Source organism: Bartonella sp. AA56HLJMS, assembly GCF_042197145.1.
Lineage (GTDB): Bacteria > Pseudomonadota > Alphaproteobacteria > Rhizobiales > Rhizobiaceae > Bartonella.
The window spans coordinates 1-115,343 of record NZ_JBHIRL010000007.1 but is presented as its reverse complement, the minus strand read 5'-3'; the positions used below and the strand labels follow the sequence as shown (position 1 = coordinate 115,343).

General features: G+C 37.2%; 91 protein-coding genes, 2 tRNA genes, 2 other RNA genes and 3 pseudogenes. 40 read left to right on the top strand and 58 right to left on the bottom strand.

Annotation, left to right across the window (positions count from 1 at the left end; all coding sequences use genetic code 11):
- Positions 1 to 643 precede the first annotated feature (643 nt).
- Both ACFINI_RS05380 and ACFINI_RS05375 read left to right on the top strand, forming a co-directional pair.
- Positions 644 to 829, top strand: a complete 186-nt coding sequence (locus ACFINI_RS05380; RefSeq protein ID WP_375612034.1) for a hypothetical protein — start codon at positions 644 to 646, stop codon at positions 827 to 829.
- Between the two features lie 53 nt (positions 830 to 882).
- Positions 883 to 1,312, top strand: a pseudogene (locus ACFINI_RS05375) (phage antirepressor KilAC domain-containing protein); the annotation flags it as partial.
- A 244-nt stretch (positions 1,313 to 1,556) separates the two neighbouring features.
- Here the strand turns inward: ACFINI_RS05375 and ACFINI_RS05370 are convergent.
- The 3 genes and pseudogenes from ACFINI_RS05370 to ACFINI_RS05360 all read right to left on the bottom strand — a co-directional run.
- The gene (locus ACFINI_RS05370; protein WP_375646582.1) at positions 1,557 to 2,984 is read right to left on the bottom strand and encodes a hypothetical protein; all 1,428 of its coding nucleotides are present in this window, start codon (positions 2,982 to 2,984) and stop codon (positions 1,557 to 1,559) included.
- A gap of 97 nt (positions 2,985 to 3,081) precedes the next feature.
- Entirely contained in the window at positions 3,082 to 3,255 is a 174-nt protein-coding gene (locus ACFINI_RS05365; RefSeq protein ID WP_375646578.1) for a DEAD/DEAH box helicase family protein, read from the bottom strand.
- 102 nt (positions 3,256 to 3,357) lie between these two features.
- A pseudogene (locus ACFINI_RS05360) lies at positions 3,358 to 3,472 on the bottom strand (transcriptional regulator); the annotation flags it as partial.
- A gap of 419 nt (positions 3,473 to 3,891) precedes the next feature.
- Here ACFINI_RS05360 and ACFINI_RS05355 point away from each other — a divergent pair.
- The 4 genes from ACFINI_RS05355 to ACFINI_RS05340 all read left to right on the top strand — a co-directional run bounded on the left by ACFINI_RS05355 (position 3,892) and on the right by ACFINI_RS05340 (position 9,712).
- Positions 3,892 to 4,500: a fumarylacetoacetate hydrolase family protein gene (locus ACFINI_RS05355; protein ID WP_375612032.1), complete on the top strand. Its 609-nt coding sequence runs from the start codon at positions 3,892 to 3,894 to the stop codon at positions 4,498 to 4,500.
- Positions 4,501 to 4,726: 226 nt separating this feature from the next.
- Positions 4,727 to 5,131: a LysE family translocator gene (locus ACFINI_RS05350; protein ID WP_375646575.1), complete on the top strand. Its 405-nt coding sequence runs from the start codon at positions 4,727 to 4,729 to the stop codon at positions 5,129 to 5,131.
- 782 nt (positions 5,132 to 5,913) lie between these two features.
- Entirely contained in the window at positions 5,914 to 7,314 is a 1,401-nt protein-coding gene (locus ACFINI_RS05345; protein WP_375612030.1) for an amino acid permease, read from the top strand.
- A 1,006-nt stretch (positions 7,315 to 8,320) separates the two neighbouring features.
- Positions 8,321 to 9,712 carry an amino acid permease gene (locus ACFINI_RS05340; protein ID WP_375612029.1) on the top strand — a complete coding sequence of 464 codons (1,392 nt, stop codon included), beginning with the start codon at positions 8,321 to 8,323 and terminating at the stop codon, positions 9,710 to 9,712.
- A gap of 115 nt (positions 9,713 to 9,827) precedes the next feature.
- On the opposite strand, the gene ilvC is transcribed toward ACFINI_RS05340, so the two are convergent.
- The 3 genes from ilvC to ACFINI_RS05325 form a co-directional block, all read right to left on the bottom strand.
- On the bottom strand, positions 9,828 to 10,847 hold the full coding sequence (gene ilvC, locus ACFINI_RS05335; protein WP_375612028.1) for a ketol-acid reductoisomerase: 1,020 nt from the start codon (positions 10,845 to 10,847) through the stop codon (positions 9,828 to 9,830).
- Between the two features lie 1,066 nt (positions 10,848 to 11,913).
- Entirely contained in the window at positions 11,914 to 12,648 is a 735-nt protein-coding gene (locus tag ACFINI_RS05330; protein WP_375646571.1) for a pyridoxine 5'-phosphate synthase, read from the bottom strand.
- 84 nt (positions 12,649 to 12,732) lie between these two features.
- Positions 12,733 to 13,854: an ATP-dependent RecD-like DNA helicase gene (locus ACFINI_RS05325; protein ID WP_375646569.1), complete on the bottom strand. Its 1,122-nt coding sequence runs from the start codon at positions 13,852 to 13,854 to the stop codon at positions 12,733 to 12,735.
- A 1,040-nt stretch (positions 13,855 to 14,894) separates the two neighbouring features.
- Between ACFINI_RS05325 and ACFINI_RS05320 the strand changes: the two genes are divergently transcribed.
- The 4 genes from ACFINI_RS05320 to ACFINI_RS05305 all read left to right on the top strand — a co-directional run bounded on the left by ACFINI_RS05320 (position 14,895) and on the right by ACFINI_RS05305 (position 17,739).
- Positions 14,895 to 15,821 (top strand): D-2-hydroxyacid dehydrogenase family protein, encoded by a 927-nt coding sequence (locus tag ACFINI_RS05320; RefSeq protein ID WP_375646567.1) that lies wholly within the window; start codon positions 14,895 to 14,897, stop codon positions 15,819 to 15,821.
- 232 nt (positions 15,822 to 16,053) lie between these two features.
- Entirely contained in the window at positions 16,054 to 16,482 is a 429-nt protein-coding gene (locus ACFINI_RS05315; RefSeq protein WP_375646564.1) for an MFS transporter, read from the top strand.
- A gap of 121 nt (positions 16,483 to 16,603) precedes the next feature.
- Positions 16,604 to 17,080 carry a hypothetical protein gene (locus tag ACFINI_RS05310; RefSeq protein WP_375646561.1) on the top strand — a complete coding sequence of 159 codons (477 nt, stop codon included), beginning with the start codon at positions 16,604 to 16,606 and terminating at the stop codon, positions 17,078 to 17,080.
- Between the two features lie 362 nt (positions 17,081 to 17,442).
- Positions 17,443 to 17,739 (top strand): hypothetical protein, encoded by a 297-nt coding sequence (locus ACFINI_RS05305; protein ID WP_375646557.1) that lies wholly within the window; start codon positions 17,443 to 17,445, stop codon positions 17,737 to 17,739.
- A gap of 1,199 nt (positions 17,740 to 18,938) precedes the next feature.
- Here the strand turns inward: ACFINI_RS05305 and ACFINI_RS05300 are convergent.
- The 7 genes from ACFINI_RS05300 to ACFINI_RS05270 all read right to left on the bottom strand — a co-directional run bounded on the left by ACFINI_RS05300 (position 18,939) and on the right by ACFINI_RS05270 (position 27,738).
- Positions 18,939 to 20,738 (bottom strand): acetolactate synthase 3 large subunit, encoded by a 1,800-nt coding sequence (locus ACFINI_RS05300; RefSeq protein WP_375646553.1) that lies wholly within the window; start codon positions 20,736 to 20,738, stop codon positions 18,939 to 18,941.
- Between the two features lie 245 nt (positions 20,739 to 20,983).
- On the bottom strand, positions 20,984 to 21,856 hold the full coding sequence (gene miaA, locus ACFINI_RS05295) for a tRNA (adenosine(37)-N6)-dimethylallyltransferase MiaA (protein WP_375646547.1): 873 nt from the start codon (positions 21,854 to 21,856) through the stop codon (positions 20,984 to 20,986).
- 706 nt (positions 21,857 to 22,562) lie between these two features.
- On the bottom strand, positions 22,563 to 24,086 hold the full coding sequence (locus ACFINI_RS05290) for a Do family serine endopeptidase (RefSeq protein ID WP_375638325.1): 1,524 nt from the start codon (positions 24,084 to 24,086) through the stop codon (positions 22,563 to 22,565).
- 151 nt (positions 24,087 to 24,237) lie between these two features.
- Positions 24,238 to 25,176 (bottom strand): protease modulator HflC, encoded by a 939-nt coding sequence (hflC, locus tag ACFINI_RS05285; protein WP_375606990.1) that lies wholly within the window; start codon positions 25,174 to 25,176, stop codon positions 24,238 to 24,240.
- A 2-nt stretch (positions 25,177 to 25,178) separates the two neighbouring features.
- Positions 25,179 to 26,318, bottom strand: a complete 1,140-nt coding sequence (gene hflK / locus ACFINI_RS05280) for an FtsH protease activity modulator HflK (RefSeq protein ID WP_375612019.1) — start codon at positions 26,316 to 26,318, stop codon at positions 25,179 to 25,181.
- A 119-nt stretch (positions 26,319 to 26,437) separates the two neighbouring features.
- Positions 26,438 to 26,947 carry a dihydrofolate reductase gene (locus ACFINI_RS05275; RefSeq protein ID WP_375646543.1) on the bottom strand — a complete coding sequence of 170 codons (510 nt, stop codon included), beginning with the start codon at positions 26,945 to 26,947 and terminating at the stop codon, positions 26,438 to 26,440.
- The gene (locus ACFINI_RS05270) at positions 26,944 to 27,738 is read right to left on the bottom strand and encodes a thymidylate synthase (RefSeq protein ID WP_375612017.1); all 795 of its coding nucleotides are present in this window, start codon (positions 27,736 to 27,738) and stop codon (positions 26,944 to 26,946) included. Before ACFINI_RS05270 ends, ACFINI_RS05275 begins: the two co-directional genes overlap by 4 nt.
- Before the next feature lie 213 nt (positions 27,739 to 27,951).
- Between ACFINI_RS05270 and ACFINI_RS05265 the strand changes: the two genes are divergently transcribed.
- The 3 genes from ACFINI_RS05265 (at position 27,952) to ACFINI_RS05255 (ending at position 33,479) form a co-directional block, all read left to right on the top strand.
- Positions 27,952 to 29,259: an MFS family transporter gene (locus ACFINI_RS05265; protein WP_375612016.1), complete on the top strand. Its 1,308-nt coding sequence runs from the start codon at positions 27,952 to 27,954 to the stop codon at positions 29,257 to 29,259.
- Between the two features lie 952 nt (positions 29,260 to 30,211).
- Entirely contained in the window at positions 30,212 to 31,522 is a 1,311-nt protein-coding gene (locus ACFINI_RS05260) for an MFS family transporter (RefSeq protein WP_375646539.1), read from the top strand.
- A gap of 649 nt (positions 31,523 to 32,171) precedes the next feature.
- Complete coding sequence (locus ACFINI_RS05255) at positions 32,172 to 33,479, top strand: MFS transporter (RefSeq protein ID WP_375621352.1); 1,308 nt, start codon at positions 32,172 to 32,174, stop codon at positions 33,477 to 33,479.
- Positions 33,480 to 33,548: 69 nt separating this feature from the next.
- Here ACFINI_RS05255 and ACFINI_RS05250 read toward each other — a convergent pair whose 3' ends face one another.
- Positions 33,549 to 33,854, bottom strand: a complete 306-nt coding sequence (locus tag ACFINI_RS05250; RefSeq protein WP_375646535.1) for a DUF2853 family protein — start codon at positions 33,852 to 33,854, stop codon at positions 33,549 to 33,551.
- 96 nt (positions 33,855 to 33,950) lie between these two features.
- Here ACFINI_RS05250 and ssrA point away from each other — a divergent pair.
- From ssrA to ACFINI_RS05225, 5 genes are all read left to right on the top strand, one after another.
- Positions 33,951 to 34,307: a transfer-messenger RNA gene (gene ssrA, locus ACFINI_RS05245) on the top strand.
- Between the two features lie 179 nt (positions 34,308 to 34,486).
- Positions 34,487 to 35,038: an SspB family protein gene (locus ACFINI_RS05240; RefSeq protein WP_375621353.1), complete on the top strand. Its 552-nt coding sequence runs from the start codon at positions 34,487 to 34,489 to the stop codon at positions 35,036 to 35,038.
- A gap of 8 nt (positions 35,039 to 35,046) precedes the next feature.
- Positions 35,047 to 35,229 carry a DUF4169 family protein gene (locus tag ACFINI_RS05235; RefSeq protein ID WP_375612011.1) on the top strand — a complete coding sequence of 61 codons (183 nt, stop codon included), beginning with the start codon at positions 35,047 to 35,049 and terminating at the stop codon, positions 35,227 to 35,229.
- Between the two features lie 10 nt (positions 35,230 to 35,239).
- Positions 35,240 to 35,491 (top strand): ribbon-helix-helix domain-containing protein, encoded by a 252-nt coding sequence (locus tag ACFINI_RS05230; protein WP_375612010.1) that lies wholly within the window; start codon positions 35,240 to 35,242, stop codon positions 35,489 to 35,491.
- Between the two features lie 120 nt (positions 35,492 to 35,611).
- Positions 35,612 to 37,951 (top strand): ATP-dependent helicase, encoded by a 2,340-nt coding sequence (locus tag ACFINI_RS05225; protein ID WP_375646530.1) that lies wholly within the window; start codon positions 35,612 to 35,614, stop codon positions 37,949 to 37,951.
- A gap of 56 nt (positions 37,952 to 38,007) precedes the next feature.
- Here the strand turns inward: ACFINI_RS05225 and ACFINI_RS05220 are convergent, their stop codons facing one another.
- A complete protein-coding gene (locus tag ACFINI_RS05220) occupies positions 38,008 to 38,637 on the bottom strand; it encodes a DapH/DapD/GlmU-related protein (RefSeq protein WP_375612008.1) in 630 nt (209 codons plus the stop codon).
- Between the two features lie 136 nt (positions 38,638 to 38,773).
- Here ACFINI_RS05220 and ACFINI_RS05215 point away from each other — a divergent pair, with 136 nt between their 5' ends.
- The 3 genes from ACFINI_RS05215 to ACFINI_RS05205 are packed head-to-tail and all read left to right on the top strand — an operon-like array spanning position 38,774 to position 42,100.
- Positions 38,774 to 39,355, top strand: coding sequence for an SCO family protein (locus ACFINI_RS05215; RefSeq protein WP_375621357.1), 582 nt, complete (start codon positions 38,774 to 38,776; stop codon positions 39,353 to 39,355).
- Positions 39,356 to 39,381: 26 nt separating this feature from the next.
- Complete coding sequence (locus tag ACFINI_RS05210) at positions 39,382 to 40,251, top strand: 50S ribosomal protein L11 methyltransferase (protein WP_375621358.1); 870 nt, start codon at positions 39,382 to 39,384, stop codon at positions 40,249 to 40,251.
- 22 nt (positions 40,252 to 40,273) lie between these two features.
- Positions 40,274 to 42,100: an aminopeptidase P family protein gene (locus tag ACFINI_RS05205; RefSeq protein ID WP_375646526.1), complete on the top strand. Its 1,827-nt coding sequence runs from the start codon at positions 40,274 to 40,276 to the stop codon at positions 42,098 to 42,100.
- A 595-nt stretch (positions 42,101 to 42,695) separates the two neighbouring features.
- Here the strand turns inward: ACFINI_RS05205 and ligA are convergent.
- The 24 genes from ligA to ettA all read right to left on the bottom strand — a co-directional run bounded on the left by ligA (position 42,696) and on the right by ettA (position 75,672).
- On the bottom strand, positions 42,696 to 44,855 hold the full coding sequence (gene ligA, locus ACFINI_RS05200; RefSeq protein ID WP_375646522.1) for an NAD-dependent DNA ligase LigA: 2,160 nt from the start codon (positions 44,853 to 44,855) through the stop codon (positions 42,696 to 42,698).
- Positions 44,856 to 44,966: 111 nt separating this feature from the next.
- Complete coding sequence (recN, locus tag ACFINI_RS05195) at positions 44,967 to 46,628, bottom strand: DNA repair protein RecN (RefSeq protein WP_375629951.1); 1,662 nt, start codon at positions 46,626 to 46,628, stop codon at positions 44,967 to 44,969.
- A 6-nt stretch (positions 46,629 to 46,634) separates the two neighbouring features.
- Positions 46,635 to 47,528: an outer membrane protein assembly factor BamD gene (locus tag ACFINI_RS05190; protein ID WP_375612003.1), complete on the bottom strand. Its 894-nt coding sequence runs from the start codon at positions 47,526 to 47,528 to the stop codon at positions 46,635 to 46,637.
- A 158-nt stretch (positions 47,529 to 47,686) separates the two neighbouring features.
- A complete protein-coding gene (gene lpxC / locus ACFINI_RS05185) occupies positions 47,687 to 48,571 on the bottom strand; it encodes a UDP-3-O-acyl-N-acetylglucosamine deacetylase (protein ID WP_375646518.1) in 885 nt (294 codons plus the stop codon).
- A gap of 212 nt (positions 48,572 to 48,783) precedes the next feature.
- A complete protein-coding gene (gene ftsZ, locus ACFINI_RS05180) occupies positions 48,784 to 50,565 on the bottom strand; it encodes a cell division protein FtsZ (RefSeq protein WP_375646514.1) in 1,782 nt (593 codons plus the stop codon).
- A gap of 63 nt (positions 50,566 to 50,628) precedes the next feature.
- Entirely contained in the window at positions 50,629 to 51,930 is a 1,302-nt protein-coding gene (ftsA, locus tag ACFINI_RS05175; RefSeq protein ID WP_375646510.1) for a cell division protein FtsA, read from the bottom strand.
- A complete protein-coding gene (locus ACFINI_RS05170) occupies positions 51,927 to 52,838 on the bottom strand; it encodes a cell division protein FtsQ/DivIB (RefSeq protein WP_375646507.1) in 912 nt (303 codons plus the stop codon). The genes ftsA and ACFINI_RS05170 overlap by 4 nt, the downstream gene beginning before the upstream one ends.
- Complete coding sequence (locus ACFINI_RS05165) at positions 52,826 to 53,746, bottom strand: D-alanine--D-alanine ligase (RefSeq protein ID WP_375646503.1); 921 nt, start codon at positions 53,744 to 53,746, stop codon at positions 52,826 to 52,828. The genes ACFINI_RS05170 and ACFINI_RS05165 overlap by 13 nt, the downstream gene beginning before the upstream one ends.
- A gap of 237 nt (positions 53,747 to 53,983) precedes the next feature.
- Entirely contained in the window at positions 53,984 to 54,961 is a 978-nt protein-coding gene (gene murB, locus ACFINI_RS05160) for a UDP-N-acetylmuramate dehydrogenase (protein WP_375646499.1), read from the bottom strand.
- Complete coding sequence (gene murC / locus ACFINI_RS05155; protein WP_375646495.1) at positions 54,939 to 56,366, bottom strand: UDP-N-acetylmuramate--L-alanine ligase; 1,428 nt, start codon at positions 56,364 to 56,366, stop codon at positions 54,939 to 54,941. The genes murB and murC overlap by 23 nt, the downstream gene beginning before the upstream one ends.
- Entirely contained in the window at positions 56,350 to 57,486 is a 1,137-nt protein-coding gene (murG, locus tag ACFINI_RS05150; protein ID WP_375646491.1) for an undecaprenyldiphospho-muramoylpentapeptide beta-N-acetylglucosaminyltransferase, read from the bottom strand. The genes murC and murG overlap by 17 nt, the downstream gene beginning before the upstream one ends.
- Positions 57,479 to 58,633: an FtsW/RodA/SpoVE family cell cycle protein gene (locus tag ACFINI_RS05145; RefSeq protein WP_375646488.1), complete on the bottom strand. Its 1,155-nt coding sequence runs from the start codon at positions 58,631 to 58,633 to the stop codon at positions 57,479 to 57,481. Before ACFINI_RS05145 ends, murG begins: the two co-directional genes overlap by 8 nt.
- 143 nt (positions 58,634 to 58,776) lie before the next feature.
- Positions 58,777 to 60,171 (bottom strand): UDP-N-acetylmuramoyl-L-alanine--D-glutamate ligase, encoded by a 1,395-nt coding sequence (murD, locus tag ACFINI_RS05140; RefSeq protein ID WP_375646485.1) that lies wholly within the window; start codon positions 60,169 to 60,171, stop codon positions 58,777 to 58,779.
- Between the two features lie 4 nt (positions 60,172 to 60,175).
- Positions 60,176 to 61,246 carry a phospho-N-acetylmuramoyl-pentapeptide-transferase gene (mraY, locus tag ACFINI_RS05135; RefSeq protein ID WP_375611992.1) on the bottom strand — a complete coding sequence of 357 codons (1,071 nt, stop codon included), beginning with the start codon at positions 61,244 to 61,246 and terminating at the stop codon, positions 60,176 to 60,178.
- A 22-nt stretch (positions 61,247 to 61,268) separates the two neighbouring features.
- Entirely contained in the window at positions 61,269 to 62,690 is a 1,422-nt protein-coding gene (gene murF, locus ACFINI_RS05130) for a UDP-N-acetylmuramoyl-tripeptide--D-alanyl-D-alanine ligase (protein WP_375646481.1), read from the bottom strand.
- A complete protein-coding gene (locus tag ACFINI_RS05125) occupies positions 62,687 to 64,138 on the bottom strand; it encodes a UDP-N-acetylmuramoyl-L-alanyl-D-glutamate--2,6-diaminopimelate ligase (protein ID WP_375646475.1) in 1,452 nt (483 codons plus the stop codon). Before ACFINI_RS05125 ends, murF begins: the two co-directional genes overlap by 4 nt.
- Positions 64,139 to 64,161: 23 nt before the next feature.
- Positions 64,162 to 65,904, bottom strand: coding sequence for a peptidoglycan D,D-transpeptidase FtsI family protein (locus tag ACFINI_RS05120; RefSeq protein ID WP_375646471.1), 1,743 nt, complete (start codon positions 65,902 to 65,904; stop codon positions 64,162 to 64,164).
- Entirely contained in the window at positions 65,904 to 66,308 is a 405-nt protein-coding gene (locus ACFINI_RS05115) for a hypothetical protein (protein ID WP_375646467.1), read from the bottom strand. Before ACFINI_RS05115 ends, ACFINI_RS05120 begins: the two co-directional genes overlap by 1 nt.
- Positions 66,305 to 67,303 carry a 16S rRNA (cytosine(1402)-N(4))-methyltransferase RsmH gene (gene rsmH, locus ACFINI_RS05110; protein WP_375621372.1) on the bottom strand — a complete coding sequence of 333 codons (999 nt, stop codon included), beginning with the start codon at positions 67,301 to 67,303 and terminating at the stop codon, positions 66,305 to 66,307. The genes ACFINI_RS05115 and rsmH overlap by 4 nt, the downstream gene beginning before the upstream one ends.
- A gap of 264 nt (positions 67,304 to 67,567) precedes the next feature.
- Positions 67,568 to 67,958, bottom strand: an RNA gene (rnpB, locus tag ACFINI_RS05105) — RNase P RNA component class A.
- A gap of 83 nt (positions 67,959 to 68,041) precedes the next feature.
- Positions 68,042 to 68,551: a lytic transglycosylase domain-containing protein gene (locus ACFINI_RS05100; protein ID WP_375613362.1), complete on the bottom strand. Its 510-nt coding sequence runs from the start codon at positions 68,549 to 68,551 to the stop codon at positions 68,042 to 68,044.
- 1,318 nt (positions 68,552 to 69,869) lie between these two features.
- Entirely contained in the window at positions 69,870 to 70,247 is a 378-nt protein-coding gene (locus tag ACFINI_RS05095; RefSeq protein WP_375613361.1) for a hypothetical protein, read from the bottom strand.
- 2,170 nt (positions 70,248 to 72,417) lie between these two features.
- Positions 72,418 to 73,356: an ArsR/SmtB family transcription factor gene (locus ACFINI_RS05090; protein WP_375646462.1), complete on the bottom strand. Its 939-nt coding sequence runs from the start codon at positions 73,354 to 73,356 to the stop codon at positions 72,418 to 72,420.
- A 666-nt stretch (positions 73,357 to 74,022) separates the two neighbouring features.
- Positions 74,023 to 75,672 (bottom strand): energy-dependent translational throttle protein EttA, encoded by a 1,650-nt coding sequence (gene ettA, locus ACFINI_RS05085; protein ID WP_375646460.1) that lies wholly within the window; start codon positions 75,670 to 75,672, stop codon positions 74,023 to 74,025.
- Between the two features lie 160 nt (positions 75,673 to 75,832).
- Between ettA and ACFINI_RS05080 the strand changes: the two genes are divergently transcribed.
- Both ACFINI_RS05080 and pncA read left to right on the top strand, forming a co-directional pair.
- On the top strand, positions 75,833 to 76,369 hold the full coding sequence (locus ACFINI_RS05080) for a hypothetical protein (RefSeq protein WP_375611982.1): 537 nt from the start codon (positions 75,833 to 75,835) through the stop codon (positions 76,367 to 76,369).
- A 46-nt stretch (positions 76,370 to 76,415) separates the two neighbouring features.
- Entirely contained in the window at positions 76,416 to 77,024 is a 609-nt protein-coding gene (pncA, locus tag ACFINI_RS05075) for a bifunctional nicotinamidase/pyrazinamidase (RefSeq protein ID WP_375621374.1), read from the top strand.
- 449 nt (positions 77,025 to 77,473) lie between these two features.
- On the opposite strand, the gene ACFINI_RS05070 is transcribed toward pncA, so the two are convergent.
- The gene (locus ACFINI_RS05070) at positions 77,474 to 78,526 is read right to left on the bottom strand and encodes a DUF475 domain-containing protein (RefSeq protein ID WP_375646456.1); all 1,053 of its coding nucleotides are present in this window, start codon (positions 78,524 to 78,526) and stop codon (positions 77,474 to 77,476) included.
- 359 nt (positions 78,527 to 78,885) lie between these two features.
- Between ACFINI_RS05070 and ACFINI_RS05065 the strand changes: the two genes are divergently transcribed.
- Both ACFINI_RS05065 and ACFINI_RS05060 read left to right on the top strand, forming a co-directional pair.
- Positions 78,886 to 79,425, top strand: a complete 540-nt coding sequence (locus tag ACFINI_RS05065) for a helix-turn-helix domain-containing protein (RefSeq protein ID WP_375611979.1) — start codon at positions 78,886 to 78,888, stop codon at positions 79,423 to 79,425.
- Between the two features lie 387 nt (positions 79,426 to 79,812).
- The gene (locus ACFINI_RS05060; protein ID WP_142416545.1) at positions 79,813 to 79,992 is read left to right on the top strand and encodes a DUF1508 domain-containing protein; all 180 of its coding nucleotides are present in this window, start codon (positions 79,813 to 79,815) and stop codon (positions 79,990 to 79,992) included.
- Between the two features lie 530 nt (positions 79,993 to 80,522).
- On the opposite strand, the gene ACFINI_RS05055 is transcribed toward ACFINI_RS05060, so the two are convergent.
- The 4 genes from ACFINI_RS05055 to ACFINI_RS05040 all read right to left on the bottom strand — a co-directional run bounded on the left by ACFINI_RS05055 (position 80,523) and on the right by ACFINI_RS05040 (position 81,757).
- Entirely contained in the window at positions 80,523 to 80,693 is a 171-nt protein-coding gene (locus ACFINI_RS05055; RefSeq protein WP_375611978.1) for a hypothetical protein, read from the bottom strand.
- A gap of 52 nt (positions 80,694 to 80,745) precedes the next feature.
- A complete protein-coding gene (locus tag ACFINI_RS05050; protein ID WP_375611977.1) occupies positions 80,746 to 81,057 on the bottom strand; it encodes a hypothetical protein in 312 nt (103 codons plus the stop codon).
- 304 nt (positions 81,058 to 81,361) lie between these two features.
- Positions 81,362 to 81,616 carry a hypothetical protein gene (locus tag ACFINI_RS05045; protein ID WP_375646452.1) on the bottom strand — a complete coding sequence of 85 codons (255 nt, stop codon included), beginning with the start codon at positions 81,614 to 81,616 and terminating at the stop codon, positions 81,362 to 81,364.
- Positions 81,617 to 81,631: 15 nt separating this feature from the next.
- Positions 81,632 to 81,757 (bottom strand): hypothetical protein, encoded by a 126-nt coding sequence (locus ACFINI_RS05040; RefSeq protein ID WP_375611975.1) that lies wholly within the window; start codon positions 81,755 to 81,757, stop codon positions 81,632 to 81,634.
- A gap of 611 nt (positions 81,758 to 82,368) precedes the next feature.
- Here ACFINI_RS05040 and ACFINI_RS05035 point away from each other — a divergent pair.
- Positions 82,369 to 82,683 carry a helix-turn-helix domain-containing protein gene (locus tag ACFINI_RS05035; protein WP_007347852.1) on the top strand — a complete coding sequence of 105 codons (315 nt, stop codon included), beginning with the start codon at positions 82,369 to 82,371 and terminating at the stop codon, positions 82,681 to 82,683.
- Here the strand turns inward: ACFINI_RS05035 and ACFINI_RS05030 are convergent.
- Together ACFINI_RS05030 and ACFINI_RS05025 are read right to left on the bottom strand one after the other, a co-directional pair.
- Positions 82,607 to 82,789 (bottom strand): hypothetical protein, encoded by a 183-nt coding sequence (locus ACFINI_RS05030; protein ID WP_375611974.1) that lies wholly within the window; start codon positions 82,787 to 82,789, stop codon positions 82,607 to 82,609. The two genes, ACFINI_RS05035 and ACFINI_RS05030, sit on opposite strands and share 77 nt — an antisense overlap.
- Before the next feature lie 1,697 nt (positions 82,790 to 84,486).
- Positions 84,487 to 84,563, bottom strand: a tRNA-Ile gene (locus ACFINI_RS05025).
- A gap of 169 nt (positions 84,564 to 84,732) precedes the next feature.
- Here ACFINI_RS05025 and ACFINI_RS05020 point away from each other — a divergent pair.
- On the top strand, positions 84,733 to 85,476 hold the full coding sequence (locus tag ACFINI_RS05020) for an SIMPL domain-containing protein (RefSeq protein ID WP_375646447.1): 744 nt from the start codon (positions 84,733 to 84,735) through the stop codon (positions 85,474 to 85,476).
- A gap of 29 nt (positions 85,477 to 85,505) precedes the next feature.
- Here the strand turns inward: ACFINI_RS05020 and ACFINI_RS05015 are convergent, their stop codons facing one another.
- From ACFINI_RS05015 to dnaG, 3 genes are all read right to left on the bottom strand, one after another.
- Complete coding sequence (locus ACFINI_RS05015; protein WP_375646443.1) at positions 85,506 to 85,967, bottom strand: YcgN family cysteine cluster protein; 462 nt, start codon at positions 85,965 to 85,967, stop codon at positions 85,506 to 85,508.
- A gap of 607 nt (positions 85,968 to 86,574) precedes the next feature.
- Entirely contained in the window at positions 86,575 to 88,590 is a 2,016-nt protein-coding gene (gene rpoD / locus ACFINI_RS05010; protein WP_375646439.1) for an RNA polymerase sigma factor RpoD, read from the bottom strand.
- 390 nt (positions 88,591 to 88,980) lie between these two features.
- Entirely contained in the window at positions 88,981 to 90,918 is a 1,938-nt protein-coding gene (dnaG, locus tag ACFINI_RS05005; protein ID WP_375646435.1) for a DNA primase, read from the bottom strand.
- Between the two features lie 134 nt (positions 90,919 to 91,052).
- Between dnaG and ACFINI_RS05000 the strand changes: the two genes are divergently transcribed.
- The 4 genes from ACFINI_RS05000 to ubiC all read left to right on the top strand — a co-directional run bounded on the left by ACFINI_RS05000 (position 91,053) and on the right by ubiC (position 96,804).
- The gene (locus ACFINI_RS05000) at positions 91,053 to 92,270 is read left to right on the top strand and encodes a mechanosensitive ion channel family protein (RefSeq protein ID WP_375632320.1); all 1,218 of its coding nucleotides are present in this window, start codon (positions 91,053 to 91,055) and stop codon (positions 92,268 to 92,270) included.
- 69 nt (positions 92,271 to 92,339) lie between these two features.
- Positions 92,340 to 94,031, top strand: coding sequence for a Na/Pi cotransporter family protein (locus ACFINI_RS04995; protein ID WP_375611968.1), 1,692 nt, complete (start codon positions 92,340 to 92,342; stop codon positions 94,029 to 94,031).
- An 857-nt stretch (positions 94,032 to 94,888) separates the two neighbouring features.
- The gene (locus ACFINI_RS04990) at positions 94,889 to 95,140 is read left to right on the top strand and encodes a GlsB/YeaQ/YmgE family stress response membrane protein (protein WP_375611967.1); all 252 of its coding nucleotides are present in this window, start codon (positions 94,889 to 94,891) and stop codon (positions 95,138 to 95,140) included.
- A gap of 1,157 nt (positions 95,141 to 96,297) precedes the next feature.
- Positions 96,298 to 96,804, top strand: a complete 507-nt coding sequence (gene ubiC, locus ACFINI_RS04985; RefSeq protein WP_375646432.1) for a chorismate lyase — start codon at positions 96,298 to 96,300, stop codon at positions 96,802 to 96,804.
- A gap of 675 nt (positions 96,805 to 97,479) precedes the next feature.
- On the opposite strand, the gene ACFINI_RS04980 is transcribed toward ubiC, so the two are convergent.
- Positions 97,480 to 97,977 carry a GatB/YqeY domain-containing protein gene (locus tag ACFINI_RS04980; RefSeq protein ID WP_375646430.1) on the bottom strand — a complete coding sequence of 166 codons (498 nt, stop codon included), beginning with the start codon at positions 97,975 to 97,977 and terminating at the stop codon, positions 97,480 to 97,482.
- Between the two features lie 235 nt (positions 97,978 to 98,212).
- Here ACFINI_RS04980 and carA point away from each other — a divergent pair, with 235 nt between their 5' ends.
- A complete protein-coding gene (gene carA / locus ACFINI_RS04975; RefSeq protein WP_375646426.1) occupies positions 98,213 to 99,409 on the top strand; it encodes a glutamine-hydrolyzing carbamoyl-phosphate synthase small subunit in 1,197 nt (398 codons plus the stop codon).
- Between the two features lie 868 nt (positions 99,410 to 100,277).
- On the opposite strand, the gene ACFINI_RS04970 is transcribed toward carA, so the two are convergent.
- Positions 100,278 to 101,498, bottom strand: a complete 1,221-nt coding sequence (locus ACFINI_RS04970) for an MFS transporter (protein ID WP_375629975.1) — start codon at positions 101,496 to 101,498, stop codon at positions 100,278 to 100,280.
- Positions 101,499 to 102,024: 526 nt separating this feature from the next.
- Here ACFINI_RS04970 and ACFINI_RS04965 point away from each other — a divergent pair.
- Positions 102,025 to 102,864: a DUF1460 domain-containing protein gene (locus tag ACFINI_RS04965; RefSeq protein ID WP_375611962.1), complete on the top strand. Its 840-nt coding sequence runs from the start codon at positions 102,025 to 102,027 to the stop codon at positions 102,862 to 102,864.
- Positions 102,865 to 103,581: 717 nt separating this feature from the next.
- Here the strand turns inward: ACFINI_RS04965 and ACFINI_RS04960 are convergent.
- Entirely contained in the window at positions 103,582 to 104,490 is a 909-nt protein-coding gene (locus ACFINI_RS04960) for a cation diffusion facilitator family transporter (protein ID WP_375611961.1), read from the bottom strand.
- Positions 104,491 to 105,257: 767 nt separating this feature from the next.
- Between ACFINI_RS04960 and ACFINI_RS04955 the strand changes: the two genes are divergently transcribed.
- Positions 105,258 to 106,067 carry a TrmH family RNA methyltransferase gene (locus tag ACFINI_RS04955; RefSeq protein WP_375611960.1) on the top strand — a complete coding sequence of 270 codons (810 nt, stop codon included), beginning with the start codon at positions 105,258 to 105,260 and terminating at the stop codon, positions 106,065 to 106,067.
- A gap of 277 nt (positions 106,068 to 106,344) precedes the next feature.
- Here the strand turns inward: ACFINI_RS04955 and mnmA are convergent, their stop codons facing one another.
- Complete coding sequence (mnmA, locus tag ACFINI_RS04950) at positions 106,345 to 107,568, bottom strand: tRNA 2-thiouridine(34) synthase MnmA (RefSeq protein ID WP_375646422.1); 1,224 nt, start codon at positions 107,566 to 107,568, stop codon at positions 106,345 to 106,347.
- Between the two features lie 390 nt (positions 107,569 to 107,958).
- Between mnmA and ACFINI_RS04945 the strand changes: the two genes are divergently transcribed.
- Entirely contained in the window at positions 107,959 to 108,234 is a 276-nt protein-coding gene (locus ACFINI_RS04945; RefSeq protein ID WP_273790817.1) for a DUF1153 domain-containing protein, read from the top strand.
- A 139-nt stretch (positions 108,235 to 108,373) separates the two neighbouring features.
- On the opposite strand, the gene ACFINI_RS04940 is transcribed toward ACFINI_RS04945, so the two are convergent.
- Positions 108,374 to 108,760, bottom strand: a complete 387-nt coding sequence (locus tag ACFINI_RS04940) for a flagellar export protein FliJ (RefSeq protein WP_375646420.1) — start codon at positions 108,758 to 108,760, stop codon at positions 108,374 to 108,376.
- Between the two features lie 563 nt (positions 108,761 to 109,323).
- On the opposite strand from ACFINI_RS04940, the gene ctrA reads away from it, so the two are divergent.
- Positions 109,324 to 110,025, top strand: a complete 702-nt coding sequence (ctrA, locus tag ACFINI_RS04935; protein ID WP_273790819.1) for a response regulator transcription factor CtrA — start codon at positions 109,324 to 109,326, stop codon at positions 110,023 to 110,025.
- A gap of 223 nt (positions 110,026 to 110,248) precedes the next feature.
- Here ctrA and chpT read toward each other — a convergent pair whose 3' ends face one another.
- Complete coding sequence (gene chpT / locus ACFINI_RS04930; RefSeq protein ID WP_375646418.1) at positions 110,249 to 110,887, bottom strand: histidine phosphotransferase ChpT; 639 nt, start codon at positions 110,885 to 110,887, stop codon at positions 110,249 to 110,251.
- A gap of 214 nt (positions 110,888 to 111,101) precedes the next feature.
- Between chpT and ACFINI_RS04925 the strand changes: the two genes are divergently transcribed.
- Genes ACFINI_RS04925 through ACFINI_RS04915 form a run of 3 tightly spaced genes read left to right on the top strand, consistent with a single transcriptional unit; the run spans position 111,102 to position 112,368 of the window.
- Entirely contained in the window at positions 111,102 to 111,698 is a 597-nt protein-coding gene (locus ACFINI_RS04925; protein ID WP_375613340.1) for a DUF1134 domain-containing protein, read from the top strand.
- Between the two features lie 27 nt (positions 111,699 to 111,725).
- A complete protein-coding gene (locus ACFINI_RS04920; RefSeq protein ID WP_375611956.1) occupies positions 111,726 to 112,112 on the top strand; it encodes a hypothetical protein in 387 nt (128 codons plus the stop codon).
- Complete coding sequence (locus ACFINI_RS04915; RefSeq protein WP_375646416.1) at positions 112,102 to 112,368, top strand: hypothetical protein; 267 nt, start codon at positions 112,102 to 112,104, stop codon at positions 112,366 to 112,368. Before ACFINI_RS04920 ends, ACFINI_RS04915 begins: the two co-directional genes overlap by 11 nt.
- A gap of 324 nt (positions 112,369 to 112,692) precedes the next feature.
- Here the strand turns inward: ACFINI_RS04915 and ACFINI_RS04910 are convergent, their stop codons facing one another.
- Together ACFINI_RS04910 and ACFINI_RS04905 are read right to left on the bottom strand one after the other, a co-directional pair.
- Positions 112,693 to 113,811: a DegT/DnrJ/EryC1/StrS family aminotransferase gene (locus ACFINI_RS04910; protein ID WP_375621391.1), complete on the bottom strand. Its 1,119-nt coding sequence runs from the start codon at positions 113,809 to 113,811 to the stop codon at positions 112,693 to 112,695.
- A gap of 49 nt (positions 113,812 to 113,860) precedes the next feature.
- Complete coding sequence (locus tag ACFINI_RS04905) at positions 113,861 to 114,817, bottom strand: Gfo/Idh/MocA family protein (protein WP_375613400.1); 957 nt, start codon at positions 114,815 to 114,817, stop codon at positions 113,861 to 113,863.
- A gap of 164 nt (positions 114,818 to 114,981) precedes the next feature.
- Between ACFINI_RS04905 and ACFINI_RS04900 the strand changes: the two genes are divergently transcribed.
- A tRNA-Met gene (locus tag ACFINI_RS04900) sits at positions 114,982 to 115,058 on the top strand.
- Between the two features lie 198 nt (positions 115,059 to 115,256).
- Here ACFINI_RS04900 and ACFINI_RS04895 read toward each other — a convergent pair.
- Positions 115,257 to 115,343 (bottom strand): annotated as a pseudogene (locus ACFINI_RS04895) (DNA helicase); the annotation flags it as partial.

Here is a 115,343-nt window from a genome sequence, read left to right as displayed (position 1 = left end):
ATGAAAGATTAACCAAAAACATACAGAGACAACTTTCTCGTCAAGAATACGCTGCTAATAAGAAAGGCTAGATCATGTTCTCAAGCTTTATCTATATCTTACATATCCTTATGAGTTTATGCATTACACACTTTGATTGCAATTTTAAAAATAGATTATCACTTATGCTTTTTTCCATAAAAAAGTTAATAAAATCAATGTAAAAGGCACTTCCCAGCGGGTTGGCTTTGTTGCGGGTCAAGCTAGAGCGAACTATCGCTAGCGACAGAATTTTTAATTTGACTGTACATTGTACACTTAACTCATTGATAAATAACAATTTCAATATGTACACTGTACAGTATGTGAAACGTTTTCTTAGCAAAAAGTAATTTTTGTTGCTGGACAATTCTATAGTAATAGGTATTTTCGAATCAGGTGCCTAGAAAACACCTTAAACACATAGCGGATTAGTTGCCGAAATAACTAATCTTCCGCAATTTAAAAGCTTTAACTCATTGTATGCTAATAGCTTTGTCAGGTGTGGCTATGCCATATACCCCCTTCGGGGAAAGGCGTAACGACGGACTAGATGCCGTGTTTCTTAGTGCCCAGCACTCTTTTAGAATGTCATTAAGGAACGTCTAACATCTAAGAATTCTTTATGAATACCATTATTAAAATTACTGAATTATGTGGCAAAAGGCATGACAATATTATGCGTGACATCAAGAAAACGCTTGAAGAACTTAACGCCCTCAAATTTGAGGAGGTTGATTTTGGTGGGCACTACCTTGATAACAAAAGTGAAAGCCGCCCTGTTATAACCTGCCAAAGCGTGAATGCTTAATTCTTGTTTCTAGTTACAGCACTGCCTTACGAGCAAAGATAATTGACCGTTGGAAAGAGTTGGAAAGACAAGTAGCTATTCCACAAATTGATTACTCCAAACCCGAGGTATTACTTGGCGCCTTAAATCATCTACAAAATCAAATTAAGCAGAAAAACCATGTTATTTCAGAATTAGCACCAAAAGCAAAAGCTTTAGAAGGCTTAAAACGCTCTGATGGTTTGTTTGGTTTGATTGAAGCCGCGAAGATGTTGGAGATAAGACCAAAGGATTTAATAGATTACTTACGTAAAAATGATTGGGTGTATCGACGTGGTCCATTGTTACCTTAATCAGGATAAAATCAACAAAGGATTCATGGACTGTTCTGCCATCACCATTCAAAAATCGGATGGAACAGAAAAGGTGCTGCCTTCAACAAAAATCACACCTAAAGGATTGGCGGCATGTTTGAGAGAACAAGTCCACGGAGGTGTGCAATGAAGGTAGATTCTAACTTCTTATGCGATTTATGGATGGCATTATCTCAATTTTCTAGACATGAAAATATGAGTGATAAGATTGTACTGCTCTGGTTGACATCATGAGTTTAGTAGAAAAAGCTTTGATTTTAAAACTTCAAGATGAAGTGCCTATCCTTCTTTCGATATCTTTCTCATCTGACGCTCCATAAAAAAAGCCCCACAAAAGTGGGGCTGGATAAAATGATGTTCTAATCAATCTCGCGTTAATTATAATAAAGTGGCTCGCTACATCCACGGGCGCCTATTTTTTCATCTTCTACATAACGAGAATGCGCAAAATTCCGTACAAGATGATCATTGTTAGAGCCACCAGTCCAATCGCCTCCTTCCAACATAACATTTATGTCTACACGTAAACTGCTTCCTTGCTCCCCTGTATGCCATTTAGTCACTGGATAACAACCAGACAAATATTGCCAAACATAACCGCAACCATCCTCACAACCGATATGCGAAATCATCCGTCTATTGTTTGTATCAACGTGTCCTCCAGACGTCTTAAGAGAAGGCGCTTGATTGCCGACAATACTGGTTGCTTGATTACTTCCATACATGCATGGCGAAAACTCATCACTCGTCAAAAATCTCTTATTAACAGACCAAAAATCAAATGCATGATCCGCATAGCTACGATTGGTCGTAATCGGAACACCATATGCCAACTTTGCATTTGCATCTGTCCTTGATTGAAGATAAATATCAACCCAAATATTCTTCCACGGATCGTAAACCATTCCCTCTGGATCAGTCCTCGGACAGTGATTTAAACACCAAACAGAATTGGGCAAAACATCCCCCGCTTGGTAACCCGATAAGAGATGACCTTCAATCTCACCAATATCCGCACATAGCGTATGAAATCCACCGATCTTTTCAGAATTATCCTTTGTATAGCCATCAGGAGCCGTCGGATTTTGCGAAAGCTCAAAGCATAGCTCATTCGTCTGATCTTTTAAGATGAGATATATATAATAATCCTTTCCTGCTTCAAGATCTTCGTCAAAAGTCATCCTTCCACGCCCTGGAACGCGGTAAAAGATGGACCTATCCCCATTCTCTCCACCATGATAAAAGCGAAAACATGCCCCTTCATTGATCACAAGACCTTTTCTATTTTTCGAATCGACTTCCAGAATTCTGTCAGGTTGATGAAAACGCACATCCTCTAAATAACTAGTGGCAAGAGAACCTACCTTACCTGGAAATTCAGAAAGACTGTCACTGTTCCTCTGTGCCTTCTCTTGAACTTCTGTCAATACACTCTTCGCTTCTTCCGCTAACACTTTTGCCTCAAAGGCGGCTGTATTCGCAGAATTTGTCGTTGCTGTCACCGTGTCTAATGAACTCTTGACCTCTCCAAGCCCTTGCTTTGTCGTATCAGCCTCTTCTTTTGCTTGCTCCGCAACATTCATCGCTTCTTCCGCTGTTATCTTCGCAGTCTCAGCTACTTCCTTGGCTTCTACAACCAAAGGTTCTACCTTATCTGCCTTAACCTGCACCGCTTCACAAATGATCAGATCAAATTCTGATAAACCGTATTTCTCTTGCGCATCCGCAATAACTTGGATTAATTGGTAAGTAGCCAACACCACGGTCATTGCATTCGCTAAGACTTTATTTGTTTTTTTCAAAGCTTTTGAACATCAGTTGGTAGCTGATAGAGCCAAGATCTGAGACATCGAGTTCGACAACAGCATCTTTGTTTTACGACGCTTGCCAACTTATGTATCAGAATACACCACAAAGGAATGAAACAGTACTTCTGTATAAGCGTGTCCATTCTCTTATCGTTTGTGACATCAAAGCCAGAAAAGGCACGAGAAACAAAACACGCTCTCCAGTTCCGGCTATTTGTTGTGCTATCTTAAAGCTGGTAAAAATCTTCTCCGTTCCAAATGCCATAATAAGTTTGCCACGGTCTGCTTCTTTTTAACCATCACAGACTTTCTCATACTTTTGGATTTGTTGAAAAGTTATCCCTAATTGGTGCCCTAATTGCTTTTACGACATTCCCAGCATTTTTTTTTGAAAGCGATTTTTTGCCTATAGAAATGTCGTTAAAATGTGGCTTTTTGCTTTTCACTTTCAAGTCCCCCGCTGGGTGCGAGCACCCTCGCATTAGTATTCCGAGAGCCTGAAAGTACTGAGTTCGAGTCAGATTTTTTGCTTTTAGTGCTCACCGCACCTAGACATAGAAAAATATCCCATAATTCCGAGACACCCACAGAGTGGGCTCATTTATGATCGAACTTTAGGGCTTTCAATCCCTACTGATCGCTGCGTAGACGAGCAAAATCACTCTTTAAGTAATAAAGTAATTTCAGGAAATTGGCAATCAAAATTAAAATAATCTCAAAGACTATAAGATTGGGCACTCTTCAAAAGAGGATAATGCGAAGAACTGTCATCATGGTTAGTCATCAACCCACATAATGCTTCTTTTTCAGAAACCGCACAACGCGATATAAGAAAAAATGTTGTTTGCAAAGTTCTCTCTTGCCTATACAAAGAGAAAATGAAAAATTTGGAGGGCGCCCTATGATAAATGACATCTACTGTGTTGGATACAATTATGTTGAACATGTTCATGAACTAGGTAATGTTGTTGAAGATGAACCCGTTATCTTTAGCAAGCCAAAAAGTTCACTCGTTTTAGGCAATGAAATTTATCTCCCTAATTTTTCCAAAGAAATACATTTTGAAACCGAAATTGTACTCAAAATCTCAAAGGACGCTTTCATGATCATGGAGGAAGAAGCAGAAGAATGCTATGATGCCGTAGCAATAGGTCTTGATCTCACAGCGCGGGATTTGCAAACAAAACTGAAAGAAAAAAAGCTTCCTTGGCTTTTATCGAAAGGATTTAAAGGCGCCGCATACGTCTCTGACTTCATAAACAAGGAAAAAATAAACAACCCAATAACCTTTGCAATGAAGTTAAATGGCGAAACAAGACAAGTTGGCAATACGAAAAATATGATCTTTAACTTTGAGAAGATAATCTCATTTTTAAGTCACTACATTCAGCTAAGACGTGGTGATCTCATATACACAGGCACTCCACAGGGTGTAGGAAAACTTTCTCAGTTTGACAGAATAGAATTGTATCTCGAAAATCAATTAATTTCAGAGCTAAAAGTAAAATGAATCATCAAATACTGACCTTTTTCATTGTTTCATTTTTTTTAGTCATCTCACCGGAGCCGAATATGGCCCTTATCATCGATAATGCAACGAGATTGGGAAGAAAGAACGCATTTGTAAACGTTTTAGGATTGTGTACAGCAACATATGTGCATGGGGCATTTTCCACACCTAGGTGTATCAGCGCTCATTCTCAACAACAAAACGCTGTTTTTTTTTAGTAAAACTCATGGGTGGCAGTTATTTATTATACATGGGCTTTAAATCAATTAAATCTGGAATACACAGCTTAAATTCAAAAGAAAGAAGTTCAACGAATGAAAAGCATGCTACGAGTGAAACAAAGCTTTTAACCAGCTATATGGACGGTTTTCTGACACAAATACTAAACCCCAAAGTATCTATATTTTACATAGCAGCTTTTCCAAAATTCTTAGCTTCTGGAGGTAGCATTAAAAAAGGTTTTGAACTTGTCACAATACATTCTTTCAACATCTTTGCATGGTTTACTTTAATGACCATTTTTATATCATTTGCCAGTACCGCCTTAAAAAAGCAGCGGGTAAAAGGCTCGATTAACATTGCGACAGGAACAGTTTTATCTCTGTTTTCTTTTTTCATTTTCTTTGGATAGTTTTATCTTTGATAACAAATTGTAAAGTTAATAGAGCAATCTTTTCCTGATTCTGTCTCTCACTATGAATAGCTCAATCTCTAACAGAGCTTATACAATCCCCAGTTCTTTTTTTCTTTATATAACTGAATTACGTTGCATTTCTTTATCATACTCTCAAGGACGTTTGTGTAAACAATGTGAGTTTCTCGCAATATTTTATAAAATGTTACCAATATCTAAACAAAATCCTTATTCATCACTTTAAAAAAAATAAGCTATGATATTCCTCTTTTCGCTTATGAAACAAAAGTAACTTTTTGATTTATGATAGCACCATACAAACAAAAAAATGATTTAAAAATCATTTTAATTTTCCATTAAAAATTGTTTCTTAAACTAAGATGAGAACTCTCGAGTGCTATTTGAGCAAAAAGTAAACTCTCACCATTATGAATAATAATAAATAATGCACTGATTACAAATAATAAGTTTCAAAAAATTATAAAAACTCCTGACAACTTTCTGAAATAATTTTAAAAGCCCCACGTCTTTTAATGAACAATTAATTTGTTATTCATAACAATAAAAAGCTCCCCATTCAAATATCTGTTACGTTATTTAAGAGGACAACATTCTCTTTTTTCAAAAGCATATTCCTAAAACATATTCTTTTCTTTATCCACACAAAATCATAAAAAACGTTTTTTTCCTTTACACCTCATTTATATCATGCTTCGATACAAAATAATGCTTTTTTAGTGTAATTTAATCTCAAAATAATTAAAGGGAACCCCCAAAAAATGAGCTACAAACAAAATTTAAAAGATAATTCTCAGAATAAGTTACAGCGTGGACTACACAACCGACATGTACAACTTATAGCCATTGGTGGTGCTATTGGAACAGGTCTCTTCATGGGGGCAGGAAAAACAATTAGTGTAGCAGGTCCTTCCATCATACTCGTTTATGCTATTATCGGTTTTGCTCTATACTTTGTCATGCGTGCTATGGGAGAATTGTTGCTTTCTAATTCACAATACCGATCTCTTATTGATTTTTCAACCGATATGCTAGGACCGGGAATCGCTTTCTTTGTTGGCTGGAGCTATTGGTTGAGCTGGGTTGTAACTGGAGCTGCTGACATTATTGCCATCATCACTTATATGAACTTTTGGTGGCCAACACTCAATCCATGGTTTACCGTTTTTACCTGCATTAGTGTCTTTTTAATCTTTAACCTCTTTGCTGTAAAACTATTCGGTGAACTTGAATTCTGGTTTGGTCTTATCAAAGTCGTCGCAATTTTAGCATTAATTGTTGTGGGATTTTATATGATCGTTACGGGCTTTACCTCTCCCAATGGTACGGTTGCTTCTCTCAATCACGTATGGAACGATGGCAATATCTTTCCGCGAGGAATGACAGGTTTTTTTGCTGGATTTCAAATTGCTATTTTTTCTTTTGTTGGTATAGAAATTGCTGGAACAACCGCTGCTGAAGTAAAAGAACCTAAAAAAGTGCTCCCCAAAGCAATTAATGCAATACCGGTCCGTATTGTACTCTTTTACATTTTTTCTCTCGCTGTAATTATGTCTGTCACACCTTGGGATCAAATTGTTCCAGATAAAAGCCCCTTTGTCTCGATGTTTTGGCTTGCAGGCATTCCGATAGCTGCTGGCTTGGTAAACTTTGTCGTTATCACCTCAGCTGCCTCTTCAGCAAATAGTGGTATTTTTTCTACCAGCCGTATGATATATGGACTTGCAACACAAAAAGGTGCCCCTCCAATTTTAGGTAAACTTTCCAGATACCATGTTCCAGCCAATGCTCTATTCTTTTCCTGTTTATGTATTTTAATAGGGTATACAATTGCCTCACTCTCTCCAAGCCTCATAAGTGCTTTTACAATTGTGACAAGCATTTCAGCTATTGCATTTTTATTCGTATGGTCTGTAATTTTGATTAGCTATATTGTGTATCGTCGCAATCGCCCTCATCTACACGCTGAATCCATTTATAAAATGCCAGGAGGTGTTATCATGTGTGGGATAATTTTAGTTTTCTTTGTTTTCATGCTCTATTTGTTGACATTAGAAGCTGATACTCTACTAGCCTTAAAATATAGTATATTCTGGTTTGTTTTCTTAGGTATAATGTATTTTATGTTTGTAAAGAAAAAAATAACTCAAGGTAACAAATAAAGTCTATACATAAAAACATCTCAAAAAAGGGTAATTTTAGTTACCCTTTTTCTACTTAACCTCCTCCCCAAACATCAAAAAACGACGATTCCTACCGGCACCGGTTTGTAAACAAACCGGCTTATTAAGGGGGAATGCTGCTGATCATTTATATGGTTCACCTACATAAGGCTCTATGGGCTAGCCCTGCCCTGAACACTCACCACCCATTCTAAAAATACTTAATGCGTAAAACGTTATATGCTTTATATCACTACTCTACACAACAGTATTTTACTGCACAATAGGATAAGAAACGAGCTATTCTGTAAAAAATTCTCTATAAACTTCACTGACATTGTTTACTAATAAAACATGAGATTTATCTAAAACTTTCCCCCCCCCCAAAAAATTTATATTCAATTTTTTATCAAAATTAAAAATATAGCTCTAAACAGAATATATCTTAATAGCTATCTGCAATAAAAAAAGATTCTATGAAAATATTTTTCTATTTGTAATAAATTTTAAATATTAATACTTAAATGCAAAATTTAAATATATTTTTTAATATTTTAAATAATAGTTTAACAATTTAAACTTATTTTATTTATATACAAAGTTTTATATTTAATAAATTTACAATTTTATTTATATTTTTATATAGATTATAATATCTATAAATAAATAATTTTAAATATAAATATATTTATATAAAAATTACTATAAACAAATATACATAAATATAAATTATTATTTATATACATATAATAATATATAATATAAATTATATTATATATATTACTTATCTATAAAACATAAAAAATCAAAAAAATATAATACAATTTATCTTTTGTTTCTTATATATAAAATAATTATTCCATTAATTAATAATGTTTTTGCTTTATTCACATATAGTCATAGAAAAAAATTCCTTTACTCCTTAACCATAGCGTGTTCCGATAGAAGGAATTACCTTTTTTAGGGTAATTTTTATTTAAAAATAACTAAGGAGAACTCCCCAAAAATGAACAAACAAAATTTAGAAAAAAAACCTAAGAAGAAATTGCAACGTGGACTACATAACCGACACATACAACTTATAGCCCTTGGTGGAGCGATCGGAACAGGTCTCTTCATGGGATCAGGAAAAACAATCAGTGTAGCAGGCCCCTCAATTCTACTCGTTTATGCAATTATTGGTTGTGCTCTATACTTTGTCATGCGTGCTATGGGAGAGTTATTGCTTTCTAATACACAATACCGATCTTTTATTGACTTCTCAACCGATCTTCTAGGGCCATGTGCCGGATTCTTTATCGGCTGGACATATTGGTTGTGTTGGATTGTCACTGGAACTGCTGAAATTATTGCTATTGTCACTTATACACACTTTTGGTGGCCTGAGCTCAATCCGTGGATTCCTGTTATAATTGGTCTTATGTCCTTTTTAATTCTTAACCTCGTCGCCGTAAAACTATTTGGCGAACTTGAGTTTTGGTTTGGTTTTATCAAAATCGTAGCAATTCTAGTCCTAATCGTTGTAGGATTTTATATGATCTTTACCGGTTTTGTCTCTCCAAACGGTACGGTTGCTTCTCTTAGCCATATATGGAACGGTGGGAATATTTTTCCGCGAGGAATTACAGGCTTTTTTGCTGGATTTCAAATTGTTATTTTTGCTTTTGTTGGCATTGAACTCGCTGGAACAGCTGCTGCTGAAGTAAAAGAGCCTCAAAAAGCTTTACCACAGGCTGTTAATTCAATACCAATCCGCATTGTATTCTTTTATATATTCTCTCTTCTTGTGATTATGTCTGTGACGCCGTGGGATCAAATCAGTCCAGAAAAAAGCCCATTTGTAACAATGTATGCACTTATTGGTATCCCAACTGCTGCAGGTTTGATGAACTTTGTTGTCCTCACAGCTGCCGCATCTTCAGCAAATAGTGGAATTTTTTCTACCAGCCGTATGATATATGGGCTAGCAACACAAAAAGGTGCTCCTAAATTTTTAGGAAAACTTTCTCGTAACCACGTTCCAGCCAACGCATTATTCTTTTCATGTATATGCATCTTATTTGGTTATGCCGTTGTATCGTTATCTCAAACACTCATAGCTGCTTTTACAATTGTTACGACAATTGCCGCAACTTTGTTTATATTTGTATGGTCTATCATTTTGATCAGCTATATCGTCTATCGCCGTAATCGTCCTCTCCAGCATACTGTCTCTCCTTATAAAATGCCAGGAGGTGTTGTTATGTGTTGGGCGCTTCTTGTTTTCTTTGCATTCATTATCTATTTATTGTCATTAGAAGCTGACACTGCCATAGCTTTAAAATACACTCCAGCATGGTTCATATTTTTAGGAATTGTATACTTTCTTTTTGGGAAAAAGAATTATGCAAAAAATTAAAAAATAAAGCTTATGTTTCCAAAAACATATAAAAAAGGGTAACTAAAGTTACCCTTTTTTTGATATTTATCTATAAAATTATAAAAGCTATTGACAAAATATCTCTGTAGAATCTTCAATTACGCTCTTTATCAACCAAAGCATTCGATTTTATCCAAGGCATCATAGAACGAAGTTTTTTACCAACTTCTTCAATAGGATGATTATCATTTAAACGCCGCATACTTTTAAAATGAGCAGCACCAGCTTTATATTCTTGAATCCAATTCGATGTAAATTTACCCGTTTGAATATCTTTCAATATACGTTTCATTTCTGCTCTGGTTTCATCCGTAATCACACGTGGACCAGACATATATTCACCCCATTCAGCTGTATTAGAAATCGAATAATTCATATTTGCAATGCCCCCTTCATACATGAGATCAACAATCAGTTTAACCTCATGCAAACACTCAAAATAAGCCATTTCCGGCGCATAACCTGCTTGTGTTAATGTTTCATAACCTGCTCGAATCAATTCAACAAGACCACCACAAAGAACCGCTTGTTCACCAAAAAGATCAGTTTCGCACTCTTCTTTAAATGTTGTTTCAATCACCCCAGCACGTCCACCACCAAGTCCACATGCATAAGATAATGCTACATTATGTGCATGCCCTGAAGCATCTTGCGCCACCGCTATTAAGCAAGGAACACCACAACCCCGTTGGTATTCATGACGAACTGTATGCCCTGGACCTTTAGGAGCAATCATCACAATATCAACGTTTTTTTTAGGTTCAATCAAGCCAAAATGAATGCTCAAACCATGCGCAAAAGCAATCGCTGCCCCATCGTGTAAATGATCATGAATATGTTCCTTATAAATATCAGCTTGCAATTCATCTGGTGTTGCCATCATAATGAGATCTGCCCATTTTGCTGCTTCAGCAACACTCACCACTTCAAAACCATCAGCCATGGCTTTTTTAACTGTTTCCGACCCTGAACGCAAAGCTATTTGCACATTTTTAACACCAGAATCTTTCAAGTTTAAAGCGTGCGCACGCCCTTGAGAACCATAACCAACAATGGCTACTTTTTTCCCTTTAATGAGATTAACATCCGCATCACGATCATAATAAACACGCATAAAAAATTCCTTCTTTCTCTATTTAAACTGGATTTCAGATTATTTTTATTCAATAAGAAACATTATCTACAGTGCATCACACACTTATAAAGACAAAAAACACAGCTTATAAGAACACCGCAATTGAATAATTTTAAAGTTTACATATTGCATAGAAAAAACTGTAGTCCCCAAACATTCCTAAAACATATACGGATCCCCAAATAAACTTCAACTGCTATTCTACAAAAACAATAATTACACAAAATAAGATTTCTAAAGAAAATTTAGCTAATATTCTACTCTTTTATCGTGCAACAACGCTATATTCTAAAAATTAAGATACAACATACAATCTTTAACATGAACCAAATCAATACGGATAGCAAGAAAAATTACAAAATAACAAGTATTGTTTTAATACAACCCTCAAAAGCATATACAACAATATCTTTAGAATAATAGAGAGGATGTTTTTACTTTTTACGTTCTTTTAATATCCACGCCTCTCACACGAAGAAGCCCCCATACGGCTATTATGTTATCCATTTATGGCGCCTTATAAAAAAATTTTAATATGCTCAAGCCCTTTTCAAGAATTCCCTATAATAGTGTAAGATTTATTGCACATCACTCTCTTTACTTCATAAAGCTACAAGTCGATATCATCATTCTATTTAACAGCTCCTATTGCATTAAGCTTATTCATAAGGAGATCTTACGTTATACTATTTACAGATAACCCAAAAATGAGCTCAAATATCAAGAAAATTTGTGTATTGATCCATTAAAATCCTACGCACTCCTTTATAAGGGAAATACTTTCAAAACCCTACTTCTTCTCCATTCAAAGAAATTATAATAAGAAGATTTTAAAACTTCCTCATAATGGATAGTACAAATAAAAAACATCGCATGCACTCAAAAACAAAAGATAGAAAGCAACCAATAAATAGAGGAACAATAGAATATTTATAATGCACGATAATAGTGCTATTTATCTCAAACATATATAAAATTGTTTTTTAAGATAAATTGGCAAACCTCTATAAAAATTTCTTTTCCAATTTTTATAGAGAGAAAAAGATTACGATAATAACCGGATAAAACGCTGAACAGTCTCATGTATTCCATACTCTAATGCATCAGCAATGAGCCCATGGCCAATAGAAACTTCATCAAGCCAAGGAATATTTTTGGCAAGAGCAGGAAGATTCATAAGTGTCAGATCATGCCCTGCGTTTATACCTAACTGCAATTCTTTTGCTCTTCTTGCTGCTAAAACAAGTTTATTGAGCTCTTGATCTTGTTTTGTTTTATCCTGAAATGCACCACCGTAAGGTCCCGTGTAAAATTCCACACGATCAGCGCCCATTGCTTTAGCAATATCAAGACCATCGACAGTAGGATTAGCAAAAAGGGATACACGAATCTTTCTGTTTTTTAAATTCTGAATAATAGGTGCTAAAAATTCTGCATCATGAGCAAAATTCCAACCATGATCAGACGTTGACTGATCTGGATCATCAGGAACAAGGGTAATCTGATCCGCATAGTTTTTAGCGATATCCAAAAATTGATCACTGGGATAACCTTCAATATTAAACTCAGCAGTAGGAAAAGTGTTCTTTATTAAACAGTATATATCTGGTAAATCCGCAAAACGAATATGCCTTTCATCAGGGCGCGGATGAACCGTCAAACCTGCTGCTCCAGCAGCAAGCGCTATATGCCCAATATTCGTTATACTTGGCCACGGAAGATTACGTCGATTACGCAAAACAGCAACAGCATTAAGATTAACCGAAAGTTTTACCGCCATGCCCATTTCCATTTTTTTATAGTGTGTAACAAGATAGAAAAAAGGCATTTTCCATCTGAAACTTAGATGATACACATATTTTCTCTATCGAACAATCGTTAAACGTTCTGCTGCGCGGGTAATTCCCGTATAAAGCCAGCGCGCATACATATCACGAAATGCAAAACTTTCATCAAACAAAACGACATTATTCCATTGAGAACCTTGCGCCTTATGAACCGTTAATGCATACCCATAATCAAAATCATCATATCGCTTTTTTAATTGCCATGAAATTTCTTGATCAGGGTTTTCAAACGCTGCTTTTAAAAGTTTAATCTTTGCTACCCCACGCTCACTTTCTTCTGGTTTCACAAGAAGATTAATACTTGGTTTAACGGTCTCCTTCTGTGAAGTCATCACCTTCCATAAAGAGCCATTCAACAAACCTTTAATCGGATCATTTCGCAAACACACCAGCTTATCTCCCGCTTGTGGATAATCTGCTGTAAATCCCTTTAACACACGCAAACGCTGATTATAAAGGTGGCGTATACGATTAACCCCTACCAAGACCTGATCAGCATCCAAAACCAATTGTTGATTGACCTCTTTACGTGTCACAACGCGCGCTTCTCCATAGTCACCATAAGCAATATCGCGTCCTTCACGTACATCCATAGCAAGACGTATAATCGGATTATCTCGCGCTTGCCGATGAATTTCTGAAAGAAGAAAATCTGGTTCTCCATTAGAAAAAAAGCCTCCACCTGATATAGGAGGCAATTGACCTGGATCACCAAGAACAAGAATTGGCGTTCGAAAACTCATTAAATCACGGGCCAATTTTTCATCTACCATCGAGCACTCATCAACAATAATGAGTTTAGCTTGTGCAGCAGCACTTCTTCGATTTAACGTAAATGTTGGAGCAATAGATTTTTTTCCTGTTATTTCATCGGAAACTTCCTCTTCACCACGTGGACAATAAATTAGCGAATGAATCGTACAAGCATTGCTTGCACCTTTAGAACGCAAAACCTGCGCCGCCTTCCCTGTAAAAGCAGCAAATTGAACAGAACCATCAACTGTCTCTGCAAAATAGCGCGCAAGCGTCGTCTTACCCGTCCCCGCATAGCCAAAAAGGCGAAAAAGAGGAAAACGCCCTTCCTTCAACCACGCGGCAACAGCCTTCAATGCATTATCCTGTTCCGGCGAAAACTGCATAGCTTACCAACATAAGATTTGCATAAAAAGAGCAGTATTTTGAAAAAAACCGACTATCAAGAAAAACCTTTTTATTAAGAATTGCTGACACACGCCCATCTAACAACTTTCGTAGCACAATTATCAATTATTTACCCATTGTTTTTTCAAGATATTGTAACAATCTAAATTTTATCTATACATCGATCTTCTTGGTAACACCTTATGCGTATCAAATAAAACATCATTTTTTACAACAGTAACACCAACAATGGAAGATGCATATCTTAAATTTAAAATAACACCTATATACGCTTTTTCTAACCAAAATTTAGAATGAGAAAAAGAGTATTGCAATTGCAAAACCCTCACTAGAAAAAATGTCCTTAACAGGATAAAAATAATGTAATTTTTGAACGCTATTTTACACAATCAATCAGCTTTCTTGCACATAAAAATAAAGTACATCCACTATTACGAAATAATAATTAAATATATCAAAAACCTTTTAGCTGAAATAAAAATAGCTCTCAACAAAACGACTTAATCCTATGATGATACACCTATAAAGTTCCTATCTCCCTCTCATCATGATTTTAATAAATTTACTCTTCATGCTACAAATAAGTGATATCTCAACGAATAAAGAGAGACATCACACTTATATGAAGCACGCTTTATCTCGCACAAATATGTAGCTTTTTCTGTTTCAACAATAAAATATGGTTTGTAAGTATGGCCTTCTTGGTAGTCTATTATAGAAAACTGGGACATGGCTTCAGTCCAGCGTAGCACTTCAGGTTCGTCCTCTAGAATATGAGAAAAGCGCAATTCTCCATCTATTGAGTTAAACTTTTTCTTTTTGTCGCAATGTTTTAAAGTTTATAAAAACTAACTGATTAATGCTATTCTTATTTGCTAGAAATAACAATAAATCAAGGGATATAATTTGTTAATAGGCTTGGCGTTATGTCAAAATATCAGTGGTGATATTGCTTTTTGGTTGTTTTAGAAATGAAATAATGAACTCAAATATTGATGAATGAAACAGGAGGTTTAAATTGAAAATATTAATTCCAGATGACTATCAAAAAGCTACCCTAACATTACAGTCTATTACAAAATTAATGAAATCGCATGAAGTGCTGGTTATAAATAATTTAGCTAAAGAATATGATTTAGAAGATAGGCTCAAAGAGATAGATATTCTGATCTTAATCAGAGAGCGGACTATAGTTGATAGAAATCTTCTCCTGAAACTGCCAAATTTAAAATTAATCTGCCAAACAGGCCCTATAGGTTCACATATTGATATAGAAGCTTGTAGAGACTTAGGAATTGAAATATTAGACGGTGGTGGAGATCCAACTTCTGCTGCTGAATTTGCGTGGCTCTTAATTATGTCTGCGCGTAGAAAACTCTGTAAATCTGTATCTGATATGAAAAAAGGACGATGGCAAACAACATTTGGCAACCAAATGAAAGGGGCTACTCTTGGAATATTCGGGTTTGGCCGTATTGGTAAAATGGTTGCTCAATATGCTCAAGCTTTTGGCATGTCCATTTTGGTTTATGGGAGCGAGCGTTCAACGCAAGAAGCAAAAAATTTAGGTTATCATTTTACGCATTCAAAAGATGAATTTTTTACACGTCCTGACGTTATATCCGTCCATTTACGTTTAAGCGATAAAACCAGAGAAATCATAAAATTAGATGATCTATTGAGCATGAAACCTCATGCTATTTTTGTCAACACAGCGCGTTCAGCTTTGGTTGAAAAAGGGGCGATAGAAAAAATACTAAGTTTGGAAAATTCAATTTACTTTGCACTGGATGTTTATGACAGCGAGCCAGTATATGAGAGCAAATTATTGCAATCAGATAGAGTTCTTTGCACACCGCATCTGGGCTATGTGACTGAAGAAAGCTTTGAGAATTATATTGAAAAAGCTTGCCAAAATATAGCGTCTTTTATAAAGAGCACTTAATGCCGGCTGAGCCAATGTTTGTAAAATTTATCTTATATCGCTAGCGTATCAAATTTGCACTACACATAATAGCTTATTTCCTTAAATGAAGCATATTCCTTAGCTTTCATATTAATACCAATTGTATTGACAGATTTTTATGTAATCAGCATAAAATACCTAATTTATTGTTGCAAGCATTATTAAAAAAGGCTACTTCATTGGAATACACTTTAATTGGAGGGGGGGCGGAGTGAGCAATAATAAATTTATAGGAAAAAATTATTATAGATGGATTATATTGCTTGTTGCCACTATCGCTCAAGCATCAGCCTGCTTCTTTGTTCAAGGGATTGGTCCTTTAGCTGAATTTTTTAAGAAGGATTTCTCGCTTAGTGATTCTCAGATAGGTTTACTATCTTCAGCAGCGCAGTTCCTACCTATTATTGGATTACTTGTAGCTGGTGAATTACTAGACAAGTTTAACGAGCACTATATTATTGGAGTTGGCGCGATCGGCGTTTCTGTCGCTCTTTTGTTGGAAGCAATCGCAGATAACTATATTTCCCTTTTGGTTTGTTTGCTAATTGTAGGGGGATTTATAGTTCTGCTCAACTCGGTAGTGCTAAATCCGTTTCTTCATGGTTTCCACAATCGCAACGCGGATTTGCAATGGGAATAAGGCAGGCGGGGCTACCATTAGGTAGAGGGCATTAGCTGGGTATAGTTATTCCTGCGAGTGCCCTTGTCTATGGCATACAAGGTGCGTTTTTGGTCGGTACCATAGTTTCTTTTTTAGGTGGATGTATATTTATTATTTTTATCACTCACCAGCAAAAGTTATCACTATCGTTCCAGAAAGCAAGGCAAGAATTTCGTTCTATGCAAATGTAAGATCTCGTCTTGCAATGTTGGCTGCGCCTCATATGAAGAATATTATTTTTCCAAGCATTTCACTTGTGATCGTTCAATATGTTTTAACTATTTTTATAACGATCTATTTTTATAGAATCTATCACCTGTCTCTAGATAAAAGTGCTTATTTATTTTTTGTTTCACAGGCTTCTGGTGCCTTAGGAAGAATTATTTTAGCAGCGTGGCGTGATCATTGTAAAAAAGGACAATTTTTTCCTGTCTTGTTTTGCATGATTGCAGTCGTTTTTGGATTTTTAATATTAATTTTGGGCATAAGTGGATCCATAATTTATTTAACTATTTTATCTGCTTGGTTAGTTTTTTGGGAATGGAATGGTATGGCCCTTGGGCTGCTTATATTGTAGACTCTTAAGCCGAAAGAAAGCGTTGTGTTTTCTCTGGGTTTAGCAATATCTGTAAATCAAATCGCAATTATTACTACTCCACCATTATTTGGATTAATCCAAGATTTTACAGACACTTATTTACTAACATGGCTGATTTTAATTATTGTTTTTTCACTTTTTTAATAAAAAAGTAGGGAAATATAATTGGGGAAATTATAATGATAAATGGAAAATACTTTTTAGTTGAGCAATGTCGAAAGAGACAAACTTTGAGAGGCTTTAGACCATGTTATTTATGATCTATACGGTGGTATTGAATATTCGGTTGAGTTAAAAAAATAGCATTTTCGCTGCTCCCACATAGAATATTGACAATTCTTATGAACCAAAAGGTGTCTATTACCCCTAGACCATATTTAATCTTTGAAAACCTTCCTGTTGATAAACAAATTAATATGTCACCTAATCCTTACAATTTAGATGTGTCTTGTAAAAGTGGCTATATTAGCGAAAATTTAATTATAATGTTTTCTTTATTGATCGGAGAGCCTTATTCAATTAAGTTTGAAGGCGAACATATAGTAAATAACCTAGTTCCTTTAGAGGATAATAAAAAAGATTATACAGGATTAGGATCTGAAGTTGAGTTAGATTTTCATATGAAAATGCTGCACTAAAATTTATAACGGATTTAAATTTATCTCCTAAAGGTGATACTTTTATCTGGTATTCGCAATGGTGTTGATGGCCCGTTAACGAGAATATCTGATGCACGTCTAGCCTTAAAACTTTTAAGTGAGGAGGATTTGAGGAGCTTAAGGGATAATTTATATATAATTAATGTTCCCTATAGATGGAGAAAAAATGGGGTAACCTCTACAAGTAAAGTGCCCCTAGTTCAAGGGGACGGTGAATTCCCAGATATCAGCGCTGTTTTTTATCCAGGCATGTTAGAGCCACAGTCAAAAAAGCCAAGAAAGCTTCAGATCATTTTTATGAAGCTATTAAGGCTGTATCTTTTGGAATTGATGTACAACCAGAAAGATTATTATACATTGATAACAGAATGACCCTACACTCTAGAGATAAATTTTTTGGATCATTTGATAGTTATGAAAATCTAATGCGGTGGATTCAAAGAGTGTTTGTGTCTGCAGATTTATGGAATCATAGATATATAGAACAAATAAAAGAAAGAGTATTTAATTTTCAATGTTAATATCCTGATAATGATATGATGTTGAGTATTATTCTGGTTTATATATTGACGATACATCTCATATGTATAGGTTTCTCCCGCATAATCATACCTGATTATAAGCTATGGTGACCTATTGGTTTTCTATGGCTGCATTTGATTTTTGTTATTTTTTCCCTTCCTTTCAAACCGCTAGGGGATTTTCCTATCAAGCCCCTGAAAGAGCTATTTGGAGTAATTTCATAATGCAAAACCAAAACATAGTAACAAACTTTTCTATTGTTTTCACAAGTATGACGGCTTGCATGGTTGCACCCTTCAAGCACTGTGGCTTTTTTTCTTGCACGATGAAATCATTCATATATGAGACAACATAATTAATTTATAACAGATAATTCAATGTATTATCTAAAAAATGCAACGAAATAGCTATTAATGTGAACATATGAATTAAAAAAACAAACATCGCGTACAAATAAATTCAAACATAATTGTGCACACGACTTATAACATTTTTAGATGAACAAATAATAATACACCCCATGTCTTTAAACAAAGAATGAAAATCATAAAATGAGCTCTAAGGATAATAGGAACTCTCCACAAAGAAGAGACAGAGATGAAGACTCCAAAGACTTCATCATCACCATCCTTCACCATTTTGTTAACATATTCATTTTATACAAGAATCTTTCCCTCGGAAGAAATAGCATTTGCAATAGCTTCTTCGCTTGCCTCATCGGGTAATAACATCTCATTATGAGCACATCCCGATGGGATCATAGGAAAACAGTTTTCTAAATGATAAACACGACAATCAAAAAGAACAGGCTTATCACAGTCAATCATCTGCTGAATTTTATCATCAAGTTCATCGGGTTTTGAACAATGAATTCCCACGGCTCCATAAGCTTGTGCCAATTTCACAAAGTCAGGCATAGATTCCGTATAAGAATGAGAAAGACGATTACCATGCAGCAATTGCTGCCACTGGCGGACCATTCCCATATACTGATTATTTAAAATGAAAATTTTCACCGGTGTGTCATGCTGAATAGCTGTTGCAAGCTCTTGAATATTCATCTGAATGGAGGCATCACCAGAAATACACACAACAAGCGCATCAGGATGCGCTATTTGAACACCTATAGCAGCAGGTAAACCATACCCCATCGTTCCAAGACCACCAGAAGTCATCCAATGTTTTGGTTCATCAAAATGATAATACTGCGCTGCCCACATCTGATGCTGCCCGACATCCGTTGTAATATAAGCATTCGCATCTTTGGTAAAAGCATACAGCCGTTCAAGAGCATATTGCGGCATAATGACATCTTTTTTCTCCGCATATGCCAATGAATTACGAGCCTTCCAACGGTTAATTTGCGTCCACCACGCCTCACGGACTTCACTGTTAAACGCTGGTTGCTGTATCTTTAAGAGTTGCGTCATATCTCCTAAAACACAAGCCACATCACCAATAATTGGAACTTCTGCTTTTACAATTTTATTGATAGAAGAAGGGTCAATATCAATATGAATAATACGCGCATGAGGTGCAAATGCATCAAGGCGCCCGGTGATACGATCATCAAATCGTGCTCCAACAGCTAACATGACATCACAATCATGCATGGCCATATTAGCCTCATAGGTTCCATGCATTCCAAGCATTCCAAGCCAATTTTTACCGGAAGCAGGATAAGCACCAAGTCCCATTAATGTTGAAGTAATCGGAAAATCCCCCAATTGAACCAAATTACGTAAAAGCTGTATAGCTTTCATCCCCGATGAAATAACACCACCACCAGAATAAATAATAGGGCGTTTTGCCTCAACTAAAAGAGAAACGGCAGATTCAATAGCCTTAGTATTCCCTTTCAACGATGGAAAAGAATGTAAAGATTCCTGAACTTGAGGTGCTCTATAAAATCCTGAAGAAAATTGAACATCCTTAGGAATATCAATCAAAACCGGCCCAGGACGACCTGATTGAGCAAGAGCAAAAGCTTCATGAATAATAGCCGCAAGATCATTGACATTTTTAACCAGCCAATTACGCTTCGTACAAGGCTTTGTAATTCCAACTGTATCAGCCTCTTGAAAAGCATTTGTTCCAATCACCGTTGTTGACACCTGCCCAGAAAAACAAATAAGAGGTATCGAATCCATAAGAGCATCTTGCAAAGGTGTAACAGCATTCGTTGCCCCTGGACCAGAAGTCACAAGCATAACCCCTACCTTCCCTGTGCTGCGTGCATAGCCTTCAGCTGCATGCCCTGCGGCTTGTTCATGGCGCACCAAAATATGCTGGAGTGTATCTTGGTGATAAAGAACATCAAAAATAGGCAAAATAGCCCCACCAGGATAACCAAAAATATGTTCAACGCCTTGATCTATAAGAGCTTGAACCACTATTTCAGCGCCCGACATTATTTTTCCATCTGCACTCTCTTGCTTTCTTGGATCATTTCTCATTTTTCCCACTCACCTACTTTATAGGACAATAAAAAAGCCCCTAACGGAGCCCATTACACAACACATACTGTATGATTACCCCCATTATTCCAACGTATAAAATATATAAAAAATTCCTTGTAGAGAGATTTCTAATTCCATTGATACCATTCGTCAATAAAAAATTATATTTTCTAAAAAATTTCTTTTTCACGAATTATATTTTATCTTTCGATAAGTTTCTTTGCAAAGCTCTAACTCTTTTATCAAAAAGTAAGCATCCATTCTTCATCAAATTGATTACGAAACCATGTCATTTGTCTTTTTGCATATCTCCTCGTTTGTATTTTTACCGCTTCAAGAGCATTCTCAAAGCTTCTATATCCATCCAAATAAGCCATAAATTCAGGTATACCAATAGCCTTCATTGCCGGTAAAGAAGGGGAAAGTTTAAGTTTTTTCATAGCCACCACTTCTTCTAAAGCTCCTCTTTCAATCATAGAATCCAAGCGTTTATGAATACGTTCATAAAGCAGAGAACGTGGTGGCATGAGAAGAATTTTTTCGGTCAAATTCGGCGCAATGAGAGGTGTTGTTTTTTGTTTCTGCCACCAACTGAGCGTCTTACCGGTTGCATCATAAACTTCCAAAGCACGGACAATACGCTGTCTATCGTGCGAAGAAATTTTTTCAGCAACAACAGCATCAATCTGCAACAACTGGCGATAAAGACTTTCAGGTCCCTCTTTATCAAGCAGCAAACGCCACTTCTGCCGCACAACATCTGGAACATGAGGGATTTCCGAAATCCCCTCTAAAAGAGCACGAAAATAAAGTCCTGTCCCACCAACAAAAATAACTGATCTTAAAGAAAAAGTAGTCAATAGCTTCTCGACATCACACAACCATTGCCCTACTGAATAATTCAAAATAGGACTCACATGACCATAAAGATAATGGGGAACAATCGCGGTATCAGCCTCCCCCGGCCGTGCCGTTAAAATATTTAAAACATCATAAACCTGCATTGAATCAGTATTAATAATGAGAGCATTTTTTTCTTGAGCCATTTGCAAAGCAAGTTCTGACTTCCCACTTGCCGTTGGCCCCGCTATTAATGTAACTGTTCTCTGTGCCATGAATAGCAATTTCTCCCAATCAATAATTTATTACAACATGCAGACACCCCCAAAGCCTTCCTGTATTTTCTCTCCATTATCATAGAGTAAATACTTCAAACAAAAAATACGAACACAAATTCCCCTTAAGACAAAGCCCCTTATGAAACTTATAAAAAAGAAAAAATGGACTTAATAACAACACCAAAGGAATTTCCAAGCATTTTTTGCTATCGTAATTCAATAACAAACCACAGCTATAATAATTCTGTCCGTTAAGGCCATTAAAAATATACTCTTTGTCATCATTTATGAAAATAATACTAAGTTTAATCTATACAATCAAATAGCTTTATTTTTTCCTATAAAAATAGCATGCTACGCCGGTTTATAATAAGAGCCTCATAAAGCATCATATCAATACCATTTACTTGCGCATCACAAGCAGAGATAAAAATGGACTTAAGAAAGGTGTACCAATATCTCTTATGCAGCATTTCAAAGTCTAGGCTGTTACAATATTGAGAACTGAAAAATACTATGATGACACCAATTTATACTTTGATATTCAGCATAAAGATATAATGATTTCCAATAGATTTTATATTGCACACCCCATGCTCTCTATCGTGAAATGAGCTTGAGAAATATCGGACATCACATGGCTGACTTGCAAAATATCCCACACACTAAGGCTGATAAAAAACAAAAAATAATTTTTTAAGGATCAATCCATTAGGAGCGTTACGAACCGTAACTCTCCATCTGGACGTGCTACAATAAATAGAGCATTTTTGCGTCCAGCTTCACGTAATTTATGAATACGTTTTTTAGCCTCATCAATTGTTGTGATAGAACTCTGATTGATATCAACAATCACTTCACCAACGCGAATACGCTTTTTATCCGCTGCACTATTTTGTGCAACAGATGTCACCACTAGTCCTCGAAGTTTATCTGAAATTGAATAACGATGACGCAAATCCTCTGTCAGTTCAGATAACGTCATTCCCATAAATTGCATTGTCACGTTTTTCGACAAATCTTGATTTTTTTTATCATCAACTTCTTCTGTATCTTCATTTGGATCTGTTTCAATCAAACGTCCAAGCTTAACTTTTACTGTTGCTTCTTGCCCATTGCGTAAAATAGTAACGTCCACCACTTTTCCTTCTGAACTTTCTGCAACTAAACGCGGCAAATCACGTGCATGCTTAATTTTGGAATTACCAAAGGAAAGAATAACATCTCCAGTTTGTAACTGGCTATTATCTACATTATTTTCTTCCGTCTGTTCTATTTTACCAGCCACCAATGCTCCCACAGCATTGTCCAATTTTAAACTTTTTGCAATATCCTCTGTTACCGGCTGAATACGAATAGCCAACCAACCACGCCTTATTTCTCCAAAATCACGCAATTGATTAATAACAGAAAGAGCCATATCCGATGGAATAGCAAATCCAATACCGATAGATCCTCCCGAAGGTGAAACAATTGCTGTATTAATGCCAATGACTTCACCATTTCTATCAAATAACGGCCCACCAGAATTTCCCCGATTAATTGCTGCATCTGTTTGAATAAAATTATCATAGGGACCAGCATTAAGATCACGGTTACGTGCAGAAATAATACCAACCGTCACACTTCCACCAAAACCATAAGGATTACCAATAGCCATAACCCAGTCACCAATACGTGCTTTTTCTGAGTCACCAAAACGCACAGCTTTTAATTTTTTACTTCCTGCATCGACTTGAAGCAACGCCAAATCAGTTTTGCTATCCTTTCCAAGAAGCTTTGCCTTTAGTTTTGTACCATCCGTAAAATTAACTTCAATATCATCAGCATCTACAATAACATGATAATTTGTAACAATAATCCCTTTTTGCGCATCAATCACAAAACCAGAGCCTAAAGAACGCACCTTTTGAAATTGACTATCTTTTTGACCATCCTTGGGTGTAAAAAAATCACTGAAATATTCCTCCAGCAATGAATCTTTTGGGATAACGGGTACCGAGGTGTTTGCATCCTGTTCTGTTCCTTCAACAGTCTGCGCCGTGGAAATATTCACAACTGTTTCCAAAAGCTCAGAAGCTAAATCAGGAATAGAAAGCAATGCCTTGCTTGTCTCGGCTCCCCAAGACAAACTCACTGATCCTGATAGAAACAAAGTCACACAAAAAACAACTCTTGTGATAAAAAACTTTAAAAACGTATTTTTACTCACGATACTTCTATCCATGACATGCCTTTAATCAAAGATGCAAAGAGCCCCACTAAATTTATCTACATAAAACCAGCACGGCTCGATACTCTCTACCACTTTTACCATAAAAGAAAATGGTCACAGATCATTCTTTTCATGCAAAATCTCGTATCTGCAATCCATTATTTTATCTATTCTCTCCCGATTTTGGATCAGTTTTACTGAGGCCAGTATTCATTGTCGGTAAGAATGCTTTATTTGCCTGCGGCGGATTACGAAAATAGAAAAAGAAATCCTCATTTGGAGAAATCACCATCGGTGTTTTCTCTAAATTCTTGTATTGTTCCATCGCCAACCAAAAATCGTAAAAAGACGGATTAGCCTCCCTCGCATTCAATAGAAGACGAATACTTTCAGCTTGACCTTCACCACGGGTAATTTCAGCATCACGCTTTGCAGCTGCTACAATTTCTTCATATTCACGATTAGCTTCTGCCACAATACGATCTCGCTCCTGCTGACCACGAGCCCGGATATTTTCCGCAGCAGCTTCACGTTCAGCTGCCATTTGCCGATAGACATCTTCTGAAACAGCATCAGTCAAATCGGTTTTACGAATACGCACATCAACAATGGTAATACCCAACGAGCCTGCATCTACAGAAAATTGCTTCTGTACTTCAGCCATCATCGCGCCTCGTTCATCCGATAAGGCTGCTTTAAATTCTCGCTTACCATAAACAGCACGCAAAGCGTCAATAAACCGTGGTGCAAGGTTTTCACGTGCCGCAATTTGTGGACGCCCAGAAGCAATGCGCTGTAAAAACAACTTAGGATCTGTAATACGGTAAATAAAGAACGCATCCACCTCATAATACGCACCACCACGAACCTGTACAGATTGTGTAGGAACATCGTAACGCAATAACCGATTATCAACAATGATCATCTTATCGATAAAGGGCGCCTTGAAATAGATTCCAGGATTAGATTCTACCTGAACAATTTGTCCAAAACGCTTAATTGCTACTTGTTGACGAGGATAGACGATAAATACGGACATCCACAAAATCATCAAAACAAACACTATAGCACTAAAAACAAACAAAAAGCGAGATTGCTGCATAATTAATCTCCTCCAGAAATACGAGAATCTAAGAGTAACGCAGGACGCGCTGCTGTTGCCTTTACTTTTTCCGATGACTTGCTACGCAACAATTCATTCAAAGGTAAATAAGGCACCGCTGGAGAATTTGCCTGATCAAGAACCAGCTTATTTGGTGAAGAAAGAATCCGCCCCATCGTCTCCATATAGAGACGGTAGCGAGCAGCTTCTGGTGAAATCGCAGCCTCTCGAGCTATCGCCTGAAAACGTTCAGCACGCCCTGTTGCCTCTTCAACCATTTGTGCCTTTTCACCTTTTGCGATTTCCCGTGTGCGTGAAGCTTCACCATTTGCTAAACCAATTTTCGTAAAACGCACACGATTCCCCTCTTCAATCATTCTTCCACGTTCCTGCTCCGCCTGCTGAACAGAATTAAACGCAGCAGCAACCTTTGTCGGAGGAGCAGCTTCACTGATAGAAACACGGCTTATTTCGACACCAAGTTGATATTTATCCACAGTCAACTGGATAATCTTTCTAACGTCATTAGCAACTTCTTCTTTCTTGTCACGTAAAACATCATCAACCGGCCGCGAACCAATGACCTCACGCATTGCACTCTCAGCAACTTGGCGGACAGTTCCCTCTTGATCATTCACATTGAATAAAAACTGACTAGGGTATGAAATCCGATAATAAACGGAAAAATTAACATTAACGATATTTTGATCACTCGAAAGCATTAAACCATCACTTTGTTGCGCCTGACCGGGCTTCCCACCAATCGCGATTGTTTTTTCCGTTAAAGGGACTTTCATATAGGTCTCAATTGGCCAAAAATGAAAATGCAACCCATCACCAATAATGCCTTCTTTAGGGATGCCAAAGCGCAACTCTACCGCTTGTTCATTTTGCTGAACAATATAAATTGACTGGTATAGCCAAAAAAACACAATAAGCAGAAGGAATAAAACAGAAAAACTGCTTCTCCCGAATTGTTTAAATTGATCCTGCCCTTTGCGCAAAATTTCATTAAGATTAGGACCATTTTCGCCACCATTACCGCCACCAGAACCAAAGAGATTCTTAGCTGGTGTTTTTTTGTCACCACTGTTTTTATCGCCACTCCACGGGCCACCACCATTTTGATTTGTCCAGGGCATTATCACCTCTTTAACTGATTACCACTACTCGAACACCAACCATTTGCTTGATCTTATAGGGTGTCTCTTACCTCATTACAATACAACTGATAAACCCTTCCACTTCATATTACAAAAAATTATTTCCGCTCATAAACAACAAAACGTGTCGGATGACTATCTTTATCCCCTTTTGGAATATCTTGTGTTTGCACAATAGTCCACTTTTCTTTATCAAAAACAGGAAAAAAACTATCACCTTCTATAGAAGCTAAAACTTCTGTAAGGAATATTTTATCAGCCATATGCAACCCTTGTTGAAAAATTTCACCACCACCAATAATAAAAATTTCCTCTACATCATTTTGAGAAGCAACATTTGTTGCAAGAGAACAAGCTTGCGATAAAGAGTGAGCAACAACAGCCCCTTCAGCACAAAAAGTACAATCACGTGTAATAACGATATTTGTACGCCCTAGTAAAGGTCTCCCAACAGAATCCCAAGTTTTTCGCCCCATAACAATGGGCTTACCCAATGTCAAAGCTTTAAAGCGTTGCAAATCCGTTGATAAATGCCACGGCATTACACCTTCACGACCGATAACACCATTTTCTGCAACAGCAGCAATTAAACAAATGGAAATCGTCATATTGCTACCGGCGCTTTAATATGGGGTTGTGCTTCATAATTAAGCAACTCAAAATCCTCAAATTGAAAAGAAAAAAGATCTGTTACCGCTGGATTTATGCGCATACATGGCAAAGCATTTGGTCTACGAGACAATTGATATTTTGCCTGTTCAAAATGATTAGAATAAAGATGAGCATCTCCCAGAGTATGAATAAAATCGCCTACTTTAAGACCGCTTACTTGCGCAATCATCATCGTTAGCAATGCGTAGGATGCAATATTGAATGGAACACCTAAGAAAATATCCGCCGAACGCTGATAAAGTTGACAAGATAATTTCCCCTCCGCAATGTAAAATTGAAAAAGACAATGACACGGAGGCAACGCCATTTCCTCTATTAATGCAGGATTCCAAGCTGATACAATCAAGCGACGAGAATCTGGCGTTTCCTTAATCATTGTTAAAAGATTGTTAATTTGATCAATATGGCGTCCATCAGGAGCAGGCCAAGAACGCCACTGATAACCATAAACAGGACCAAGATTTCCCTTTTCATCAGCCCACTCGTCCCAAATTGACACACCATGCTCTTTCAACCAAGCGATATTTGTATCGCCTTTAAGAAACCACAAAAGTTCATAAATAATTGAACGTAAGTGTAGTTTCTTTGTTGTCAACAACGGAAATCCTGCTTGTAAATCAAAGCGCATCTGATACCCAAAGATAGATCGCGTTCCAACACCCGTTCGATCTGTCCGATCAATACCCTGATTTAAAACATGAGATAAAAGAGCAAGATATGATTTCATGAGGGTATTATGTCCGATTCTTCTTATTATAGAAAATAAAAACTGTAAAATCCGTACAAACATAATTCAAATCTTTTTCCAAAAACATCTTACACAAGAAATTATCATGATCTGACTAAATTTTTGATGCAAAAGATAAAATACTATAGACAGCTTCTAAAAAAATGACATAAATGAACAAAGATGGATGAACATCAAATAAAGGGATCGACTATGGAAAAACAAGAAGCTTTAAAACCACATGATACAAGAAAACGTATCTGGGCTATCGTGTCCAGTGCATCAGGTAATCTAGTAGAATGGTATGACTTTTATGTTTATTCCTTTACATCTATTTATTTTGCATCACAATTCTTTCCCTCAGATGGCAATGACGTTACGCAACTTTTAAAAGCGGCGGGTGTTTTTGCTATTGGTTTTCTTATGCGCCCAATCGGCGGATGGCTTTTTGGCTTCATTGCCGATCGTTACGGACGCAAACGCTCAATGCTTATCTCTGTTTTTATGATGTGTGGTGGTTCGTTCTTAATCGCCCTACTTCCTACCTATGAAACCATTGGAATGGCAGCAGGAATTCTTTTACTTTTACTCAGAATGCTTCAGGGGCTTTCTGTCGGTGGTGAATATGGTACAACAGCAACTTATATGAGCGAAATCGCCCTCAAAAATCGCCGCGGATTTTTTAGCTCTTTCCAATATACCACACTGATTGGAGGTCAACTTCTAGCCAGTCTCGTTATATTCATTTTAGCGCTTTATCTCACCGAAGATCAGCTAAAAGCGTGGGGCTGGCGTATTCCATTTGCCATTGGTGGATGCGGCGCAATTGTTGCGATTTATCTACGCCGCACACTCCATGAGACAACGACCAAAGAAAGTCGTTCTAGTGCACAAGCTGGTAGTATTAGGGGACTTCTGAGCAACCACCGAAAAGCTTTCTTTCTGGTTATTGGCTTTACAGCTGGAGGATCGCTCACATTCTACACCTATACGACTTACATGCAGAAATATCTGATCACAACCACTGGCTTTGATAAACATACAGCCACAACAATCATGACAGCTGCACTCTTTGTTTTCATGTTACTCCAACCCCTCTTTGGTGCTCTTGCAGATAAAATTGGAACAAGAACTTCACTCCTTATTTGGAGTGTCTTATCTATTATCTTTACCATTCCTGGACTTAATATGATTGGTAGTACTGATAGTACATGGATTGCTTTATCAGTCATTACTGGAATGCTCTGCATTATGAGCTTTTATACATCTATCTCTGGCATTGTAAAATCAGAAATGTTTCCTGCTTCAGTACGAGCAATAGGAGTTGGGCTCTCTTATGCTATTGCCAACGCACTGTTTGGCGGTTCTGCTGAATATGTCGCACTTGGATTAAAAGATCTTGGATATGAATCTGTCTTCTATTTTTATATAACCGGCATGATGATTATTGCATTCATTGCTGTTCTCTTAATGCCAGATGCTCGCAAAAAAGGGTATTTACAAGGAGACGATATTCATTAACCTTTAATGTTAACAAACAAGGATTTTAACAAAAAAGCCCAGAGTACTGGGCTTTTTTATATTCTTTCCGATAGAAGTTTAAAGCTCACAATTTTTTATCCCTTCAAACACTCTAAAGAAGCAATGTTCCCTCCTGCACACGCCGCTTATAAAAATAAATGGCTTCATATTATTATGTAATAAATACTTCTTTAGCTGAATTTAATTCACTGAAGATAAAAAACGTTTGATTTATTTTAATATTCCCATGCCCACTCAAAATCGAAGAAAAGTGATTATCTTTCAAGATAATTTTATCAATAATAAAGATTACACTCATGATTTTGTTTAATACGTTCTTAATGGTACCCCTCATGCAAAACAAATTCTTTCATGAAAATAGAAAATACCATTATATTATGAATTCGCACACTTTTTTGAGAAACATTTCTCAATGCACCCAACTCCATTTCACAACGGCACCCGTGAATGACATAACGTAAAAGCCCCGTAAAATATAAACATGAACATTACTCTCTTTACACTTAATAAAAGTGCAAGCCGCTATCATTATACTTTTGACGAACTCTTAATATTGTACTCCCCCTTAACACTTAAGCTCATTCCTAAAAAGTATTTTAACAGATACACCAACCTCGCATGAAATAGTCAATAACATCATTTTACGAAACAGCATCAAGCATATAAACTAAAGAGTATCATATCTTCATAAACACTCTGCATATGCAAATAATTCACAATCAAACAAAAAATAATATTTCCTTAAGGATAGTAAAAAGCGTATAATTTACGCAATGTAACAACACCATGAGCCCAAAACACCACTGATAGCTCTAGAAAAAATCTTTATGTTTCCCTAAAAAATTATCATGATACAATAGCGTTTTTATAATGCACATCGTAAATAGCTTTAAAAAGAAGAAAAGTTATAAATCTAAAAGGGGAATACTTCATGAATAATCAAACAACTTTAGATCCACATGATACAAGGAAACGTATTTTTGCTATCATATCCAGCGCATCAGGAAATCTGGTAGAATGGTACGACTTTTATGCTTACTCCTTTGCATCGGTTTATTTTGCATCACAATTTTTTCCTGAAGATGAAGATATTGTTACACAACTGTTAAAAACGGCAGGAATCTTTTTTATTGGCTTTCTTATGCGTCCAATTGGAGCATGGCTCTTTGGATACATTGCGGATCGTTATGGACGTAAACGCTCAATGCTTATTTCTGTTTTTATGATGTGTGGTGGCTCTTTTCTCATTGCCATACTTCCCACTTATAAAACCTTGGGAATAACAGCAGCATTTCTTCTCCTTTTAATCCGTATGTTTCAAGGGCTTTCCGTTGGCGGTGAATATGGTACAGCAGCAACGTATATGAGTGAAGTTGCGCCCAAAAATCGTCGTGGTCTCTTTGCTTCTTTTCAATATGCAACAACGATCTCAGGTCAACTTCTGGCAAGTTTTATAATATTTATTTTAGCCATTTACCTTAACGAGGATCAGTTAAAAGCATGGGGATGGCGTATTCCCTTTATCATTGGTGGCTTTGGAGCAATCGTTGCAATTTATCTGCGTAGCTTGCTTCATGAAACAACAACCCTCAAAAGCCGCTCTAAACAACACGCTGGTAGTCTTAAAGAACTTTTTCGTAATCATAAAAAAGCTTTCTTTTTGGTTGTTGGCTTTACAGCTGGTGGATCTCTCACATTTTATACATACACCACTTATATGCAAAAATATCTGATCACAACCACTGGTTTTGATAAACAAACCGCAACAACGATAATGACTGCCGCCCTCTTTGTTTTTGTGCTACTCCAACCCCTTTTTGGTTCCCTAGCCGATAAAATTGGAGCAAGAGCTTCACTCATTAGTTGGGGGGCATTATCCATTATCTGCACCATTCCTGTACTTAAAATGATCGGTAATGCCCATAATCCATGGACAGCACTCTTAATTATTATTGGAATACTCTGTGTTATGAGTTTTTATACGTCCATTGCTGGTATCATAAAAGCAGAATTGTTCCCTGCTTCAATCCGAGCAATTGGTGTTGGATTTGCTTTTGCCATTGGCAACGCACTCTTTGGCGGTTCTGCTGAATATGTAGCGCTTGGATTAAAAAATATGGGATACGAATCTGTTTTCTTTTTTTACATCGTTGGTATGATGGTCATTGCACTCATCTCTATTCTTCTTATGCCCGATATAGATAAAGGAGGATATCTCGATAAAGACGATAGACTTCATTAAACTTATTTTCTGGATAAAAAAGCCCAAGAAATTGGGCTTTTTTTGATCCCCTCTCCACCCTAGTAAAGAACGAAAAGCCCGCCCCGCATTCGTCTTACAAACAACTCAGTTTCTCTTAAATTGTCTATAGTTACTGCCCTCTTTATGTAATTTACTTGATAAGATTCTATGGGCAGCCCTACCCTAAATATTTATCACGATATCTAAAAAACACCTCATACGGAAAACCTTATCTGAGGCTTACCTCACCCTCCTAAATAATGATATGTGGTGATACAACAAGATAAGCAAGGACACAAAAATCCCCTCATTATTTAAGCTTTATGAAATGTTTTCAATTTTGGGGCTTTCCATCATAAAGACCATCTCTTCTATGATCTTCCGGTATTATTCCAATAATTGCATTCTTCTCATCAAGTTTAAAGGTATCTTGATCTACTTTTCAATGTTCTCTCCCTTTAAATGCAACGTGATAACTTTTTATTCTATAACACAAGTAAAAATCTTAAAACGAATGACAACATAACTCTAATAAATCATCTTAAAGAGTTTCCCTAAGAAATTATTATAATACAATTGAATTTTTCTGGAAATCATAAACAATTATGTTTAGAAAATATAAAATATAAATTCAAAAGGGGAACAATTCATGAAAAATGAAACAACTTCAGCATCACAGGATGCAAGAAAACGTGTTTTTGCTATTATAGCAAGCGCATCAGGAAATCTCGTAGAATGGTATGATTTTTACGTTTACTCATTTGCATCAATTTATTTTGCATCACAATTTTTTCCCTCCGATGGTGATACGATTACACCACTGTTAAAAACCGCGGGTGTGTTTTTTATTGGCTTTCTTATGCGCCCTATTGGAGCTTGGTTTTTAGGATTTGTCGCCGATCGTTATGGACGTAAACGCTCGATGCTTATATCCATTTTTATGATGTGTGGTGGCTCTTTTTTCATCGCCATACTTCCCACCTATGAAACCTTAGGAATAACATCAGCAATCCTTTTACTTTTAGCTCGGATGATGCAAGGACTTTCAGCGGGTGGTGAATATGGTACAGCAGCCACTTATATGAGCGAAGTTGCTCTCAAAAAACATCGTGGGCTTTTTGCTTCTTTCCAATCAGCCACCCTTATTACAGGTCAACTTCTTGCCAGCTTCATTATATTTATTCTAGCATCTTATCTCTCTGAAGATCAGTTAAAAGCATGGGGATGGCGTATTCCTTTTGTAATTGGTGGATTCGGGGCAGTGATTGCGATTTATCTGCGTCGTTCTCTCCACGAAACAACCACGAAAGAAAGCCGCTCTCACAAACACTCTGGCAGTCTTAAGGAACTTCTCACCAAGCATACAAAAGCCGTTGTCGTAATTGCATGCTTTGCATCAGGAGGATCACTCACGTTTTACACCTTTACGACTTATATGCAAAAATATCTGATCACAACCACCGGCTTTGATAAACATACCGCAACAACGATTATGACAGCTGTACTATTCATTTTCATCCTATTCCAACCCATAGCTGGTATCATAGCCGATAAAATTGGAACAAAAACTTTACTTATTATTTGGAGTATACTCTCTGCCATCTTTACATTTCCTGGACTCTGGATAATCGGTAATACGCATAGTATATGGGTTGCCTTTTCCGTCATTATTGGCTTGCTCTTCATTATGAGCATGTATACATCCATCTCTGGTGTCGTCAAATCAGCAATGTTTCCCTCTTCAATACGCGCATTAGGCGTTAGCATCTCTCATGCCATTGGCAACGCCTTATTTGGTGGTTCTGCTGAATACGTTGCGCTTGGATTAAAAAAGTACGGTCATGAATCACTCTTTTATTTTTATATAACCGTCGTGATGATCATGGCATTCATTGCTCTTCTCTTTGTCCCGAGTATGCGTAAAGGAGGCTACCTCCAAGAGGATGAAAAACATTAACCCTTTTTATCAACGAAAAAGCCCAAGAAATTGGGCTTTTTTTTATCATTATCACAAATTTAATATTGTTTAAATTTTATGAAGTGCATTAAGTTGCTTAGCAACTAGATAATAAAAAGTCAGTCGACTTTTTCTACGCTCTCCAGACATCATCTCAGCCACTTTTGAAACAGCCATTTTAGCACTCTTCTCATCGGCTTCTAAAACATCTTGAACCCATTTTTCAACACATTCTAACTCTTTTGGATCCGATGTAGCAACAAGCGCTGCATCCTGCTTTTTCATCACTAAAGCTAAACGACGGCTAAGTCGTTCTACTGCTGCTTCATCGGGATTTGAATCATATAGTTTAATATCTGCTAGATTATTTGTCATTTTGCATCATCTCCTCTCCAAAAATGAGCGGTCTATACTTTACAGCCGCATCATATAGCTCCATAAATAATTAGAGGATTAAAAATATTAACAACCCCCCTTTTCCTAAGACTGTTCTTCATCTATATTTAGAGGGCTGGTTTACCAGCTATGGTAATAAATGGACGGTGAAATAAACCTATTGGACCCGGGGGCGGTACCCGGCGCCTCCACCAAAATATAAAAAATCAAAATTATATTTTGGTGGGGGCGAAATAGGATCGACAAGGGTGTAAAGATCGCTCTTTTACTCGGCATTGTACCACCGTTATCGGGCTAAATGAGTAGTTGCAAATGACAACTATGCGGAAGCACGTCTCGCCGCTTAAGGTGGTGTGAATGTTTCAATTTAAGTCTTAAACCGTCGCAGGTTTAAGCGGGGTTCGGAGGCACCTGGCAACAGAAGCCTTCACTTTTTTAAATGTTGTTGATTGATCTTTCAGACATTATCAGACATTATTTACCATAGAGTTTCGTATTTATTCGATTTATTGAGGTGCATCGTAGAAAAAATCTGCTAATTTAAAATATATTCTGTCACACAATATCAATACGCCCCATTCTGCTACGTGAAATAAAAGGAATAAACTTCGATGGTTAAAGATCAAATTCGTTATGATATTCTCGTTCAGGATGCGCTTCGTGGAGTTATCCGTAAAGTTTTATCGGAAGTTGCCAAAGCAGGTCTTCCGGGAAATCATCATTTTTTTATAACTTTTTTGACAAATGCCCTAGGCGTTAAAATTTCCCCTCGGCTAAAAAATCGCTATCCCGAGCAAATGACAATCGTCTTACAACATCAATTTAGAAATCTCAGTGTTTCAGAAACAGCTTTCGAAGTAACCCTCTCTTTCAGGGAAATAACCGAAAAGCTCGTGATTCCTTTTACTTCCATTCAGGTCTTTTATGATCCTGTAGCAGCATTTGAAGCAGCATTTGATCTGCCCTCAAATCTGACCTCTGGAGAAAGTGAAAATTCAGAAAATACCTCAACTACGCCTATTACCTTATCAAACAAACAAAAAATAGAAAATACGCTTACAAAAGAACAAAATCTCAGTACAAATAAAGAACCTTCAAATAACGATGCAAAACAAAATCAAAGTGCTGATGTTGTCTCTTTAGATTCCTTTCGGAAAAAATAATTTTTCTCATGACTGAATTGATTAATCTTCGCCAATTTCGAAAACAAAAAAAACGTACAGAAAAATCTCTTTGTGCTGAGCAAAATCGTTATCGTTTTGGACGAACAAAAACTGAAAAAAATTTTGAGCAGCAAAAATCTTTAAAAATGCAAAAATTTCTTGATCAAAATCGTTTGCGAAACGACGAATAAAGGTGGAAAAATGCACGAAAATAATTCTATCGATTGGTCAAAAGTCATTCCACGAAAGATATCTGTTCGCGTTGATGGACACGCAACAAGCGTCTCTTTAGAACCACCATTTTTAGATATTCTAAAAGATATAGCCCGCAAAAAAGGACAATCTTTAGCCTTTATTATTACCGATATTGATAGCAAAAGACCACAACAAGTAAATCTTTCGGCTTCGTTACGCGTTTATGCCCTTCAAAGCGTTCTCACCCAAAGCCTTTAATGGTTGTGCTTATTTTTTTACGTTCTCTTTCTGTCTGTTCAACTGAAACTGTTGTGACTTTTTAAGAGAAGTTTTTTTAATCTAGAACTTCAATAAAAAAAAGACTACAAAAGAGATATAATGAGTAATTTTTCTGATCACACCATACCTTTCTTTGAAGAAGATTCCCCTCCAGACCATGATAAGAAGAGCTCTGGTTTTTTCTCCCATACTCTAAAAGAACAAAAATCATATAACACAGACTATTTAGAACAACTCAATCCAGAACAGCAACAAGCTGTTATGAGTACTGAGGGACCTCTTTTAGTTCTTGCAGGTGCTGGTACAGGAAAAACACGCGTTTTAACAACCCGTATTTCTCACATTTTACGCTCTGGACTTGCCTCTCCTCAGCAAATACTTGCTGTCACTTTCACCAACAAAGCAGCCCGTGAAATGAAAATACGTATTGGTGAACTTATTGGAGAAGTTGTTGAAGGTATGCCTTGGCTTGGAACCTTTCATTCCACTGGAGCTAAAATTTTACGCCGTCACGCAGAGCTTGTTGATTTAAAAAGAAACTTTACAATTCTCGATAGCGATGATGTTCTTCGACTTTTAAAACAACTTATTCAAGCTGAAGGATTAGACGATAAGCGTTGGCCCGCACGAAACCTTGCCATGATGATTGATTCTTGGAAAAATCAAGGACTTTCACCAACACATATCTCAAAAAGTGATGCTCATTCCTTTGGTAACGGCATGGGACGTGAACTTTATCACAGTTATCAAAATCGATTAAAAGATCTTAATGCTTGTGATTTTGGTGACCTTCTACTTCATTCTATCTCTATCTTCCAACATAATCCAGATATTCTTCGCGAATATCATTCTCAATTTCGTTATATTCTTGTCGATGAATATCAAGATACAAATACAGCACAATATCTTTGGCTTCGGCTTTTGGCCCAACATCCTCAAGGTCAACATGTTAATCTTTGTTGTGTTGGCGATGATGATCAATCCATTTATGGATGGCGTGGTGCAAAAGTCGAAAACATATTACGTTTTGAAAAAGATTTTCCTTCTGCTAAAATTATTCGTCTAGAACGCAATTATCGCTCAACATCTCATATTCTTAAAACCGCCTCCCATCTCATTGCTCATAATGAAGAAAGACTGGGAAAAGTCCTTTTTTCTGCTCAAGTAAAGAGTGAGGAAGAAAAGGTAAAAATTCATTCAGCATGGGATTCGGCAGAAGAAGCACGAGCAATCGGAGAAGAAATCGAACGTGCACAACAAACCGGTCATGCATTAAATCATATGGCTATATTGGTACGCGCATCATTTCAAATGCGTGAATTTGAAGATCGCTTTGTAACGCTTGGCCTTAATTATCGCGTCATTGGTGGTCCTCGTTTTTATGAGCGAATGGAAATACGTGATGCCATGGCTTATTTACGCGTTGTTGTCCAACCCACTGATGATTTAGCTTTTGAGCGTGTTATTAATACACCCAAACGCGGCATAGGAGATGCAACCCTGCGCATTCTTTATGAGAGTGCACGTGCACGTGCTGTTCCTCTCTTTTCTGCTGCCGCTGACATCATTGAAACAGATGAATTAAAGCCTAAGGCACGCAGTGCGTTACGAAGCCTCATTGAAAACTTCCGCCGCTGGCAAAATATGCTTCAAGACACTCCTCATAGAGAACTTGCCGAGATCATCCTTGATGATTCTGGTTATACAACCATGTGGTTAGAAGATCGCTCACCAGAGGCTCCTACAAGACTAGAAAATCTTAAAGAAATGATTCGTTCCATGGAACAATTTGAAAATCTTCAAAGTTTTTTGGAACATGTTGCACTCGTTATGGAAACGGAAAATAATGAAAATATGGATGCAGTCAACATCATGACACTTCATTCAGCCAAAGGACTTGAATTTGAAACAGTTTTTCTTCCAGGTTGGGAAGAAGGACTCTTTCCCCACCAGCGCTCATTAGATGAAGGTGGACGTTCAGGATTAGAAGAAGAACGGCGTCTTGCTTACGTAGGTCTAACAAGAGCAAAAAAACATTTGCATATATGGTTTGTATCGAATCGAAGAATTCATGGACTTTGGCAACCTGCTCTTCCCTCCCGTTTTCTAGATGAATTACCAGCAGAACATATAGAAGTTGTAGAAATGGAAACATCCTATGGTGGTTATGGAAAATCTTCCTTTCAATATCACGATTCCTTTTATACTGACTATGCAACACCAAGACAAAAGCGTGCACAAAAAAACAAGAATATTGAAGGGAAAGTTATCTCTCAATCAATCTCTCATGCACCATCAGATTTTTCTGTCAATGATCGGATTTTTCACATAAAATTTGGCTATGGTTATATTACAGCAATAGACGATCATAAATTGACAATAATGTTCGAAAAAGCCGGAGAAAAGCGTGTACTAGACAATTTTGTAAACAAAGCTTAATTACAAGTAAACCACGATCCGTTTTTTCAAGAAACCACTTTGTTTTATTCTGACTATCATTTCCATTTACGAACAAAGGCTTCAATGGGCAGATTTTGCATATCAGGCAATGCGTCGTGAATTTTATCAAGTGGCCAATCCCACCAAGCCATATTTAAAAGGCATTCTATCACATGATTGGGAAAACGCATCCGCAATCGCTTAGCAGGCACCCCAACGACAATCGTATAAGGCATAACATCTTTCGTTATAACAGCGTTCGCGCCAATGATAGCGCCATGACCAATTGTCACTCCAGGCATAATAACCGCACCATGTCCAATCCACACATCATGCCCAATAATAACACGTTTTGCACAACGCCTTTCACGAAAACCACTATCTAATGCCATATAACGAAAATATTCGTTTGGACGATAGGTTATTTTATGCGTTGAAACGCGCTCCATAGGATGCTCCAACGCATTCATCCGTACATGAGATGCAATAGAACAAAAACGGCCAATATCGCTATAAATAGCCTCACTATTACGCTCTAAATAAGAAAAATCTCCAACGGTTACATCCCGTAAAATCACCCGCTCATTAATTTCCACATAGCGCCCTAATTTACAACCATGCAGCCGCGCTGTCGTATGGATACGAGGTTCACTTTCATGAAATCGAAGATCTTTCTCAATATTCATACATCTTTCACCAATGTTTTATCAATAGATATGGAAAGACATACCAATCAAGCCAATAAAATCAACCATGAAACAAACATTGCAAAACAAACCTGCCGATGTTACAATTTCTCGATCTATCTAAGAGAGTCAAACTATGAAAAATGTAATACGCATCTTGGGGCTGACAATCATATTTCTTGCAGGTGTTTTTATTTATGATACGCTGACAAATAAGCCTTTAGGTGATAACTTTACTCTCACTGATTCTAATGGAAAAAATATTACTGAGGCTGATGTTCGAAGCAAGCCTTCAATAATTTTTTTCGGCTTCACTATGTGTCCTGAAAGCTGCCCTACCACACTGATGAATCTTGATCGATGGCTTACAGCCCTTGGGCCTGAAGCTGATAAATTAGGTATATGGTTTGTGACTGTTGATCCTGAACGTGACACACCAAAAGTACTCCATGATTATCTCAGTAATTTTAACAATAAAATTGTTGGCATTAGTGGAGATCCTGATAAAGTTCATAAAATGGTCAATTCTTTCAACATCGTTGCTGAAAAAGTTCCTGAAACAGATGGAAACTATACATATAACCATACAGCAGCAATTTTTTTACTTAAAAAAGGTGGAAAATTAGCTGGCGTTATCCGTTATGACACGAAAGAAAGCGATAGCGAATTAAAAGATGAAATCGCCATTGAACGGTTAAAAAAACTCGTCTTAAACTAAAAAAACCGATCAAAAGAAAGAACAGCATGTCGCAACAAATTCGCCTCTATTATACTGCTTCTAAAAATGAAGCAGAACGGTTCTATACCCTTATAGAAACAGCCTTTGACGAAGAAGGTTATCCTCTTGCTCTTACAGAGATAGATGAACAAAATGCTGTATATGAGCTTTCTCTATATGTCGATCAAGACAATCAAGAGAACGCATTAAAACATTTTGCAAGCGTTCTCTCTATAGATTTTGATAAAATTAATATGGAAGTTTTACCCAACATTGATTGGGTACAAAAAAGCCTAGAAGGACTAAAACCTGTGCAAGCTGGTCCTTTTTTCCTTCATGGAAGTCACAACCGAAACGCCATTCCAGCAAATGTTCTCCCTATTGAAATTGAAGCTAATCAAGCTTTTGGCACCGGACATCATGGAACAACAGCCGGTTGTTTAGAAATGATTGCCAAAGTCATGAAACACGAAAATCCAAAAAATGCCCTTGATCTTGGTACTGGGAGCGGTGTACTAGCCATTGGTATAGCAATGCTCAAACCAATTACTGTGCTTGCATCCGATATTGACCCAATTGCTGTTCAAGTTGCACAACACAATATCGAATTCAATGGTGTCAAGGAATATATTACAGCTATTACAGCAACAGATTTTGCCCATGATGCAATTGCATCACGAACCCCTTTTGATCTCATCGTTGCCAATATCCTTGCTAATCCGCTTATTGAACTTGCGCAAGAAGTGGTAAAGGCACTTCAAAAAGGGGGATCACTTATACTCTCTGGAATTCTTGAAGAACAACATGCCCATGTTTTGGAGACTTATATAAAACAAGGAATGAAGCATATCGAAACATACCACCGGCAAGGATGGGTTACGATACATCTGAAATAAAATAAAAGAAAAGGACGTCGTTATGTATCAATCTTTTGAGGCGACAACAAATCCTGCTTATGCAGCAGAACGCATTTCTTGCCTTCGTAAAGAACTCGATCACCTTGGACTCGATGGTTTTCTTGTTCCGCGGTGTGATGAGCATCAAGGAGAGTACGTCCCTCCTCATGCTCAACGCCTTAGCTGGTTAACCGGCTTTACTGGATCAGCTGGGATTGCACTGATTTTAAAAAACAAAGCCATCATATTTACAGATGGGCGATATAAGCTCCAAGTTCGCCAACAAACTGATCCTGATATTTTTAATTATGAAGATCTCATAACTTGTCCTCCCTCACAATGGCTTGAAAAAAATGGTCAAAAACTTTCTATTGGCTTTGATCCATGGCTTCACACGATTGCTGCCACCAATGCATTGAGAAATGCATTAGAAATGAAAGCAGGTGGAAAACTTGTAGAAGTTCAACATAATCCCATTGATTTGCTCTGGCATAATCAACCAAAATTACCACAATCTGCCTTATCAATTCACCCTCTCAAATATGCTGGGTGCGATACAGATGAAAAACTCGCTTTGATTTACAAAGATATACAGCAAACTCATGCAAATGCTTTTATTTTTACAGACCCCTCTTCCATTGCATGGACATTCAATATACGGGGCAATGATGTTTCCAACACGCCTTTTTCCCTTTGTTTTGCTCTCATTCCACTTAACGAAACACCAGCTTTATTCATTGACAGCAAAAAACTTGGTGTAGAACAGAAACAATATCTAGAACGTTATGCAAAATTATATGAACCAGAACAGCTTATTCCCAAGATCAAAGAGTATGTTCAAAAAGGGACAGTGTTTGCCTTAGATCCACAGCTAACATGCGAAAAATTACGAACTGTTATTGAAGAAACAAATAGCTTTTTTATCACACTTACCGATCCTGCTGCTCTACCACGTGCCATTAAAAATGACACAGAACTCAATGGCGCACGCAAAGCGCATCTACGCGATGGTGTTGCCCTAACCCGTTTTTTTTCTTGGTTAGATAAACAAATACTAGGGTCAATAAGTGAAATTTCTGCTGCTCAAAAATTAGAAGAATTTCGCATAAATACAGCAAAAGAAATGGGAGAAAAACTTAAAGATCTTTCTTTTGATACAATTTCAGCAGCAGGAGAAAATGGTGCCATTATTCATTATCGTGTAACAACGCAAACAAATAAACAACTCAAAGCCGGTGAACTTTACCTCGTTGATTCAGGTGGACAATATCGTGATGGCACGACTGATGTCACACGCACCGTAGCAATTGGGAATATTGGAGAAGAAGAAAAACGCTGTTTTACGCTTGTCCTCAAAGGCATGATTGCTCTTTCAACTATCAGATTTCCAAAAGGCACACGAGGGCAAGACCTTGATGCTCTTGCACGCATTGCATTGTGGAAAGCTGGTTTTGATTATGCCCATGGCACCGGTCATGGTGTTGGATCTTATCTTTCTGTCCATGAAGGACCGCAAAATATTTCTCGCAAAGGATGCCAAGAACTCATCTCCGGTATGATTCTTTCAAACGAGCCAGGCTATTACCGCGAAGGCGCTTTTGGTATCCGTCTTGAAAATTTGATGATTGTGAAACCAGCACAAAAAATTGATGGTGGAGATATAGAAATGCTCTCGTTCGAAACACTCACACATTGCCCCATTGATCGACGGTTAATCCTTCCAGAGCTTTTGACACAAGAAGAACGACAATGGCTCAATGATTACCATGCGCGCGTTTATCAGATGAATGCACCTTACTTAAATGAAGAAGATAAAAAATGGGCAAAAGAAGCAACAATGCCCCTTTAAATGAAGCAACCTATAACTTTTACTCTTTCTACAAAACACAGGATTTTCTCTTTTTAAGGGAAAAATATGTATCTGCGTCAGGAAATATGAAAAATATTTCTACAAGATACTTCAAGTTTTTTGCTGGTATGGTAAACGCTAACCTAGGTGAAGCAAGATGAGATACACCTATACGTGGTAATACTTATCTTGGCGATCTCCATCTAGACATTATTATATCCCTATTTCCTTTATATGGAAACTTTCGTTATATTTTGTAATTTTCCGCGTTATATTTCTATTACGTCATTATAATTGGTTTATTACGGCATTTTGGATTAAATTATACATATTTATTTACAATTTTTACCTTGCTTCACAATGATAATTTATAAATTTTACTAATAATAACCTTGTATATTCTTCATCATAATAGTTTAAGTTTAATATTTAAGCTCAACGTTAATTATTTTAAATAACGTAATAAATATTAAAATATATGGCGCTCTGTTTTTGCAAAAAACAGCCACTATTATCCCTCTTTTTGATTTCATCCCCCAAAAAATGTAAGAGAGATAATCATACAAACAGCATACGATCTTCTAGAAAACATCCTCTAAACATTATGTTTCTCAATCAGCTGTAGCCAAGCCTCTTCATCGATAACCTCAACACCTAATTCCTCAGCTTTAGCCAATTTGGAGCCCGCTCCAGGTCCTGCAACAAGAAGATCTGTTTTTTTAGAAAGTGAACCAGATGTTTTAGCCCCCAATCGCTCTGCCAATGCTTTTGCTTCATCACGTGACATATGCGCCAAAGTTCCTGTAAAAACAATGATCTTCTCCGCTATTGGTGAAGAATCTGCTATGATAGGCTCCTCATCAAGAGGAGTTACTTCTTCAAGCAAAACAGATAAAATCTCACGGTTATGCTCTTCTTGATAAAAATCAACAATTGCGCTCCCTACCTGTGGTCCAATTCCTTCGATATTGGTAAGCTCTATCCAAGCCTCATTTCCTTCTTCATTTTCCTTATCACATGGCATAAATGCTTCCATAGCCGCAGTCTCAAAAGCTGTATAATTTTTATAAGCACGTGCAAGGCGGCGTGCATTCACTTCGCCAACATGACCAATCCCCAATGCAAACAAAAAACGGCTCAAAGGAATTTCTCGGCGCGCATTAATGGCATCATACAATTTCCGCACTGAAACAGTACCAAAACCTTCCATATTTTCCAAACGTATCAAAGACTTTTCTTGGCGCCGTTGTAAAGTAAAAATATCGGCTGGTGTATGAATACAAAGCGCCTCATCTTGAACATGGAAAAAAAACTCTACCTGTTTTTTACCCAAGCCTTCAATATCAAAAGCATTGCGTGAAACAAAATGACGAATACGTTCAATTGCTTGTGCAGGACAAATAAGCCCTCCTGTACAGCGACGCACGGCTTCTCCCACTTCACGAACAGCATGACTCCCACAAGCTGGACACAAATGAGGAAAAATAAAAACAGCAGCATCTTTCGGGCGTTTTTCAATGATAACATCAATAACTTGAGGGATCACATCACCAGCACGTTGTACAATCACGCTATCACCTACACGGATATCACGTCCTTCACGAATGGGCTCTCCTTTATGACCAATTCCCTTAATATAATCCTCATTATGCAAACTAGCATTGGTCACCACCACTCCACCAACAGTAATAGGCGTAAGACGTGCAACAGGTGTCAAAGCTCCCGTGCGACCAACTTGAATGTCAATATCTTCCAAAAGCGCTATCGCTTTTTCTGCTGGAAATTTATGGGCGATAGCCCAACGCGGCGAACGAGAAACAAACCCCAAACGCTTTTGGAGCATCAAATCATTAACCTTATAAACAATGCCATCAATATCATAGCTTAAAGAATGACGGCATTCTTCGATATCGTGATAATACGAAATAATTTCTTTTACTGTCTTAAAGACTTTTGTTAATGGATTGATAACAAAGCCATATTCTTTTAGCTTTTTCATCATCTCCATTTGACTTTCTGCCAATATTTCACTCACCTCACCACAAGCATAAGCAAAAAATTGAAGTTTTCTGCTAGCGGTTATCCGTGAATCAAGCTGACGGAGTGAACCAGCCGCCGCATTTCGAGGATTGGCAAAGGTTAACTTGCCCTTCTCTTGTTGGTTGATATTCAGTGCTTGGAAATCTTCCCGCCCCATATAAACTTCACCACGCACCTCAATGATATCAGGAAAATCACCTTGCAAAACTTGTGGGATATCAGCAATTGTTCGGGCATTTGCCGTCACATTTTCACCGACAGTTCCATCCCCACGCGTTGCCGCACGCACAAGCCGCCCCTTTTGGTAGCGCAAAGACAAAGATAAACCATCAATTTTGGGCTCTGCTGTTATTTCCAACACTTGTGTTTCTGGAAGACGTAAAAAACGACGAATACGCTCAATAAATTCAGTAACATCTTCAGAGCTAAACGCATTATCAAGTGAAAGCATAGGCTGTGCATGAACAGATTTTTCAAATTTTTCAGAAATTGGTGCTCCAATTTTATGTGAAGGAGAATCAATACGTATAAGCTCTGGAAAAAGAGCTTCAATTTCTGCATTACGACGACGTAAAGCATCATATTCTGCATCAGAAATTTCAGGCTGATCATCACGATTATAAAGCACATCATGACGTGCAATCTCTTTTGCCAACCACTTTAATTCACGTTCTGCTTCAACAGCTGTGAGATTTTTATATGCATCTTTGTTCATAAAATCTATTCCACATTACAAGCGCTGCCACAAGGGCCTCCCACGCCTCCTCATCAAGTGAATCTCAATAAATATAAGCTTTCTAGTATTTTTATCGCTGACTAATTACCTTTATGCTAGAAGCTTTTGAGCCGCTGCACGCGCTTCTTCAGTAATCTGTTCTCCAGCCAACATACGGGCAATTTCTTCTGCACGCTCATGTTCTTTCATTTTATGAATCGCAGTAACAAAGCGTCCTTTATCATGACTCTCAATTTTTGAAATAAGAAAATGACCATGCGCTTTCGATGCAACCTGTGGAGCATGCGTAATAGCAAAAACTTGGACATGTTCTGATAAGCGTTGCAACCGATGCCCAATAGCCGCTGCAACAGCCCCCCCAACGCCTGTATCAATTTCATCAAAAATCAGCGTCGGTGCTGATCCTCGATCAGATAAAACAACTTTTAATGCCAGCAAAAAACGAGATAATTCACCGCCAGAAGCCACACTAAGCATCGGCCCAGCACGTGTTCCAGGATTTGTTCGCACCCAATATTCAATACGATCACATCCCTCTGCACTCCGCTTTTCCATATCACTTTGCATTTCAACAATAAATTCAGCCCTCTCTAATTTCAATGCCGGCAACTCAGCCATAACACTTTCCGATAAATGCTTTGCTGTCTCCCGACGCTTTATTGTTAAGGCTTGCGCCAATGTATCATAATTTTTCTTTGCCTGCTCTGCCTCATCTTCAAAACATGTCAATATAGTCTGAGCCTCTTCAAAATCAGCGAGTTCTGCGTCCATTTTATCGCGTAACTGAATCAATTCATCCGCAGAAACTTGATATTTACGAGCAAAACCCCGAAGAGAAAAAAGACGCTCTTCTATCCGTTCCAATTCATCAGGTTCAAAATCTAATGCTCGTATTGCCGTCTCAATACCTTCTTGTGCTGTTGCAAGTGCATGCAATGCCTCATCAATAGATTTCACCACTGGTGCAATAAGTTCTTGCGCCTCAGGAATTTTCCGCTCCAAACGCCTCACCAAATTAGAAAGCACTGGGATTGGTGATTTTTGACCCGTTAAAAGATCATCCGCTTCTTTAATATCTGTCGCTATTTTTTCTAATTTAAGCATATCAGCACGACGAAGAGAAAGAGCTTCCTCTTCACCAACTTTAAAATCAAGCTTTTCAAGCTCTTCTACACACGCACGAAGATAATCAACCTCCCGTACAGCACTCTCTACTTTAAGACGCTGCCGTTGCAAACGCTCCTCAAATTCACGCCATGTGTGATAACACTGACGCAAATTTTCCACTTCATCTTCAAGACCACCAAAGGCATCTAATAATTGGCGATGTGTAGCAACATCAACAAGCGCACGATCATCATGTTGTCCATGGATTTCAACCAGCAAACGGCCAACACTCCGCATCAATGCAACACTAGACACCTGATCATTGATAAAAACACGGCTACGTCCATCACTTGATTGCACACGTCGTAAAATAATATCACCCTCATCATCAAGACCATTCTCACGAATAAGTTGACGTGCAGGATGTGAAACAGACACATCAAAAACAGCTGTGACCTGCCCGCGGTCAGCCCCATGACGCACAAGCGAAGCATCACCCCGCCCCCCTAGAGCAAGTGATAAAGCATCAAGGAGAATAGACTTCCCCGCACCCGTTTCTCCAGTTAAAACCGTCAACCCCGCTGTAAAATGAATATCGAGCGTTTCGATCAAAACAATATTATGAATCGAAAGCTGTACCAACATAGAGAATCAACGTACCCTCTTCTTGTCACCACCTAAAGCATTTGAGATCCAAGAAGATTTATGCTCACGTGGTGATATTTTATTCTTCTGCAAGAGATTATAAGAAAATTTATACCACTCACTTTTGGGATAATTACGTCCTAAAATAGCTGCTGCCGTCTGTGCTTCCGCCGTTAAGCCGAGAGCAAGATTAACCTCAGTCAAGCGGAAAAGTGCTTCTTCAATTTGATTTGTATCAGAATACTCTTCAACCACGGTACGAAACCGTCTACTTGCCGCAAGATAGCGCCGCCCCTCTTCATAATAACGGCCAATCTGCATTTCTTTACCAGCCAGTTGTTCGCGACCAAAACGGATTTTATCCTTAGCATCCTTGACATACTCAGAATTAGGATAACGCTCTATAAGAAGCTGCATAGCAGCAATAGCGCGTTTCGTATCACGTTGATCACGCGTAACATCAGGAATCCGACGGAAAGAAGAAAGACCAATAATATAGTATGCATAAGCCGAGTCAGTCGACCCTGGATAAAGAGTAATATAGCGTTGAGCCATACTAATTGAATCATCATACTTTCCGAGTCGATAATTAGTAAAAGCACCCATGACCAAAGATTTACGTCCCCAGTCTGTATAAGCGTACTGTTTTTCAATCTTCAAAAACTTCTTCGATGCATCCCCAAGCCGCCCACTTTCAAGGCTAGCAAGCGCCTGATTATATAAAACATCTGGTGGCTCTATTTTCAAAACATAAGCAGATGGATCAAGGGTATTTTTCTCTTTAAAGAGGCATCCCGCTAACATACAGGTGCTTCCCAAAAGCACCACCCCCAATATCTTGCGTACAATGTTAGATTTTCTATATGTCATATTTCCAATGCACACATGAGATTTTTTCATAGTTTTTCCGGCCTCCACAGAATATCACCTTGTAGCAAAAACAATTTATCAAAGGTTTTATACCATATCACTTTAAAATCCACATAACCAATTTAGCAGTTTAGGTCAATCATCCCCTTAAAAATCAAATAAACGATAAAAAAGTCTTGCCAAATTTTTTACTTTTTCTCTAAAAAGCTTTTTTCATAATATGATTCGTTTGCCAAAACAGCCTTCACCAATTGCGCATTAATTCTATGCCCACTACAATAAGAACGAAATAATCCAATAAAAGGTGCCCCAAGCAAAGCAGTATCACCAATCGCATCAAGCATCTTGTGCCGAACACATTCATTCTCCCAATAAGGACCATCGGGATTTAAAATTTTATCATTAAGGTCGATAACAAGAGAATTTTCCAAAGAAGCGCCTCTCGCCTTTCCAGAAAGCCTTAATTCTTCCACGTCTTTGATAAAACCAAAAGTGCGCGCACGTGACAAATCATCCCTAAACCCTCGTGTGGTAAGATCAAAACTGAAATGTTGCTTACCAATAGCAGAAGAAGGAAAAGAGATCGTTATATCAAAACGACGTCCATCGAATGGCAAAAGCTCTGCAACACCATGAGCTCCTTCAACTCGCACCGGCTTTTTTATAATGAAATAAGAACGCAACGCATTTTGCTGTACAATACCAACATCTTCAAAAGCTTGGCAATATAGCCACGCTGAACCATCCAAAATAGGAATCTCATTATGTGACACTTCAATAACAAGATTATCCAAATTATAAGCAGCAATTGCCGCCATCAAATGTTCAATTGTTTCAACCCTTACATCTCCATCTCCAAGTACTGTTGATAATTCAGTTTCTCCTGTTTGCGATGCATGGGCTTGAAATATTTTCTCTGTTCCGTCTAATCCACAACGCTTAAAAACAATACCACACCCAACATCCGCTGGACAAACCTTTACCACTGACAAACAGCCACTATGAACGCCAATCCCCTTAAATGTTACTGCTTTTTTAAGAGTAGACTGATATTTTGGTACTAAATTCATCATATCATTTTATTAAATTGCTTGTACATCTTTTAACAAAATTTATAAAACTATAAAAAATATTCATAGTAAATAATAAAAAAAACCGCTTATTGTAAGCGGTTTTTTTAAAACAAAGTATTTTATCCAAAAAACAGTAATATATTTTACTGTATAATTTTGTCTGATCATTAAAGAAATAATAAAATTTCTTACTTTACCTCATTTTTCATCAATTAATTTGCCTGACGACGTAAAAATGCTGGTATTTCCAACTGATCTTCTTCACTTATAAAAGTACGCTGATCTTGTGGTACCTGAGGATGCAGCTCACCAGAACGACGTGGAACATAAACAGAAGCATCTTGAGAAAGCGCCTGAGAGTTTTTATTGTAAACATGAGACTCTTTCTGCTGAGACGATCTAACAGCAGGCTCCAGCCTCGCTTCTGGCTCAGCTTCTTCACGATGTGTCAAGCTCTGTTTCAAACGCTGCCAAAGATTACGAGGACCCTGATCCGTCACAAATGTTCTTTGGCTTTGTCCATGAGCAACAGGAGGAAAATCCTTTAACTCAGGCATACGCATTGGAGCGCGCGCTTGCATTTGTTGCATTTGTTGCATTTGTTTTGGTTGCACTGGCTTTTCTTTTTGCTTCACAAGCCCTGTCATCTCATCAAGAACATGCGCTGTTGCCTCCATACTCACAGGAGCCGTCATCGCCTGTTGAGAACCACGGCTTACTTGCATACGAGGCACATTGGATCTCTGTTCCTGAACAGCATTTGAACCATACGCAATAGCATTCGTGGCACTTCGTGTCGTCATTGCTTCTGCAGGTTGTGCAAAAATTTGACTTTTGGGACGGAACTGTTCTCCGGTTGATTTACCCTTCTCTATTTCAAGTGATTCGATCACTTCTACCATTGACTCAGAACGCAGAGGCGATGATTGAACATGAAAAGAACTGTGTGACGTTCCAGGATCGCTCTTGCGTATTGAAGAAGCAGGCCTTTGAATCTGAGGATGAGAGGACTGAACCACATCACTAACTTCACGATCAATACCGGTGGCAACCACAGAAACACGAATAACACCTTCCAATGACTCATCATCAATAGCGCCAAAGATCACATTCGCATCAGCATCTACTTCTTCACGAATACGATTAGCAGCTTCATCAACCTCAAAGAGAGTCATATCACGACCACCCGTAATAGAAATCAATAAACCACGCGCCCCACGCATAGAGGTATCATCCAACAATGGATTTGCAATAGCAGCTTCAGCCGCAGCCAAAGCACGCCCATCACCAGATGCCTCACCCGTTCCCATCATGGCTCGACCCATTTCGTGCATAACAGAACGAACATCAGCAAAATCAAGGTTAATCAAACCCTCTTTAATCATCAAATCCGTAATGGAAGCAACACCAGAATAAAGCACTTGGTCAGCCATAGCAAAAGCATCAGCAAACGTTGTCTTATCATTTGCAATACGGAAAAGATTTTGATTGGGAATAACAATCAATGTATCGACAGACTTTTGTAATTCTTCAATACCAGCCTCTGCCGTTTTCATACGACGTGCGCCTTCAAACTGAAACGGCTTTGTCACAACACCAACAGTCAAAATACCTTTTTCACGCGCTGCGCGAGCAACAACGGGAGCAGCCCCTGTTCCAGTTCCTCCCCCCATACCAGCAGTAATGAAAACCATATGAGAGTCTGCAAGATGATCAATAATTTCATCAATACATTCCTCCGCCGCCGCTTGTCCAACTTCAGGCAAAGCCCCAGCACCCAAACCTTCTGTCACAGCTGCCCCAAGTTGGATAACACGTTCAGCCTTTGACATAGCCAAAGCCTGTGCATCCGTATTTGCAACAACAAAGTCAACTCCCTGAAGACCAGCATTTATCATATTATTCACGGCATTCCCGCCACCACCTCCAACACCAAAAACGGTAATGCGTGGCTTCAATTCCGCGATATCTGGCCGATGCAGATTAATCGTCATTTTCTTTTCCTTCTCATAAGACACCGCAAGCCAAAGCGATGAAATTTATCCAACTAGACTTAACTAAAAACTCTCACGCAACCACTGACCAACACGCTGAAAATATCCACGCGTGCCCATCGATAAATGATTTCCTGCCGCCTGCATTGTTTTTTCTTCAAAACCCACCAATTGCGGATAAATTAACAACCCAACAGCAGATGTAAACGCCGCCCCTTTTGCAAGAGAAGGAAGCCTCGAAATACCTAAAGGCCGCCCGATACGAACATTTCTTCCTAATATAGTACGTGCCATTTCTGGCAATCCTGTTAACTGGCTTGCTCCCCCAGTCAAAATAACACGTTTACCAATGATGTGACCAAAACCAGAACGATTTAAACAATCACGGACCATTTCTAAAATTTCTTCAACACGCGCACGAATGATACGCCCAAGAACCGCGCGAGGATATTGAGTTTCACGCTGTTCACTCCCAATTTCTGCTACATTAATCATTTGCCGCTCATCAGCACTTGTTAAAAGTGCTGAACCATAAACAACTTTTAAACGTTCCGCCTCTGTTAAAGACATAGAAAATCCGCGCGCAACATCAAGAGTGACATGATGCCCCCCAACAGCAAGAGCATCTGCATGAATAAATTTCCCCTCAAAAAACACTGAAAATGTTGTTGTTCCACCACCAAAATCAATACATGCAGCCCCTAAACGCGCCTCATCATTCATCAAGACAGCAAGACCACTTGCAAAGGGAGTAGCAACCATTGCTTCAACACTCAAATGTGCACGATTAATACAAGTTTCCAAATTACGCAAAGAGGCTGTTTCTGCTGTTACCACATGCACGTCGACACCAAATGTTTCCCCTGCCATGCCAATAGGATCAAAAATTCCTTTATCTCCATCCAATACATACGAAACTGGAACTGAGTGCATAACATGACGTTCAGCATTAAAGGCTTTACGCGAAACATCTGAAAAGGCCATACGCATATCACGCTTGGTGACTTCACGACCATTCAAATGAACCTTTCCATTAATCAAAGCACTTTGTAATCGACTTGAGGAAAAATTCACAATCACTGAATCCACCACCAAACCCGCCATTTTTTCTGCCGCATCAACAGCCAATCTTATGGATTGTTCTGCTGCAAACATATCCATGACAACACCGGATTTAATACCACGTGAACGCTGCACTCCAAAGCCTAGAATTTCCGTAGAATGTGTACGACCATGTAAATAGTGTGCATGCTTCAAAGGACGCAAACAAGCAATAAGACAAACAATCTTACTTGAACCGACATCAAGTACCGTTAAAAAACGTGTTTTACGCCCCTTCAAATGATGTGATCTGAGTAGCATCATAGGCTTCCTGCCTTTCGCGCTTTTAAAATACGTTCTTCTTCTGCTACAGTAGCATGATAACGCTCCAACGTTTCATCTGATAAAGAAATAGTAATTCGATCAGCAAGACGTAAATCAACACTGAGAATATCGCGAGATAAAAGATCTTGCATTGTACCGGACGAAGAAAGAGAAGAAAGCCTTTCAAGAGCACCATTTTCAGGCAACATAACGCGCATTCCATTATTCAAAACAAGATCCCAACGTCGATCACCTACCCGCACAAAAGCACGAATACGATCATATACTTCCGGATAGACTGACAGCGCTTGAATAAACACTTTAGCAGCATTTTGTGCACCCTGCCCAACCACAAGAGGTAAATCCCGAACAATTTCTCCTTTAAAAGGCACAATGACACGACCTGTATTATCAACAATATCCATTATGCCATCATGTTGCCAAATGGCATAGGGTTCACGCTCCACGATGGAAATGCGCATTCTATTGGGATAAATTTTCTGAACATTAGCCGATTGCACCCAAGCCTGTTTTTCCAACAGAGAACGCGCTCTTTCAACATCAAAAGTGAATATAGAAGGCGCAACATCAAGTTTTAAAATTTTAAAAATATCCTGCTTTGCCAAGCGCTTATTACCGCTTATATCGACATGAGTGACCACAAAACTACTATCCAATATGATCGTATTTACGATCACAGCCATCTGACCACTTGATGAAAGTCCATAAAAAGCCGTAACAAAGAAAAACCACACAACAGCAAAAGAGCCAAAATGGCGTGGAATATGAATATTGACAAAAACAAACTCAAACATAAACCGAAGAAAACGACGATAAAGACGTGGCAAAGCCGGCACTGAAAGCACCTCCATCGGAACATTTGTTTTATTAACATTCAACGCATACATGATGCGTCCTCCACCATCCATTGAACAATATCGCCGTAAGTACGGCCGCTCGCTTTTGCAATATCAGGAAGAAGAGACGTCGAGGTCATACCGGGTTGCGTATTAATTTCAAGCCAAACCAATTCTCCCGTTTTTTCATCAAAACGAAAATCAGAACGGCTAACACCTCGACACCCTATCGCCTGATGGGCTGCTAAAGACATTCTTTGCACACTTTGGTAAATATTTAGTGAAAGTTGTGCAGGACAAATGTGAAGAGAACCACCCGTTTTATATTTTGAGTCATAATCGTAGAATGGAAAGTGTTTATCGGGAAGAATTTCACACACATCCAGCACTTCGTTCCCCAAAACAGCACAAGTCAATTCACGACCAGGAATATATTTTTCAATCATCACCTCATCGGCATACCCCCACTCAGCTCCCCCAATATTATGTGGCGGTGCAGCTTCATTTCCTTGAACAATGACAACACCAAAACTTGATCCTTCACACACAGGTTTAATTACATAAGGAGGCTCCATGGGATGCTTTTGACCCAAAGCAAAGCGGCTCATGATACGAGAAGGAGCAACACAAACCCCAACATTTGCAACGATAATTTTTGCACGTCCCTTATCCATTGCCAAAGCAGATGCCATCACGCCAGAATGAGTATAAGGAATTTTTAAATATTCAAGAATCCCCTGAATCCGACCATCTTCACCAAATGGACCATGCAATGCATTGAAGGCAATATCGGGCTGCAACTGTTCAAGAACAGAAGCAATATGAGCATCAACATCCACGCGGCTCACGCGATACCCCTGCACCTCTAAAACATCAGCACACGCCGCCCCTGAAGATAAACTTATAGACCGTTCAGAAGAAAAACCTCCCATTAACACAGCTATATGTTTATCTTTCATAATAAATCACCCTCTTTCGCATACTATATGTAGTCTATATAGAATACATCAGCACTACATACAGGAAAAACAAAGTTTATCCTTGCGAATCAATAACCTAGCATTTTGCATAATGAATCAGACTCAAAAGCCTGATGCAAGAGATTCTTTGTTAATTTATTGATTCTTAATAGAAATTTTTTATTATCTCTTTGAAATGACTCAATTTTTTATTTTCACTTTTTAGTGAACAATAAATCAATGAAATGGATCAAAAGGAGAAACACTTCGACCACGCTCAAATTGACCAATACGCTCTATTTCCCATTGTAAAAGGTGGGCTGAATTTGCAAAAACACGCGCACGCACTGTTTCTCCCAATGCTTCAAGATCATATCCTGTTGCTTGCCCTGTATTAATCATAAAATTACAGTGCATTTCACTCATTTGAGCGCCACCAATCTGTAAACCACGACACCCTGCTTCATCAATCACGCGCCACGCGGATGTATTCTCAGGATTTTTGAAAGTTGATCCCCCTGTTTTTTCGCGAATAGGTTGCACTGTTTCTCTGTGGAGGGCAACTTCATCCATAGCAGCACGAATATCATCTTTATTGCCGACTTTTCCTTCTAATAAAGCAGCCGTAAAAATAAAATCTTTAGGAATATCACAATGGCGATAGGAATAATGCATATCTTTCACACTCAAGATATGACGTTGCCCTTTACGATCCAGCGCATAGACCTCGACAACACGCGCTGCGGTTTCAACACCATTCGCACCCGCGTTCATTTTGAGAGCTCCTCCAAGACCTCCAGGAATACCATGATAAAAATGAAAACCTGCAATCTCAGCTTCTAAAGCGGCAGCAGCTAAATGTTTATCCGCCGTACCAGCACCAACTAAAAAGCCTTTTGGAGAAACTTGCTTCACTTGCCCAAATTTTTTTGGCGAAAGACGAATCACAACACCAGGAACCCCCCCATCACGTACCAGAAGATTAGAACCAATACCGACAATTGTTACAGGAACAAATTCAGGCAAATTTTGAAGAAAGAGAGCCAAATCTTCTTCATCAACAGGCTGATAAAAAAGCTCTGCCAACCCGCCCGTGCGAAACCACGTTACCTTACGCATCTCAACATTAGGTGTAAGCTTTCCTCTCACGCCACCCAACAGTGGTTGCAATTGCGCCAATAGCGCCTCACCATCAATGTGCTGAAAATTTATCATGACCATCCAATACCGCTAACTGATGAGGCAAAGCACAAGCCCATTGTGTGATATTGCCAGCACCAAGAAAAACAACATAATCCTCTGCCTGAGAAAATTTTGAGACAAGAGACACAACATCTTCCAAACCATGTATCAAGCGCACATCACGATGACCCGCCATTTTAATATGCTCTACCAATTCTTGAGAACCAAATCCTACAATAGGCTCTTCACCAGCCGCATAAACGGGCGTAATCAACACTGTATCTGCATCATTAAAACAAGCAGCAAAATCATCAAATAAATGATACAAACGGGAATACCGATGGGGTTGTGCAATCGCAATAACACGCCCTTTTGCACTCTCACGTGCAGCACGCAAAACAGCCTTTATTTCAACAGGATGATGTCCATAATCATCAAATATTTCAATGCCACGCCAACTTCCTGTTCGCGTAAAACGCCGTTTTACTCCGCCAAATTCTGCTAAGCCCCTTTTTATAGCTTCATTTGAAATGCCAAGTTCATGCGCAATAGCAATCGCCGCCGTTGCATTGGCAACATTATGCTGCCCTGCCATGGGCAAAAGCAAATTTTTCAACTCAATCTTTCTTCCTGTTTTGCGTGAGCGAACAAGAACATCAAAATGCGTTTTTTGACCATCCATCGAAAGATTAAGAAAACGAACATCCGCTTGTGGATTTGCACCATAAGTGATCACCCAACGATCATCAATACGGCCCGCCAATGACTGAACCTCTGGATGATCAAGACACAAAACAGCAAAACCATAAAAAGGAACATTTTCTACGAATTGCCGAAAAGCCTCACGCACAGCATCAAAATTTCCATAATGATCCAAATGCTCAGCGTCAATATTAGTAATAACAGCAATATCAGCAGGCAGCTTTAAAAATGTACCATCACTTTCATCAGCTTCAACAATCATCCAATCGCCATCTCCCGTACGAGAATTCGTACCATAAGCATTAATAATACCGCCATTAATCACCACTGGATCAAAATGACCAGCATCAAGAAGGGCTGCGACCATTGATGTGGTTGTTGTTTTACCATGTGTACCACCCACCGCAATTGCACGCCGAAACCGCATCAGCTCCGCCAGCATTTCTGCACGTCTGACAAGCGGCAAATGTCTTTCCTTTGCAGCAATATACTCAGGATTTGTTTTTTTAACGGCAGTAGAAAAAACAACAACCTCTGCATTCCCTAAGTTTTCAGCACAATGACCTATATGAACGTTAATTCCTTTTTTCCGCAAACGTTCAACATTTGCACTTTCAACTTGATCTGACCCTTGAACTTTATAGCCAAGATTATAAAAAACCTCCGCAATTCCACTCATACCGATCCCCCCGATTCCGATAAAATGGATAACGCCTATATCAAGTGGCATTTTCATTAAAAAGCTCCTCTTTTATATCTGACAACAATCGCCCTGCAATTAAGGATTCAGCCATATCAGCAAGGCGACGGGTTGCATGAGGTTGTCCAACTTTTTTTGCAGCAAGCGCTTGTTTTTCCAACAAATGGGGCGCACAACAAGCGTGCATTAAAAGAGAAGAAAGCTTTTGTGCATTTAAATCTTTTTCTGATATAATTTGCGCTCCCCCCACACGAGCAAGCAAAGCTGCATTGGCAGCCTGATCATGATCTAAAGCATGGGGATAGGGAACAAGCAAAGCAGGTCTACCAATCACCGCTATCTCACAAACGGACGAAGCCCCAGCGCGCGACAAAATAAAATGAGCATGTGCCATACGTTCAGCCATATCATCAAAGAAAGGAGCAACTTCTGCTTGTACCCCCATATCACGATAGATTTTGATCAACCTTCCTGCTTCACCGCGGACTTGCTGTACAATTCGTAAACGTTTACGGTTCTTATCATCAAATAAAGCAATAGCTTCTGGAACAATATGTGAAAAAGCAGAAGCCCCTTGGCTACCTCCAAAAATCAAAAAATTAAATGGCTTTTCCTCCTCTGAAGAATGATAAGGAATTTTGGCCGCCTTCAACACAGCCTCACGGACAGGATTCCCCGTCAAAAGTATTTTATGAGCATAAGTGCCATTTGGCGACAACAAGCCACCAGCGATTGCACGCACAAAAATTGCCAACACCCGATTGGCACGCCCCATAACAGCATTTTGTTCATGAATAAATGTCACACGCCTCGTTAAAGCCGCAATAAAAAGAGGAGGAAAGCTCGGATACCCCCCAAATCCTCCAACAAGAACAGGACGTAATTTATAAAACAACGCCAACGATTGCCCCATACCCCTTAGCAAAGACCAAAACGTCTTTATCAGAGCAAAAGGATGGCGTCGTGTAAATGTTGCCGATGAAACGATATGAATATGCTCTTCATCAAAACACCGAACAAAAGGGCGTGCTCTTTCATCTGTTATTAAATGAATATCATATCCACGCTGCCTTAATTCAACAGAAAGGGCTTCAGCAGGAAAAAGATGTCCACCTGTACCACCAGCCACCAAAACAATAACTTTTTTATCATTCATAAGGAGTATCCAAGACAGAAGAGGAAGAAAAAGCTGAAAGGCGCGCTTCTGGCCAACGACGTGTTAAACTAAGCAAAATGCCCATTGAAAACGCAATCGCCACCATCGAAGAACCACCATAAGAAATAAAAGGCAATGTCATGCCTTTTGGAGGAATTAAGTGAAGATTAACGGCCATATTAATAGCTGATTGAAAGCCAATCATCATTGCTATGCCAGTAATACCAAGACGTATAAAGGAATCACGTGTATTCATGGCTATATACAATGAACGCATAACGATAAAGCCAAACAGCATCATAATTAATAAACAAAGAATAATACCATATTCTTCAGCAGCAACGGAAAATACAAAATCTGTATGGCTATCAGGAATGATACGTTTTACTGTGCCCTCCCCAGGACCTTGCCCAAACCAACCACCATTTAAAATAGCCTCACGTCCTACATCCACTTGAAACGTATCCCCTTCACCTGTCAAAAAACCATTGATCCGCTCGCGCACATGATGCAGAAAAAAATAAGCTAAAATAATTCCTACAACGCCTAAAATGAGAAAGAGAAAAATAACAGTAAGAGGGACACCAGCAATAAAAAACAGCCCCCCCCATGTTGCACTTATTAAAACTGTTTGTCCAATATCAGGCTGCAAAACCAGAAGCACACAACAAATGGCATAAAGTAGAATCGCTAACGTATAACCCAGAATGCCCCTCTTGCGTATCTGTTCCGAAAAAAGCCAAGCGGACATAACCACAAAAGCTGGCTTCATAAACTCTGAAGCCTGTACAGAAAAACTAAATAGTAGAATCCACCTCCGTGCTCCCTTTAATTCTGGACCCCAAAATAAGGTTGCAACCATAAGAGCAAGCGTTACAATGAGCAAAAGAGCACATAAACGACGAATATTAGAAAGCGAAAAAAAGGAAATGGTAACCATCGTAAAAAATGCTGAAATGCTAAAAATGATATGCCACCGAACAAAATAAAAACTATCAGCAATTCCGATTTTTTTTGCAATAATAGGGCTGGCAGCAAAAGACAGCATAATGCCAATTCCCATTAAAATTAAACAAGCTGCAAAGATAGAGCGATCAATCGTCCACCACCAATTAGCAATTGGATCTCTATCTGCACGCGTCACCATGATATCCACCTTATCCATTTTATAAATTATCTCAAAGTGATATGGTTCCCCAGCCTGTTTAACAAACACTTTAAAAACTAAATTACATAAAAAAAGATTCTGGAGTCTTAACGCAAAAATATTTTTTTATAACTGATGCTTTTTTATTGTAACTGCATCACAAAAGAGACAAATGCTTCGCCTCGCATTTCATAATTTTTAAATTGGTCATAACTTGCACAAGCAGGTGACAAAAGAACCGTCACCTCTTTTTCCTTACAACCCATTGCGTCAACAGCTGCTTCACGCACCGCATTTTTCAAAGTTAAGCTCATAGAAAAGGGAAAAGCAGATCCAATAGTGCGAGCAAATTCTTCCGCCGCGCTCCCAATCAAATAAGCTTTACGAATTTTAGGAAAAAATTCTCTAAGAGACTCTATCCCTCCCTTTTTTGCCTGTCCTCCAACAATCCAAAAAATATCATTAAAGGTGGAAAGCGCAGGAGCTGTTGCATCTGCATTAGTAGCCTTGCTGTCATTGATAAACAAAACCGCCCCCATTTTACGCACCTGCTGCATACGATGATCCAACCCTTTATAACTTGCCAAATGCTTGTTCACAGAAGGATCGGTTATTTTTAAAGCCTGCAACGTTGCCAGTGCCATAAGAGCGTTTTGCGCATTATGACTTCCGCGCAAAGCATCTATAGACGCGAGATCTGCAAGCATATGGCGCTGTCCTTGACGAACAGAAAAGAGCTTTGTCCCATCTGCATAAAAACCATTTTCAACAAAATGATCCTTGGAAACTGCCTCAATTTGCTTCCCATCATGAAGTAACTGTTGATATAAAACCCGACAAGCTGCATCATCAACTGAAATGAAAGCCTGAGAAGCCTGAGCAATCAGATGCCTTTTGGTTTGCACATAACAGGCAAAACTCCCATGTCGATCAATATGATCAGATGTTAAATTCAATAAAAGTCCAATGGTCGGCTGAAGAGAGGGAGTAAGATCAATTTGAAATGATGAACATTCAATCACATAGATACGTTTTTTAACAAATGGCTTAAGCGTCAATATTGCTTTTCCGATATTTCCCCCCATCTGCACATCATAGCCCATTTTTTCCAACAAATGCGCAAGTAAAGCCGTTGTGGTTGACTTGCCATTCGTCCCCGTAATCGCAATGAAAGGAACATCTTGGTCACACAAACCATAATGTTGTAAAAAATGCTGGCGCGCACGAACAAATAATTCAATATCACCGATAATTTCTATATTTTTTTTTCGTGCTTTTTCAACAATCCAATGGGGCTGAGGATAACTTAAAGGAACTCCAGGAGCTACAATCAATGCAACAAATTCTGACCAATCTTCATAACGGAGATCTCGTGTTGGAATATTGTGCCGAAAAGCCATTTGCACGCTTGAAGAACTATCATCCCACGCCACCACTTCTGCGCCACCGCACATCAATGCTTGTGCCGTTGCTAGTCCAGACTGTCCCAATCCAAACAGAGCAACTTTTTGACCTTTATAACACGTAACAGAAATCACATTCTCACCGCAATTTAAGTGTTGAAAGACCTATGAGAGCGAGAACAATCGAAATAATCCAAAAGCGTATCACGACTTGGCTTTCAGTCCAGCCTTTTTTCTCAAAATGATGATGTATCGGTGCCATAAGAAACACGCGTTTTCTTGTTAATTTGAAATAACCAACCTGAATAACGACCGAAAAAGCTTCCACAACAAAAAGCCCACCAATAAGAACCAAAACAATTTCGTGTTTCGTAGCAACCGCAACAGTCCCTAAGAGTCCTCCAAGAGCCAATGAACCAGTATCTCCCATAAAAATAGCTGCAGGTGGTGCATTAAACCATAAAAAACCAAGCCCTGCCCCAACAACAGCTCCCAATAAAACAGCCAATTCACCTGTTCCCGATACATAATGGATTTGGAGATAATCAGCAAAATTCATATTACCAGAAAGATAAGCAATCAGAGCAAAAGATAAAGCTGCAACCATCACAGGAACAATAGCAAGCCCATCGAGTCCATCCGTTAAATTAACCGCATTACCCGTCGCAACAATGACGAAAGCAGAAAAAGGAATAAAAAACCAGCCCAAATTGATAAGATAATCTTTTAAAAAAGGCAAAGCTAATCCAGATGAGCCAATTTTCAAGATGGCAAAAGCCGCAATTGCCGCAACAAAAAACTCCAAGCTTAATCGTGCTTTCCCAGAAAATCCTTTGTCTGTTTGTTTTGTGACCTTAAGATAATCGTCATAAAATCCAATTCCCCCAAAAGAAAGCATAACCAATAGCGATACCCAAAAGTAAATATTCGATAAATTACCCCATAAAAATGCCGATACCACAATGCCGATTAAAATCATCAATCCACCCATTGTAGGTGTTCCAGCCTTTTTAAAATGTGTTTGAGGACCATCAGCACGAATCGGTTGCCCCTTACCCTGCCGCAATTTAAGAGAAGCAATGATGCTAGGTCCAAACAAAAAGACGATAAGCCCCGAAGTAAGCATAGCCGCTATCGTGCGAAAAGTAATATAACGAAATACATTCACACCTGGAAGCCAATCACTAAACGAAGAAAAAAATAGCATCATGGAATAAAAAAACCTCTTAAAACTATGAAGAAACCGCTTTATAGCGATCAAGCAATGCAGTCACAATATTTGATGAACAAAGGCTATTGGATGATTTAACCATAAGCAGATCCCCAGAAGAAATTTCTGCTAAAAGAAGCGATAAAATTTTCTCAATATTTTCAGCATAATGAACCTTAACACCAGCAGACAAATCACTGACTAAATATTTCATCGCCTCACCAAATAGAAAAACCGGATTAGCACCAGAAAGACGTATTGGTTTTATTAAATCACGATGAAGCTTTTCACTATACTCCCCTAACTCTAGCATATCTCCTAAAATAGCAATTCGCCGCCCCCCTTTCCCTACAGGTCCTGTAGCAAGAAGCTCAAGTGCAGCACGCATAGAAGCAGGATTTGCATTATAGCTTTCATCAATGAGATAAAATTCACTCCCATTTGATAAAGACAGTCGATAACGAACACCTCGCCCCTTTTGAGAAGAAAAATGGCGAAAAGAAAGAAAAACAGGCTCTAGCTCAACCCCCATAGCATCACAAGCAGCAATAACCCCTAAACTATTTTGCACAATATGGCGCCCAGGAGCACCAATTTGGACCTCCCTATCCCGCCCCCTCATACGCACAATCATAGAAGAACTATCGGTTAGAAGACGTATATCATGCGCTTGATAATCAGCATCTTTAGTCTCACCAAAGCTTAAGATCTTTTTTACACCGCATTTCTTTGCTTTTTGAACGAGATAAGAAAAAAAATCACTATCCGCATTTAAAATGGCAATGCCTTCTTCATCCAATCCTTCAAAAATTTCAGCTTTTGCCTTTGCTATTTCTTGAAGATCTTTGAAAAATCCCATATGTCCTGCACAAATATGCGTAATGAGAGCAATATGCGGACAAACCAGTTTGACCAGAGGGCGAATTTCATCTCTATGATTCATGCCAATTTCAAAGATACCATAATCACTCTCCATAGGCATCCGCGCTAAAGTGAGTGGAACCCCCCAGCAATTGTTTAAAGAAGCGAGATTCGCATGAACATTCCCAGCCGTTGCAAGTGCTTGTTTCAAAGCTTCTTTTGTCGTCGTTTTTCCCACCGATCCTGTTATCGCGATAATCTTAGCTCTTGAACGTTTGCGTGCAGCTTGTGCAAGTTGTTCTAAGGCTTGCAAAACATCAGGAACGACAATGAGTGGAGCCAATATCTTTTTCATATCCCTCAAACGGTGTTCCGCAACGATAAGAACGCCTGCACCTCGTTCATAAGCCTGCGCAGCAAAATCATGACCATCAAGATGGTGCCCTTTAATGCAGAAAAAAACCTCCCCTTCCGCAAGAGTACGACTATCAATGGAAACCCCAGAAAAAGTTTCTGGCATGCTTCCCATTACAACACCATTAATTGCAGCAACAAGTGCTTGCTTATCCCATAAAGCTGTCATTTCTTTCGGTCCTCTAAAGCTTCTATCGCTTTCAGACGATCTGAAAAAGGATAAGTTGTCTGCCCTATAATTTGGCCATCCTCATGACCTTTTCCAGCAATGATTAATGTGTCACCAACTTTCAAAAGCTCCACCGCGTAAGAAATAGCCTCACCACGATCTGCTATCTCTATTGCTGTTGGCACCGCCTGTAAAATATCCTTGCGTATTTTTTCTGGCATTTCTGTGCGAGGATTATCATCCGTTACAATAACAATGTCCGCTTTATCCGCCGCAATTTTTCCCATCAAAGGTCTTTTTCCTTGATCACGATCTCCTCCACAACCAAAAACAACGATCAAGCGCCCTTGCGTAAAGGGACGAACAGAAAGCAAAACCTGCTCCAAAGCTTCTGGTTTATGGGCATAATCAATGTAAACAAGCGCATTATTTTCTGTCTTTCCCACAAACTCTAACCGCCCAGGTGCCCCCTGCAAAGTTTCAAGCGCAGAAAAAACCTTACGAGGTGAAACGCCCGTTGCAATTGCTAACCCCGCTGCCATAAGCGCATTGGCGACCTGAAAATCTCCAGCTAAAGGCAAATCAAATGTATAAATATTGTTTTCCACACGACACTCAATACACTGTTTTGAGCGTTGATGTTCGACACGATTAATCGTGATAAATTGCCCCTTACGACCAATTGTCAAGACACGGCGGCGCGCTTGTGTAACAACATCAATAACCTTTTGTGAATAAACATCATCAGCAAAAATCAAAGCAGGAGCAGATACAGGCAAAAGTGTATCAAACAACCTCATTTTAGCCCGCAAATAATCCTCTACCCCCGTGTGATAATCCATGTGATCTCGCCCTAAATTGGTAAAGGCACCAGCCGTTAAACGGACTCCATCAAGTCGTCCTTGGTCAAGCCCATGCGAAGAAGCTTCAAGAGCTGCATGAGTCACACCTTCATAAGAAATTTCATAAAGAAGACGGTGCAAGACGACCGGATCAGGTGTTGTGAGAGAACCATAAACATTCCGTTTAGGAGAAACAACACCAACAGTTCCTATACTCGCAGCACAAAATCCAGCATAAGTCCAAATTTGCCGAAGAAAAGAGACAACAGATGTTTTACCACTTGTACCAGTCACAGCAACGACTGTTTCAGGCTGAGAACCGTAAAAACGTGCAGCTGCCAACGCTAAACTATGACGAACATTAGAAACACGTAAAATGGGAACAGATAAATCCTCAAGAACAGCATGACAGTCTGTAACGATTGCTCGTGCGCCACGCTTTATTGCATCATCTATATAGCGTCTTCCATCACTTTTTTTCCCTTGAACAGCGACAAAAACATAGCCCGGCAAAACTTGCCGAGAATCCACACTTATTCCTGTTATTTCTATTGAAGAAAGACTTTCATCTTCAACACATTCTGTAAAAACTGTTCCCAACAACATGATAACGCACCTTTATATTCATTTTACCGTTGTTTAACGAAACTTGAATTGCTCTTTTTACTTAAAAGAGGCTCATATTCTTTTTTAAAATCGGGTTTTACACCAAGAAAACTAGCTGTGCGACGAACAATATTAGCAAGCATTGGTCCAGCATTCATTCCCGCTGTTGCTGAACGCTGTCCCTCCTCTGGCTTTGGTTCATCGATAATTGTTAAAACAACATAAGCAGGATCTTCAATAGGAAAAGCAGCAAGAAAACTATTGAAATTTTTTGTTTTAGAATATTTTCCATTTTCAACTTTTTCAGCTGTTCCTGTCTTACCACCTACACGATAGCCTTCTACTTTTGCATTACGTCCAGAACCAATATCACTATTTAATTGATAAAGGTAACGCATATTTTGACTTGTTTTAGCCTGCAAAACCCGTTTTGCATGGTGCAGAGTTTGTTCTTTTGTCCGTTTTAAAAATGTTGGAGCAATTAACCAACCACCATTCATTAAAGCAGCAGCCCCGACAGCTGTTTGCAAGGGGGTTGTTGCCATACCATGCCCAAAAGAAATCGTCATAGAATGTATATCCTTCCAATGATGTGGCACAATAGGGTGGGCAACTTCAGGCAACTCTGTCGTGAGACGATCCAGTAATCCAAGTTTTTGTAAAAAACCACGGTGTTTATCAATCCCTATCGCCAATGCCTCTTTAGCAGAACCAATATTAGAAGAATAAATAAAAACCTCCCATAACGTTAAGGGTCGATTTTTTCCATGAAAATCATGAATAGTATACCCACTACTTGCTTTTATTGGCTTTGAAGCATCAATAATACTGTTTAAATGAAAAATATCAGAATCAAGAGCCATGGCTGTCGTAAAACTTTTAATGATCGATCCCATTTCAAAAGCTCCTGCCGTCATCCGATTGAGACGATCACTTTTTAAAGCTTCAATAGGATTTCTAGGATCAAAATCTGGTAGTGATGCCAAAGCCAAAACTTCCCCCGTATGTATATTTAAAATAACAGCTCCTGCAGCAATTGCCCTATAACGCTTCATAGCCTGAATAAGTTCATCATGAACAATTGCCTGAACACGCACATCAATCGAAAGCTGAACTTGTTTTAATGATTCTTCCATGGCAAGACCAGCAGCGCGCAGAGCACTCAAACCCGCATCATCAATATATTTTTCCATACCTGCAATGCCTTGATTATCAACATTCACCATGCCAAGAATATGGGAAGTTACAGGTCCATCGGGATAAAAACGACGAATTTCAGTCCGAAAACCAATTCCTGGAATACCAAGGGCCATAATTTGTGTCTTCTGCATTGGCGTTAACCCACGCTGTATCCAAGAAAAACCAGTTTTTCTTTTTAAGCGCTTATAGGTTTCCTGCCAATTAAGATCAGGCAAAACTGTTGAGAGCAATTCAATTGTTTCATCCACATCAATAATACGTCGTGGCTCAGCAAAAAGTGAATAAGTTTTAATATCTGTTGCCAATAAACGACCATTACGATCAACGATATCAGGCCGTGCCATCAATTGAAAAATTCCAGGCCCTTTTGCTTCTTCAATCTGTCCACCTTCCAACCCATAAGAAATAAGGCAAGCCCCCATGATGCCATATAAAATTAAAAAGCAGAACAACGAAAAAAGCAAACGTGGACGACTAGAATAAGGACGACGAACAGAAACATTATGATTATTCAACGAATTCTTTAAGCGCTTTTTCTTCTGTGAGAATAAAAAAGTCGATTTCATTACTGCGCGCCTTTTTGGACAACACTATTGATCTGAGAAGCCCGATTATTTGTCAAAATATCTTGATTATCTTCCAAGATATTTTGTTTAATCACTTCTTCAATTTGATCATGTACCCGTACCGGAATGTCTTTAAACTCCACGATTTGACGCGGCTGCATAACCTCTAACCCAAGTTCTTTCTGATAACGTTTCGCAAGTTTTTGCATGCGTGAAGGCCTTATCATCACAGCCCACTCAGCATGAAGCAAACTTACCGTATTTTTTGCTGCAGCAATTTCATGCTCAAGATGAAGAACTTCGTTCATTCGCTTTTGAACATCATATTTTACCTTATAAGTAAGTCCTGCCATACAAATCATAATCAACACTAAAATCATATCAAATGTACGAAAAACTGTCATTTTTTGCTGCCTTCAAAACTGGCAATCTCTGCTAAACCAAATAATTTCATATCTGCTGCAAGAGCCTCTGCTTCAGTCCGTACACCAATACGCAACCTCGCAGAACGTGAACGAGGATTTTTCTGTAACTCCTCTTTAGTTGCCGTGATCCCACCTCGAAACAAAGGAAAAAATGTCGCTGGAGCAGCCTTTATTTCTGGCAGATAGCGTGATCTCATACATTCTCCAGAACGAGCCGAAAAAAATCTTTTGACCATACGATCTTCAAGAGAATGAAAACTGACAACCCCCAAACGGCCTCCAGCTTTTAAAACGCGTTCAGCAGCAAATAAACCACATGCCAATTCACCAATTTCATCATTAACATAGATACGAAGAGCCTGAAATACACGTGTTGCCGGATGAATACGATCTCCCAGCTTACGTCCTATCAACGTTTCGATAGCATACGCCAAATCACCTGTACGCAAAAAAGGCTGCACAACACGACGCTTTTCAATCATCCGTGCAATTCGCCCCGCATAACGCTCTTCCCCTAATATCTTAAAAATACGTGCCAAATCCCTTGCTTTTAAATGATTGATAACATCGCTGGCTGTAAAACCAGTCTGAGCCATTCGCATATCCAATGGACCATCTTTTTGAAAAGAAAAACCTCTTTCTGCTTCATCAAGCTGCATTGAAGAGACACCAATATCCAAAATAACTGCATCCACCTTCTCTTCAACGACACGATCAAGCTGTGAAAACGCCATATGGACCAAACGAAGGCGTGGAAAAAATTCTTCAACAAGCGATTGTCCTGCACTGATAGCATGAGGATCACGATCAAGAGCAATCACCTGTGCCCCTGCCTTTAACAAAGCGCGCGTATAACCACCAGCACCAAAGGTGCCATCAATCACTTTTGCTCCAACCAATGGCATAAGCCCAGCCAAAACTGGCTGTAACAACACTGGAATATGGCGTTCAGCTCTTTGATCCTGCTTTATCAAAATAATCCATCTTGAAGTTATGCCGTCTTAAATCAACAGCTCTCTCATGGCAACTGATCTTAGAATAACCTGGCCTTCAACTTTCACATTAATCACAATGAACGAAAAAACTAAAGTTATCCCAAAACAGATCCTAACGCATTATACTTAAAGAAATGTTATAATTTTTTAAAACACTCTTTGCTCAAGTGTCTATTTCAAACACATAGACTCCATAAAAGACCATATATAATTGATCTTATAAAATATCGCGTATCATCATGAAATATCAGTCGGCCTATAAGCCGGGTTCTGTAGAGTAAAGCTTACACTTTACATGGCAACCATTCATCTGGGACGGATGTTACCATCCGCCTCGTGCAACCTACCCGAATGACTCGCCCGGAAATCGGCTGCAAATTAAATTTTGCACGTCATTTCTATTTGGTCTTGCTCCCGGTGGGGTTTACCTTGCCACATTCATTACTGAATGCGCGGTGGGCTCTTACTCCACCCTTTCACCCTTACCTATAAAAATAGGCGGTTTACTTTCTGTGGCACTTTCCCTAGGGTCACCCCCGCCGGGTGTTACCCGGCACCGTCTTTCCATGGAGCCCGGACTTTCCTCACCTGCCATATTTCAGTATCAGACAAGCGCGGCTGCCCAGCCGACTGACATACTAGTTTATAAAACATTTTCTGCTCCGTGAAAATAGCATCTTAAAATATTTTATGACAAACCTCTCTCAACAGATGTTTTTATTTTAATGAAGCCAGATAAGTCTTTACTTTTGCGCAATATTTCGCTGAAATGGAATTCATTTTTTTTGCAGCATGACCTGCGTTATATTTAAGGATTGTACCACACGTACTTCCACCACTGAGTTTATAGGCCCGTGCCAAATAACGCATACCATATTCAAGATTGGTCGCAGGATCGTACAAATCCTGTACAGAACCACTAAAACCCAATCCTCGTGCCGTAGAGGGTTTAATTTGCATCAAACCTATTTCACCAGCAGCCCCCTTTATACCTGCCTTATAATTACTTTCAACTTTTACAACAGCATGTGCTAAATTAACGGGAACATTATATTTATTCGCAAGTTTCTGAATAAGAAACTCATAAGGACGAGCAGAAATCTTAGAAGCAACAATCACTGAGGTTTCTCCTGATTCCGCAACATTTAAGACACTATGAGTCCAACTTATATCAAATACAAAAAATACAGCACATGCTGTATTTAACAAGATTTTCAAAAATTGCATTTTCTTTCTCTTCACTCAAACATTCTCAAATTCTAGCCGCAAGTAATTTGCAAATGTATTATACAAAAAAGAAAGCAAAAGAACGTCTTTAAAAAGGAAATAGTAAGACAATTTCAAGCTAAAATTATGAAATAAAAGAATATATCTTTATGCACAAGTCTCAGATTTATCTATATCATAAAATAAAAAAATAAAAAGACTATAATTAATCTTATAGCGTATCAAATAAAATGATATAATCTATAACTTGCGGCTATCTCTGTTGTATCAATCAATTTTTATATTAAAAAAATAGCATCTGAACTAGATGTAATATTTTTTACATAAGATTATTAATTTTTTTATTGAGATCAATCCCTCAAAGAAAGAGAGACAAGAGCATCTTTTTACCGAAGATGCTCGATATCAAAAAAGGTTCACAAAAAATATAAACCGTTATCAACGCTTCTCTCTGATTAATAAACACCCACTGCACTCTTTATGTCCGATAAAACCTCAAAAAATCACAAAACAAATCTCCCCATCATTGCGCATAAAAAATTCATAAATATATTAAAACCATCATACTCTTTACCAATTCAAAATATTGGAACAGACTTTTAGCTCTCAAGATGTCTCAAAGAAGCTTTTTAATTCCTTTTTAAAAGAGTTTTTATCCACACAAGCCTCTACTTGTGGTATACAAGAAACTGATTTTAATTTTTTCACCATGGATAAATTTAAAATGATAAATTATCATTATAAAACAATATACTAAAAAAGTTATATCCGTTTTTATCCCTACAACAAAGCTTAAAAATTACTTGTGTCTATTTTTTTGAAAAATGTTAGAAAACTCAATACCCCCAAAGCCTTTTTAAATAAAAATAGACCTCTCATCTTCATTCAAATATTTTTTCTTTGTTACAGACTATCATCTTATCAGTCTTGCACCTCTTTTTCAGAAATCATACAAGTGGATAAATATCCTAAAATCCGTAGAACAAAAAAAGCTTAAATCCTTTAAAAAATTTTATTTTCTCATATCAAATAAAAAAATAACCGGCATATAAAATGCAGTTAACGTGTTTTATTATAATCAATACTGCTTTTGTCATTGTAGCGATTGATAATGCAATTAACTTGGACCAATACCCTTGATAGACTTTCTATCACTCCTGTAATGATTGCAACATTACCCTTATACTCCAATTGCTTACCTTTTGAGAGATAAATTTTGTTAATACCTTAAAAATTGATTATCTCCTCGCACTTTTCAAAATTTCACGAAAAGCTCTTTCTCCTTAAAATAAAACCCAAAAGCGCAATTAAAAAATAGCTAAAAATAAGCATTAGCAACGGAAGGACGAGAAATCGCTTTTGAGAGAGCCATAGCAACAGTTTCACCAGATTTTTGAGCCTGCTCACGACTCTGACCACTTTTAGAAGCAAGCGCAATTACATCACGACGCAGCTGCGCAATAAACAACTCCTGCTGTTGAGGGGTCATCTTAGAAAGATGCTTGATAATATCTGGAAAAGATACGGATAATCTCTCTAACAACTCCTCCTCTGTTACATCAAGCTGCTGAGAAGAAAAAGAAGAGCGACCGGAAAAAAACTGATAAACAGCACTACTTTGAGAAGCAAAAAAGACAGCGCCAGAAATAAAAAATACAAATAAAATAAAAATAATACGATGTGAAAAAGATCCCATTATCTCTTACCTAAAGATCACAGAATACAAACATAGCTTCCTTTTATGATTCTTCTTATAACATGCAACAATGCCTCAATAAAGAAAAATCAAATTATTAAAAATGAATACGCTAACACTATCCGCCCAATAAGACTCGCCCCTCTATGTATTTAGGTACTATAGGCGAAACAATAACAGATCTTACACTCCCCCCCTAATAACACCTTACATTTCCTAAAATAATTACAAAAAGCCTGACTGAGGAAATCCTCAGTCAGGCCAGACAATCTAGGGGATCCACGCGGGGGGGGGGGAGGAGGTTCCCCGATTGTCCTCTTACATCAACCACTAAGATAGCCGATGCAATATTCTTGCTATGGAATAAAATTCTTTAAACAACAAGAAATTCTTATCATCTTCTACGCAAAAAAACATAAAAGAATTATAAATTATTTAAAAATGTTTAAATTTAGGCAAAAAAAGTTTAAAATGACCCAATTTGAAGCAATTTTATTTCAATAAGCATCAATTAGAATCTACGATCATTATAACTTTTAAATAGTTTCTTTCATAACTCTGATGATCATATTAAAAAACCGTAATTTCTACGTATCCACCCTATAAAAATCAAACTACGTAAAAGTAGAATCACTTTTCCAACAGCAATCACCACAAAAAGAAAAACGTAGATTTTTAAAATCTTACACAAATAACCGTAAAAAATGGAAAACATCTTCTTGCAAGAAAGCTATGAATTATTTAAATAAAACAATAAATTAGAGAAAATAAAATCTTATCTATCTTTATAAAAAATTTCTGTAAATGATCATTAAAATATTGTTACATCCCTCATGTAACAATCAATGAGGAACTTAAACAGCTTAATCTTATGAGAAAATGAGAACTCTGAAGGTATTTTTTTCGAATCACGCCCCATCGTCATTCCAAATAACGATAAACCATTTTACAATAACCAACAGTCTCTAACGCATTTTAACATAACAAACCGAAATCAATACAGACATTTTCTCTTAATCTCTATCATTTAAATGATCCCGTAAAATAATACACACAGTAGTTTCTATGCTCAAAAATTTTTATATTCTGTTCTTCTAACGTAAACAATTCATTGATTTACAATCATAACTCATCATTTTACAATTTACATGAGAGATCTCAAGAACGTAAGGTTCCTTTATTTTAAATCTTCGTCTATTGAATTAATGAATAGCCATACTACCGCACATCACAAACAAGAAGAAGCATATGGATAAAAAACATAAAACGATGATGCCGGCTTACAACTTTTACTTAAACTAAAGACGATGGTGCCCTATCAATTTTACGCTATACCAACGGACTGCGTCATAAGATGAGCGGCAAACATAAAAAGAAAGAAAATACTTTTGGCAAAAACAATGGACTTATTTAATAACCTTCATAACTTCTCATGATAAAGAGATACGAAACTTTAGTGTAATATCACACTTTTCTTTCCTACTTTCAGCCACAGACTATCCCTAGATCATCGCCGATCTTATTTTTATGAATATAATGCATTGTCTTACCCTTTTACTTTTTCGTCTTTTTAGAGCATCTTTTTGCACCCCTCACTAAAAGTTCCAACGTACTCCTTATCTAAAAACCTGTTTTAAAGAGATATTTTAAGATCTATTGGGCACCACCATCTTTGACATTTATGAAGGTATGAGCCTTCACTATGATTATATTGTGCGGCATTATATCATATTGCAGCCGCTCCCACATTTAGAAAATGTATGAAAGATGTATTTTCTTTTACAAACGGTATCATTAAGATAAATACCTTCTTTTGTAGCAGACAAACAGACTCTTTCGGATTCTGAAACAGGAAATTTGAAATGAAACAACATTCCTGTATTTAAACCTCTTATTGAGTCTAAAAAAATCAATGATCTTTTAAAATCAATATATTGGCTAATAACATAAATATGATATCAAGAACACCTTAAATAATGATCCTCATAGGCTTAACTCTATAGAAGGTGCTTCATTATACAGCCTACACGCCGCTATAAAACACCAATACTCCCATATAAAAACATAATACAAATGTAAAAAACAATAGCTTATCAATGATTGAATAAAGTTTTATCTCTACGCTATTCTTGAGAAAAATCAGAGTATAAAGTACGTTAACAAACGCGATTTATGCAAAATCTACTTGTTTATCTTTGATATCGTCAACCAATAAACGCGGATCACGAGCAAGCCAAAGCGTAGCACTCCCCTCCTCACTGTTTTCATTTTGTATAGGAGTAAGACAAACCGTTTGTTCTAGAACAAGTCCCGCATTTTTAAGCCATTCTTCTATTTGTAAAGCCGAAAATCCAAAACGCATATGCACTTGATCAGAATATGAAGACTCAATTTCATGATAACCAAAATCCACAATCAATAAACGGCCATGAGGACGCAAAACACTTGATATCTCATGAAGGAATATTTCAGGATTTTCAAGAAAATGTAAAACCCAATGAAGAATAACTAAATCAAAAGTTGTATCTCCAACAGACAAGTGAAAAACATTGCTATCAAGCACAACTTGAACCGCATGCGTATAAAGATTAGAAAACAATTTTAAGATAGAGTCTCCACCTCTTCCAATATTCAACATCGTCTGAAATGGTTTATCGCCAATGATTTCAAGTAACGAGTTTTCTACACCATGATCTGCCATATAGAATGACCGTAATACATCCCGTTGCAACGCATTTTGTAAGAAATGCTTCTTCCTCGTTTTTTGACGCTGCTTTTTAACATCCTTCAAACGTTCTAAATCATGCGCTAACAACACATCATCCTTTGGCAAAGCCGAAAGAATACCTATCACAATGTCTTTACCCCAAAAATCATGACAAAGCTTAAAATAAAGGCTATCCCCCTTCTGATAACGCTCAATCAATCGTGCTTCGTACAATAAACGTAAATATCGTGATATACACGCTTGCGACTGATCAAGAATAAAAATAAAATCAGGAATTGTTAAATCTTCATGATGTAAGAGCCTAAGAACACGTAAATGGCTTACTTCTGCGACCGCTTTCAGCAGCACAATCATTGCATCTAAACTTGCACTTTTTTTCATAATTATCCCCTAAACATTCCTATAAACATTTGTTTATAGGAAAAAAAGTCAAGCATACAACGCATATTCTCATCTATTTTGTTCTCTCTATTTTATCATACTATGAAAAAAATAGGCTAATGTAAAAAACGAACAGATCTTATCTCCCTGCTTCTCGTTATAATGAGAATACATTGATTTATAATAATAATTCATTTTTAACTTGAATAAAAAACCGGAATACCGTAGATTTTTCTCATTTCAAATCTATTCATGATAAATCAATCCAAATCATTCTCTTACAGCTCATAAACGGAGGGGACAGATGGATAAAAATACCTTTTATGCCCACCTAAAAACAAGAACTGCATACTATTGAGAAAAAATAACATGATAATGCCAGCTTGCATTTTTATTAAGTAAAGATGATAATGCTCAATGACCAAGGCATTTGTAGAAGTAATACTATACGCTCCATCCCCTCCTTTTCATTGCAGTTTTACAAAAAATAACCGGTTATATATCATGAGTAAAATAACCCTATTTAGGTCATAATTTCATAAAGTGTCTCTTACTCTTTTCAATGAATAAAAACTCCCACAGAGTACACACACACTTTATTTATGAAATAACAAACGCAATAAAATACACTATTATTCTAACAAAGTTGCGATAAGATAAAAAATTCTAGCGTGTAAGAGGTTTATAATTTGCATGCTTAGGATTAAGAGATTCCGCCCCAAGACGACGAACTTTATCAGCCTCATATTCAGCAAAATTACCTTCAAACCATTCTACATGACCATCACCTTCAAAGGCTAAAATATGTGTTGCCAATCGATCAAGAAACATACGATCATGCGATATGATAACTGCACAACCAGCGAAATTTTCCAATGCATCTTCCAATGCACCCAATGTTTCAGTATCAAGATCATTTGTCGGTTCATCAAGAAGAAGCACATTCCCCCCCTCTTTTAGAAGTTTCGCCAAATGTACGCGATTGCGCTGCCCTCCTGATAAATTTGCCACCTTCTGCTGCTGATCTGCCCCCTTGAAATTAAAAGCCCCGCAATAAGCGCGGCTATTCATCTCATATTTGCCTAATTTAATAATGTCATTTCCACCAGAAATTTCCTCCCAAACAGTTTTATCCCCCACCAAGGAATCGCGACTCTGATCCACATAACTCATGTGAACTGTTTCACCGATACGTATCTGACCTGAATCGGGCTTTTCCTGTCCCGTCAACATTTTAAACAAGGTCGACTTTCCCATACCATTGGCCCCAATAACGCCGACAATGCCACCAGCAGGAAGTTTAAAAGAAAGAGAATCAATCAATACACGTTCACCATAAGCTTTAGAGAGATTATCAACCTCAATAACAACTTGTCCTAACCTTTCTCCAATAGGAATAATGATTTGCGCCTCTCCAGGACGGCGCTCACGTGCTGCTTGAACCAACTCATCATAAGCCTTAATCCGAGCTTTTGACTTTGCTTGTCGCCCTTTTGGACTAGAAGCGATCCATTCTTGCTCACGTGATAAAGCACGTTGACGCGCTGCCTCTTCACGGCCTTCCTGAGCCAAACGCTTGGCTTTAGCCCCCAAATAAGCAGAATAGTTCCCCTCATAAGGAATACCTCTACCGCGATCTAATTCTAAAATCCAACCCGTTACATTGTCGAGAAAATAACGATCATGGGTTATCAAAAGCACAGCCCCAGGATATTCACGTAGATGCCTCTCAAGCCAAGCCGTCGTTTCAGCATCTAAATGGTTTGTCGGTTCATCCAAAAGTAATAAATCAGGTTTTGACAAAAGCAATTTACAAAGTGCAACACGCCGCTTCTCACCACCCGAAAGTTTTGTTACATCCCCATCGGCTGGCGGACAGCCAAGAGCAGCCATAGCCATTTCCACTTGACTTTCTAAATCCCAAAGATTCTGACTGTCAATAATGTCCTGAAGCTGTGCGCTTTCATAAGCCGTTTCCTCGCTATAATTCATCATCAATTCGTTATAACGCTCAAGAACTTCCTGTTTATCTGCAACACCTTCCATCACATTACCACGCACATCTTTGCTCGCATCAAGCAAAGGTTCTTGTGGTAGATAACCACAGCGTGCTCCTTCAGAAATCCATGCTTCTCCCGTATATTCCTTATCTAGCCCAGCCATAATACGTAAAATAGTTGACTTCCCTGCACCATTCGGCCCTAAAATACCGATCTTCGCATCTGGATAAAAAGACAAATGAATATTTTCTAGAACTTTTTTATTGCCGTAAGACTTGTTAAGCCCAGCCATATGATAGATAAATTGACGTGCCATAAATTTCTCTTTATATTATGCGATATTAAAGATTAGGATTTTGAAAAAACTGCTTTTGCTTTTTGAAACTGTACAGTAAATAGCACTTACGTCGTATCAAAAGCTTTCGCTTTATATTGGTACATTTTTTCTAATCTCACAAGCCCCAGTATGGTCCTGAATGCAAAAAAACATCCCCCTAAAGAGCAAAAAGCAAATCTTTTTAGCTGTACCTGAAACCTGTTATCAAACATTGCCTCTCTTTTCCATACCAGATATAACATTGTATTTTTATCGTATTAAACCGACTTATCAATGTAATATGATACCACAAAGAAAAGCAATTCTCTATGCGCCTTCTTTTCTCGCTTTATGGGCTTTATATTACGCAGTAAAAAATCCTTCTCTTTTTTCATCGATTTTTTGCTACGGAAAGCAATGGACTTCACCCCTTGCCTTGATATGGCTTAAATTACGTTTACAAAACGACCGCCGCCTTATGGGATCTGACGTCCCAAGCCCAATGATCATGAAAGCTTTGCATCAACACGTAGCAACAAATGACTACAGCGCACTTCCCATTGGTACGTGGTTACAATTCGTAAAAAACTATAAAACCAATTGTAAAAACTTATCCATCCCCCTCTTTTGGCTTGATAATTATAAAAATAATATCAATATCCAGCACATCATTTCAAAACTTCAAGACGACATATAGCTTTTTAAAAATACGATAAAAGCTCATCTCGTATAGGAATATATTTATGGAAAAAAAAGCCTTAATCGTCATTGATGTTCAAAATGACTTCTTACTAGGTGGAGCACTTGCCGTACCTCAAGGTGATGCTATTTTACCCGCCGTCAATAATCTCATAAATCATTTTGACCACGTTATCTTAACCCAAGACTGGCATCCCAAAAACCATTGCAGCTTTGCTTCCTGTTATCCTGAAAAAAAGCCCTATGATACAGTCATTCTTGACTATGGTCCTCAAATACTTTGGCCTGATCATTGCATACGAGGAACACAAGGAGCAGAATTCCATCCATCTCTTAGAGCAGAAAAGGCACAACTTATCCTTAGAAAAGGCTATAATCAAAAAATGGATAGCTATTCTGCTTTTCTTGAAAATGATCAAAAAACACCAACAGGTTTACAAGTTTATCTCAAAGAACATGGTTTTACTAAGCTCATTATGTGTGGCTTAGCAACTGATTTTTGCGTCGGATTTTCTGCTCTTCACGCTATACAATGCGGTTTTAAAGTCAGTGTTTCATTAAATGCCTGTGCTGGTATTGATGTAAACGGATCACTAAACACTATGCTTAAAACAATGAACGAAGCCGGTATAGAACTTTTAATGGTCTCTTAAAATATCCTTCTCTAATCTACCATTATAATACACTGATTTATAAAGGATAAATCATTTTGCACATATTTAAGTAAGAGTCCAGAATATCGTAAATTCTCTCATTTCAAACCTGTTTGAAAAACATTCTTTTACACGTTACAAAGAGAATCAATGTATGAATAAATCATTCAAAAAAACAGTAAGAATGCTTCTTATGACCCATTAAATGCAAGGGCTTGTCATAATATTGAAAGCTGGTAAAAAGTATAACATCAGCTTTCTGCTTATATTTAGGTCAAAAAGTATCCTAGAGATTGTACATTATTGGCTTCATGGGTAGTATCATGCAATGAACTCAACTTTAAAAAAACGCAAATAAGCAATAAAATAGTATTTTATTTTGCATAAAAGACCTCTTTCTATTCAAAGATATGCGATAAACAAAAGTGTGAAAAAGGAAGAAATCTCCATTACTTAGATACAACATGTTTATCTAATTGACGATTCTTAAAACGAATCGAAGAATATAATGCCATTCCAATAATACAGACTCCCACAAGTCCTGTTAAAACTTCAGGAACCGATATAATCGTTTGCAGATACATAATCACTGCAAGCACTAGAATTGCATAAAAAGCACCATGCTCTAAATAACGATAATGCAATAATGTTCCTGATTCAACCAACATAATTGTCATAGAACGAACGTAAAATGCTCCGATACCAAGACCTATCGCAATAATAAAAAGGTTGTGTGAAAAGGCAAAAGCACCAACCACGCCATCGAAAGAAAAACTAGCATCAAGAACTTCTAAATAAAGAAACGCCCCTACTCCCCCGTGAGCTACTGTTGTTAAAGTCTTTTGAGGAGTATCCAAGAGATGACCGACAACTTCAACACCGATAAAGGTCAAAAGTCCATAAAGTGCTGCCAATAAAAAAGTTATTTTATTTTCTGCGTCAATCTGAGCTGAAACAAATAAGATCAAAATCAAAACAATTGCAATATCAATTCCAACAAGCGCCCCAAACTTTTGAGCAGGTCTCTCTATAACATTAAGCCAATGTACTTCTTTTTCAGAATCAAAAAAATATTTTAAGCCAACCATCATAAGGAAAGTTCCTCCAAAAGCAGCAATCCCCATATGCGCATCGGTTAAAACTTCAGCATATCGATGTGGTTCCCATATCGCTAATTTGACTGCCGCAATTGGATTAATCCCAACAGCAACGACAACCACCAATAATGGAAAAACAATTCTCATCCCAAATACAGCTATCAAAATGCCCCATATAAGAAAACGACGACGCCACAATGGACTCATTCTACTAAGAACACGCGCATTGATAATAGAATTATCAAAAGATAAAGAAATTTCCAAAATTCCTAAAACAAAGCAAATAAAAAAATATTTAAGAAAACCAGTAATACTTTCCGTTTCAAACCAACCAATAACCCCTCCTAAAAAGACACCAATAATCGTGAAAAAAAAAGCAACCCCAAAATAGCGTAATAGGGACATGATCATTCCTCAAAGTTTATTTTCTACTTCATCTAAGCACACCCAGTACCAATCCAAAGTTTGCATCTCTTTAAAGTTGCATCTATTAATGCAGAGGTGTATAGAATATATATGGTAAAGTTACATGAAAATTCTCTCAAAAAAAGCAAGAGACAAATGTAGCAACAAGGAATTTTGTTTTGAAGTGAATATCAATTGTCAATACAATAAGTGCAAGATTGCTTTCTATCTACACAAATAAAAAAAATAACAAGAAATTAAAGCTATAATATTGACATTATATCATAGAATATTAATACATAGTGTGCTTTTATTATTTAATGATTTATACCATGATGATTTACCGAGGGAGATAATTCGTGGCACGTCCTGAAACTGAATCAAAAACCATATTTGGAAAACGTTTACGTTATGTACGTCTTGCTTTAGGCGATCCATCACGTGAAACCTTAGCTAAAAGTTTTAGCATGACAAAAAATTCCATTGCTTTTTATGAGCGTGGAGAGAGAGAACCCAATCTTAGTGTCTTACAAACATACCGCACGTTATATGGTGTCAATATTAATTGGCTTTTAACTGGGCAAGGAAAAATGTTTGACACCGAATATACAAAAGGTGATTTTGACTGGAATTATTTTATTAAAAAAATCGAGGGACTGGAAGAAACACTTGCCGATAGTGATCGTAACGAAAAACTAAATCAAGAAAAAATCGACAGTTCTTATGAAAAATTGCAGCAATATTTGTCAAGACAAGGTTTATCAAATGGTTTTAACCCTAAAACTACAACCTCTCTTATCGATATGAAAGCTAAAATGGCCAATTCTTATACCCTTAGCTTATTCATTGATTTACTCATTCGAAGCGTATCCCAAAAAGAGGTTATAGCTAATCAATAAACGTCTATTTCAAAAGAAAAAGCAAGAAATGATTAAACACCAGTATGGAAAAAAGTATTTTTTACTTTATCCATGCTGGTGAAATTTTATATAATTTATAAACTTTATTTCTGTAACGACAGAAAAATATTTGCGTTGTAAATGAAAGTATAGTGTATTTAAATTAAAAAAAATAATTTTATAGTATAAAATTCTCATTCATATCTTATTGACAATAAATTTTTTCTTGTTAAAAGAATAATAGCTCTCATAGAAATTATTTTTAAGGTCAGAAAATTTAAAGGGAATATATTGACGACTTCCTAGAGAGACATACATTAATGTTTACAAGCGGATTAGTTAAATATTTATCCTGAAAATTATCAGCTATTTTATGAGGTGGGAAGCATGTATTTTGAGGTGTTTCAAGGAGTTCACAATCAATGGTACTGGCGTTTAATCTCAGGAGATGCACAAAAAATTGCTTTTTCTAGTAAAGGTTATCCAACAAAACAAGATATCCTAATTAATATTGAGCAAATAAAAGAAATTACACATAAGGCTCTTATTAGAGAACTGCAGTCCTAACATTCTTTACCATTAAAACAAGCGTTTATTTTGTATAATGGTATGGTAGTTACTTTTGTGACAAATGAAAAGTGATTGATTTGCCCTCAATGAGAGGAAGTTTTTGTATTATTTCTGACACTCACAAAGAACATTCATATTCTTACAGATTATATGTTTATTTTCAATCATACTCAAATCTCTATAGCCTTTATCAAAAAGAAAATCTCTTAAGTTTTGTATTTTTCATAAAAAATAAACGCACATGAAGAGAAGATAAATCATCAATGAGAAATATATTTACTCTACAAGATATTAATATCTTTTACGTTCATATTCCTCTTCTGTATCTGATAATCATAACTGACTTACCCATTTCATCTTCATAAAAAGCAAATATCTCTTTCTTTCTATTATCATGCAATTTTTTATACCTATTAGCTGAAACTATCGTAGCATTTATACCTTACATCTAAAAAGAACGTGCAAAACTGTTTCCAGCAATAATATAAAATTGCTGGATTGTATAGACGCGCTTTTTAATAACTAGCCTACCTATAAACTGGTTTATCATCATAAACTCTTATTTTATGATTAACGACGCTCTGTCTTATAAACTTAAATGTTGTCATAAAATCAGAGTAAACTTGAATATTCTCTTCCAATACAATCTCTCCATCAGCACCATAATTGGCTTCATTAAAGTTTATCTCTCTCGTCATTCCAATCTTCCTAACACATTTCCAAACCCTTTAATGCAAAATATGAATACAATCACTCTTTATCATCTTCAGATTTAAGCATTTTTTTATATTTCTTTTCATTTTTTTCATATTGCTTAATTTGTTTTTTCAGTTTTTCAATTGCTTGGTCGCGTCTTTTAATCACCATACTTTGCTCTCTAATAGCCCTATCTCGTTCTTCAGTCATCTTCATAGTATCTCTTAAAAACTCATGCTTTATTCTTCTAGATTCCTCTTTTAAAATTTTCACTTGACTGCGATAATATAAAGAAAATCGAAATATAACCCCGCTGCACAACAAAACAACAATCATTGCTCCCAATAAAATTTCGTTTACACTCATTTGGATCTCCCTTAATTGTCGCTCAAGTGATCATCTTGACCAATTTGTTTCATCCTCAATCAAAAAAAAATGCAATAAATCGCATGTTCCAAGTGTGAACAATCACTCTCGGCGTTCTTATTTTCTCCATTAAAGCATTGATAAATGACGCAAACAAATCTCTGAAAGAGTCTAAATCTACACTCACACCAATTATTTGCGACACATTTATTGACACAAAATACAAAAAATAAGGAACGTCAAATAAAACTAACGACGCAATCCAATCATACAAGCCTTGCCCAAATCGTTCCTATCTTCCTTTTTACGCCATGTGGAATGCGGCTATATATGAAAGTTTTTCATTATTACAAAAATCTTCAGTGTCACAAAGCACAGCATTTCTGTAAAATTTTGCCTTCCCACAAATCTTTACATCATCACAAACTAAAGCATCATTATAAACTCGAGCCTTTCTAAAATCACGAGTATCACCACAAAATTCAATACATTGAGCATTCAAAACTTGATCAAAAAAGACCGCATTAGCATAAACATATGCATCTCCACTCATATTCAAATAACGATAAAGTTCTTATTTTTCATAAACATGCGAACTCTTACGAACCACTAAACAACCATATGTTAATGCATTGTTATCAATAACAACATCATTATAAACACAGACTTCATTATAAACCGCAGCATCATAAAAACACATTCATCCCCATAAGGGCATTGATCGAATGTACAATTCTACCAAACAACCACCTTTGTGGATCAGATTACCTTCCTGTTTAATAAAATATCCAAGATCACTTTTTTGATATTTCCCATTTTTTTTTACGCATATATACGATATACCATCTGATAGTGATCTAATTTATTACAATAAAGAAGAAATCAGTATTCTTTGTCTATGCAATTTACATTTTTTCTACAGCCATTATCCTATCTCTTAAGGCTCTAAAGCTTCGTTATATTCACACACTACCTCAACGCAGAATTTTTTTTACAAATTCTGATGTTGGGGTATATCTTGATTTATAATGCTGCTACGTATACTATCATAGTGAAATCTCATAAACATACGAGTGTGTATCGCCCTTTCTGGTATACACATTTACTTTTTCACAACCGTGGAACTAAGCAACCATTTTTATTGATTCGAATCTGAAAGTGTATGGGGACATTTTGTTATTAGTTAAAAACAACTCTATATGCTTCCTTAGCGAAGAGCTACACATGGATATTTTCACGCTCCTTGTATCATATATTCTGGATTCGCAACGCAATATTAACGCTATAGCGTAAATATGTAAAGGTCTAAAAATGACAAAGACTGAAAAAGATTGGTTCCAACGCTTAGTTGAATTGATAAAAAGTGACGGACGAACAATGATTGAAATAAGCAGAGCTGCAGGCTGTGGACAAAATTACGTCCAACAAATGATAAATGGAGGCAAGAGACCTTCTGTAGATAAACTCATGGCTATTTTGAATACACTGGGAAATGCTAGTGCCATATATGTAATAACTGGTTTCAATATCTCCGATGAAGACTTAAAACTCATAACTTTGATTTCGTCTGGAGATAAAAAGAAGATTGAAGCCTTAAATGTTCTGTTGAATGAGCAGAATCTGTAGCATTTTCTACTTTATCCAATATCGCTTGCTTTTGAGACGTCGATAAAGACTCCCATTTCACAATAATATCAGATAAAGTTGTTTCAAATTTTTTATCATTCTTCATAGTCATACTCCATGTAGTCACACTATATAACGCTAAAGCGTTCAAAATATATCTCATACCTTAGAAAAAAATATTTGCAATAGGCAGTATGGAAGCAATTGTGTACAAACTTATTTTAAAAAATCAGATGAAGTTCTATTAGTCATGTACCATAGTGAAACAGAAAGCATCACACGATCCAGACCTTCTTATGAAAATTGGTATAATCTATCAAAAACGCGAATAATGTTACGCAGATCTTGCGATTCGGACCAATAAAAACTAATGTGAAAATATCCCTGAAGACACTCCTGAACTCTATATAAGAGAACACGAAAAAGCTTTTTTGAAAAAAATACATCACAATTTATTCTACATAGCACCATCTATGTTTTTTTAACAATATTGCAAAGCAAGAATATAACAATGTTATAGGAATAAATTCTTATAAACAGAGCCACACTACCTAAAACTCTGTAACACATTTACAGGTAACCTCTCCTCTAAACGCACCTTGTAAATACTAATATAAGTCTCTATCATAAGCAAAAATGATACTATTAAAAAATAAAACGAATCATCACGCACAATCTTTGTACGTAAATTTTATACAGATTTACAACAAGAGAAAAATTCCCTTATGCAAATGAAGAATTATATTTTCAAAGTATGACTTTGAAGAAGAAGTATACTTTTCCAAAAAAACACCCTCCCTGCCAATAATTTTTCATAAGAGAAAAAACTCATAATAAAGATAAAACTCTCTATACGATCAATCCGAGAAAAATGTTAGCAATACAAAAAAGTGCTAGGGTTACCGCAATATTGCCAATTCCTTATCAGAGTAAAATCAAAAAAGACATCTGCTCTTCAATAATAATTCGGATCACATGAAAACTCTATAATTTAAACATTAAGCAAAAAATACACAAAAACAGAAAATGGTATTTTAACAAATTTTCCGATATCATAGAAAACATTTCTTACAGAATAATAAAATGCTTATTACAATAGAATCTGGATGATGCAAAGCGATAGAAACAATCACTCAATTGACTTTTCAAAGAACAATTAATAAAATTCTTTTCAGAAAACACGCTACCGTCACTATGAACAATATTTCTCAAGACATTAAATAGAATTCCTTTCTTGGGAAAAAGAAAATATCAACAAATGTTATCATCGTTGCCCCCATGATACATATGAATGCCCATAGATCACATTCTCTTATACACTAACCTTTCATCACAATGATGCTATTCGAACGTCTAAAAGACATTAACATCACTTAGAAAAAAGCAAATTTACACTAAATGTTTTTTGAGCCATTTGTTCTGAACAGGTACAATCTTTAAAATTGGTTTTATTGAGGTCTGTTTATTTGCAGAACAAGTATAAATAAACTTATCCAATGAAGCTTTTAGCCTTCTATTTTATGAAGAACACCATATAGAAAAAGTACAAAACAGTATATGAATTAAGAAAGTAAATAGCGACCCATATCAGTTAATCCAAATGCTAAAAGGTTGCAAATGAGAGAACTTCTTTGATGAGACTAAGAAAACATACCATCATATTAAAGCGACTGAGAGAAAAAACTGCAACAAACAACGACCAAAAGCTTCTAAAACAAACAGGAAAATAAATAAAAAACGAAAAAGGTAGAATCTCAAAACTTTTATATAAACGATCCATTTTTCTATTGTACATTTCCCTATTGGTGGGCCCGGAGGGACTCGAACCCCCAACCAAGCGGTTATGAGCCGCTGGCTCTAACCAATTGAGCTACAGGCCCCACATAGGTTGTTTCTCTCTAAACTAAAATGCCCTATGATACAAGAGCTGACAAAGATTATAACCCATCTTTTTCTCTTTTCTATTGGTTTTTTTTCAGTGCTCTAATTTCTTTACAAAAACTCTTAAAAATGAGAGAATAATTAACTGACAAATATAAAGGTATAGATATGATAGAAAAGAAAATTCAACCACTGAAGAGTTCTCTGGTTAAAACAGTTATATTAGCATTTACACTCTTAACCACATCGTTGACTGTACGTGCTTATGCTGAAGAGAATAAAATGAAAAATGCAACGATTACAGTGACAGCAATCGGAGAAAGTCAAGCAGCACCGGATATGGCCATTATTAATCTAGCCGTTGTTACCTATGACAAAACTGCCCAAAAGGCATTAGATTCCAATAATCAATCCATCAATGATATTATAAACGCTTTTAAAAACAATGGCATCCAAGCAAATGATTTGCAAACATCAGGCTTATCCATTTATCAGTCGACCTCTGATAAACACCACGAAAAAAAGAATAATGAAAAACTCTATCATGTTTCAAATTCTTTAACGGTGCGCATTCGTGATCTTACCAATGCTGGTAAAATCTTTGATCAAGCGATGACACTAGGTGTTAATTCAGTTAACGGCATTACTTTTACCAACGCAGATACAAAGCCATTTTATCAAGAAGCACGTAAAAAAGCCATTACTGAAGCCATTGAAAAAGCGCAAACGATAGCGCAAGCAGCCGATTTAAAATTAGGAAAAATTATTGAAATCAATGAAAAGGATGATTACTATCACCCAACACCACGTCTCATGAGTAGAGCAGCAGATGTAAGCTACGCAAATACAAATTTTGCAGGTGGTGAATTAAATTATAACGTGAGCGTCACTGTAGTCTTTGCGATCGATTAAGTCACAAACAAGTTGTATAAAAAATCATATTACTGGCCTTCACGTAGAAGACCAGTAATGTGATAAAGATAATCTTCCTCAGATAATAATTCGTCTTCGTAAATCTCTATTTGTCCGCGTGCAGAAATACGCGCTGTATGTACCGTCTGACAATCTCCTGATACCAATGGATGCCACCAATGAAGATCTTTTCCCTCATAAATTAATCTATAAGCACAACTTTCTGGAAGCCAACGCGCTGTTTTAACTGTCGTAATATCTAGCGATATACAATCTGGTACAATTGATTTACGATGAGCATAATCTCGACACCTGCAGGTTTCCCCATCTAAAAGACGACAAGCAATACTGGTTGCATAAAGGTCACCCGTATCATCGTCCTCAACTTTATGGAGACAACAACAGCCACAGCCATCACAAAGGCTCTCCCACTCAGAAATGGAAATCTCTTCTAATTTTTTTACTTTCCAAAAGGGAAGTTCTCCACTCATAAACTCAGACACACCTTTTTTAATTAAGACGATCTATAAAAAATGAAACGTTTAATTTCTATAATTTTATCTATTTCTGTCTCTTAAAAAGATTTAACTCAATGTATACTTTAAACCATGTTCTTAAAAGCTATCTGAATAAAAAGAGAATATTCAAAAATAGCGCATATAAATGAACATAACCTATTGAAACATCTCTTTGTAAACTTAACGAAGAATAAAATGCGTCACCTAAAATGATAGAAAAATTCCGCAAAGAATATACATTTTTCATCAAAAAGTCCGTATGTTGCAATATAAGTTTATTCCTAATAGATCTCATTTCTTAAAAACGAGCCGCGCTATACGCAAGGTAATGTTTTTATCGTTCATTTCTTGAAAGCCCCCCTACTCTCTACTCCATAACCACCCTTTGCCCTATATCTATTCTTCTGAGACAGAGAAGTATAAAGCCCCAAAGCTAAGAAAAACATTAAACATCGAAAACTTTCTAGATTGTTCAAATTCTTCCTATGTTTTTCTCAAGAAAGCATCCAAGTACAACGTGACGCACCTCCCCCTTCATTAAGAAGGAGGAAGTTATTAAAATGCACACGAATTCCTTTATTTAAGAATCGAGAAAACTGCGCAATTTTCGTGAACGGCTAGGATGTTTCAATTTACGAAGTGCCTTTGCTTCAATTTGACGAATACGCTCTCTTGTAACTGAGAACTGCTGTCCCACTTCTTCCAATGTATGATCGGTATTCATCCCTATTCCAAAACGCATCCGCAAAACACGTTCTTCTCGTGGTGTTAATGAAGCAAGAACGCGTGTTGTCGTATCTCGCAGATTAGCTTGGATAGCTGCATCAATTGGTAATAACGCATTCCTATCCTCAATAAAATCACCCAAATGGGAATCATCTTCATCACCAACAGGCGTTTCGAGAGAAATAGGTTCTTTTGCAATTTTAAGAACTTTTCGTACTTTTTCTAACGGCATAGAAAGCTTGCTAGATAATTCTTCTGGTGTTGGTTCTCGTCCAATTTCATGGAGAATCTGACGCGAGGTCCGAACAATTTTATTAATTGTTTCAATCATATGAACAGGAATACGAATTGTACGTGCCTGATCAGCAATTGAACGTGTAATAGCTTGACGAATCCACCATGTTGCATAAGTTGAAAATTTGTAGCCGCGCCGATATTCAAACTTATCCACAGCCTTCATCAAACCGATATTGCCCTCTTGAATAAGATCAAGAAACTGCAAACCACGATTGGTGTATTTTTTTGCAATTGAAATGACAAGACGCAAATTAGATTCTACCATCTCTTTTTTTGCAATTGTTGATTCGCGTTCACCTTTCTGCACCTGCATAACAATCCGACGAAATTCACCAATCGAAATAGCCGTTTCTTGCGCAAGATTTTGTATCTCACTTCGCAGTTTTTGGATTTCTTTTGCTTCACGCACCGAAAACTCTTTCCAACCAGGTGTAGGCAAAGAAGCAATATAATTCATCCAATCTGCGTCCAATTCACGCCCTTGGTATTCTTTTAAAAAATCCTCATGGCCAATGCCATAGCTATTGGCAATCCGTTTCAGCTTACCTTCATTATGAATCAATCTCTTATTAATGTCATAAAGCTGTTCAACCAAAGCTTCGATACGATTTTGGTTTAAAGAAAGAGATTTTACCGCTTGAATCAACTCACCCTTTAATTGAATATATTTCTTCTTCTGAGAAGATGTAAGGGCCCCCTCTTTACGCTCTGCCAAACTGCTTTCAACATGCTGATCTTGTAATTTTCGTAATTTTACATAGGTTTGAGCAATAAAGTCCAATGTTTCCATAACTTGAGGACAAAGTTCATTTTCCATTGCAGCAAGCGATAAGTTAACATCGTCCTCGTCCTCTTCATCATCGTCTTCAATGTTTCTCTCTCCTGCGCTCTCCCCCATATTACGTATACCAGAAGACATTTTTTCTTCTACGGTCTTATCAACTTCACTTTGCTCAATAACAGGAGCCTGCTTTGCTTCTGGACCAGCATAAGTCGTTTCAAGATCAATAATTTCACGAAGAAGAATACGCTGCTCTTTTAACTCGTCACGCCAGATAATAAGAGCCTGAAAAGTCAAAGGACTCTCACAAAGTCCTGCAATCATTGTCTCACGCCCTGCTTCAATACGCTTAGCAATGGCAATTTCGCCTTCCCGCGAAAGAAGCTCAACAGCTCCCATCTCACGCAAATACATACGCACCGGATCATCCGTACGATCTGTTACTTCGCGTTTATTCGTTGTCGTTGCAATTGCGTGGCTAGAGGCTTCTACTAAATCACCCCCCTCTACCGTAACTTCTTCTTCATAATTTTCAGACTCGACTTCATCCTCATCATCCACAACATTAACCCCCATCTCAGAGAACATCGCCAAGATATCTTCAATTTGTTCGGATGTAACCTCGTCAGAAGGAAGAACTGCATTGAGTTCATCCATTGTTACGTAACCATTTTTTTTGGCAAGTTTAATCATTTTCTTGATGGCATCATCAGAAAAATCAAGAAGAGGACTATCCAAACTCGCTTGGTTTGTTACTTCTGCATTATCTTTCTGTTTAACCTTTGTTGCCATACCATAACTCCACTCGATCACTTCACAGTTTCCATGTAACCATAGTTTCCATGTGACCAGTTTTTTTGTTCTCACTAAAATCTACCAATAGTTACTCATATATACTTCCTGTTAAGAGATTACCATTGGAAAGAATACATTTTGTATACGCCCTGACATCCAGACAAACTTGACATCCAGACAAAAACGCGGGAAAACTCCAGAAGTTTCCCCGACACCTCTCAGCCCTTCTGAGATAATCTCTGCACCCTATCGTAAGAACCAATTTCCCGCTTTTCCTAAAATTTACCCGCTTTTCCTAAAATTTAATTGTCATCTTTATAAAAATGTCACTCCACATAAACTTCCTCATCTAAAATTTAAGTGACTGATTCGCATTAAAAAAGCGAATCATTTTATCGTATCTTGTGTATTCCCGTCTATTTTTTCATCCAACCAACTTCCAAATCCTTCAATTAACGCTTCTGTTGCCTGCATCTGCTCCAGCTCATTTTTTACCTCACGAAGCAGATCAAAAACCTCACTCTTAGGATTTTCTACAAGTTGCTCTTCAATATCCTGTAACCTCTTATGTAGGTGGTGTTCTTGAAGATGCAAGTAGACAGCTTGTTTTAATATAGCACGCGCATCTTCTATAGGGGCTCCACCAAGAATAATACGCATACCAATATTTTGCACAAGATGTTTCATACGCTCTAACAGAGCCTTTTGCCCTCTTTTTTCTAAGAACGCAACCATCGTCTCTTTATCATGAAGCTGTTGGTCCCCAAGAATTTCCAACATAGCTTGGTGAAAAATTATCAATTGAGTATTTTTTAATTCTAACTCAGAAAGAATTTCAAAATTTTCATACCACAACTCAGGATAGTAAGCTAAAGTGAGTAAAATCACTGCTTCACGCAAAGGGATAGATTGCGAAGAATTTCGTACTATTTCAGAATTTGCTAACAGAGAAAAGGTTTGATCTTTAAAGGTCCTATTTGGTGAAGATTGACCATATCGCCCTTCCCCCTTTTGTTTTGAAAAAGAGGGACGAAAAAAATCAAAAAGGCGTTTTTTTACATCTTGCAAATAATAACGACGGACATCTTCATCCTTAATCGTAAAAATTTGTTGTTTTAGTTGTTTTTCTAGCGCTGCTCGTGCCTCTGGAATTTCAAAATGCTTTCCATAGGTAGCACGCCACCATAAAAGCTCACTCAAAGGAATAGCTTTTTGCAAAAAAGAAGAAAAAAGCTGTGCTCCACCAGCACAAACAATTTCATCAGGATCTTTCCCTTGTGGCAACAAAACAAAGCGTACACAAACCCCAGCCTTTAAAAGAGGCAACACACGATCAGCAACACGAAAAGCAGCTTTTAAACCAGCATCATCACCATCAAAACACAAAATAGGTTCCTTCCCCATCTGCCATAAAAGCTCAATTTGCGCTTCCGTTAATGCTGTCCCTAAGGGTGCTACAACTCCTTCAAAACCAGCTTTAGTCAATGCAATGACATCCATATACCCCTCAACAACAAGGAGTGAATGAATTTTTTCATCGCCAACAAAGCGACTATTTTTGCGAGCTGCTGCCGCGTTATAAAGTATATTTCCTTTATGAAACAGCACTGTTTCAGGGCTATTGAGATATTTTGCTCGTGTCTCTTTCTCTAATGCACGCCCTCCGAAAGCCACCACACGTCCACGCAAATCTTCGATAGGAAACATAATGCGATTTCTAAATCGGTCATAAGAATCCGCGCTCTCCTCATGCACTGAGAGAAGCCCACATTCTTCCATTTGCTTTATTGAAATGCCCCGTGTACCTAGAGCTTCTTTCAAAGCTGTACGCCTTACCGGTGCAAAACCAATGCGGAAACGCTCTACAAGCTCTGGTGTAACACCACGTGCATCCAGATAACGACGTGCTTGCGTACCTCCTTTATCGCGTAAATTATATTGAAAAAAATCTGTAGCAATTTTCATCACATCATAAAGGTCAGCTTTTTCCAGTTGACGTTTATGACTTTGTGAATCCAAAATAGGGAGTTTCATTCCCGCAAAATCAGCCAAACGCTCTACACTTTCTGAAAAGTGCAATCCATCAAGCTCACACAAAAAGGTAAAAATATCTCCACTTACACCACAACCAAAACAATAATAGCGCCCTTTATGATCATCACAATGAAAACTTGGCGTTTTTTCACCATGAAATGGACAACAACACCAAAAGTCTCCCCGTGAAGGCTTACTTTTTCGAGGATCAAAATCCACCCGTTGACCAATCACTGTTGAAATTGGGAGTCTCGTACGCAGTTCATTAAGGAAATCGGGCGGAAAACGCATTATCTCTCACAGAGTTTGAAAATTCTTTTTTGCATATTTAACGACTTTAGAGCATAATTCCAATACTTCCTCTTAAGCAGTTGTAAAATTTTAAATCCTCAACTGCATATATTTTTAGAAATGGAGAATAAAAAGTGATCGAATTTATTGCTCAATATCCGTGGTTAGAGGCTATTTCTTGGCTTGTTATTCTTACTATAGCTGCCCTTTTAGTGAACTTTCTAGGACGAAAATTACTTATTCACGGAGCAAAAAAACTCTCTTCTTTTCTCCCCAAAAATACAACGATCGATATTAATAATGCTATTCAATACATAGCGGATATCATTTCAGCTTTTATTCTTTCAATTGGTGTTAATTTTATCTCAACATTGCCCGATGCATTTAGCACTGTCATCAGTAATGTTGCCAACGCCTTCATTATCTTCTTTGTCGTCCTGACAATTTCTTCCTGTCTCAATGTCATTAACATCCTTTACGAACAACGACCAACAGCACGACTAAAACCAATAAAAGGTTATATTCAAATTGCTAAAATTGCACTTTTTGCTGTTGCAACAATTTTAATGGTCGCTACATTGATTGACCGTTCCCCTCTTATTCTCTTCTCTGGTCTTGGTGCAATGGCCGCGGTTCTCATGTTAATTTTTCAAGATACGCTTCTTTCTCTCGTTGCCGGTATTCAAATTTCATCTACTGATATGGTTCGTGTTGGGGATTGGATTGAAATCCCCAATCTCGGTGCCGATGGTGATGTTATTGAAATTGCCTTGCATACTGTTAAAGTTCAAAATTTCGACAACACCATCACCTCAGTTCCTATCCGTAAACTTGTGACCGACCCTTTTAAAAATTGGCGTGGAATGCAAGAATCGGGTGGCAGACGCATCAAACGCTCTCTTTTTATTGATCAATCAAGTATCCATTTTCTCACAAAAGAAGAACAAAAATATCTTTCCCGATTTAATTTATTAGAAAATTATTTCACACAAAAAGTAGCAGAAATTGATCAATGGAATGCTCAATTAGATAAAAATCATGATGTCTTAGCCAATACGCGCCGTTTAACCAACATTGGAACTTTTCGTGCTTATGTTTTTGCTTATCTACAACAGCATCTAAACATCAACCCTAATATGACCTATATGGCACGACAATTACCTCCTACAGAAAATGGTTTACCCTTAGAAATCTATTGCTTTACGAACACCACCGTTTGGATCGACTATGAACAAATTCAAGGCGATATCTTTGATCACCTTTATTCCATTCTGCCCTGTTTCGGTCTAAAGGTTTTTCAAAATCCAAGCGGTTATGATTTTAATCAAGTATTAAAAGCAAAAGTGAAATAAAAACAATAAACTTCAATTTATTAATTTGAGGCAACCACATTCACAACAACAAAGAAAGAATAAAGTATCATGAATGGTTCATTGGTACTCCTTCATCTTGCCGGCGCTATTTCTTTACTTCTTTGGGCCACACGCATGGTGCGCACAGGAGTTGAACGCGCTTATGGTGACAGACTTAAATATAAAATGTGCCACGTCGTTTCAAAACCATTGTTTGCCGTAAGTTTTGGACTTTTTACAGCAATGATTTTACAAAGCTCTACAGCAATAACACTCCTCGTTGGCTCTTTCGTTGAATCTGGTTTTGTCTCTGGAGTAGCAGGACTTATGGCTGTACGTGGAGGAGAATTAGGATCAGCAATCGTTGTAAAAATTCTCACCTATGACCTCACTCTTGTTGTACCCTTGTGTCTTTTAATTGGCACTTGTATCTTCATGACAACAGAAAAACGTGAATGGCGTCAAATAGGACGTATTGTCATCGGTATTGGTCTTTTGATTTTATCTTTAGAGATGATAAGTACCGCGACAGAACCTTTACGTGAAAGCGAAATTTTACCTAGCATCATTCGTTATCTTTCAACCGATCCTATTTCCACTTTTTTGTTGGCTGCTGGCTTAACCTACCTCTTACATTCATCCATTGCAGGAATCATTTTGCTGGTCAATTTTGCCAACTACGATCTTATCCATACGCAACTCTGTGTTGTCATGGTTCTTGGTGTCAACTTTGGCTCTTCTCTTATAGCACCACTTTTAACGCGCAACGCCTCTCCTAATACCCGCCTCGTTCCCTTAGGAAATTTACTCATGCGTGGGGCAGGGTCAATCCTTATACTTATCTTATTTCTCTCCTTTCACCCTCCCATCACATGGCTTGGCAATAACGCCCCTACTCAAGTGATCAACGCCCATATCATTTTTAATGTTTTCATTCTCCTTGCTGGAATACCTCTTTCAAAATGGGTTTTAAAATTAACCACTCAGATCGTGAATATAAGTGCAAAAAAAATGCAAGCCGACAAAACGCTCAATTTATCCGATCAAACAGCTCTTGATGACAGTGTTCTTGATCGCCCAACTCTCGCCCTCTCGAATGTCATGCGTGAAGTCATTCATATTTGTGATCTTGTAGACATCATGCTAGAAAAAATTATGGGACTTTATGAAAAGCCTGATCCCAATATTATTCGTGAACTCAACCAACTCAACACCATATTGGACAAAAAACATATCGCCATCAAACTTTATCTTGCCCGATTAGCGGGACAAAAATTATCTGACGAAGAAGCTCTTCAAACGCAAGAACTTCTAGGCGCCTGTATAAAATTAGACCAAGCAGGCGATATCATTATTCATAATATGTTGATGCTGGTTAAAAAGAAACAACAAAAAGGTTTACAGTTCAGCAGCGAGGGCTGGAGTGACCTCCTTCGTTTCCACGCCATTGTACTAGCCAACGCGCATATAGCATTTAACGTTCTCGTCTCACGTGATACACACACTGCACACCTATTGGTACAAAAAAAAGATCAGCTACGAAACTTAGAAAAAGAGATGAGTTTAAAACATTTTAAACGTCTGCGTGAAGGGGATCTCAAAAATGTAGAATCATCCAGTCTTCATCTCGACACTGTACGCGACCTTAAACAAATCAACTCTCTTTTGACCTCAATGATCTACCCCATTTTAGAAGAACAGGGACTTCTTCAAAGTTCTCGTCTACGCAACCCTGCTGAAGAACAAGCAGAAAAAACTTAAACTTTTCAAATAACTTGAATAAAACACACATCACATCGATTATTCAATTTTGAATATGGTCAAGATATTGATCTAATCAATAATATCTTATTATTCGACAATTTAAATGAGCTTTCTTCATCGTAAGTTTCTTTCATTTAAAATCTATTCATGATGATTTGCTCAAAGTCATTTGCTTGCACATTACAAACAAAGCAGCATGTAGAATAGAACTCTTGAAGAAAGATGTAAAAATGCCTAACCATCTCAAAGCCAAGACTGTTAAACACATAAAGAGTAGGTCAAGAGTATGATAGTTCCAACCTAAACCCGCCTTGTAAAAAGGGAACCGCTTCACAGTAGCAGCGAAACAGAAATACTCTATAAGAAATACAAAACCCCACAAAAATGCAACATTTATATCAAGATTGGTAGAGGTTCAACCTATACAGCCATGCTATAACGTATCAACGAAACAGTTTTCATTTCAAACATCATTGATATCAATTGGCAAGCTCCAAACTTTTAAATATCCATTTTACTTATTGCTTTAATCACAATTGTTTTTTTAATTTAAGAGAGAGATTTAAAAAGCTTATAAATACACTTTATGAGTTCTTAGAACATTTCTACTAATATTTTCTTCTTTTATTCATATTTATCAATTAATTAATTTATTTATAAATTAAAATATGTTGTATATTTATACTTATTAAGTATTATTATGATATAAATGTGAATATTATTTTTATATAAAGGAAAGTAATAAGTAAAATATCTAAAAGAAATATCCTTTCCACTGGTTAAAAAAGGAATAAACCTTGATTTTTACAAAGTTTACTCTAGTTACAATTTAAATTCAGGCAAAGGAGGGTATCATGGAAAATGCAAACATCGGTTGGATTGCTGCTATTATTATCGGCGGGATTGCAGGTTGGGCAGCACAGTATATTATGAAAAGCCAAACAGGAATATTGTTAAATATTATCTTAGGGATTATTGGCGCTGCACTAGCAAGCTTTCTTTTTAGTCTTTTAGGTGTAAGTTTTGCTGGTTGGCTTGGCTATCTTATTTCAGGTTTTATAGGAGCCTGTATTCTTATATGGATAGGACAAAAAATTCGATCATAGAGTATTTATTTTTTACACCTTTTGGGATTCAATACAAAACTAGGAAACAACGAGCAGAGTTTAAAATATTCCCCTGTAACTTGTTGTTACCAATTTTGATATGATGGTGAGATGCTTAAGCTGTGATTTTAGGCATACACCATCACCGTATTATAAAACCAAATGCAGTAAAGAACTTTATAACGCACCATTTCATACCTATATAAACTTACGCATATCAGAGGAGAGATATGTTGCGTTATTTTAACAAAATACGAACTGATTTTTGTACCACGTGCGCAAATCCAGCATATCTCACTGTAATAACAATTCATAAGGTTACAAAAATCACTAACGATGATTAAAGATTTTACCGTATAATGCTTAACACCTATACACTCTATCAACAATACCCTTTTTACCGAAAAACTCGAAGCGCTTTTTTACATTCTTAAGAAATAAAGAGAGACGGCAAGAATAAAATGATAAATATTTTTTTCTAATCTATAAAATAAAATAGTATCTAAAATAAATATAAAAATTAAATTATAATGTGTTTTTTTAATTTATTTTTAATAATAAAAATATATAAGTAAAAATTAATAATATTAATGCAAGTTTATTATAAAATTAATACACATTATGTGATGTAATATTTCAAAATTTTAATAATATAATATATTTTAGAGTTTGCAAAAATATATGCATTAATATAAACTTCTTTATTATAAAGAATACGATCTCCTTTACATCTCAATTCAAAAGATTTGAATATCTCTTCACTTTCTAAAGTATAAAATAAAGTTTTGTTCCTCTTAAAATTTCCTCTTTATATCATCTTGCATAGATGAATTTTTAGCTCTTCTTTATATGCGTTACAAACGAATTTTAAAGCACGAAACATTTTTCCCATTGCTCTCATGCGATAAAGAAATTTCCGTAATGCATTGTGAAAGCGCTTTGAACAAAACATAATACTTTATTTTGCTTTTTAAAATGAAAAAATCCTATAATATATACTTCCTGCATATCTTCTTTTAAAGACCTTTGCTTTCGATTTTCCCTTTGATATCTTCCTGTTAAAATCTTGCTGCTTTTATACTCCTTGTATTACAATAGAGCTATCTATTTAACCCAACATAACATATGGAATAAGACTTTAGCTGTGGAGTAAAGCGATGTCTGATCTTGAAGATTCCATCTTACCACCTCTAAAGTGGTTTTCTGATCAAAATCCTCCAATACCAGAAAATGTTCGCGATTGGCTCATGGAATCGGGCTCAATGACGCTTCGATTAAAGAAATATTGTACCTGCCTCCAAGTTCAACCACAACGCGAATGTTTTATTACGCGAGATAAATTAACAGAAGAAGCAGAGCATCTCCCCGAAAATGCGCGTTATTGGCTACGCGAAGTCATATTAATGGGAGATAATAAACCTTGGCTCCTTGGACGCACTGTAATTCCACAAGAAACCCTCCTACACAATCAAGCCTTGATGCATTTGGGAACTATACCTTTAGGACATTATTTATTTAACAATGACAAATTAACCCGCGATTACATTCATATTGGTCAACAAGGTGCGCTATGGGCACGCCGTTCCCGTTTGCGGTTAACGGGTAAGCCATTGTTGCTAACTGAACTATTTTTAACAGATTCACCACTGTATCCCCACAAATAGAGGTTACTCATTTTATTCTGCATAACTTATAGATTTCATATAGCTTATAAGGGATTTAATCAAAGAAAAGAATTTCAAAATCATCTCAAGAACACATTACAAACAAAGACTTCTTTTCAAAAGATCTTTTTATTTCATAAACTCAGCTTAAAAATGTCTCCCCTAGAAAAAACGTTTTCAAGTTCTGATTTTCTTATCATTAAAATCAGCACTTGAATTAAAAAGATACACACCATATTGGTAAAACCATCTACGTTTAAATTTTTTGCTGAATAATCACTACTCTAAAATACGGTAACTCTTTATCAAACAAATGCTTTGAAACAGCAAAAAAACAATAATACACTCCCCAAAATTGGAAATCTGTATCAATTAGCTTAATCATTCTGTTTTAAAATTTTTAACAGTGCTGACAATAGATCTTTTTAAAAAAGTAAAAACTCTATAATCTTTTTGTTTTTTAATGGTCTAACAGCTTTGAAGAACAGAAAATATAATACATAAAAGATATTTCATTGCTCTATAAGAGCCGAAAAAGTTTAGTTGATATCAAAAAGTTATTTTTTTGATAATAGTATGTATGTACAAGATAAATGACATTTATCAACATCCTACTGACTTACAAAAGCGACGCACAATAAAAAATATTTTCCAATCCCCTTGAATTAACAAGATCTATTGCAATTTCTTACGAAGACTATTGCACACTTTAGAAAAATTCATTTGCCCCGCATACCGTTCCTTAAGCCATGCCATCACCTTACCGATATCGCGTAATTTTTCTGCCTTTGTTTGTGCCAAAGCTTCACAAAGAACCTGTTCTACTTCCATCTCCTTAAGTTGATAGGGAAGAAATTCACGAATAACTTCTATTTCTGCTTGTCCTCTCTCTGCCAATTCCAAGCAACCAGACTCTTTATAGGCTCGCATCAATTCTTCACGCTGTTGAAGCATTTTAGTGAAAACAGACTGTATCTGCTGATCATCCACTTCTAGCTTCCCTTCATCATAATAAAGAATATCACGATCCCTAACTGCAGCATTCATTAAACGAAGTGTAGCAAGACGCGCACTATCTTGCGCTTTCAAAGCAGCCCTAAGAGCCCCATCAATCTGGTTACGCAACATAAATTTATCCAATTTTTGTTCAAGAAGAAGATGCCTTTTAACCAATCTTTATCCATCTTGCAATGGAGAATAAAAAAATAATTAAGGACTCGATCTTCGAAAAGCTAAAACAAGACTTTACCTCTTCATGGAATGTACTTATACTGCCTATTTCAAGCGAAACGTTACCAGAATAATATACACAGCATCTGTTAAAGGTATGATTTTTGTGTAAAGTTGATCATTATACCTTTCAGAGAATAAGCCATCATACCTTTAGAATAAATTGTGGATACATACTATGATACAAGCGACTTCACCCAGCTACCCTTGGAGTATCAAAAAACCTACAGCCCTCTTAGTCTTAGCAGATGGAACCGTTATTAAAGGCAAAGGAGCAGGTGCTACAGGTATCGCTGAAGCTGAAGTGTGTTTTAACACCGCCATCACAGGCTATGAAGAAATCCTCACCGACCCGTCATACACACAACAAATCGTTAATTTTACTTTTCCTCATATAGGAAATGTAGGGGCAAATAGCGAAGATATTGAAGATCTCTCTCCTCTCAATTGTCATGGTGCTGTTGGCGCTATTTTCAAGGCAGACATTACACATCCCTCAAATTATCGATCCAATGAAAATCTTAATCAATGGCTTAAAACGCGTAAAATTATTGCACTTTGTGGTATTGATACACGTGCACTCACAATTCTTATTCGTGAAAAAGGTGCACAAAATGCTGTCATTGCACATGATGCTAATGGAAATTTTGATATTCCTTCTTTAAAGAAACGTGCGCAAAAATGGCAAGGTCTTGTCAATCTTGACCTTACGAAAGATGTGACATCTCAATCATCAATGCAATGGGATGAAAAACCATGGAGTTGGAATAAAGGATACGGTACAAACAATGTGCACAATCTTCATATCATTGCAATTGACTACGGTATTAAACGTAATATTCTTCGCCTTATGGCAACACAAAAAGCCCGCATTACTGTTGTGCCTGCCCACACAACTGCAAAAGAAATTCTGGCAATGAACCCTGATGGCGTTTTTCTTTCTAATGGACCAGGAGACCCCGCAGCTACGGCTCAATATGCCATTCCAACAATCAAAACATTAATTGATCATAATTTACCAATTTTTGGAATATGTCTTGGTCATCAACTTCTCGCTCTTACGGTTGGTGCAAAGACCGTGAAAATGCACCAAGGACATCATGGTGCCAACCACCCAGTTAAAGACCTTAACACTGGAAAAGTTGAGATTGTATCGATGAATCACGGTTTTGCCGTAGATTCTTCCTCTTTACCACAACATGTTCAAGAAACACATATTTCTCTCTTTGATGGCTCAAACTGTGGTATTCGAATCATTGGAAAACCTGTTTTTTCTGTTCAATATCACCCTGAAGCTTCTCCGGGACCACAAGATAGCCACTACCTCTTTCAGCATTTTAGTGATCTCATTATGAATTATAAAAAAATATCTTAAAATAAAAAGCCTCACCTTTTAGCTTCTCTCCTTTAAATTATATCATCTTCCTACGCACAATTATATTATTTTTATACCTACAACTTATTGAATAAATATTCTTATTGATCATTCTGAAACTAAAAAGAGCGCTCTGAATAGCTTAAATTTTTCTCATTCCTCTCCTCTTAAGGTCGTATCCATCAAAATCATTGGCTTCTCCCCCCAAGCAAGATAAGTGGGTCGATAAAAACCATTTTTAAAAAGAGTAAAGTGCCTAATATTCAAATAAGCATTTGATTCACAATATAATTTTAAGCATTCTATTGTGCATGAGAAACATAATCCCTCCTAAAGAATAAAAAAATTAAAGTGTAAGACAGTGCAACAAATCTCTACTTTTTAAAAGATATTGCCGTAGATGGTTTTGAAAACTGTAAAGTCGAATAAAAAAGTAATCGCAAAACAGAAAACATCTTTTCAATTTTACAACTTTATATTCTTCCAAAATGAGGTTTTCTTCGATTCCAGAAATGATGCCAACAAATATAAGCAATATTTTACTTCCAATTTGCCATATAAAATTTGGAATTGTTCATACAATACTGATACATCTAACTCAGATACGTTTTAATCTTTTTTTTCAATATGCTGCTACATTAGCACTGGATATTAATTTGCAAGCAATAGAAAAAATACAGTCTCCCCTATACAAACAATATCACAAAATAAAAAAATTATTTTCACTAAATGAGAAGGATATATCGATATTCTATACAACACTTTGTGAAACAAATATCACAAAAAACTTTCTGCCTATAAAATGATACATTTTGTTTATCTTGTGCATTCTCTAGCAAAATAGTACGTACCAGCCCCTCTCAACAAATTAACGTACCCGCAAGACAAAAATAACTGTCGCAACAACAAGAAGAAAAAAGCCTCCAACAAAAGGAGCTCCAGAAAAATAAAACAGTGCATTTTTATCTGTAAAACATTCAAAAAGAAACACATAAAAAACAGAACCAAATGTTAAACTCAACGAAATAACAGATGTCATCGCTCCTTGCAGTTCTCCTTGTACATTTGTCGGTACCTGCGCTGAAGCAATAGCACGTATAGGTGCATGAACAAGATACTCAAGCATAGTACACACACAAACCATATAAACCATCCACCCCTGCGTCGCAAATGTATAACCCAGCATAGCAACAGAGGCAAACAAAAGCCCTACTATAACAATATGCCAATCACTCCATCGTTTAGAAAAATAAGGCAAAATGAGAGCGACTACAATAAATTGGCCTATCCCAAAAACACTATAGGAGAGTCCAATAGAAAAAGAACTCCAATCATAGCGTTCTTTTGCAATGAAAGCCCAAATGCTTAACCATACAGATTCCGCAAACCAATAAAGAAAAAAGACCAATAACACCCAAAGAACCATCGGGTATTGTTTCAGATGCCAAAAAGCACCTAAGGGATTTGCCCGCTTAATATCAAAAAAGCGCCTATTCCATAAAGAAAGGGTTTCTGGAAGCATAACCCAAGAAAAAATAAAATTAATGAGTGAAACACCAACAGCAAAATAAAACGGAATACGCGGACCAAACTGACCTAAAAAACCACCAATAAACGATCCTAAAATAACCCCCAATGCGGATGCAATGCCTAACAGACCAAAATTGCGTGTACGGGTTTTATCATCAGATATATCCGCAAGATAAGCTGTACAAGTTGCAAAACTAGCGCCACTTATCCCTGACAAAAGACGCCCGATAAATAACATAGAATAGCTCCATGCTATAGCACATATGAGATTATCAAGAGCAAAGCAAATAATAGAGAGAAGCAAAATAGGACGACGACCATAACGATCAGAGAGATTGCCAATAACAGGAGCAAACAAAAACTGCATCACTGAATAAGCTGCAAGTAATTTTCCTCTTTCTACAAAAGATGTACTGACCTCTTTTCCAGTTAATTGAGAAAAATATTCAGGCAAAACAGGACAAATGATCGCAATACAAAGAATATCTAACAATAAAGTGATGAACACTAAAATGAGCCCACGCTGAACAAATTTCGGATTGAGCATTTGGTCTTGCATAACATACACACTATTTTACGCATACAATGACTCCCCCGCTCTCTTTTAACTCCCTTTTCCTTTTAAAAGTATTCTATGCTGTATAATTTTCATATATAAAATAATAACAAATTAAAAATTACAAAAAGAGTCAAGATAAAAATATAAAATTATTTTTTACTTGATATATCATTATCAAAATATAAAAAATATATTTTATATTAATTGAAAAAAATACTTATGAGAATAAATCATTAACAATTCCTCGTAAGACATAGAATATCAAAATAATTTTATAATACATTATTACAACTTATCATACTGCTAATTTTTAAAACATCAACTCTATTAGATAAATCAATGCCATATAATAATTTAAATATTTAATAATCATCGTAAAATATATTAATACTGTAAAAACTGATTATATTTATTGAATCAATCAATATTATATGTTATTACTACATTAAAATCTAATAAGCATGAGAAAACAGTTCTTTTAGTACGTGTTGTCCGTGAATTGTTAAATTTAAAAATGGTGTGTAAAATGCAAAAAATATCCCTATTAATTCTCACTTTAATGCTAGTGATAGGACGTGATGTCCAAAATTCTTATTCACAAGAGGGGGGGATAGAAAATAAAATAGAAACACAACAAACAACCAGCGTAGAGCTAGATCCCTATACTTTAAATAAATTAAATGCTCTTCTCAAAAAGCGTTCAGAAATAAATGATCACGAAAAAGGAGCCGTGATTGACTTTCTTTCTGAAGCTTTTTTAGGAACACCTTACAAAGCTAATATGTTACATGGCTCAGAAAATACACCAGAAAAACTGATTATTGATTTTAGAAGCTTAGATAACTTCACTTGTATGGATTATGTTGAAGCATTGCGCAAATCAACATCCCAAACAGAATTCATAAATAACGTCATAAAAACGCGTTATATTAACGGTAATGTTGATTTTTTAAATCGGAAACATTTTTTTACGGATTGGGCTTATCGAGAATATAAACTCGCCACTGATATTACCGCTGAAATAAGTCCCCATGCGGTAAAAATAGAAAAATATCTCAACAAAAAAGCTGATGGTGAAAGCTATCTTCCTGGACTTCCAGTTGTGAAACGCACAATAACGTATATTCCAAGTAACTTTATTAATGAAGAGGTTATAAGCCGTTTAAAATCAGGGGATTTCATTGGTATTTATGCAAAACTTGCTGGATTGGATGTAACACATGTGAGTTTCTTTATCATGACAGATAAAGGGCCGATGTTACGACATGCTCCTTCACACAAAGAAAATGAAAAAGTCGTCGATACCCCTTTTATGGATTATGTTGCAAAAACACCAGGAATCGTCGTTTTAAGAGCCCTTGAATAACATCATAGCGATATGAAATAGCTTTTCTATTCTTAATAGATATACTGAAGCTATTCAGATAAACGTCTAACTTTGTATAATCTACACGGATAAAATCATATTTGAAGAATGGCGGTTATAATTACCTTTACTGACTGAAGGCTGAAGGCAAGCAAAACTCTGTTATTTCTTGTATCATACTTTCTTTTCATATGCTCGAGCTAAGAATTATCTATAGACCACCGCCATTCTAATCTTTATGAATATAAAAAATATTTTTTTGCAAGCATAAGTAAAATAAGGTACGTTATGATTATTGTCTCACAAAGTATTTTATATAAAATTTATAATTAAGCTCTATTTCCTCTCGCCCTCAAAAACAAGAGATCTATTCTTGACAGCCCCGTAAACAATACATCTTCTTAAGCCAATTTCAGCGGATAACCATTTCATGTAATTCAATTAAACGCCACCAGCAAGCCTTACTGCTCGGCATTGACCGCGCACTCAAAAAATGCTTAAGAGATCAAATTTTATAGGTCTTATCTCACCACACCTTAAATGACAGTGTACGATAACAGAATAAATCTTGCCTTAAGAGACTCTGTTTAATCTTCCCCTTTATTGATGCAAAAATACAATCAACAAAAGAGCATCATCGTATTTTCAAGAGATATGAGTTGCCACACCGTAAAAAATTAATGTTCGTAACATGACAACCCATTTGAAAAAATCTTTTTATATAAAAGGGATCACCGTTGTACCGGGAGGCAATTTTGCCTCATCTTCAGGCTCGACATGAATAGAAATACGCACATTATCAAATTCTTTTTGAAGAACAGCTTCGATTTTATCACAAATTTTATGTGCTTCACCTACCGGCATTATAGCAGGCACAACCAAATGAAACTCTATAAAAGTAACCCTCCCAGCAACACGCGTCCGCAAATCATGGACCTCAAGCGCACCCGATGCATTTGCAGAAATCAGCTCACGAATCCGCATGCTTTCATTCAATTCAACACCAACATCCATTAATCCCTGAACAGCATTTCTAATCACCTTCCAGCCCTGTAAGAGAATATTAACGGCAACGATTATCGCTAAAATTGGATCTAAAGCTCCCCATCCTCCGACAAAACCGGCAATTAAACCAATTAAAATTGCAAGCGACGTAAAAACATCAGTTATAAAATGTACTCCATCAGCTTTAAGAGCCGGTGAGCGATGGAGTTTTCCCTGCCCAATAAGAACCATTCCCCACATACAGTTTATGACAGTTGCAATAAGATGAATAACAAGCCATATTCCAGGTTTCTGCAACAATTTAACGGTAGAAAGAGCTATCCATGCTTCTCTTAAAATAACAATTGCCGCAATAATAATGAGTACCCCTTCAAGAATTGCGGAAAAATATTCCGCTTTATGATGCCCAAAGGGATGATCATGATCTGCTGGCTTCATACTCACTTTAACAGCCCACCATGCTGCCAATGACGCAAGGATATTAACGATTGATTCCAATGCATCAGAATAAAGTGCAACCGAACCTGTGATGTGATATGCCCAATATTTCAAAGCAAAAACAATACACGCAATAAAAATAGAGTATAAAGTTAAGCTTTGTATATTGATTTTTACATCCATGAACCTCATCCTTTTCTTCACGAAATAGGGAATTAATATTTTCAACCATATCATTATACTTTTTGCATAACGACGATCTTTCCTCAATATTACAGAAGCTTCATCATACAATAAACGCCTCAGCTCACCATTATTATCGTACAAACTGCTCAGTTACACGAACAGCACCAATAAATAAAGAAGAGAGAAAATAATAGAGAAAAGAGCTTTCCCAAGAGCAATCAAACACATAACCTTCATTATTAATCGTTTTCTGAATAACTTAAAGCCATCTCACTTCTCATAAACGAAAAACTTGTTTTTGCTCAAATCTATCATGATCATGCATTATTTTTCAGTCTTATGATGTGCATTATAACCCATCTATAAGCCATCTTTGCACCTTAGAAAAAATATCTTAGCACTCTACAGTAACTTTACAGGTCAACAGGATTTTAAAATATGATTTACTGAAAAATTTAGATATAAAAAGAAGAACAATGATTACCCTCAAAAAAAAAGAATCTGGGCATTGGGGACCCAGATTCTTTTCCCTTAAAAACTAAGGGCATACAGAACTTGGGAAATAGCGGGGACCCAAGACACTGCACCCGATACGAGAAAAAATATATGATTCCGTATCAGTATTTTTACATTATACCTATGGTTGCATATTGTCAATACAAATTCTACCATAAGTTTTAAAAAATATTTTTTTATCTCTTCTTTTTAAATAAAACAAATTCTAACATCTGGAAATCATAAGAAAAAAGCACTAAAAATCTCGCATGCATTTGAATATCATAACAATCAATGAAACAGATGATCCACGCCTAAAAGCCTATCATAATATCCGTGAAAAAGATCTTGTTGGACGGCAACATCAATTTATTGCTGAAGGCAAAGTAACATTGTCCGCATTACTACATTCGAAAGAGTTTTCTGCCATCTCACTGCTCATCGTAGCAAACCGTCTCTCTGGACTTCTACCGCTTTTAGAAAAAACACAGCCCCTATGTCCCATTTATTGCGTTCCACAAAAAGTTATGGATAATATCACCGGCTTCCATGTTCATCGTGGTGTTCTGGGTATTGGTAAACGCAAAATACTGCCATCCTTACAAAGTTTTTTACAATATCTTCCAGAAAAAGCTTTGATTCTTGTTTTATGTGGTATCTCGAATCACGATAATATGGGATCAATTTTTCGTAATGCAGCAGCCTTTGCCAGTAATGGCATTATTGTCGACAAAACCTCATGCGATCCACTTTATCGCAAATCAATAAGAGTTTCTGCCGGCGCTGCTTTAAAAGTACCCTATACGCAAAACGCTGATATAGATGACATTATAGCTGCTCTAAACGATGAAAACTTTCATCTTTATGCACTCTCCCCTTCTGCCTCACACACTCTCAAACAAGCCAACAAAAGCAAAAGAATAGCACTTATTTTTGGAACAGAAGGCGATGGCTTACCACTCCACATACTAAAACAATCAAACACCTTACGTATTCCCATGACTGACGGTTTTGACAGCCTTAATGTTGCCACAGCCTCAGGTATTGCACTTGCTCATTTTACCAACTTTGACCACTAAAGATGATAACACTTCAAGTTATAGAACATACCTAATGTTGTATGTTATCTACCAGTCTCCAATAATATTGCCGTTCCCTAGCCTTTGAAAGCATTGATAAAAAACATTTTTACATTTTTTTCATCACTTTCCACACCCTAACCCCGCTTATGACGTGCAGAAGATATAATTTTGATGGATTCAATCATAAAACAAACTTTCAATGAGAAAATCTTCCGGAAGTCTCTCATTCAAGTTTAAGATTAAAAAATATCATTATAAATCAATCTACTATGCTTTATAAAGCTGTTGTTTTTAGTTCTGAGGAAACAGGATCTTTTGTTTCGAGATTGCATAAAACGCGCTTCAACATCATTTCAGTATCAGCTGCACGTTCTGAATGTGTTACAAATCCTCCCCCAAGAATACGCGCCTCATGACCATTTCCATCATAAAGAACGCAAGCTTGCCCTGGTGCCACACCATTTTCACATTCCAATAAATCAACAGAAAACATACCTTCTTTATAATGTAAGCGCGCAAGGTGAGGAGGACGCGTTGAACGCACCTTTACAGCCACCTCAATACCTTGAGAAGGGAAATTATCTAACGACTCATCACCAAGCCAATTCACATCACGTAAAAAAAGCTTATGCGTTTCTAACATTTCACGCGGTCCAACAATAACACGTGCATTTTCCACATCGAGATAAACTACATAAAGCGCTTCACCCGTTGACACCCCAATACCACGACGTTGACCAACCGTATAATTAACAATTCCCGAATGTTTACCTAAAATCTTTCCATCAATATGGACAATAACGCCAGGATTAGCTGCTTCTGGACGCAGTTTTGCGATAACATCTGAATATTTTCCTTGTGGAACAAAACAAATATCCTGACTATCATGCTTATTGGCAACCACAAAGCCCATTTCTGCTGCCATTTCACGAACGCGGGATTTTGGAAGGTCACCAAGTGGAAAACGCAAATAATCAATCTGTTCTTGTGTCGTTGCAAAGAGAAAATAACTCTGATCACGATCATTATCGAGAGGACGAAAGAGTGCTCGATGCGCTCCGTTGGAACGCGAACGAATATAATGTCCCGTAGCCAAAGCATCCGCCCCCAATTCGCGTGCCGTTGCTAATAAATCAGCAAACTTAACCGTTTGATTACATGCAATACATGGTACTGGGGTCTCTCCATGAGCATAACTTTCTGCAAAAGGATCAATAACAGCTTCGCGAAAGCGCTTTTCATAATCAAGAACATAATGCGGTATTCCTAATGTTTCTGCAACGCGGCGTGCATCCTCAATATCTTGTCCTGCACAACACGCCCCCACCCGATGCGTTGCTTCCCCATGATCATAAAGCTGCAACGTAATGCCAATAACATTATACCCTTCCTTTTTCAAAAGACCTGCAACAACCGATGAATCAACCCCCCCCGACATTGCAACAACAATGCGATAATCCTCAGGTTGTCCTGGTAAATCAAGACTGTTTAAAAACATGTATTCATTCTCTATTTAATGCTCTGTTTAATGGCTAGCCATATGTTGACATTTTGATGCACGCTCTTTAGCACTTTTACACGATTGATTGTCTTTATATTATTTTTTTATCCTTTCCACAACCATAGGCATTACTTTCTTAAAAGCTGCTGCAAACAAAAAAAGAATGATGGAAATAAGGCATAATGGTAATCGTTTAGGAGAAAACCTTTTTTCTCTTTTGAAAAATCCAGTAAAATATTGCAAGAATCTCTTCTACACACTTCAACTTGAGCTTCTTTTTACATACCCAATCACTTTATTAATTTTTTCTTTCAGCGCTTTTAGCTCTTTTTTAAATTTCATGCTCTATAAACGAATCAAGTCCTTGACTAAAGGTAGAGGATACGAATGAGCAACTTGATAAAAACACAAATGAAATATGTTATTGGGCCAGATGGAAGTCCGCTTACAATTGCCGACCTACCGCCGCAAACAACACGGCGCTGGGTGATTCGTCGCAAAGCTGAAGTTGTTGCGGCTGTCAGAGGTGGATTGTTAAGTCTTGACGAAGCATGCCACCGTTATACTTTGACTGTAGAAGAATTTCTTTCATGGCAAAGTTTAATCGATGAACACGGTTTAGCGGGATTACGAACGACCAAGATTCAACACTACAGGCATTAAGTTGCCATTGATTAATAACATAAAGCAATCTATAAAACAGCCAAACTTGATAAAAGTTTGGCTGTTTTATACTATATCCAAAAGATAAACCTGAAAGAATGGATTTTTCAATAATTGCTTTTATCATCCAGCCATTAAATTAGCCAACCATTGAATTAGATTGAATCAAAATATCCTTATCATCCGCAGCAATCTTCTTTTCTCGTGCTTCCAAAAGCTGTGCACGTTGCAGCTCTGTATTAGCTTCATGGAGAGCAATTTCAGCATTTGTTTTTTGAAGTTCTAAATCACGAATTGAATTGATCAGATTATCACGTCTTTGCCGCGCTGCACGCGCAAAAGCAGAATAAGCAAAATGGTGAACATCATTGTTTCCAGATTTATGTTCTTCATGAGTAATCTGTGCTTCCAACTCTAACACCATTCGTTCAAATTCTGCGATCATCATCTCAAGCTGTGCAATTTCACGGCGCTTTCCACGCACTTGAAACATCCTCAATCGCACCATATTTTCTCGTGGCTTCATACTCACTACTCCTTGATTGCGCCAACTCAAAACTCGCATTCACACCCAATAAATATCTTTTAGTTATATATCTATCCGACAAAAACAGTCTATTAACTTGAAATTATAATAATTTTTGCCTTGCATTAAAGCATCTGAAAATACAATCTGCTTTAAAGAGCAATAACTATTTCTTTAACTTTTCCCCCATTATAAACTGAAGAGGTTTAAAGCTCAGTAAATAAACACTGAAATTGTAAAAAAGTAATTTATAAAGCTCTTTTACAAATTTTTTTAAGTTAAAGTTTATAGAAAAAGCTCTCCTTTTTTATTATGTTAAAAAATATAGGATTTTTCTAAAATAATTTTGTAGCCTCTTTCAAAAATAAAAATATTTTGTTAACCACTATCATGGATAGTGGGGAATTTAGTAGTGATTGTTACGCGTACTACTGAAATGTTCATAAACGCTTTTTTATAAGTGTTTGATTTAATGAATTGTTTTTATAACAGTGGTTTTGCTAACTGATATAAAATAGAAATGCTCCTTATGATTCGTGAAGGAGCAAAGTGAGGGATCTAAAATGCGCGTATTATTAATTGAAGATGATAGAGCAGTTACTCAAAGCATTGAGTTGATGTTAAAGTCGGCAAACTTTAATGTTTATATCACTGATCTGGGTGAAGAAGGTATCGATTTAGGAAAACTCTATGATTATGATATCATTTTGCTTGATCTGAATTTGCCTGACATGTCAGGGTATGATGTCTTGCGGACTCTAAGGTTGGCAAAAATAAAAACTCCTGTCCTAATCCTTTCTGGTATGAATGCCATTGAAGACAAGGTTCGTGGTTTTGGCTTTGGAGCAGACGACTATATGACGAAGCCTTTTCATAAGGATGAGCTCATTGCACGTATCCATGCAGTTGTTCGTCGTTCAAAAGGACATGCACAATCGGTTATTGTTACCGGAGATCTCACCGTTAACCTTGACACAAAAACTGTCGAAGTTGCAGGGCGCCCTGTTCACTTAACCGGTAAAGAATACCAAATGTTAGAGCTTCTCTCTTTACGCAAAGGTACCACCCTTACCAAGGAAATGTTTCTCAATCATCTCTATGGTGGAATGGATGAACCAGAACTAAAGATTATCGATGTTTTTATTTGTAAATTGCGGAAAAAATTGGAAGCAGTCTCTTCCAGTGTAAATTACATTGATACAGTTTGGGGACGTGGTTATGTATTACGTGATCCAGTTGAAGAGAACGTACGAAAAACCGCTTAAGCAGTGAACATGCACATTGTAAAATCTCGGAGTGTAGCGGGCCGAGATTTTTTTCCGGGATCTTTTCTCTATTAAAAGTAGAGAACTCGCGCACTAAAAATCTCATATAGAAAGCGCTTAAAGCTTAAGAAGTAACCACACCCAATTTACACATATAACCTTATCGCTCATAAGTTCAATCGAAGCCACTTTTCCCAACACAGCTTAAGCGCTTCTCTCTTATTCAAAGCTTTTTTACACTTTCTAAAACAATACAACCATCACTTTCATCAATATTTATTTTCATCTCTGTCATCTGAGCAAGTAACATTGTGTAATAAAATTGGATGACATGTGCATCAATAAGCTCTTCTTGAACTTCTCCACGAAATAACGCAAGAAAATGAGGGGGTATACGGAGAGTTCTACCGAAAACCTCAAATCGAAAAGAACGTTTATTTTCTTCTTGCAAAATAATAACAACAATTTCACCACCACGAGAAACTGTTGCGTTTGCAATCAATAATAAATTAAGCAAAAGTTTAACTTCATCTTTTTCTAACAATAAAGAAGAAGCTTGCCATTTTAAAGTTGCTTTTTCTTCTTTCATATATTGTTGAGCAACCTGCTCTGCAGCCCGTGTATCTATTTGTCCTCCACTTGCACCAGCAAAACCAAAAGCCAATCGCGCAAATTGTAGACGTGCAGCAGCACTCGCAACGGATAAACGCACCAATTGTAAAGCATCTTCTTCAGCTCCTCCTTCATCATAAAGCTCCATTGCATTTTGAATAGCCCCCACAGGTGAAATCAAATCATGGCAAATACGACTACAAAGCAAAGCAGCAAGATCCATAGGCTTCAAAGAAATATCTAACGTCATAATGATTGAAAACTCCTAGATTCAAAAAAACAAACTTTATTTTAAAGAAAAACTCTTAACATCTGATGCATAATAGGAAACATTAACAATCATGCTAAAAAATTCAGAAATAAATTCAAGAATTTAAATAACCTTATATCTTATTTTTTATTTGAATAGAATGAAAATTCTAATATTATCTTTTTGTTTATCACTAATAAAAGGAGAAAACTCCATGGCTCTCTCTCTGCTCAAATACTGGTACAAAAATATTATATCTTTAATCTTCCTTTTATTCATCACCATAAACACTACACAAGCTCGACTAAAACCAATAGAGCAAAACGAACCTCATTATTCACTCCAAGAAATTATTGATTCTGGTCATATTTTTTTTGGAAAAACAGCCAGTGGTCTGGCTGTTGCAATTCAAAATATTTTTTCAAAATACGGTTATCCCAATGCCTATATTTTAGGAGAAGAAGCTTCTGGTGCCTTTTTTGCTGGATTAACCTATGGCGAAGGAATGGTTTTTACCAAAAGCTATGGTCAACATAAAGTTTTTTGGCAAGGTCCCTCAGTAGGATGGGATTTTGGCGGCCAAGGCTCCCGTTTAATGATCTTAGTTTACAATCTTAATGGCATAAATAATTTATGGAGACGCTATGGTGGTATTTCAGGTTCGGCCTATTTAATTGCAGGTGTTGGTTTTCATGTCCTAAAATACCATAATACCTTGTTAATCCCAATACGTACAGGAGTCGGCGCACGCCTTGGTATCAATATAGGATATTTAAAATTAACACATAGACCGACATGGAATCCGTTTTAAACGGTTTCTTATTTGAAAAGGGGTATTATGCTTATTCAATCATTTCTTTTTTTTATACTTGGAGTTGCTTTCACTTCCTGGTTACTGGTGCTTTTATCTCCTTTTATTTGGCGTAAAGCCGTTCATTTTGCGTATAAAGATGTTTGTGCGAAAATGCCATTATCACTCGCGGAAATAGAAGCAAATCACGATTTTCTTCGTGCACAACATGCTGTAGAATTAGCAAACAACCAACAAAAGTACGAATTTTTGCAAAAAAAATATGTCCAACAAAAAATACAACTGAGCCAAGTAACAGAACAATTTTATCGGCTATGCCTCCCCACAAAAGATACTCTCACCAAAGAAGCGATAGCAATCAAACAAAATATCGCCACACTACACACTTCCAAAGGAAAGACAAATGATGCGTGAAAAAGTCGCACACTATCAGCAACGCTTACAAAAAATCCAAGCTCATGAGCTGGACACGACCGCTAACCAGCAATTGCTAGAAGAACTCCGAGAAGAAACAAAAGAACTTGCAGCAACATTGGCAGCTCACATAGCACTACAAGAGGGGAATACATCACCCATCAACACATTGATTCAAAAATCCAAAAGAAAAAATGACCTAGCATCACGTATTCGCCAAAAAATAACTTTTCTCTCCAAAAGCCCTGTTAAATAAGTTATCTTTTAAAACACCTTAAATGAAGAGTAAAATCAACAAAGGTTCATTGTAACTTTCATAACCCAAATCCTTTTTACTAAACGTGACTTTTTTGCTAAGCTAAAGGACAAAGTTTCTTAGCCCATACCGTTCTGTTAAAAAATATCTTCTTGTCTAGAAGCTTCACTTTCTAATCATATCACCGCTCTAAAGGACAACATTTCATAGGTCCTAGAAAGGAAATAATACCAAAATATTGGCCACACACTTTAACAAAAAATACCTTCTAAGATGGATCACCAATAGAGCTTTGACCATAATTTTAAGGATAAAAACACGCTCTCAAGAGTGATAAAAATCTCTTATTTTTTTGATAATCATATCCTGATCCGTTTGTGTCAAGTAAGGATGCATTGGTAAACTTAAAACACACTCTCCTAAAGACTCTGAAACAGAAAGGGAATCTTTTACATAAGGGAAGTGTTTATAAGCTGGCTGTTGATGTAAAGGAGTTTTATAATAAATCATTGTAGGGACAGAATTTTTTTGTAAAAAATCTTTTAATTTATCCCGCTCTTTTACCTTAATCGTATATTGTGCATAAGCAGAACGAATATTTTCTCCTATTTCTGGAACTGTAACAATATCTCTTAAGCCATTGGAATAGCGTTGAGCAATTTCCACACGCTTTTCCATTTCATCTTCAAAAATCGCAAACTTTTCTAGTAAAATTGCAGCCTGAATGCTATCTAGGCGCGAATTCATACCAATACGTACATTGTCATATTGCGTTTCACCTTTACCATGAAACAAAATAGAGCGTAAAAGTTCTGCAAAATGATCATCATTGGTCATCATAGCGCCTCCATCGCCATAACATCCTAATGGTTTTGCAGGATAAAAACTTGTAGCAGCCACATCACCAAAAGCACCACACATAGTATTACCGCTTCTCCCCCCCATAGATTGAGCAGCATCTTCAATTACAAAAAGATTTTCCTTTGCAGCCACTTGAGCAATTTGCACATAATCAGCAGAAAGTCCAAATAAATCAACGGCAATAATAGCTTTTGGCTTTAGACGTCCCTCTTTTTTTACCATTTCGATAGCGTGAGAAAGTTTTTCAACATCAATATTGAATGTATCAGGTAAAACATCAACAAAAACAGGTTTAGCCCCCACCAAAGCAACCACTTCAGCCGTTGCTGAAAATGTAAAACTAGGACAAAAAACAGCATCGCCTGGACCAATATTTTTAGCCATAAGAGGCATCTTCAAAGCATCTGTTCCATTAGCACATGCAATCACATGTTTAACGCCAAGATATTCTGCCAATTTCTCTTCAAATTCTGTTACTTTTGGCCCCAAAATATACTTACCACTAGCGACTACATGCGCAATTGCAGAATTAATTTTATCTTCAATACGCGCACGCTGCGCCCCAAGGTCGATGAATTGCATATTAACTCCATTGATCATCACAAGAATGCAAAAGCGCTACCTATCTCTTTTATCTATTATAATTGACATCAGCAGCTGTTAAAATCCGTAAAACCGCAATAGCATCATCACCATTTGTACGAGGTGATTGACGCGTTTCAATACAATGAAGGAAATGCCGTAATTCGCAAGTAAGCGGCAAATCTTCACAAACATCAATGTAATTCAGCTCATCCATGCTAAAAGCCCACTCTTGATTTTCTTTCCAAACGGCAAAATGGTGCATTGCCAATTTACGACTCCACGGTTCCATATCATCAAAAACGAGTATAGCCTTTGTTCCAACAACAATTAAACGCCTCTCACGATAAGAACTCAAGCGTGAAGTAAAAAGATGACTACGCACACCATTTGGAAAAATCATATGAATATGAGAAAAATCAGAAATCTGATCAACGACAGCAGCCCCCTCACCGCGAATTTCGGAAGGTTCACATCCTGTCAACGCCAAAATCATTGAAAGATCATGAGGGGCAAGATCCCATAAAGCATCACTGTGTGTGTGAAATTTTCCAAAGCCTAATCTATGAGAATAAATATATCGCACATCTCCCACATCTCCGTTTTTCACCAATTCACACATTTTTTCAAAAGCTGGATGAAAACGCAAAATATGGCCCACCATAAAAACTCGCTCATAGGCCTCAGCCTCCTGAACTTGGCGTTTAGCATCAGAAACATTCAAGGCTATTGGTTTTTCCACCAAAACATCTTTACCATTTTTAACAGCACGGAGCACATTTTGCGTATGCAATTGTGGCGGCAACGCTAATACCAGCGCATCAATATCTCGATGAGTAAAAAGATCATCTGGTGTAACAACCTCTACACCATACAGTGTTGCAAAACTAGCAGCACGATCATTATCAATATCAGAAACTGCTGCTAAAGCCCCGAGAGAGTGGAGTGTCCGTATATGATTTTCACCCCAATGACCGCATCCTAAAACCGCTACACGTGGCACCATTTTCATGCCTTACCTTACTTTATCATATGAAAATTACACTTTTACATATCGAGGATAAAATAGAATGACAAGAGAAAAGCTTAAAAACGATGCTTGACATCTTACTATTCTACCCCTTATATCCGCAAAAGATGTAATTATTGACAATTATGATTGCTTATTTTGGCGGAGTAGCTCAGTAGGTTAGAGCAGAGGAATCATAATCCTTGTGTCGGGGGTTCAAATCCCTCCTCCGCTACCATTATTTTTTTGTTGTGTGTGTAGCTTACTGTAGCTTGCCAGCAGGTTTTGTTGTAGCTTGCCAGCGGGTTTTGTATATTTTGCCACTAGGTTTTGTACCAATTTATTTTTTCTCAAAGAGTTTTTAAGGGGTTCTCAAAGGGTCTTCAAATGCTTTTCAAAGGGTATTTAAAGCTCTCTTTAACGCATTTTTCTGCTCCTATTTTTCCAAATCACTAAAGCGTGTAAAATCGGATTGAAAGGCAAGGGGAACGATTCCTGTCGGACCATGGCGTTGTTTTGCTAT

Excerpts from the sequence above, each read along its gene's own strand:
- ACFINI_RS05230 (WP_375612010.1), top strand. The coding sequence starts at position 35,240 with ATGCACGAAAATAATTCTATCGATTGGTCAAAAGTCATTCCACGAAAG.
- recN (WP_375629951.1), bottom strand. The coding sequence starts at position 46,628 with ATGTTGGTACAGCTTTCGATTCATAATATTGTTTTGATCGAAACGCTC.
- ilvC (WP_375612028.1), bottom strand. The coding sequence starts at position 10,847 with ATGCGTGTTTATTATGATCGTGATGCGGATGTTAATCTCATTAAAGGG.
- ACFINI_RS04995 (WP_375611968.1), top strand. The coding sequence starts at position 92,340 with ATGAATGGTTCATTGGTACTCCTTCATCTTGCCGGCGCTATTTCTTTA.
- ACFINI_RS05250 (WP_375646535.1), bottom strand. The coding sequence starts at position 33,854 with ATGACAAATAATCTAGCAGATATTAAACTATATGATTCAAATCCCGAT.
- murB (WP_375646499.1), bottom strand. The coding sequence starts at position 54,961 with ATGATAAATTTTCAGCACATTGATGGTGAGGCGCTATTGGCGCAATTG.
- ACFINI_RS05325 (WP_375646569.1), bottom strand. The coding sequence starts at position 13,854 with ATGCAGTTTTCGCCGGAACAGGATAATGCATTGAAGGCTGTTGCCGCG.
- dnaG (WP_375646435.1), bottom strand. The coding sequence starts at position 90,918 with ATGCGTTTTCCGCCCGATTTCCTTAATGAACTGCGTACGAGACTCCCA.
- pncA (WP_375621374.1), top strand. The coding sequence starts at position 76,416 with ATGGAAAAAAAAGCCTTAATCGTCATTGATGTTCAAAATGACTTCTTA.
- ACFINI_RS05275 (WP_375646543.1), bottom strand. The coding sequence starts at position 26,947 with ATGACGATTTCCATTTGTTTAATTGCTGCTGTTGCAGAAAATGGTGTT.
- hflC (WP_375606990.1), bottom strand. The coding sequence starts at position 25,176 with ATGCAGCAATCTCGCTTTTTGTTTGTTTTTAGTGCTATAGTGTTTGTT.
- ACFINI_RS05170 (WP_375646507.1), bottom strand. The coding sequence starts at position 52,838 with ATGTATGCGTTGAATGTTAATAAAACAAATGTTCCGATGGAGGTGCTT.
- ACFINI_RS05125 (WP_375646475.1), bottom strand. The coding sequence starts at position 64,138 with ATGTTGTTGGGAACAGTTTTTACAGAATGTGTTGAAGATGAAAGTCTT.
- ACFINI_RS05310 (WP_375646561.1), top strand. The coding sequence starts at position 16,604 with ATGTATATTTATTATTTTTATCACTCACCAGCAAAAGTTATCACTATC.
- ACFINI_RS04915 (WP_375646416.1), top strand. The coding sequence starts at position 112,102 with ATGATGCGTGAAAAAGTCGCACACTATCAGCAACGCTTACAAAAAATC.
- ACFINI_RS05070 (WP_375646456.1), bottom strand. The coding sequence starts at position 78,526 with ATGTCCCTATTACGCTATTTTGGGGTTGCTTTTTTTTTCACGATTATT.
- ACFINI_RS05115 (WP_375646467.1), bottom strand. The coding sequence starts at position 66,308 with ATGACAGTTTTTCGTACATTTGATATGATTTTAGTGTTGATTATGATT.
- ACFINI_RS04910 (WP_375621391.1), bottom strand. The coding sequence starts at position 113,811 with ATGCAATTCATCGACCTTGGGGCGCAGCGTGCGCGTATTGAAGATAAA.
- ACFINI_RS05145 (WP_375646488.1), bottom strand. The coding sequence starts at position 58,633 with ATGGTGACGCGTGCAGATAGAGATCCAATTGCTAATTGGTGGTGGACG.
- ACFINI_RS05095 (WP_375613361.1), bottom strand. The coding sequence starts at position 70,247 with ATGGGATCTTTTTCACATCGTATTATTTTTATTTTATTTGTATTTTTT.
- ACFINI_RS05355 (WP_375612032.1), top strand. The coding sequence starts at position 3,892 with ATGATAAATGACATCTACTGTGTTGGATACAATTATGTTGAACATGTT.
- ACFINI_RS04945 (WP_273790817.1), top strand. The coding sequence starts at position 107,959 with ATGAGCAACTTGATAAAAACACAAATGAAATATGTTATTGGGCCAGAT.
- ACFINI_RS05225 (WP_375646530.1), top strand. The coding sequence starts at position 35,612 with ATGAGTAATTTTTCTGATCACACCATACCTTTCTTTGAAGAAGATTCC.
- ACFINI_RS05040 (WP_375611975.1), bottom strand. The coding sequence starts at position 81,757 with ATGTGTTTTTATGATGCTGCGGTTTATAATGAAGTCTGTGTTTATAAT.
- ACFINI_RS05055 (WP_375611978.1), bottom strand. The coding sequence starts at position 80,693 with ATGACGAGAGAGATAAACTTTAATGAAGCCAATTATGGTGCTGATGGA.
- ACFINI_RS05300 (WP_375646553.1), bottom strand. The coding sequence starts at position 20,738 with ATGAGAAATGATCCAAGAAAGCAAGAGAGTGCAGATGGAAAAATAATG.
- ACFINI_RS05030 (WP_375611974.1), bottom strand. The coding sequence starts at position 82,789 with ATGAAGAATGATAAAAAATTTGAAACAACTTTATCTGATATTATTGTG.
- ACFINI_RS05290 (WP_375638325.1), bottom strand. The coding sequence starts at position 24,086 with ATGGATAGAAGTATCGTGAGTAAAAATACGTTTTTAAAGTTTTTTATC.
- hflK (WP_375612019.1), bottom strand. The coding sequence starts at position 26,318 with ATGCCCTGGACAAATCAAAATGGTGGTGGCCCGTGGAGTGGCGATAAA.
- ACFINI_RS05345 (WP_375612030.1), top strand. The coding sequence starts at position 5,914 with ATGAGCTACAAACAAAATTTAAAAGATAATTCTCAGAATAAGTTACAG.
- ACFINI_RS05350 (WP_375646575.1), top strand. The coding sequence starts at position 4,727 with ATGGGTGGCAGTTATTTATTATACATGGGCTTTAAATCAATTAAATCT.
- ftsA (WP_375646510.1), bottom strand. The coding sequence starts at position 51,930 with ATGATGCTACTCAGATCACATCATTTGAAGGGGCGTAAAACACGTTTT.
- ctrA (WP_273790819.1), top strand. The coding sequence starts at position 109,324 with ATGCGCGTATTATTAATTGAAGATGATAGAGCAGTTACTCAAAGCATT.
- ACFINI_RS04970 (WP_375629975.1), bottom strand. The coding sequence starts at position 101,498 with ATGCAAGACCAAATGCTCAATCCGAAATTTGTTCAGCGTGGGCTCATT.
- ACFINI_RS04905 (WP_375613400.1), bottom strand. The coding sequence starts at position 114,817 with ATGGTGCCACGTGTAGCGGTTTTAGGATGCGGTCATTGGGGTGAAAAT.
- ACFINI_RS05265 (WP_375612016.1), top strand. The coding sequence starts at position 27,952 with ATGGAAAAACAAGAAGCTTTAAAACCACATGATACAAGAAAACGTATC.
- ACFINI_RS04960 (WP_375611961.1), bottom strand. The coding sequence starts at position 104,490 with ATGGATGTAAAAATCAATATACAAAGCTTAACTTTATACTCTATTTTT.
- ACFINI_RS05235 (WP_375612011.1), top strand. The coding sequence starts at position 35,047 with ATGACTGAATTGATTAATCTTCGCCAATTTCGAAAACAAAAAAAACGT.
- carA (WP_375646426.1), top strand. The coding sequence starts at position 98,213 with ATGATACAAGCGACTTCACCCAGCTACCCTTGGAGTATCAAAAAACCT.
- mraY (WP_375611992.1), bottom strand. The coding sequence starts at position 61,246 with ATGATGCTATTTTTTTCTTCGTTTAGTGATTGGCTTCCAGGTGTGAAT.
- ACFINI_RS05380 (WP_375612034.1), top strand. The coding sequence starts at position 644 with ATGAATACCATTATTAAAATTACTGAATTATGTGGCAAAAGGCATGAC.
- ACFINI_RS05080 (WP_375611982.1), top strand. The coding sequence starts at position 75,833 with ATGCAAAAAAACATCCCCCTAAAGAGCAAAAAGCAAATCTTTTTAGCT.
- murC (WP_375646495.1), bottom strand. The coding sequence starts at position 56,366 with ATGAAAATGCCACTTGATATAGGCGTTATCCATTTTATCGGAATCGGG.
- ACFINI_RS05050 (WP_375611977.1), bottom strand. The coding sequence starts at position 81,057 with ATGAGTGTAAACGAAATTTTATTGGGAGCAATGATTGTTGTTTTGTTG.
- ACFINI_RS04990 (WP_375611967.1), top strand. The coding sequence starts at position 94,889 with ATGGAAAATGCAAACATCGGTTGGATTGCTGCTATTATTATCGGCGGG.
- ACFINI_RS05260 (WP_375646539.1), top strand. The coding sequence starts at position 30,212 with ATGAATAATCAAACAACTTTAGATCCACATGATACAAGGAAACGTATT.
- rpoD (WP_375646439.1), bottom strand. The coding sequence starts at position 88,590 with ATGGCAACAAAGGTTAAACAGAAAGATAATGCAGAAGTAACAAACCAA.
- ACFINI_RS05240 (WP_375621353.1), top strand. The coding sequence starts at position 34,487 with ATGGTTAAAGATCAAATTCGTTATGATATTCTCGTTCAGGATGCGCTT.
- ACFINI_RS04965 (WP_375611962.1), top strand. The coding sequence starts at position 102,025 with ATGCAAAAAATATCCCTATTAATTCTCACTTTAATGCTAGTGATAGGA.
- murG (WP_375646491.1), bottom strand. The coding sequence starts at position 57,486 with ATGAATGATAAAAAAGTTATTGTTTTGGTGGCTGGTGGTACAGGTGGA.
- ACFINI_RS05035 (WP_007347852.1), top strand. The coding sequence starts at position 82,369 with ATGACAAAGACTGAAAAAGATTGGTTCCAACGCTTAGTTGAATTGATA.
- ACFINI_RS04925 (WP_375613340.1), top strand. The coding sequence starts at position 111,102 with ATGGCTCTCTCTCTGCTCAAATACTGGTACAAAAATATTATATCTTTA.
- ACFINI_RS05255 (WP_375621352.1), top strand. The coding sequence starts at position 32,172 with ATGAAAAATGAAACAACTTCAGCATCACAGGATGCAAGAAAACGTGTT.
- ACFINI_RS04955 (WP_375611960.1), top strand. The coding sequence starts at position 105,258 with ATGCATTTGAATATCATAACAATCAATGAAACAGATGATCCACGCCTA.
- ACFINI_RS05205 (WP_375646526.1), top strand. The coding sequence starts at position 40,274 with ATGTATCAATCTTTTGAGGCGACAACAAATCCTGCTTATGCAGCAGAA.
- ACFINI_RS05100 (WP_375613362.1), bottom strand. The coding sequence starts at position 68,551 with ATGCAATTTTTGAAAATCTTGTTAAATACAGCATGTGCTGTATTTTTT.
- ACFINI_RS05330 (WP_375646571.1), bottom strand. The coding sequence starts at position 12,648 with ATGGCGGTAAAACTTTCGGTTAATCTTAATGCTGTTGCTGTTTTGCGT.
- ACFINI_RS05060 (WP_142416545.1), top strand. The coding sequence starts at position 79,813 with ATGTATTTTGAGGTGTTTCAAGGAGTTCACAATCAATGGTACTGGCGT.
- ACFINI_RS05165 (WP_375646503.1), bottom strand. The coding sequence starts at position 53,746 with ATGAAAGATAAACATATAGCTGTGTTAATGGGAGGTTTTTCTTCTGAA.
- ettA (WP_375646460.1), bottom strand. The coding sequence starts at position 75,672 with ATGGCACGTCAATTTATCTATCATATGGCTGGGCTTAACAAGTCTTAC.
- mnmA (WP_375646422.1), bottom strand. The coding sequence starts at position 107,568 with ATGTTTTTAAACAGTCTTGATTTACCAGGACAACCTGAGGATTATCGC.
- miaA (WP_375646547.1), bottom strand. The coding sequence starts at position 21,856 with ATGGCACAGAGAACAGTTACATTAATAGCGGGGCCAACGGCAAGTGGG.
- ACFINI_RS05015 (WP_375646443.1), bottom strand. The coding sequence starts at position 85,967 with ATGAGTGGAGAACTTCCCTTTTGGAAAGTAAAAAAATTAGAAGAGATT.
- ubiC (WP_375646432.1), top strand. The coding sequence starts at position 96,298 with ATGTCTGATCTTGAAGATTCCATCTTACCACCTCTAAAGTGGTTTTCT.
- ligA (WP_375646522.1), bottom strand. The coding sequence starts at position 44,855 with ATGAACAAAGATGCATATAAAAATCTCACAGCTGTTGAAGCAGAACGT.
- chpT (WP_375646418.1), bottom strand. The coding sequence starts at position 110,887 with ATGACGTTAGATATTTCTTTGAAGCCTATGGATCTTGCTGCTTTGCTT.
- ACFINI_RS05270 (WP_375612017.1), bottom strand. The coding sequence starts at position 27,738 with ATGAAATCATATCTTGCTCTTTTATCTCATGTTTTAAATCAGGGTATT.
- ftsZ (WP_375646514.1), bottom strand. The coding sequence starts at position 50,565 with ATGACGATTAATCTGCATCGGCCAGATATCGCGGAATTGAAGCCACGC.
- ACFINI_RS05020 (WP_375646447.1), top strand. The coding sequence starts at position 84,733 with ATGATAGAAAAGAAAATTCAACCACTGAAGAGTTCTCTGGTTAAAACA.
- lpxC (WP_375646518.1), bottom strand. The coding sequence starts at position 48,571 with ATGATGAATTTAGTACCAAAATATCAGTCTACTCTTAAAAAAGCAGTA.
- murF (WP_375646481.1), bottom strand. The coding sequence starts at position 62,690 with ATGACAGCTTTATGGGATAAGCAAGCACTTGTTGCTGCAATTAATGGT.
- ACFINI_RS05220 (WP_375612008.1), bottom strand. The coding sequence starts at position 38,637 with ATGAATATTGAGAAAGATCTTCGATTTCATGAAAGTGAACCTCGTATC.
- ACFINI_RS05190 (WP_375612003.1), bottom strand. The coding sequence starts at position 47,528 with ATGAAAAAATCTCATGTGTGCATTGGAAATATGACATATAGAAAATCT.
- ACFINI_RS05215 (WP_375621357.1), top strand. The coding sequence starts at position 38,774 with ATGAAAAATGTAATACGCATCTTGGGGCTGACAATCATATTTCTTGCA.
- ACFINI_RS04920 (WP_375611956.1), top strand. The coding sequence starts at position 111,726 with ATGCTTATTCAATCATTTCTTTTTTTTATACTTGGAGTTGCTTTCACT.
- ACFINI_RS05340 (WP_375612029.1), top strand. The coding sequence starts at position 8,321 with ATGAACAAACAAAATTTAGAAAAAAAACCTAAGAAGAAATTGCAACGT.
- ACFINI_RS05090 (WP_375646462.1), bottom strand. The coding sequence starts at position 73,356 with ATGAAAAAAAGTGCAAGTTTAGATGCAATGATTGTGCTGCTGAAAGCG.
- ACFINI_RS05210 (WP_375621358.1), top strand. The coding sequence starts at position 39,382 with ATGTCGCAACAAATTCGCCTCTATTATACTGCTTCTAAAAATGAAGCA.
- ACFINI_RS04940 (WP_375646420.1), bottom strand. The coding sequence starts at position 108,760 with ATGAAGCCACGAGAAAATATGGTGCGATTGAGGATGTTTCAAGTGCGT.
- ACFINI_RS05305 (WP_375646557.1), top strand. The coding sequence starts at position 17,443 with ATGAACCAAAAGGTGTCTATTACCCCTAGACCATATTTAATCTTTGAA.
- ACFINI_RS05120 (WP_375646471.1), bottom strand. The coding sequence starts at position 65,904 with ATGAAATCGACTTTTTTATTCTCACAGAAGAAAAAGCGCTTAAAGAAT.
- ACFINI_RS05365 (WP_375646578.1), bottom strand. The coding sequence starts at position 3,255 with ATGGCATTTGGAACGGAGAAGATTTTTACCAGCTTTAAGATAGCACAA.